The following is a 111,491-nucleotide window of genomic DNA, read 5'->3' on the forward strand; positions in this document are numbered from 1 at the left end:
GCGACATGGCCACTGAGTCCGGCCGCGGATCACCGCGATGGCAGACCGGCTCCCATTGAAGGGAGCCGGCTGCCTTGTGGGTGGGCTCCTTGGATGGGCGGCTCAGGCCGCCGTCGGATAATCCGTATAGCCCTTGGCGTCGCCGCCATAGAACGTCGCCTTGTCGGGGGCGTTCAGTCCGGCGTTCCGCTTCAGCCGGCTGACGAGGTCGGGATTGGCGATGAACAGCTTGCCGAACGCGACAAGGTCGGCGTAACCGTCGCCGACTGCCTTTTCGGCCAGTTCCTTGTCGTAGCCATTGTTCACCAGCCAGGCGCCAGTACCGCCGGCCTTGCGATAGGTGGCCTTGAGGTCTGAGTAGTCGAACGGTCTGTCGCCCTGGCTGAAGTCACGCGCGCCGCCGGTCGCGCCTTCGACGATATGGATATAGGCGAGGCCGCGGCTGCCCAGGCCCGCCACGACATGGTTGAACAGCGGCTGCGGGTCGGCATCCGAAGCGTCGTTGGCGGGCGTCACCGGCGACAGCCTGATCCCGGTCCTGCCGGCGCCGACGGCGCCCGTGACAGCGTCGACCACCTCGAACAGCAAGCGCGTCCGGTTCTCGATCGAGCCGCCATACGCATCGGTGCGATGATTGGTGCCCGAGCGCAGGAACTGGTCGATGAGATAGCCATTGGCGCCATGGATCTCGACGCCGTCGAAACCCGCCACCTCGATCGCCGCCTTGGCGGCGCGGCGGAAGTCATCGACGATGCCGGGAAGTTCGGCGGCATCGAGCGCGCGCGGTTCGGAGGTCTCGGCGAACTCGCCGCTGCCATCCGGCTTGACCAGGAACGTCTTGGAGTTTGCCCGGATCGCCGACGGCGCCACCGGCTTGCCGCCGCCGGGCTGCAACGTCGTGTGCGAGATGCGTCCGACATGCCAGAGCTGGACCACGATCTTGCCGCCGCCCTTGTGAACGGCGTCGGTGACGCGCTTCCAGCCGGCAAGCTGATCGGCGCCATAGAGGCCAGGCACGTTGGCGTAGCCCTGGCCTTGATGGCTGATGGCGGTGGCTTCGGTCACGATCAGACCAGCCGTGGCGCGCTGGCTGTAATAGGTCACCGAGAGGTCGCCGGGCACCGCATTGGGCGAGCGGTTGCGCGTCAGCGGCGCCATGACGATGCGGTTCGCCAGCGTCAGGTCGCCAGCCCGCAGGGGATCAAAGAGGGTAGCCATGAGAAATACCTTTCATGCATTTTGGGGAGGAGCGGGGAGGATCGTCAGAGATCGGACAAGGCGGCCTGGAAGGCGGCGATGGTTTCTTCGTTGCGTTTGTAGAACACCCATTGGCCGACCCGACGCGTCGTCACGAGGTCGGCTGACGCCAGTGTCGCCAGATGTGCCGAAACACTGGACTGCGCCAGGCCGCGATTATCGAATTGGCTGGCGCAGACACCCATTTCGAGCGGATGCGCCTGCGCGGCGAAGTGCTGTTCAGGCTCCTTCAGCCACGCCAGAACATCGCGCCGAAACGGATGCGCCAGCGCCTTCAATATGATGTCGTTGTCCATCTTTATCCTGCATCGATCTCAACCGATATATAGATCGGGTGGAGACGATATGGCAGGAAATCCATGCTATTGTTGATGGCGATCGGAGAAAGCGTTTCCCGCATGACACGAGACCGGAACTAATGCGGCCGGTGCAGGCTGGCGAAAGGGTGCCCATCGTCCTGGGCCCAATGACCGATCTCAAAATCCTTGCCATCTTGTACGTAAACGCGTACAAGATTGTCCATGCGAACCACTTCCTACAGTGACTTGCGGCGCAACCTAGCCGCTACGATAGACAGCGTGAACGCTGATCATGAGCCGGTCATCATTACGCGCGACCGCGGCAAGCCGGCGGCAGTGCTGATGTCGGTGGAGGATTTCGCCTCTTATGAGGAAACCCGTTATCTCCTGCGCAGCCCGCGCAACGCCGAGCGCTTGCTTGAGGCGACGCAGGGATTGGACCAGGGCGAAGGGACAGAGCGCGAGCTTCCGGAGTGAGGCTGATCTTCCATGAACGCGCATGGGAGGATTATCTGCACTGGCAGGCAACCGACACCAAACTGCTCGCACGCATAAATGCACTCATCAAGGAATGCACTCGCACGCCGTTCACCGGGACAGGCAAGCCGGAACCATTGCGCGGGCCCCTTTCGGGATGGTGGTCGCGGCGCATCACGCAGGAGCACCGTCTGGTTTACCGCGCAGGCGAAGACAGCTTGTTCATAGCGCAATGTCGCTATCACTACTAAGACAGAGCTGACGGCGCGCCATCAGCTGACTGCCAGCACCTTGCCGGTGTCGTGCTGGCGCACGAAATCCACGCGCTTGCCGTCCCAGTGATAGGAATAGTGCCGGCCCTGCACTGGAACGGGGATGACATCGGGCCAGAAGATGCCGATGCATTGCCCATCCGGCATGCGCACGCTGTTCCAAAGAAGCCCGTCGCTGCCTTGCGCCCGCAGCGCCCGCCCTTCCGCCTGCGAGGCGGTGTAGTCGTCCGGGTCGAGCACGCCGGGTACGGCGTTGACGTCATCGAGGTCGCGGTCGACGCTGCCGATCAGCACGCGAAAGTCAGCCGTCCAGCCCGGATCCTCATTGGTGGCGCGCATAAAATTCTGGTGGTGGTGGATGGTCTCGGCGAGCGCCACATCCTCGCTGTCGCCGGCATAGTAGAGGCCGTAGCTGCCGTCCGAGAAACGGCCGGGCCGCAAAGTCGAACAATGCACGAAAGGCGCCATGACGAAGCTGGCGCCGGGGCCGGACACCCGCCTTGCCGCCGTGACCTTGCCGAGGTCGCCGATCTCGAGCCGGATGCGCGGGTTGGTCTTCTCCTCGACCGAGGCCAGCGCCTCCCAGTCGCGCGGATCGGCAATGTCCTCGAACAGATCGATCGGCGGATGGATGGAGCGGATGACGCGAAAAGTCTGGTGCCAGTGGACGCGGCGCCGGACGCCAAGCCCACTCACCATGCACCACGCTCCGCATCGAGCCATTCGCGCATGGCGGCAAGGTCGGAGATTTCGCCGCGCAGCATCAGGTCGAGCGCCGACTGGCCGCCGAAGGTGGCATTGGGCTTGCGGATCCAGGCATAGCCGCGCGCCGGCTCGGTGAAGAGATAGCGCAGGCCTTTGTGGATGCCCATCAGGTGCGCCATGCGGGTGCGCAGGTCGCGGTCGATGCGGCCGATGCCGCCCTCCTTCCAGCGTGCCCCAGTCTTCCAACGTGCCCAGGTGCGTGCCGACATGCCGCCGAGCAGGATGCAGGCCTCCAGGTCAGTGAGATTCCACGCCTTGAACAGATTGACCGTGGTGCGCGCGAGCGCCCCGGCCTCTTCCTCGGAAATGGCTGATCCGATCGTGGCCGGCGTGGTGACGATGGACTGAAGCTGCATGTTTGCTCACCCTGCTATTGGCAGAGATATAGCATGTATTTGCCAATTGGCAAGAAGCGCTTAAAATCAGGCTTCTGAAATGGTGGCGTCTCGAGGCAAGATTCCGCACCGCTCCTTTGCATAATCCCAAGCGGAAAAAGGCGGATCGCCCCGTCGCCCAGGCGGTGACTTGATAAACGGATCCAGGCCAAACAAACTGTATTTCTCAAACCGCTGTTCGGCAGTAAATTCCGGCTTGAAAGCATCTTCCAGTTCGCCGTCGACTATGGCGTGGCAGTGCGCCACCGCCTCATCGTAGGTTGCGAATTGTCCGTCCAAATATCGATGACTCTCGTCTCGATAATGGAAATTATCGTCGACGAAGACCTGGTAGAGACTCTCGTCGGGCTCTGACTTTTCCAGCTTCGACTCATCCGCGGTTCGTGCGGAAAACACCCAAGAATTTCCGCAACACCATCATAAATGCTCGGTGGCTGACCGCAAGCAAAGCTCGATAAGGCGGCCACGTCAATTCCCAGGCGTGGCGGCCTCGGATGCCAGACAGATGAAGCACTTCGGGCCGGCACTATTGCCGGCCCAAAACCGCGTCGTGCCTATTCCGCCGCCTCATACCCGGCGATGCCCTTGATCTCGAGGAAATCCTCAAGCCCGTATTCGGCGTATTCGCGGCCATTGCCCGACTGCTTGTAGCCGCCGAAGGGCAGGCCGGCGTCCCAGGTCGGGTAGTTGATGTAGACATTGCCGGAGCGCATGCGTGCCGCCACGTCGCGGGCCTTCTGGATGTCCTTGGCCTGGATGTAGGAGGCAAGGCCGTAGACGGTGTCGTTGGCCTGCTCGACCGCCTGTTCGACCGTGTCATAGGGCATGATCGCCAGCACCGGTCCGAAGATTTCCTCGCGTGCGATGCGCATGTCGTGGGTGACGTCGGCGAACACGGTCGGCCTGATGTAGTAGCCGCGGTTCAGTTCCGCAGGACGGCCGGGGCCGCCGGCGACCAGCGTCGCACCTTCGTCGATGCCGGCCTGGATCAGGTCCTGGATCTTGTCGAACTGGATCTGGCTGACGACCGGGCCAAGTTTGGTGTTGGCGCCGTCGGCCGGGCCGACCACGAACTTTTCCGCCGCCGCCTTGGCATAGCCCGCCGCCTCGTCATGACGGTCGCGCGGCACGAACATGCGGGTGGGCGCATTGCAGGACTGGCCTGAGTTGCCGAAGCAGCCGGCGACGCCCTTGGAGACTGCGGTGGCGAGGTCGACATCCGGGAACAGGATGTTGGCCGACTTGCCGCCCAGTTCCTGATGCACGCGCTTGACCGTGTCGGCGGCGGCCTTGGCCACCAGGATGCCGGCCCGGGTCGAACCGGTGAACGACATCATGTCGATGTCGGGATGGCTGGACAGCGCCTGGCCGACGCCCGGGCCGTCGCCATTGACGAGGTTGAACACGCCCTTCGGCACACCGGCCTCGTCGATGATCTCGGCGAAGATGATGGCGTCGAGCGGCGCGATTTCCGACGGCTTCAGCACCATGGTGCAGCCGGCGGCGAGTGCCGGACCGACCTTGCAGGTGATCTGGTTCAGCGGCCAGTTCCACGGCGTGATCAGGCCGACGACGCCGATCGGCTCCTTGACGATCAGCGCGCTGCCCTTGACGTGGCGGAACTGGAAAGTTTTCAGCACTTCCGCCATCTTCTGCAGATGCGCGAGGCCGACGCCGACCTGGCTGTCGAGGGCCATCTGGCGCGGCGCGCCCATTTCGCGCGACACGGCCAGCGCCAGATCGGCGCTACGCTTCTTGTAGACCTCGATGATGCGGTTCAGGATGTCGAGGCGCTCTTCCACCGAGGTGAAGCCGAACGAATTGAAAGCGCGCTTGGCCGCCGCCACCGCCTTGTCGACATCGGCCTTGGAGCCGAGCGATATCTGCGCGAAGGCATCCTCGTTCGACGGGTCGATGACATCGAGCGTGTTGGGCACAACAGGATCGACCCATGCGCCATCGATATAGAACTGCAGATTGTGTGACATGGTTTTCTCCTTGGGGGCGCCGCAGGGCCGTTCCGGCCGTGATATCTGGCTAGAGATAACGATGCACAAACCGCGCTGTCAAACGCAACCCCCGAACTGGTTGAGCCAGCGCCCCCAGTGATTGAGCCAGACGCTTTGGGGCAGCAGACCTGGCCGTTTTTCGATGACGCGGGATGAATTACAGCAGCGTGTGTCCTGCCTTGACCAGAAGCGTTCTCGCCGCTACCTGATCCGCCGCTTTCACCAGCAGGTGATCGCCGTCGAAGGTGGACACCAGGAAGATGCCCAACCCGTTTTCCGACAGCGGCTGGATGACCGACAACACGATGCCGGTTTCGTCGAAAGCAAAGGGCCCCTGCAATTTGAAGGCGACCCAGTCGCCATCGTGCTTGACTGTGCCCGGAACGCGATCCTGCAGGCACGTGATCGAAAGCTCGTCGTCGGTCCTGGTGATGCTGACGAAGCCCGGCCCGTCCGCCCAGCCGGGAATGCTGTCGCTCGCCCCGAGCCGCGAAATCGCGTACGATCCGGGAAGTTGATTCAATTTGACCCTGGCAGCCATCGTCGTATTTTTGCCTCCGATTTGCCCGCTATCGCGTCAATTTCTTGCTCATATAGACCGTCATGCCGCCCATGAACGGCTCCTCCCGGTCGATCGTATAACCATGCCTTTTGTACAACAACACATTGGCTTCGAAAGCGCCGTTGGTCAGCAGGCGCAGCTCGGGGCGGCCGGCTTCGACCGCCTTCTGCTCAGCGCGCTCCAGCAACAGCCGGCCGATGCCCCTGCCCTGCGCCTGTAGCGACACGCAGACATTTTCGATCCACAGATGATCGTCGGCCAGCATGGTCTCGATCATCCCGACAATGCGGCCGTCCGCAACGGCAAGCTCGAACGGATGCTCGGCAACGGCCTTGTCGTAATCGGCGCGCATCGGCAGCGGCTCGCGGCCGATCACCGGCACCCATTTGGCATAGGCGGCGCGCACGATGCCCCTGATCGCGGCAGCGTCAGCGGGCTCGGCCGGCCGAAACCGGATGGAATTGTTAGTCATCACAATGCTCCAGACATGGAAAACCCCGCCGGCTTATGTCGCGGGCGGGGCTGGAAACGAACGAACCGGATCTATCCTGCCGGCCTTCGTCGTCGCGCAATCAGCTTGCCGCTCCGCATTGTGCGGCGTCGCTTGGTATTTGTGGGCGCGAGGGCGAACATGGCGCCAAGCTGGCGCAGGAAAGGCGTGGCTGTCAAGGTTTCGGGTCGGCCGATGCACCCGACTTCGTCATCCACGGGCGAAGCAGGAGCGAAGCTCCGTCGCGGAGACCCGAGGATCCATGCCGCGACCTCAGCCGTGGAGTGCAGCGGTGCAGAATTCTGGACCGTAGTGATGCTTCAGAGTCCCGGCATGGATCCTCGGGTCTGCGCCGCGTCGCTACGCTCCTTGCTCCGCCCGTGGATGACGAAGTGTTGGGCGCTTCCGCCAATTGCCAAAGGCGTACGGCTCTTCAATGCGAACGAACGTCAAACATCTGCATCGCCGGCCTAATACTCCTGCGCCGTCGCGCCGAAACAGAATCTCGTTGATGTCAACCTCGTCGGGCTGGCCCACGGCGAACACCACGGTCCTGGCCGCCGGGATCGCCACCCGGTCGTAGAGCGCGCGCACGCCCTCGGCGACATCGGGCTCTTTCCGCCTCAGCGATCGATCCGTGCCGCCTGTTGCGGCGAATAGCGCTCGCCCTGCACGGCAATCGCCGAGACCGCGTTTTCGATGTTGGCAAGATCGTCAGCCGTCAGCGCAACCGCGGCCGATGCGATGTTCTCCTCGAGGCGATTGAGCTTAGTGGTGCCGGGGATCGGAACGATCCATGGTTTTTGCGCCAGCAGCCAGGCGAGCGCGACCTGCGCCGGGGTCACCTTCTTCTGCGCCGCGATCGCGACGATCGCATCGACCAGCGCCTGGTTCGCCTTGCGCGCCTCCTCCGCAAAACGCGGCACGGTGTTGCGGAAGTCGCTGCTGTCGAACGTCGTGTCGGCATTGATGGCACCGGTCAGGAAACCCTTGCCGAGGGGACTGAAGGGCACGAAGCCGATCCCCAGTTCCTCAAGCACCGGCAGGATCGCCTCCTCGGGCTCACGCCACCACAACGAATACTCACTCTGAAGGGCGGCGACCGGCTGCACCGCATGGGCGCGGCGGATGGTGCGCACACCGGCCTCGGAGAGGCCGAAATGCTTGACCTTGCCTTGGCTGATCAAGTCCTTCACCGCGCCCGCCACCTCTTCGATCGGCACGACGGGATCGACACGGTGCTGGTAGAGAAGGTCTATGCGGTCGGTCCTCAGCCGCTTGAGCGAGGCCTCGACGACGTCGCGAATATGCTGCGGCCGGCTGTCCATGCCCTCATGTCCGGCTGTGCCGGCGATGTCGATGCCGAATTTGGTGGCGATCACCACCTCGTCGCGGATCGGCTGCAGCGCCTCGCCGACGACCTCCTCGTTCGTGAACGGTCCATAGACCTCGGCGGTGTCGAAGAAGGTGACGCCGCGCTCGAACGCCGAGCGTATCAGGCGGACGGCATCGGCCGTTTCCATAGGCTGCCCGTAGGACTGGCTCATGCCCATGCAGCCCAGCCCGATGGCCGAGACTTCGAGGCCGCTCTTTCCAAGTATTCGCTTTTGCATTTCAATTCTCCTTCGGTGTGATCCGCACCGTTGCGGCGCGGGCGCGCGCCGCAACCATCGGCGCGAGATAGGGGCTGGCAGCGTATTTCGCTCTGTAGGCGTCATCGATGCGATCGTTGACGGTTCCCTCGACCGGCTCGAAGCTGACGTCCCTGGCCATGCCGGCAACAGCGATGCGCCCGGCCTTCTGCTTGATCGCGGCCTGATACCAGCGCGACTGCGCTCCATTGTAGCCGCGCACATAAAGCGCGCCGTCGGCCACGACCGACCAGATCCAGGTCGGCGTGCCCAAGGTCACCCCGTCATCGCGCAACGGTGAGATATGCAGATCGTCGGTTGCCGCGATCCTTGCGAGTTCTTCCTTCGACCATGGCATGGCTTCATCCCTTTTTCTCGGCGTCGGCCTGTTCGAAAACCTTGCGGGCAATGCCGATCGCCGTGCTTGCGGCCGGCCATCCGGCGTAGAAGGCAAGATGTGTGATGGTCTCGATGAGTTCGTCACGGGTGACGCCATTGTCGAGGGCACGCTTCATGTGAAAGGGCATCTCGTTGATCCGGTAATTCGCGACCAGGCTGGTGACAGTGACGAGGCTGCGGTCGCGCGGCGAAAGGCCGGGACGCTTCCAGAGATCCCCGAACAGCACCTCGTCGGTGTATTTGCCGAGCGCTGGCGCGATATCGGAGAACGGGCTTTTGGGGGCGTCTGTCATGAGAGCTTCCTTCGTTGAGGGTGTATCGGGACATGGAGCCGGGAACCGCCGCGTCAAACCCCGTATTGTTCGTCTGTAACCTTTTCCATCCAGTCGACGACCTTGCCGTCGAGCGCTTCGGCGACGGCGATGTGGCTCATCGCCGTGGTCGGTGCGGCACCATGCCAGTGCTTCTCGCCCGGCTCGAAGCAGACGATGTCGCCCGGGCGGATCGGCTCGACCGGCCCGCCTTCGCGCTGCACCAGGCCGGCACCCGACAGCACGATCAGCGTCTGGCCGAGCGGATGGGTGTGCCAGGCGGTGCGCGCGCCGGGCTCGAAGGTCACAGTGGCGCCGCCGACGCGGGCCGGCTCGCTGCCCTTGAAAGGCGCATCGATGCGCACCGTTCCGGTGAAATACTCCGCAGGACCCCTCGCTGAGGCTTGCGAGCCGCTTCGCTTGATATCCATGGCTTTTCCCTTCTCGACGCCGGGCAGGATGCTGCCAACGGCCTCCAGGGCCGCCGACTTCGGGGCAGCCGTCTATGTCTATGTGATGGCGTCTATTTAGCTCCTGCGATTGGCCTGGATTAGGTGCTATATCCGGCATGTACTTATGAGAAGGGCTCATCAATGCCACGAGACAATCTCAACGAGCTGACCGCCTTTCTCGCCGTCGCGCGCGAAAAAAGCTTCACCCGGGCGGCGGCGCAGATTGGCGTTTCGCAATCGGCGCTCAGCCACACGGTGCGCGCGCTGGAGGAGCGGCTGGGCGTGCGGCTGCTGACCCGCACCACGCGCAGCGTGTCGCCCACCGAGGCCGGCGAGCGCCTGGTGCGCTCCGTCGGGCCAAGGCTCGACGAGATCGAGGCCGAGCTCACCGCGCTCAGCGCCTTGCGGGAAAAGCCCGCCGGCACCATCCGCATCACGGCCGGCGAGCATTCCGCCGACGCCGTGCTGTGGCCGGCAATCGCCCAGCTGCTGCCGGACTATCCTGACATCAAGGTCGAGATCATCGTCGACTATGGCCTGACCGACATCGTCGCCGAGCGCTACGACGCCGGCGTGCGGCTGGGCGAACAGGTGGCGCACGACATGATCGCGGTGCGCATCGGCCCCGACATGCGCATGGCGGTGGTCGGTGCGCCTGCCTATTTCGCCGGGCGGCCGAAGCCCCGCACGCCGCAGGACCTGACGACCCACAATTGCATCAATTTGCGCCTGCCGACCTATGGCGGGCTCTATGCCTGGGAATTCGAAAAGGCCGGGCGCGAGTTGAAGGTCCGCGTCGAAGGCCAGCTGATCTTCAACACGGCAGGGCTGCGCATGAATGCCGTGCTCGCCGGCCTCGGCCTTGCCTATCTGCCCGAAGACCAGGTGCGCGCGCATCTGGCCGACGGCCGGCTGGTGCGGGTGCTGACCGACTGGTGCGCGCCCTTCCCCGGCTACCACCTCTATTACCCCAGCCGCCGCCAGGCGACACCAGCCTTCTCGCTGCTGGTCGATGCCTTGCGATACAGGGGCTAGTCCGACTGGACCGCGGCCGCAGTCGTTCTATCTTCGCGAGCGTGACCTTTTCCAAAGCACCGGAGCCATCGCCGTGACCGAAACCGACCTCTATCGTGGCTATATCGACTGCCTCAACAATCAGGATTGGCAAAGGCTGCATCGCTTCGTCCATGACGAGGTGCACTACAACAGTGAGCGCGTCGGCCTGTCAGGATACCGCGCCATGCTGGAGCGGGATTTTCGCGAAATTCCGGACCTCTATTTCGACGTCCAGCTGCTGATCTCCGAGCCACCGTTCATCGCCAGCCGCATCCAGTTCAACTGCACGCCAAAGGGAATCTTTTTCGGCCTGCCCATCAATGGCAAAAAGGTCTCGTTCAGCGAGAATGTCTTCTATGAATTTCTGAACGACCGGATCCGGAACGTTTGGTCGGTGATCGACAAGGCGGCGATCGCAGTGCAGCTCTGATTGCAGGTGCGATGAATACCTCTTCTTGCAGCTGGTGGTAAACTTGCCTACCTTGCGTAGGAGGAGAACACACAGATGGCCAATGTTGAGAAAGTGAGCGTTGCCCTCACCCCTGAAATGGCAAGCATGATGCGCGAGGTCGTTGCGGCGGGCGAATACGCCTCGGCGAGCGAAGTCATGCGTGAGGCGCTGCGCGAATGGAAATTTCGCCGGATGCAGCGTGATCAGGCTGTCGACGAATTGGGCCGGCTTTGGGATGAAGGCATGGCAAGCGGCAACGCCGTCGACGGTGGCGAAGCCTTCGCCCGGATCAAAAGCAAGCTCGATGCCAGGATTGCCGAGCGCACGTCGCGATGACGCTGCGCCTACGGCCGGAAGCAGAAGCGGATATCGAAGCCATCGCGCTCTATATCGCCGAGGATAGTCCCTCGGCGGCACTTCGCTGGTATGACGAAATCCATGCCCATTGCCGGCGGATCGCCGACATGCCGGGAATGGGTGTTGCCCGGCCGGACGTGCGAGCTGGCTTGCGTACGTTCCCTGCAGGAAACTACCTGATCCTCTATCGCCAGATCGACGACGGCGCGGAGATCGTGCGCGTGGTTCATGGCGCGCGCCGGTGGCAGGAATTGTTGTAGCCGGACTGACCCTTCAATCGTTCGTAAAAATCGATCATTCCAACCAGAACAATTCGTTGGAAAGATCGGTTCAGGAATGGCATTCTCCTGGGGTACTTGCCTGGAGAATTGCATTGTCTTCCGCCGCCCGCATCGCGAACGATATTCCGAAAAGCCTGATACCGGCCGATCTGACCGCCGGCCGAAAGCGGCTCGATTCGGCGTGGAACGGCGTCATCCCCGGCATCGTATTGGTGGCGATGATCACGGCCGTCGCCTTCTCCGCCCACAATGTCTCCGGCTTTGCGCTGTTCAGCCCGATGATTCTCGCGGTCGTCGCCGGCATGGTCTATTCCAATGTGCTCGGCACCCCGGCGCATGCCAAGGCCGGCATCGCCTTCTCGCAAAAGCGCCTGCTGCGCTTCGCCATCGTGCTGCTCGGCTTCCAGCTGACGCTTGGCCAGGTCGTCTCGATCGGCGCCGGCGGCGTCGGCATCGTGGCGGCGACACTTGGCGCCACCTTCGTCTTCACCATCACGCTCGGCCGGCTGATCGGCGTCGACCGCAAGCTGGCGCAGCTGATTGCCGCCGGCACCTCGATCTGCGGTGCTTCGGCCATCGTCGCCACCAACATCGTCACCGATGCGCGCGACGAGGACGTCACCTACGCCGTCGCCTCGATCACGCTGTTCGGCACCGTCGCCATGCTCGGCTTCCCATTGCTGACGCCGCTGCTTGGCCTCGACCAGCATGCGTTCGGCCTGTGGGCCGGCGCCTCCATCCACGAAGTGGCGCAAGTCATCGGCGCCGGCTTCCAGAACGGCACCCAGTCCGGCGAGATCGCCACCGTGGCCAAGCTGACGCGCGTTGCCATGCTGGCGCCGATGGTCATCGCGCTCGGCCTGATGGCGCGCCGCAAGACGACCAGCGATCCGTCAAGCGATCAATCCGGTGCACGCCCGCCCATGCCATGGTTCGTCGCCGCTTTCGTCGCCGTGGTGGCGCTGAACAGCCTCGTCACCGTGCCGGCCGAAGTGAAGTCGGCGATGGCGCTTGCCACCACCATCATGCTGACCATGGGTCTCGCCGCCATGGGCCTGCAGGCCGACATTTCGCAGTTGCGCTCGCGCGGCCTGCGCCCGCTGGCGCTCGCCTTCTGCGCCTTCCTGTTCATCGGCTGCTTCAGCCTGATGCTGGTGAAGTTCACGTAGAGCCGTTCACCATTTCGGCTTGGTATAGCTGCCTCTTCATCACGTCGAACACAGTCCCGGACATCTCTATCCGGTCGATGGAGACCCAACCAAACCTGGTGTAGTAGGCGGTCAGCCACCCGGTGGCCGCATAGAGATACAACTCTGGCCACCCGCCATCCCTCGCCGCCTCGCATATGGCTGATATCAGGGCTTCACCAATTCCCTTGCCCCGATGCTCCGCTGGCACGTAAAGACTTGACAGCCAAGGGCGCCAATAGTCGTGGGATTGCAGGTCGCACTCAACGAGCAGTGCAACGCCAACCGGGTGCTCGTCCAGAAAGGCGCATGCCAACAGTTCATTTCCGCTGTCCGCAACGTCAGTGCACCAGGAAACGGTGTCATCGTAGCTATGGCCTTGTCCGCGTCCCCATTCGGCATTCAGCCATCCGGCCACCAGTGGGATGGTCGCCGAATCTCCCGCGAGTGACACCACGCGTACAGGCTGAAGACCACGTTCAATCGGAATCATCATCAGTTCCGGCTTCGCATAGAGCGCACGGTTGCAACGCCGGCCAGGATCAGGTCGATGCCGGCGAGAAATTGCTGGCGGTCGTCATGCTCGCGAAACCGCGCCGCCATCTTGTGCAGAAACGGAAAGCCGGTGGGGTCGCGTTGCGTCCACCGTGCGATGATCGTCCCCAGAAACGCCGCGCGATCCGTGTCGGGCGGCAGGAGGCGGGCATTCGCCGCGTTCGCCGCGTTCTGCCCCGCGCAGCCCAGGATATAGTGCATTAGAGCCGACGCGACGTCGAGCTGCGCCTGTTCGGTCACGCCGAGCGCATCGACCTGGCTGCCGACGCCTTCGAATATCTCCCCCACCGAGGCTTGCCACGGCGCCCGTGACAGTTGCGCGCCCGCCCAGGGATGCGCCTCGATCGCGTCGAACAGCCCCAGCGCAATGGCCCTGATCGCCTCCCGCGGCTCCGTCCCTCGAAGCACGCCTCGCATGACACGAGCAATAACATCGTCGGTGGCCGCCGCGAGCAGCTCGTTCTTGTCGGCGACGTGCCAGTAGATCGCCCCGGCCCCGGTTGCCAGGCGCGCCGCCAGCGCGCGGAAGGTCAGGGCGCTCTCGCCGTCCTTGTCGAGGATTTCGATCGCGGCCTCGACGATCCGCTGCTTCGAGAGCGCGTCCGCGCGTCGTTGCGCCCGTTGAGTCGTGTTTGCCATGGGCACCATCTTGACATTTATGGAACGACGTTCCAATTAGTATTTATGGAACAGCGTTCCAACCGTTTTTCAAAGGAACACAATGATGACACCCGTCACGATCGTCGGTGCGGGCCTGGGTGGCCTCACCCTCGCCCGCGTCCTCCACGTCCACGGCATTCCGGCAACGATCTACGAGGCGGAGCCCTCGGCAGAGGCCCGTACGCAAGGCGGGCAGCTCGATATCCACGATGACACCGGCCAGCTTGCGCTCGCGGCGGCCGGCCTCACCGACGCATTTCGCGCCATCATCCACGAAGGCGGCCAGGCGTCGCGCGTGCTCGACCAGCATGGCACCGTGCTGCTCGAAGAGCCCGACGACGGCACTGGAGGRCGCCCGGAAGTGCTGCGCGGCGATCTCAGGCGCATTCTCATCGACTCCTTGCCCCCCGAGACAATCCAGTGGGGAAAGAAGCTCAGCGCTGTCGCGTCCCTCGGCGCCGGCCGGCACGAACTGACATTCGCGGACGGGTCGAGCGCGACCACCGAGCTCCTCGTCGGCGCCGACGGTGCCTGGTCGAAGGTCCGGCCGCTGCTGTCCGACGCAACGCCGGAGTATGTCGGCACGTCCTTCGTCGAGACCTATCTCCACGGCGCCGACGAACGGCACCCCGCAGCAGCCGAGGCGATGGGCGGCGGCGCGCTTTTCGCGCTCGCCCCTGGCCAAGGTATCTTCGGGCACCGCGAGGCGGGAGCCATACTTCACACCTATGTCGCGCTGAAACGCCCGGCCGCGTGGTTTGCCGGCATCGACTTCTCCGACGCCACGGCCGCCGCGGCACAAGTGGCGGCCGAATTCGACGGCTGGGCGCCGGCGCTCACCGCGCTGATCACCGACGGTGAAACCCCGCCGGTCCTGCGCACTATCAACACGCTCCCGAACAATCACCGCTGGGACCGCATGCCCGGCGTAACGCTGCTGGGCGATGCTGCACATCTGGCGCCGCCGGCCGGCGAAGGCGCGAATTTGGCGATGTTCGACGGCGCCGAACTGGCAGAGGCGATCGCCGCGCACCCCGGCGACATCGAGGCGGCCCTCGCCGTCTACGAACACGCACTGTTCCCACGCAGCGAAACGGCCGCCATCGGCGCGCACCAGATCCTGGAACTCCTGGTCGGCGACAGCGCTCCATCCGGCCTGGTTGACTTCTTCACCGGCGCCTTCGAAGGCAAGCACGGATAAGCCGCGCGACCGAGATGATGCCGCTCGCCTGACGGGAACGCAGCGCGCAGTCGCGGTGCCGTTCGGGTCGACCGGTCCTCAATCGCGATAGAGCACGACCTCGATCGTGATCGAGGTCGCGGGCCTCGGTCCAATGCCCTGATATCTCCGCGTCAAGACAGCAACCGAACCAGCCCTGGCGTTCGGCAACGGAGATCTCAATGAAGTTCTGGATCACACTTTGCACCATCGTCGTTTCTACACTGCTGATGCAACACCCGGCCAACGCCGGCGACACTGTCGGCGTTCGTCACTTTTCCGCTCCTTCAACCGAGCGCGGTACCGACCTTGATGTGACGGTCTGGTATCCCTCCCAGCCGGGCGGAGAGACGGTCAACCTTGGCGACAGCAAGCTGTTCGTCGGCACCTCAGCCATGCGCGATGCGCCGATATCAGGCGGAAAATTTCCGCTGATCCTGCTGTCGCATGGCGCCGGCCTGGCGGGAAACCCGCAAGCGCTGAGCTGGATTGCCACGCCTCTGGCCAGGCAGGGTTTCGTTGTCGCCGCTCCGACCCATCCGGGCAATACGGGGCTCAACAAATCCGCCGCCGAGACGATGAAACTGTGGCTGCGGCCCGCCGACCTCACGGCGACGCTGGACGCGATTGGCAAGGACGCCTTCTTCGGAGATCACCTCGAGCAAGGTAAGGTGGGCGTTCTCGGTCTTTCCATGGGCGGCAACACGGCACTGGCGATCGCCGGCGCCCGCGTCGACCCGAAACTGCTGGCGGCCTATTGCGATACGGACCGACTCAATGCCTCGCTTTGCCAGTGGATCAGGCAAAGCGGTGTTGACCTGCACGCCATGGATCTGCAGCCCGCCGGCCGCGACAACAGCGACGCGCGCATCCGCTTCGCCATGGCGATCGATCCCGCGCCAGTCGATGTCTTTGATGTCAAAAGCTTCGCGAGCGTCAGGATTCCGGTCGCCATCGTCAATCTCGGCCGGCCGGGAAAAATCCCTGCGACCGCCGACGCTTCCGGGATTGCACAGGCGATTGCAAAGGCAAGCTACGCGACGATCGAAGATGCCAGCCACTACAGCATGTTCGGCGCGTGCAAGCCCGGTGCCTTGGATATCATCGCATCCGAAGAGATCGGTGATCCGGTTTGCGATGATGGGGGTGGTCGATCGCGCGGCGAGATTCATGCGCAGCTGATTGATATGGCGACCGCCGCTTTCACGCGCGCGCTGAAGCCTGAGCAGTAGGCCTGCAAGGCAGCGCTCTACGGCGCCCCCCTCTGTCCTGCCGGACATCTCCCCCACGGGTGGGGAGATCGGCAGTCATCGCGGCCTTCGCCAATCTCCAACGTTGCAGAAAAGAGTGGGGCGCCAAAACGGCCAATCTCCCCCCAAGTGGGGGAGATGTCCGGCAGGACAGAGAGGGGCGCCGTAGAACTCGACACCGAGGCGTTATCTCAACGGCGACCGCTCAATCCTCGAACGAACTCGAGGCGGCATAGATCGCCGCCAGCGTCTCGATGCCGGCCTGGTCGGCCTTGTCGAAACGGCCGGGCAGCGGGCTGTCGAGATCGAGCACACCGAAGACACCTTCATCGTCTTCCAGAAGCACGACCAGTTCCGAGCGCGAATCGGCATCGCAGGCGATGTGGCCGGGGAAATCGTGCACGTCCTTGATCAGCATCGAAGTGCCGAGCTCGACCGCCGTCCCGCAGACGCCCTTGCCGACCGCGATGCGCACGCAGGCCGGCTTGCCCTGGAAGGGTCCCAGCACCAGTTCCTCGTCCGAGGCCAGGAAATAGAAGCCGGCCCAGTTGAGGTCGGGCACCATCTGGAAGATCAGCGCCGCGGTGTTGGCGGCGTTGGCGATCGAGTCGCCCTCGCCTTCGAGCAGCGCCTTCAATTGAGTGGCGAGGTCGCGGTAGAACGCGGCCTTGTCTGACGTGTCGATGGCCTTGGCCGCAAACATGGCTTGTCTCCGTGTTCAGAATCGCGGTTGCGTTTCAGCAAGCTCTCTGCACCAAACGACCACCGCACGATACTAGCTTGAATGCCAGTCGCCGCGAAAGTCGGAAGAAGATGCCCTGTCCGACACTCGGCAGCACGGCATCGAACCGTGCTGCCTTGATCAAGAAAGGAAGGCCATCAGCCGGCGGCTTTGTACGCGCCGGCAGCCTTGTTGGCGGCCGCGAGCACTGCCTTCATGTCGAGTTCTTCCAGTACAACCATCTCGGTCAGCGAGCCGCTCGCTCGCACCGCAAGGGACATGCCAATCCCCGCTGACTGGTCCGGCACCTCGCCATTGACAACGACGTCATAGATGCCGCGCGTGAACATCACGCTGGTCATCTTGCCGCCAACGCTTTCAAAAAGCGCCTTGACCGCAGCCTGCCTGTCCGAGCCTTGCATCAATCCTTTGGCTGCATGAGGCGCATAGTTTGCCAAGATAGTCACTTTCATGGGTATTTCCTCCAAATGTCATTGTCTCGTGCTGCTCCATAATTCGAGCGGCACGGAGTGATTTATTTTTCGGAACAATTGCAGGCGCCCTGGGACGCGTTGGCGACCAAGGGCGCGCTGCGGGCTAAATATGCGCTGAAGCTAATATAATGACAATACCGGACACACCGTCCGCTTCTCGCGATCGGAAGGGACAGCTCGCTATTGCTATTTGAGAGGCAGAAAGAGTTCAACGACCACTTCGTGCAGCGGCCCTTCCGCGACGAGGGACAGGTGTCGTTGGCAATAGACCGGAAAGTCGCGCACTTCCTCGCCGCTGGCCGGAAGCCATTCACGATAGAGGTAAAGTGCTGCCGGCTCGAGATTGTTGGTGTTGCCGGGGTAGCGCAGCACCGCGCAGCGTCCGCCGGGAATGACGCCAGCCTTCATCTGCCCGTCATTCGAATCTATCGGCTGATCGGTGCCGACGCAAATGTCCATGCTGTAGTCGGCCGCGATCGCAGGCTCCCGCTCAGAACGGAAGATGTTGAAGGTCGGGCTTGTCTCGGGCGACAGACCGTGGGCTTTGCGCCAGACGATGAACCGCTGGATGGTGTCCTGGAGCGTCGCCCGATCGCCGCGATGCTCCATAACAGCCACCGGTGTGGGCGGCACATCGCGGATCATCACGTCGTCGGGTTCGAAGATTATCTGCATGAGCGTGTTCCTTGCTTTGTCGAAAGGCCCGAAGGCCATGAGCCACGCTCCCCAGTCGGGAGATTTCCGGAACGACGAAGGCGATTGTCCGAACCGTTGCCGGAAGGCGCGGGCGAAGGCATCCGGGGCGTCGTAACCGGCATCCATCGCAATATCGGTGACGCTTTCGGCGTCGCTTCCGGCAAGCCTGTACGAAGCGCGCTTCAAGCGGGCAAGCTGGACGTAGCGGTGCACGGACACCCCGAAGGTTGACGTGAACTGCCGGTGGAAATGGTATTTCGAGAACGCCGCGACGCCGCTCAACGCTTCCAGATCCAGATCGTCATCCAGATGCTGGTCTATGTGGTCCAGCACCCGCCGCATCCGGGCATGGTAGTTTTCAAGTGCCGCCTTCAACGTCCCGTCCTCCGTGGCGACCCAGTTAGGCGCTGCCAGACATGACACGCTCGACCGATCTTGCGGTTTGACGTGGGATCAACCGGTGCTCGCCAGCGGCCTCTTGCAGGTGCCGGATGTCCGTGATCCTACCGGCTTCCCACCACATCGCGCAGCGGCGGGCGGCCGTAGAGCCGGCTGTATTCGCGGCTGAACTGCGACGGGCTCTGATAGCCGACGCTGTAGCCGGCCGAGCCGACATCCAGGCGCTCGGTCAACATCAACCGCCGCGCTTCGTAGAGGCGCAGTTGCTTCTGGTACTGCATCGGCGTCATTGCCGTCACCGCCTTGAAGTGATGATGCAGCGAGGACGCGCTCATGCCGACATGCTGTGCCAGTTCCTCGATACGCAATGGCCGCGTGAAATTCAGCCGCAGCCATGCGATCGCCTGGGCGACCCGGTTGGTCGGTGTTTCCAGCATGGCGATCTGCAGCAGTGCGGGACCGAACGGACCGGTCGCCACGCGATAAAGGATTTCCTGCTCGATCAATGGTGCCATGGCGGGAATATCCCGTGGCCGGTCCAGCAGGCGCAGCAGCCGCACGACAGCATCGAGCAAGTCAGGCGGCGCCTTGTTGACCGCCACCGCGCGCATGTCGTGCGGGGCGGCCGGCGCCATGCCGATGCGGCCGAACAGGTCCTTCAGCCGCTCCGGCTCGATCCTGAGACCAAGCCCAAGGTTCGGCACCTGCGGGCTCGCCTCCGTCACCCGCGACACGACCGGCAGGTCGAGCGACACGACCAGATAATCGCCAACGCCATAGGTATGGAGTTCCGACCCGAGTGCCAGGCTTTTGGCACCCTGCACGACCAGCGCGAAGCACGGCCATTGCGCGGTGTAGACGCTTTTGTCGGCCGAGGAACGCCGGCTGAAGAACAAGGTGTCGATCGCCGTCGCGCACTCTTCGTCCTCACCCGTGAAGCGGGCGATGATCGACGCCATCTCGCCATAAGGGCCGTGTGCAGTCGTCAAATGGCACCTGAAGTCTTCGAAATCATCATGACGTCGATCATATCCGATCCTGCAATCCCGGCCAGCGGCGACAGCGGATCTTTGCAGGATCATGCATGAATCTTGCAGGATCGCGATAACGCCCGGCGACCGCCCGTCGCATAACGCCACCATCGGGAGCTTGCCTCCCAACCAACAGGCGGAGCCTCTCATGACAAGTTCACCCGGCAAGGTCGTGCTGATCACCGGCGCCTCGAGCGGCATCGGCGCAGCCACGGCCCGCCACCTCGCGGCAAGCGGCCACAGCATCGTGCTCGGCGCCCGGCGCACCGACCGCATCACGGCGATAGCGCAAGACATCGAATTGGCCGGCGGCCAGGCATTTTCCCGAGAACTCGATGTCACCGACCTCGACAGCGTCAAGGCCTTCGTCGCCGCCGCTCATGAGCGCCATGGCCGGGTCGACGTCCTGGTCAACAATGCCGGCGTGATGCCGCTGTCGTTCATGGCGGAACTCCGCGTCGATGACTGGAACCGCATGATCGATGTCAATCTGCGTGGCGTGCTCAACGGCATCGCCGCCGTGCTGCCGGTCATGACTGAACAGAAATCCGGCCACATCGTCAACGTCGCCTCGGTCTCGGGCCACCGGGTCGACCCCACCGCCGCCGTCTACAGCGCCACCAAATTCGCCGTCAGGGCGCTGTCGGAAGGGCTGCGCCAGGAAAGCCGGGACCTGCGGGTAACGGTGGTCAGCCCTGGCCTCACCCGCACCGAGCTGTTCGACGGCATCGCCAACCCGCAGGTCGAGGCCGGCGCCCGTGCCATGCTGGATGATGCCTCCATCCCGCCCGGTGCGATTGCCGAAGCGATCGGCTTTGCCATCGGCCAGCCTGATGGCGTCGACGTCAACGAACTGGTCGTGCGCCCGACGGCGCAAGGCTGAGCACCAACGGAGAGATGACATGACCGAAGCGATCGAAGTGACGACCTTCCGGCTGAACGGCCAGATCTGCGCCGAGTTCATTGCCGCCAACGCCGATATCGACGCCTGGCTGAAACGTCAGCCGGGTTTCCTGTCGCGCCGCATCGCCGAGCGCGACGACGGCACCATTGTCGACGTGCTGATCTGGGGGTCAGCCGAGGCGGGCCGCAAGGCGGCAGGCGGCGTTATGACCGAGATGGGCCACTCGCCGGTGCACGCCATGATCGACCAGCGAACCGTGGACTGGACCGTGGCGCCGGTTCGCCACACTATCGCCTGACGGAGGATCGAGATGGACATTCACGCACATCATCGCTGCGGTTGGGCCGAAGGCGACCCGCTGATGCGCGCCTATCACGACGAGGAATGGGGCGTTCCGCAGCATGACGCCCGCATGCTGTGGGAAATGCTGATGCTGGAAGGGTTTCAGGCCGGCCTCGCCTGGATCATCGTGCTCAGGAAGCGCGACGCCTTTCGCGCCGGCTTCGCCGGTTTCGATCCAAAGAAAGTCGCGCGCTTCGGCCCGGCCGATATCGAGCGGCTGATGGCCGATCCCGGCATCGTGCGCGCCCGCGCCAAGATCGAAGCGACGATCCGCGGCGCGCAGATCTTCTGCGAGATGGCGGAGCGCGGCGAGAGTTTCGCCGACTTCTGCTGGTCCTTCACCGATGGCAAGGTGGTGGAAAACGACGGCCACGGCTTCATCGCCTCATCGCCACTCTCCGAACGGATTTCCAAGGAGATGAAACGGCGCGGCTTCAAATTCGTCGGCCCGACCATCGTCTACGCCTGGATGCAGGCCGTCGGCATCGTCAACGACCACGCCACCGGTTGTTTCAGGCGATCGCAAGTCCAGCTTTGATCCGGTGTCGGTGCCTTACATCGGGCGTTTGGGCTCGCTCTTTGGTGGCGTTGCCGTGTCGGAATCGGATTTCTTGTGCTTGTCGGCGGCAATCCTGCGGATGCGGTCGAAGCGGCTTTCCTCGGTTTTTTCGGTCGTGACGACCGTCTCTGGCTTCCGCACGAACGTGATCATGGATCCGTCTCCTGGGCTAGAGGCCTATGCGCCGGGAGAAATCCCCCGGCGGTAGTCATTTCAACTCCTGTGAAGAGCTGGCTTGGTCGGATTCAGGTCAGATCCGAAAGGTGGCTCCTGAGAAGCCACCTTCGCGGACCAGTTGAATTTTAGTAGCCGCCCATGCCGCCGCCACCGCCCGCCGGTGCCGCATCCTTAGCCGGGATGTCGGTGATCATCGCTTCGGCGGTGATCAGAAGTGCTGCGATCGAGCCGGCGTCCTGCAGTGCGGTGCGCACGACCTTTGCCGGATCGACGATACCCGCCTTGATCATGTCGACATAGGTCTCATTCTGGGCGTCAAAACCCTGATTGTGATCCTTGCTGTCGGTGAGCTTGCCGACGACGATCGAGCCTTCGACGCCGGAATTCTCGGCGATCTGGCGGATCGGCGCTTCGAGCGCGCGCAGCACGATCGAAATGCCTGCCGTCACATCGTCATTGACGCCGGTCAGGCCGGCAAGCGCCGACCTGGCACGCAGCAAAGCCACGCCGCCGCCGGGCACGATGCCTTCTTCAACCGCCGCGCGCGTTGCATTCAGCGCGTCGTCGATGCGGTCCTTCTTCTCCTTCACTTCCGACTCGGTGACGCCGCCGACGCGGATGACGGCAACGCCGCCCGACAGCTTGGCCAGCCGCTCCTGCAGCTTTTCCTTGTCGTAGTCGGAGGTGGTTTCCTCGATCTGGCCCTTGATCTGGGCGACACGCGCCTGGATCGTCGCCTTGGTGCCGGCGCCGTCGATGATCGTGGTGGTGTCCTTCTCGATCAGCACGCGCTTGGCGCGGCCGAGCATCTCGATGGTGACGTTTTCGAGCTTGATGCCGAGGTCCTCGGAAATCATCTGGCCTGCAGTCAGCACCGCGATGTCTTCCAGCATCGCCTTGCGGCGATCGCCGAAGCCCGGCGCCTTGACGGCCGCGACCTTGAGGCCGCCGCGCAGCTTGTTGACGACCAGCGTGGCAAGCGCCTCGCCTTCGACGTCTTCCGAAATGATCAGCAGCGGCCGGCCGCTCTGCACCACGGCTTCGAGGATCGGCAGCATCGCCTGCAGATTGCCGAGCTTCTTCTCGTGGATGAGCACGTAGGGCTCTTCCAGCTCAACGCGCATCTTGTCGGCATTGGTGACGAAATACGGGCTGAGATAGCCGCGGTCGAACTGCATGCCTTCGACGACATCGAGCTCGGTTTCGGCAGTCTTGGCTTCCTCGACGGTGATGACGCCGTCATTGCCGACCTTGTCCATCGCCTTGGCGATCATCTCGCCGACGGTTGCGTCGCCATTGGCGGCAATGGTGCCTACCTGGGCGATCTCGGCCGACGACTTGACCTTCTTGGCCTTCGCCTTGATTTCCGTGACGACGGCGGCAACCGCCTGGTCGATGCCGCGCTTCAAGTCCATCGGGTTCATGCCGGCGGCGACCAGCTTGGCGCCTTCGCGCAGGATCGAGGCGGCCAGCACCGTGGCTGTCGTGGTGCCGTCACCGGCGAGGTCGTTGGTCTTCGAGGCCACTTCGCGCACCATCTGCGCGCCCATGTTCTCGAACTTGTCGGCAAGCTCGATCTCCTTGGCGACGGTGACGCCGTCCTTGGTGATGCGCGGCGCGCCATAGGCCTTATCTATGATGACGTTGCGGCCCTTGGGGCCGAGCGTGACCTTCACCGCATTGGTGAGGATCTCGACGCCGCGCAGCATGCGGTCACGCGCGTCGGTGGCGAATTTGATTTCCTTGGCAGACATGATTTTTATCCAGTTCGGTTGATGAAGGCAGAGCCTCCATGATCAATCTCTGAGCCTCCTTGCGCGTCCCGAAGGACACGCGGGCGCTCTGATCAGGCAGCCTTCTTGGCGGCCACGGTCTTGGCTGCGACGGTCTTGGCGGCCACAGTCTTCTCGGTGGCTGCCTCGCTGTTGTCGATGACACCCATGATGTCGGCTTCCTTCATGATCAGAAGGTCCTCGCCGTCGATCTTGACCTCGGTGCCCGACCATTTGCCGAACAGGATCAGGTCGCCGGCCTTGACGTCGAGCGGCACAAGCGCGCCATTTTCGTCGCGTGCGCCAGGGCCAACGGCGATGACTTCGCCTTGCTGCGGCTTTTCCTTGGCATTGTCGGGAATGATGATGCCGCCCTTGGATTTGATATCGCCTTCGGCGCGCCGGATGACGACGCGGTCGTGGAGTGGCCGAAATTTCATGAAAACTTCTTTCTGGGGCCAGCATAGGCGGCCGCTTCCCCCATATAGGCGCTTTGGCACTCGATAGATAGGAGTGCCAAAAATTATTCGCGGGCTCGATGAAATATTGAAAAGTATTATTTCGGCCGGCGATTCCGTGATATCGCGAATGGCATAAATAATTCAAAAAATTGAATTTTGCCGGTCGAGTGCCTATTTATCGGACAAGTTCACTTTCACGATTTCAAACGCAAGGGAGATTTGTTCGATGGCCGATGGCAATCAGACGATCATGGAAAAAGCTGAAGCCCGCTTTGTCGACAAGCAGAAGAAGACGGCCGAGCGCAACAAGGCAACCGCCGAGTACATGTCGGAGGCAAAGGCCAGGGAGATCAAGACGGCGAAGCTCAGGATTTTGCGGCTGGCCAAGGAAGAGGCCGACCGGGTCGCCGAAGCCCTGAACCCGACGCCGAAGAAGAAGCGCGCGACCAAGAAGGCCGCCACAACGGAGGTCAAGACATGAGCCTCACCTTCCCCAACCGCAGCCGCAGCTATGACGAAGCCGGCAAGCGCATCCGTTTCGTCGGCCATGACGGCATGTTCCAGATTTCCTTCTCGGTCGCTGCCGACGCGATGACCAGGATGCAGCCGGCAACCGCAGCCAACGAGGCAGGCTACCTCGCCACATTCGACACGCAGAGCGGCGCCATCCGCGACGTGGCGTCGAAGGCTTACGACCGCACCCGCAAGAGCATGTATGTGCTGACGGCCGCCGACTTCGGCTGATTAGCCGAGCTCCATGCCCTCGATCATCGTGCGTATCTTCGCGGCCTTTTCGAAATGATCGAGGCGGTGGGTTCTGATCCACCATTCCGCTGCTTCCATCAGCAGCTCGGGGTCGTCATTCCTGTTGGCAAAAAACGCGTAGAACGACACGCCGACGGCAGGCCCTTTCTCGGAGATCTTGCGGTCGCAGACCTCCAGTATCTTTTGCCTCAGGCTCGCTCTCACGGGAATCCTCTGGTTTTGGTTCGGCGGGGTCTTGGCCCAGCCTTTGAGCCGGCAGCCGGAACGTTCAATCCTTGCGCTCCGCCCTCTCCCGGCGCCTGACGTCGCGCACATTCATCTGCACGACCATGTCCTCGGCCTCGCGCGGGCCCATCCCGACCATCACTTTTTGCCTGACCACGGCTGGCTGGCCGGTGAAGACGTCGACTATGGTCCAACTCTGGGGAAGCTCCATGCGCAGTGTGTAGCGATTGGCCATGCTGGCTTACCTCAGCCCTGCATCATGAAAAACACCGCTCCCAGGACCAGCACCGTCCAGGCGATCACCGACAATTTCAGCACCATGCCGCCATGCGCGGTCAGAACTTGCCGCAAGCGCGGCACGATGCCTGCCGAAGCGACCGGTGCCGGCACAATGGCGACGGATGCCTTGGCGCCCAGTTTCCCAAAGACCGGCAGCAGTGACGGTTCACGCACGAAAATGACCTCGAATGTCGGGGAAAGTCGGAGCGAGCATGCTCGCGCCCTTCCATAGCACTCTTTTCGCGAGCGCCCTGCATGCCAAATGCAGATAGGCGGTATTAACGTCGGCCCTGCTGCTTCATGGCCGGAACCGCACAAATCCGCTGCGACAAGCGGTCCAGCGAAGGTTCTCGACTATATGATTGTGTGGAGGCCTCGCCTCGGGATCGAACCGAGGCTTCAGAGATTTGCCGTCTCCAGCGTAGCCGCTCCGCCACGAGGCCATTGCCGTTGACCTAACGGGGAAATGCTTGCGGAAAAGTTAAGCCCGAAGGCGGTTCTGTCAACACTTTGCGAAATGCCGCTTGGCGGTGTCGTTCCATCGCTTTCCGCCAGGCTCCATGCTGCCAAACTCCGAAGGGACGAGCGGTGCCTTTGGGAGGCGAGACGTCGATCTGTGCGGGCAATGCGTGACCGGCAAGCAGCGCTCCAGCGGGTGAATCAGAACTCCAACTCACAGCCCTAACTCTTTGTTTTAAAAAAACCCCAAGGGAAAGCTTTATGTGCTTTTCCCGGGAAGCCGTCTGGGCTTTTCCTAAAGAGCTCAGGCACTCACGCCGCGGCACTCCTGCCTTTCGCACCGGCTTCCGCCTTGAAGATGCGGAACGTGTTGCGCCCTGCCGCCTTGGCGGCATAGAGCGCGGTGTCGGCCTGCGCGAACAGGTCGCAAGGCGAGCCTGCCCCGGCAAACGCGATACCGACCGAGGCGCCGAGCCTCAGCGACTGGCCGCGGATCGCGACCGGCTTGCCCATGCTCTCGATGATGTCGCGCGCCACGCCGGAGACAGCACCCCGGTCGAGATGCGACCCGAGCAGCACCGCGAACTCGTCGCCGCCGACGCGCGCCACCAGCTCCGCCTCACCGCAGCCGCCGGCAAGGCGCTCGGCCGCCGCCTTCAGGCATTCGTCGCCGACGACATGGCCGAACGTGTCGTTGACCGCCTTGAAGCCGTCAAGGTCGATCAACAGCAGCGCGCCGAGTGGGCGGCTTTCATCCACCTGCGCCAGCCGCGCCTGGAAGCGGGCGCGGTTGGCAAGCCCGGTCATGGCATCGAATTCGGCGAGATAGCGCATCCGGTCCGACAGGATCTTTTCCTCGGTGATGTCCTGTTTCATGCCGAAGATGCGCACCGGCACACCCTCCTCGCACTCGACGGTCGCGGTGATGCGGATCCAGCGGCTGTGTCCGGCGAAGGTGGTGATCTCGGCGTCGAGGCTGAAGCCGCTGCGCTCGGCGATCGCGCGGCTGCGCAAACTGTCCAGCGCCTTGCGCGACTCCGCCGGATAGCACTTGACGATCTCACTGCGATCGAGCAGGGCGCCGCGCGGCAGATCGAACAAATCATAGACCACATCGGTCCAGTGCAATTGTTCGCCGGGCAGGCTGCATTCCCACACGCCGATACGCGCGGCGACCGAAGCACGGTCGAAGATCTTGCGGCTGTGCGCCAGCGAAACCTCTTGCCTGGCGATCAGTGCGGCCTGTGCTACGACTTGCTGCTTGAGTTGGGCGACGGCGGCGGCATCGCGACGGCGCTCGTCGGCGCTGTCGTGCCCTGCCCGCTTGCCGGGCTGCGAGGCCGGGCCTTTCGGAGCGTATGACGTATCGGGCATGGCGGAATTCCTGGCAGGTGGCCACCATGGCGCGGAAGCCCTTAAAACTTCGCTGACAATCCGTGGGTTCCTCGCCCCCACGAGAGTGGGGGAGAGGTGGCWCGGCGAAGCCGAGACGGAGAGGGGGAATGGCGCAAACCCTTCCGCTCGGATGCAAGCCATTCCCCGTGACATGCCGACGCCAGCCCCCTCTCCGTCCGCTTCGCGGCCACCTCTCCCCCGCTTTGCGGGGCGAGGAACCCGAGCCTTGCCACCTCTGGCCTTTCTCTCCACCGACGGAACTCCAGACCACTTTTCCCCTTGAACGCTCCCTCAATCTGCCCTAGCCTGATGTGAGAAAAGGTTTTTCCAAACATTTCCGAGCGGGCTCGGCCATTGGCCGGGCCTTGTTCCGACCTGTAAGAGAAAACCTTTTCCCAACTAAGGATTTCTCGGCGCGATGGCATCGGACGATCAGCCAGTTCCGGTCTTTCCAAAGCCCGTCACCTTGCGTGACGTGGCGGCGCAGGCCGGCGTCAGCGTCGCCACCGCCTCGAAAGCGCTCAACGACCAGGGGCGCATGACCGCCGAGACCCGCGAGCGCATCCGCGAGATAGCGCGCAGCCTCGGCTTCCGCCCCAACAGCCTGGCGCAGAGTCTGCTTAGGCGCCGCTCCTTCACCGTCGGCCTGCTCACCAACGATACCTATGGCCGCTTCTCGCTGCCGCTGATGTCGGGCATTTCGGACGCGCTGGTCGACAAGGGCGTCTCGGTGTTCCTGTGCAATGTCGAAGAGGATCCGCGCCTTGGCCAGCTGCATGTCGACGCCATGCTCGACAAGCGCGTCGACGGCATCATCGCCACCGGCAAGCGTATCGACCGCCATCTGCCTGTCGATCTCTCCAATCTGCGCGTGCCCGTGATCTATGCCTTCACCCAGCCCGATCCCGACGCTGTCGCCTTCGTCTCGGACGATGCCGGCGGGGCGCGGCTGGCGGTCGAGCATTTCTGCCGGCTCGGCCGCCGGCGCATCGCCCATGTCAGCGGGCCGGCGAGCTTTGCCGTGGTCCACGCCCGCGCCCAGGCCTATCGCGACGTGCTCGCCGAAACCGGGCTGCCGGTGACCGAACCGCTGCTCGGCTCCTGGTCGGAAGCCTGGGGGCATGAGGCAGTGGCGATCCTGTTCGATGGCAAAAGCGAAAGGCCGGACGCCATCTTCTGCGGCAACGACCAGATCGCGCGCGGCGTCATCGATGCTCTGCGTGAACGCGGCCTCAACGTGCCCAATGATGTCGGCGTCATCGGCTTCGACAATTGGGAGATCGTCGCCGAAGCGACCCGCCCGCCGCTAACCTCGGTCGACATGAACCTGGTCGCCCTCGGACGCGAGGCGGGCCTGACCCTGCTTTCACTGGTCGGCGGCCAGCCCGCCGTGCCGGGCATTCGAAAACTGCCGTGCCGGCTGGTGGTGCGGCATTCCTGCGGCCATCCGCTGGATGGCTGAAAACGAAAGCGCCGCCTGATCGGCGCCAAGCCGCACACAGCGGCCAACCTTGGAGGAGGAGAAGATGAGGAACCTGATTGCCAAACTGGCCCTGACCGCTGCCGTGCTGGGCAGCAGCCTCGGCGCTGCCGCCGCCGACACCGCCAACATCTGGGTGCGCGCCGACGGCTCGAACTTCATGCCGAAGATCGTCGACGCCTACAACAAGGCGCACAAGGACCAGATCAAGCTCGACATCATCCCCAATGCCGAGATCATTCCGAAATACGGCGCCGCCGCCGCCGGCGGCACGGCGCCCGACGCGCTGTCGCTCGACTTGATCTACACGCCCTCCTTCGCCGCCTCCGGCCAGTTGGAGGACATCACCGATTGGGCCAAGTCCCTGCCCTATTTCGCCAGCCTGTCGCCGGCGCATGTGAAGACGGGAACTTACAAGGACCACATTTACGGCCTGCCCTTCTCGGCCGACGCCTCGGTGCTGATCTGGAACAAGAAGCTGTTCAAGCAGGCCGGTCTCGACCCTGAAAAAGGCCCGACCAACTGGGCCGAGATCGCCGCCGACGCCGAAAAGGTCAACGCGCTCGGCGGCAACATCAAGGGCTTCTACTTCTCCGGCAATTGCGGCGGCTGCAACATCTTCACCTTCACACCGCTGATATGGGCCTCGGGCGGCGATATCCTCTCGGAAGACGGCTCGAAGGCGACGCTGGACAGCCCGCAACTGCGCGGCGCCATCGACCTCTACCGCTCGATGGTCAAGAAGGACCTGGTGCCGGCAGGCGCGCAGACCGATACCGGCGCCAACTTCTTTGCCGCCTTTGCCGCCGGCAATATCGGCATCTCGCCCTCCGGCGCCTTCGCCATCGGCGCGCTCAACACGCAGTACCCCAATGTCGACTACGGCGTCACTTTCCTGCCGGGCAAGGATGGCGGCTGGTCGTCCTTTGCCGGCGGCGACAATTTCGTCGTCACCAAGGGCACCAAGAAACTCGCCGTGGTGAAGGAGTTCCTCGACTTCGCCTATTCGCTCGAGGGCCAGACCATCCTGGCCAAATATGGCAGCCTGCCGGTGCGCGGCGACATCGCCAAGGATGCGCTGAAGGATCTCGACCCGCGCTACCAGATCGCCGCCGAGGCCATGGCCAAAGGCAAGACGCCCTATTCGGTGGTGTTCAACGATCTGATCAACTCCGCCAACGGCCCGTGGACGCAGATGATCAACGAGGTCTTCTTCGGCGACGATGTCGACGGCGCGATCGCGAACGCGCAGGAGACCATGCAGTCGATCATCGACCAGGCGCCGCAGAAGTAGCGGCCGCCTGCCGGCCACCCGCCTGTCTCCCTGGGCGGGTGGCCGGCAATTTTGCATCGCCAACGGCAGGGCTATAGCGTTGAGACAAGACCCCCTCATCCGGCCGCTACGCGGCCACCTTCTCCCCGCTGGGGAGAAGAGACGGGCGCTCGTGCCGGCTCCCTCCTCTCCCCTCGGGGAGAGGTCGGATTGCCCCGAATTGCCCTTCGCAATTCGGTTGGCAATCCGGGTGAGGGGGTACTTGGCCAACGCCCGAACAGCATCGGCCATCCACCCATGACCACCATCGCAACCACCACCGCCCCACCCCGCGCCAGAAAACGAGTCGGCGCGGGCCGCCGGCAGTGGATCGGGCTGCTCTATGTCGCGCCGGCCGTGGCGCTGGTGATGCTGTTCTTCGTCATCCCGCTCGGCATGACGGCCTGGATGTCGCTGCACAACTGGCCGCTGATGGGCGAGCACTTCTATATCGGCTTCGACAATTACGTCGCCATTCTGCGCGACACCCGGTTCTGGAACGCGCTCAAATTCACCGGCTACTACACGGTGATCGTCACCATCGCGATCTTCGCCATCGCCTTTCCGCTGGCGATCTTCATCGAAAAACCGCGGCCGCTGACCAACCTCTACCGCACCGCCTTCTTCATGCCGGCGGTGGTCGGCTTTGCCTCGGCGAGCCTGCTCTGGTCATGGCTGCTCAATGTCGATTCCGGCCTGTTCAGCCCAGCCGCCTACGATCTCGGCCTGATCGACAAGAAGTTCAACCTGCTCGCCACCTTCCAGCCGGCCTTCTGGTCGATCATCGCCATGGTGGTGTGGAAGGTCGCCGGCTTCACCATGATCATCCTGATGACCGGCCTGCAATCGATCCCGCAGGACCTGCAGGAGGCCGCCGTCATCGACGGCGCCGGGCCGTTCGCAAGGTTCCGGGCGATCACTTTGCCGCTGATGCGCCGCACGCTGGCGCTGGCGCTGATCCTGTCGGTGGCCGGCTCGATCCTCGCCTTCGACCAGTTCTACATCATCCTGCGCGGCGGCCCGCGCAACCAGACGCTGACGGCGGTCTACTGGATCTTCAACCAGTCCTTCGTGTCGTTCAAGCTCGGCTATGGCGCCGCACTCTCGATGGTGCTGCTGGTGATCCTGGTGGCGCTCAGCCTCGTTCAGCTCTGGCTGCTGCGCAAGCCGGAAGGTATCGACTGATGGCGCAGGCGGTATCAGCCAGAGGCAAGCTCGCTGCTCGCTTCGCCAGGCACTCCACCGGCATCATCGCCTCTGTGCTGTTCGTGGCGCCGATCGTGTGGACCGTGCTGTCGGCCTTCAAGCCGGCGGCAGAAGCCCGCCTGCCGCCACTGCCGCCATGGCCGACGACGGGCTTCTCGCTCGAAAACTACGCCACGCTCAACTCCTTCGGTGATGGGCTGTGGGCCTCGGCGCAAAACAGCATCTACGTCTCGGTGATGACCGTCATTTTGTCGGTCATCGTCAGCGTGCTCGCCGGCTACGGTTTTTCGCGCTTTCGCTTTCCGTTCAAGGACCTGTTCTTCGTCCTCATCCTGTCGACGATCATGATCCCGTTCCAGTCGATCCTGACGCCGATCTTCCTGGTGCTGACCAAGCTTGGCCTGCACAACACGCTGACCGGCCTGGTCGGCGTCTATGTGACGCTGCAATTGCCGTTCTCGATCTTCATGATGCGCAACGCCTTCGACGCGGTGCCGCGCGAGATCGAGGAGGCCGCCCGCATGGACGGCGCCAACAACGTCACCATGCTTTTGAAGGTGATGCTGCCGCTGGTCTGGCCGGGCGTCGTCACCATCGCGCTGTTCGCCTTCCTCGGCGCCTGGAACGAATTCCTCGCCGCCCTGGTGCTGATGACCGACCAGTCCAAATTCACGCTGCCGGTGATGATGACGGCACTGCAGTCGGGCCGCTTCGGCGCCATCGACTGGGGTGCGGTCCAGGCGGGCGTCACCGTGATGATGGTGCCGTGCCTGATCCTGTTCCTCGCGCTGCAGCGCTTCTACATCCGCGGCCTGATGGCCGGGGCCGTCAAGTAATCGACCAAATGGAGTAAGTTCATGACCGCATCCGCAAAACCCGGAAAACCGAAACTCGCCTTCCGCCCGCTGCCGGTGCCGCAGGTCGACGTGCACGGCTTCTGGGGCGACCGCGCCGACGCGGTGGCGACGCGCACCGCCGATATCCTCTACGAGCGCTGCGTCGAGGCGCGCATGCTGGAGCAGATCGACCCCGACCGCCCCTCGCCCGGAATCGTCATTCCCTTCCACTCGCCCTCGCCCGATGAAGCCGACCGCCAGGGCGCCGAATTCACCGGCTCGACGGTGACGACGCAGATGTTCTGGGATTCCGATCTCGGCAAGACGATCGAGACCGCGGCCTATTCGCTCTACCGGCTCAAGAACCCCGAGCTTGAAAAGAAGATCGACGCCGTCATCGACATGTATGGCAGACTGCAGCAGGAGGACGGCTACCTCTCCAGCTGGTACCAACGCATCCAGCCCGGCAAGCGCTGGACCAATCTGCGCGACTGCCACGAACTCTATTGCGCCGGCCATCTGATCGAAGGCGCGGTCGCCTACTATCAGGCGACGGGCAAGCGCAAGCTGCTCGACATTATGAGCCGCTATGCCGACCACATCGCCTCGGTGCTGGGGCCGGAGCCCGGCAAGAAGAAGGGCTATTGCGGCCATGAGGAGATCGAGCTGGCGCTGGTCAAGCTCTCGCGGGTGACCGGCGAGACGAAATACATGGAGCTGGCGAAATACTTCATCGACCAGCGCGGGCAGCAGCCGCATTACTTCGACGAGGAGGCGCGCGCCCGCGGCGCCGACCCCAAGGCCTATCATTTCAAGACCTATGAATACAATCAGTCGCACAGACCGGTGCGCGAACAGGACAAGGTCGTCGGCCACGCGGTCAGGGCGATGTACCTCTATTCGGGCATGGCCGACATCGCCACCGAATATGGCGACGACACGCTGCGGGTGGCGCTCGACCGGCTGTGGGACGATCTCACCACGAAAAACCTCTACATCACCGGCGGGCTCGGACCCTCGGCGCACAATGAAGGTTTTACCAGCGACTACGATTTGCCCAATGAGAGCGCCTATGCCGAGACCTGCGCCGCCGTTGGCCTGGTGTTCTGGGCGAGCCGCATGCTCGGCATGGGGCCGAACGCCCGCTATGCCGACATGATGGAGCGCGCGCTCTACAATGGCTCGATCTCCGGCCTGTCGCTCGACGGCTCGCTGTTCTTCTACGAAAACCCGCTGGAAAGCCGGGGCCGGCACAACAGATGGAAATGGCACCGCTGCCCCTGCTGCCCGCCCAATGTCGGGCGCATGGTCGCCTCCATCGGCAGCTATTTCTACAGCCTGGCCGACGATGGGCTCGCCGTCCACCTCTACGGCGACTCCACCGCCCGCTTCGACATAGCGGGCACGCCAGTGAGCCTGACACAGGCGAGCCACTATCCCTGGGACGGCGCCGTCGAGATCACGGTTGAACCGCAAGCGCCGGTAGAGTTCACGTTGCATCTGCGCATACCGGGCTGGAGTTCCAACGCCACGCTCGAGATCAATGGCGAGGCGGTCGACCTCGATGACGTGAGCAGCGACGGCTATGCCGCGATCCGGCGCGTCTGGCAAAAGGGTGACCGCGTCCGGCTCGACCTCGAAATGCCGATCGAGCGGCTCTACGCCAACCCCGAGGTCAGGCAGGATGCTGGGCGCGTCGCGCTGTCGCGCGGGCCGCTGATCTATTGCGTCGAGGCATCAGACAATGACAGCCGGCTGCATCGCCTGACCCTGCCGCGCACGGCAGGGATAGAGGCCCATGAGGCGCCCGAACTGCTTGGGGGCGTGGTGACGCTTTCAGCCACGGCGCGGACCGATGCCAGCGACGGCTGGCAGGACGGGCTCTATCGCTCCGAACCGCCGGCCAGCGTCGAGACGCGCCTGACCGCCATCCCCTATTTCGCCTGGGACAATCGCGAGCCCGGCGAGATGCTGGTGTGGCTGCGGGACGGCTGAGGCCGGCCGCAAGACTTCAGGCCTTGCGCGTTCGACTATGTCCGGCTTGATTGAGCGGCGGCGGCAGGCAGCGCCGTCTTCGGTGCCGCTTGCGGCGCGCCGTTGTCGACATGCGCCCAGGCCGGCCGCTCGAACAGGAACATGCCGAAGCCCACGCGTTGGATGATGAAGTAGAGCACCACCGGGCTGATGATCGAGACCAGCAGCACAGCCAGGCTGAGCATGCCGGTGTCGGTCAGCAGGCCGCTTGCCAGTGCGGCACCGCGGAAGAGCGACATCGGAATGGTGAAGGCGACATAGACGATCAGCGAATGTTCGCCCAGCCAGCGCAGCCATTCCATGACGGGGAATGTCGACAGGAAGCCGCCAAGCACGCACAGCGCCACGGCGCCAGTGACGGCCAAGGTGAGATGCAGCGGCGGCCATGCCGCCAGGCCCATCTGCATGCCGACCGGCTGCATAGCATAACCCGGCGAATAGACGAGCAGGCCGTTGACAACAGCCCACAAAGCCAGGCCGGCGACGGCCAGCATCGGGCGGGGTTGCGTCCACTCGACGAGCCGGAAAATCAGCGGCGCCAGCACAAAGCCGAGGTAGAAGAACACGAAATAGGCCGCGAATTGTTCAAGCGCATAGCTGTCGGGATGCGGTGCCCACATCTGCAGCGCGGCAGCAGGCGCAATGACGATCCAGGCCGGCACGCGGAATTGCCGCAAAAGTTTGGCGACAAGGCCGAACACCGCCAGCATGTAGATGAACCACAGCACGCCATAGGGCTGGACAACGGCCATTGCGAGATCGTGCAGCATGCCGCCGGGATCCCGGCTGAAGATGCCGATCTTCAGCCCGATCGAGATGATCGCCCACAGCACGTAGAAATAGAGATAGTGGACGACACGCCGGTCGACATAGCGCCGCCACGGCCGGTCGATCACCTGCGACAGGAACAGTCCCGAAATCAGGAAGAATTCCGGCATGCGGAACGGCGTCGCGAAGCCGATGACATAGTGGAGAAAACCGACGCCGCCCGTGTACTCGCCGGTGTTGTAGGCCGAGTACATCATGACCACTAGGATGATCGAGAGACCTTTGGCCGTGTCCACCCACGGCATGCGCATCGGGCTGTTCATGGCGAATCCATCCGGGGCCGGCCAACCCGGCCGGCCATCATCCGGCGATATCTAGCACCATCAAGCTTCCCAGATCGTAAACGCGGCCGGTTTTGGCAGGGGAGCTGGCGCCGCCTAGCGTTTGGCCTTCGACTTGTTCAGAGCGATGGCAGCAAGCACGAGCGCCTTGAAAGCCTCTTCGTTGACCTCTTCACCCTTCTGAAAATCAATAGCCCGCCGCGTATTCCCTTCGAGGCTGGAGTTGAACAGGCGCGCGGGATCGGGCAGCGCAGCACCTTTGGCGAAGGTCAGCTTGACGACGCTCTTGTAGGTCTCGCCGGTGCAGATCATGCCGTCATGCTCCCACACCGGCACGCCGCGCCATTTCCAGGTCTCGACGACATCGGGATCGGCTTGATGAATGAGCGCGCGCAGCCGGGCCAGCATCTCCCCGCGCCAGTCGCCGAGTTCCTTGATCCTGCCGTCGATCAGTTCGGAGGGAGATTTGCTCTCTTGCGATCCGGTCATGCTTTTCCTCCTCAAAATATGAACAATAAAGCGCTTACATACGCTCGCCAGGCAATTGGCTGGCCTGCTTCACCCAGGCGCTGAATTGCGCCTCGTCGAACGGATCGTCCTCGTGGATGTTGAGGTAGCGCGTGTCCTGGCTCCTGGATTCGCCCGGCGGCACCGGCTTCAGCGACGTGCCGCGAAAGAAGGCCACCTTGATGTATTTGGTGAAGCAATGGACGCCGAGGAACCAGCCCTCGCCTTCGACGCCATAGAGCGGCGAGTTCCATTTCACCGCCTTGTGCACGCCGGGCACGGCGCGTGAGATGAGCGCGTCGAGACGCCCACCCATCTCGCGCTTCCAGCCCGGCATGGCCGCGATATACGCCTGCACCGGCGCGTCGCCATGGCCCTTGGCGATCTGCGGGTTGCCGCCGGAAAGCAGCTTCGGTTCAGCCTTGGCGCCGGTCGACTTGGCCATACCCTTCCCCTCCTATCCCGCGTCCTTTCCCGACATAGGGCAGCACGAACATATAGAGGCCGCTGAACAGCAAAAGGAAGAGCGGCAGAAGCGGCGAATAGACCACCCAGGCCGGCGGTTGCCCAAAGGCCATGGTGGCGAAATTGGCGACGACGGTTGCTGTGAAGATAATCGACAGCCAGCGATGCGTCTGCCTGATCCATTTGCTCCAGTCCAAAATTACCTCCCTTAAAAAACTGCGTGAAATTGGGCGCTGCTACCAGCGCGCCAGCTGGGTGATCTGGATGAGATTGCCGCAGCCGTCATTCAGCTTGGCGATGGTCGAGCCGGTCACTTCGGTCGGCGCCATGCTGAACGTGCCGCCGTTTGCCGTGATGCGCTCATGGTCGCCCTTGATGTCGTCGGTGAAGAACATCACCGCCGGCTGGCCCTGCTCGAACATCGCCTGCTGGTAGGCCTTGGTCGCCGGATTGTCGTTGCGCGCCAGTTGCAGCTCGGTGCCCTCGGGCTCGTCCGGCGAGGCGACCGTCAGCCAGCGGAACGGCCCGTTGCTGAAATCGGCCTTCTTGGCCAGGCCGAGCACACCGGTGTAAAAGGCAAGCGCCTTGTCTTGGTCGTCGACATGGATGCTGGTCAGTTTGATCTTCATCGTCTTTCTCCATAGGTTTTGCTGGCGGCAAGCCGCCCAGGTAAACTCAGCTTTGGTTTTCAAATCGGCCGGTGGATTTTAGTCAGTCCGGTCGAGAAGCTGCTCCAGCTTCTCGAAGAATTGCGGCCAACCGGTTCTGGCGCCGCCATAGGCCCGGCGCTGATCGGGCCGGAAGCCGGATTGCTCCATGCGCAGATGCGTTCCGGTTGGCGTCGGGGTCAGCGTGAAGGTCACAACGCTCCTGAGATCAAAGGCCGGATCCAAGTGCGCGAGGTTCCAGGTGTAGGACAGCGTCTTGTTCGGCTCGACGGCAAGCACCTCGCAGTCGAGCACGCCGCCCCAATCGGCGCTGATGTTGAAGCGGTGGCCGACATCAGGCTTGAAATCATTCTTCATCAGCCACTCCTCGATCAGATGCGGTTGCGTCAGCGCACGCCAGAGTTTTTCCGGCGGATGCGAAATCTGCCGCTCGACGACGACAGTGCGGGTCTCCTGGGCACTATCGTTCACTGGTCCATCCTTTTGAGCAAATCCTCGAGATCGTCGAACCGGCTCTCCCAGAACCCGGCCATATGGCGTGTCCAGTCCATCAGCGGCGCCAGCGCACCGAGCTGCGCGCTGTAATGCGTCTGCCGGCCCTCATGGCGGTCGCGCACCAGCCCGGCCTGCTTCAGCAAGCCCAGATGCTTCGACACCGCCGGCTGCGAGACGCCGGACTGGCTCGTCAGCGCCCCTACCGTCTGTTCTCCCTGGCGGCACAGCCGTTCGAAGATCGCCCGCCTTGTCGGGTCGGCGAGCGTCCTGAAGAGCATGTCATGGGCGTCCGGCATGTCAGATCGATAACCCGTTGGCTATTGGTTGACGTATAACCACAGGGATATATGTTCGTCAAGCGGGGATTTGGAGGGCGGAAGATTTTGAACGGACGGAAGATTGGACGACAGCAATGATCCTCGTCACCGGCCATGTCGGCAACACCGTCGTCTCAAGACTGGTGTCGTCAGGCCAAGAGGTGGCCGCACTTGTCCGCAAGCCTGAGGCTGCGCAAGGGCGCCTGCCGCGGGGAGTAGCGCTGCGTGTCGGCGATTACGAGGATGCCCCCGCCCTGAAGACAGCCTTCACCGGCATCGACCAACTGGTGCTGATTTCAAGCGATGGTTATGCGGATGCGGTCATGCGCCACCACGCCAACGCCATCGCGGCAGCAAGCGCGGCCGGTGTCCGCCACATCACCTTCACAGGCATCATCGACATCGGCGAGGCCTCGCCCTTCTACTACGCGCCTGTTTACCGGGACGCAGAGCGCCTGCTGGCCGCCTGCGGCGTGCCCTCGACCATCTTGCGCTGCGGCCTCTACAGCGATTTTATTCTCGACACATGGCTCGTGCCCGCCGCGGGGGAACTGGCGCTGCCTGTCGGACAGGGCCTGGTCGCACCGGTCTCGCGCGACGACGTTGCGGCCGCCATCGCCGCGGCGGCAGCGAGGGCCAACACATCCAGCGCCCTTTACACGATCACCGGAGACCAGGCGCTGGGCTTTGACGAGGTCGCCGCCTGTTATGGCGAGGTAACAGCACAGCCCCTACGCTATCGTCCCTGCTCCCCCGGCGACTATCTGGCCTCCGCGTCGGCGCGCCTCGACAATCCCTGGCCACAAGCCTTCTCCAGCCTATGCGCCTCGATAGCCGAGGGTCGCTACGCCGCGACATCAAGCGATTTCACCGCGCTTACCGGTAAGCAGCCGGAAAGCTTTCGAGATTTTCTGGCTCGGGCGGTCCCCGGAAGGCCTGCGGACGGCTAGTTCTTCGGCATAGTTGTTTTGACGGATTGGATGGAGATTTTGCCGAAGCCTTCCCAACTTCGTCATCCTAGGGCGAAGCAGGAGCGAAGCTCCGTCGCGGAGACCCTGGGATCCATTCCGTGACCTTGGCCATGGAGTGCAGCGGAGCGAAATTCTGCACCGATGTGGCGCTCCACAGTCCCGGCATGGATCCTCGGGTCTGCGCCGCGTCGCTACGCTCCTTGCTCCGCCCGTGGATGACGAAACGGTGGATGTTTCCGCCAATCACCAAGGCAGGCGATCCGTCAACGCAGGCGACTGGTTCCGTCCAGAGCCACTAGACGGCGACGTGGGTGCGGCCGATCTCCTGCGCCACCAGTTCCTGCAATTGCCACAGATTGCGGTCGCGAATGCCGCAGGCGTCGAGATGGCGGATCGTCTCGAACAGATATTGCGCGCCCGAGCCCCAGTGACCGACAGCCCTGGCCAGCGTCGCCGCGACCGCAGGCTTGTCGAGCTTGCCGGCGTAGCGCGGATTGGCGGGGTCGACGACGAAGCCGAGCGCTCGGCTCACCCTACCTTCGGTGGTGACCTGCAGCCAGCGCGGCACGTTGACGGCGGGCAGGATGGTCATCTCGCGGCGCAGCAGTGCTTCGAGATTTTCGGCAACCGGCTCGGCGATCTCGAACACCATGCCCTGGCACTGGCCGCCGCGGTCAAGCGCCATCATCAGGCCGGGCTGATCAAACGTGCCGCGAAAGCGCTGCACGGTAAAACAAAACGACCGGTGCCAGCCTCGCGCCACCGCCCGCTCACCTCCCCTCACCTCGCCGGCCGGCTTCCACAGCAGCGAGCCATAGGCGAACAGTTTCAGTGGTCCGGGCGGCGCACTGGCCAGGATCTCGTCGCGAAACCGCGCATAGTCGGCGTCTAGCATATAGACCATGCCCGGCGTCGGCCCCGTATCTTCGACAACCCGCATGGTCCGCGCCACCAGCGCCTCGGTCAGCGCCATCGGCGATTTGCGGGGAGGCGTGGTGGAAATCGGCTTGTTCATCCTGGTCATGTTGCTGAAGGCTCGAAAATTCTCAAGAGGTGCTGGACGCCAGGGCAATAACTCCAGTTTCCGAGCCCGCTGAGTATTTTTCTGCAGGCGCTTGCGCAGCCCCTCACCTGCCTGCCGGCATCCTCTCCCCGTATAGTGACTGTATAGTGACGGGGAGAGGAGCGCTGTCGTCGGTGATTTCGCCAATCGCCAGCGCCGCAAGAAAGGCGCCGGCATCGCGGCCAGCCCCTCTCGCCCCGTTTACGGGGAGAGATGTCCGGCAGGACAGTGAAGGGCAGCGCTGACGTTGGCGAATTACAACCGCGAAACCGCCAATTTAGCCGAATCAAAATCTGAGCCATCTAGCCCAAGCCCCTGAAACGACTCGCCTCTGCTGCCGCCCCGGTGCGCCTCACACCCTGCGGTGGAAAACATCGCCCGAGATCGAGAAGCTGGACTCGTCGATCCAGACGATATTGAAATAAACCGGCGCCGGCTGGTAGGCGTTCACGTTCATGATGGTCAGGATTCCGCCATCGGACGACGGATCCCAGCTGCATGAACCGATCGCGCCAACCGTGCCATTGGCTTCTATCTGGCAGGTCTGCCCGATAATCATCGTCTCGCCCGCCTCGCTGTCCCATACGCCGACCGGCGCCGGCGCGGATTGGGCAAGGGCCGATGTGACGAACATTCCAATCGCCGTCACGCCAGCAAGGGCAACACCGGAACGACGCGATCCGGCCAAAAGCGATGTCATGCTAAACCCCGTCTTACGGTGATGTTGTGTCCGTCGAGACACTGCGTCAGCAAGAGAGCACCGACCCTCGCCCGGGGTCGGTGCCATATGCGCCAATCGGCGGTATCGAGGCCAGACGAACCGTCCATGAAGCAGTCGCCCGGCCCCACCTTGGACGCACATTCCGCTCTCCGCCGCCGGCCTGCCGGTCACTTTTTCTTGTGCTTGAACAGGCGCGCCTTGCAGGACGCCGACAGCTGGTCCTTATGGTCGGCCAGGCACTTCGGCGCGGCGCCCGTCGTCAAGACGCCACCGCCGCAGAAGCGATTGGCATCCACCGCGCAAGGGCCCTTGGTGGTGGTGTAGCGGGCGAACGCCTCGTTTGAACTCACAAGCGCGACCGCTGCTATCACAACGGCATAGAAGATTTTCATTGCAAGGCTCCCGACAAAAACACTGGCTCCCCCAGTGCAGGGTTGGTTACGCACGGCTCCTGGAGCATGGCCCGGGTGCTGATATCGCTGGAGGTGCCGGCGGCTCGCGACCCAGCTGGCTCCCATGGCCAGCCTCCCGCCGCCGCATTGCGACAGACAAAAACACTCCTGCTTTCGTCCATCGACGACCGCCCCGCTCCCCGCCAGCGCAATGACCCCTGCGATTCATGTGCTGATGCGGGAATGACTAAGGCAGTTCGGATGCGGGCGCATCCTAGCTGAAAAGCGGAGGATGCATGGCGCGCACACGCAATCACGGCCGCCTAAAACGGGTCGTGCTTCGAGACAGGAAACAAATCAAAACAAAAGCTTGAAGCGCGTGATTTAGACAGATCCGGCCAACACCAGCAGCGCCACGGCTTCGCTGCGGCTGCGCGTGCCGGCCTTCTTTTTCACGTTCTCGATATGGTAATGGACCGTGGCTGCCGCGATGCCCAGGATGATCGCGATTTCCGCATCGGTCTTGCCCGCCGCGACCCAGCGCATACAGTCCGCCTCCCTGGGCGTCAGCAGGATCGGCGAGCGGTTGCTGAGACCAAATCCCACCGCTTCATAGGCCTTGTCGTGCACCGCAAGCGCCATGGAGCGCATGATGGCTCTCTCGGCCGCATTCATCGTCACCGGCTTCAAGGCGGCGACCGAGACCAGCCCCTGATAGCTGGAAGGCCCATGGATCGGTATCGCCATGACTTCGGCCCAACCATATTCTATCGCCGCGACGGTGACCGCCGCACCTTCGACGGTAAAGGTTCGTGCATCGCCCATTTCGGTCCACAGGAACGGTGTCATGCGACGGCGCGCTTCGAGGATCATGGGGTCGATCTCCATGAACCCGTTCGCCATGTAGGACTCGAACCAATCCTTTGGCCAATTGTTGAAATAGAAGCGATAGGACCGCGAGCCACCGGCGCCCGCCCAAGCACCGCCAGCACTTGCGGTGAAGCCGAAAACGCCGATCGCCTCGATGAAGCGCTCGATGACTTTGCTGACGTCACTGGTCGCCGCGCAAAATTCAAGAAAGTCCTGCCCTGCCGCCGTCCGCATATGCCACTCCAAAACCCCTCGGCAATCTCAGCGATCCCAAGCAAGCACACAAGGCGTTTCATCGACTTGAAGGCTGCGGCATTACGGCCTGTTCGCCCCGCCTACGACACCAGCGGCATCGGCACCTTCAGCCCATCGATCAGCGCATCGCGAAACAACGCGATCGGCCGGGCAAGCCGTCCGGCCGGCGGGCGGTGCAGCATCCAGGCGCGCACTTGCGGCTTGAAGTCGGGGCAGTCGATCACCTCCACCTTGTCGCGCCAGCGGCTGTCGGCGAAGGCGCCCGGCGTGACGATGCTGATGCCGTGGCCGCGCGCCACCAGCGACATTCTGAGGTCGACGCTGAGCGCCTCCACGCCGACCTGGAACGGCAGCCTGGCGGCCTCGAAACTCTGGCGGATGAAGGCACGGAACCCGCAGCCGTTTTCGTTCATCACCCAGGCAAAGCGCGACAGCGAGGCGAGGTCGGCTTGCTTCGGCACGCCAAGGCCGGGCGAGGCCACCAGCAGCACCGATTGCGCGCCGAGATCGTCGCAGACCAGTTCGTCCGGCGGCGCCAGGCCTTCGGCGAGGCACACCGCCACCGCGTCGAGTTCGCTGCGCGCCACTTGCTCGACCAGCCTTGGCGACCAGCCCGAAATGATGCGCAGTGTCAGCTGCGGAAAGGTGGCGCGCAGACTGTCGAGCGGCAGCGCGAGTGCTGCGTCGGAGAGATAGGGCATGAGGCCCAGGCGGAACTCGCCCTTGACCTCGCCTTGCGGCGAGACGCCGGCCTTCAAATCCTCCAGCGAGCGCAGCACCCGCCTTCCATGTTCATAGGCCTCGCGCCCGGAAGCCGTCGGCTTCAGCGGCTTCGACTGGCGGTCGAGCAGTGCTGTCGCCAACCCGTCCTCGAGATTCTGGATACGGCGCGTGACGCCCGGCTGGGTGAGGTTGAGCCTGGCCGAGGCACCGACGATCGAGCCGGTTTCCACCACGGCGATGAAAGCTTCGAGGTCATGGATGTTCATGCGCATCTCGCATAATCATTATTGAATTGAATCAATTGTAGCATGATAACACTTCGGCATAAAGTCCCCCCACGATATGCGACCTATTGAGGACCCTATGCCCGACACCAATGACGGTCGGCTGTGCGAGCGGCTGCCCGCCGGCACCATCACCGGCCCGCAGACGCTGCTTTTTGCCGCCTCTACCGGCATCATCGTCACCAATCTGTTCGCGCCGCAGACCCTGGTCGGGCTGATCGGCCCGTCGCTCGGCGCCAGTGCGGCGAGCATCGGCCTCGTCGCCATGGCGACGCTGCTCGGCTATGCCGCCGGCCTGTTCTTCCTGGTGCCGATGGCCGATCTTGCCGAGAACCGGGCTCTGATCCTGCGCATGCTCCTGACGGCCGCGCTTGCGGCTGGTGTCGCCACCTTCGCTCCTACCATCGCCTCGCTGCTGATCGTCCTGTTCATTCTCGGCGCCGCCTGCTCGGCGATCCAGATCCTGGTGCCGATCGCCGCCTCGATGGCGCCGCCCGGCGAGGCCGGCCGCGTCATTGGCGATGTCATGAGCGGGCTGATGATGGGCATCCTGCTGGCGCGGCCGCTGGCCAGCCTCATCGCCGATTCCTGGGGTTGGCGTGCCTTCTATGGCCTCAGCGCGGCCGCACTCGTCCTGCTCGCCTGCGTGCTCGCCTTCACCTTGCCGCCACGGCGCCCGCAGGCGAAATCCTCCTATGGCGCGCTGATCGCCTCGCTGTTCGGCCTGTTGCGCGACGAGCCGGTGCTGCGGCGCCGGGCGCTGACGGCAGCGCTGGTGATGGCGGCGTTCAGCCTGTTCTGGACGGCAGTGGCCTTGCGCCTCGCAGAGCCGCCTTTCGGCCTTGGCCAGCGCGGCATTGCGCTCTTCGCATTGGTCGGCGCCGGCGGTGCCGTGGTCACGCCGCTGTTCGGCCGCGCCGGCGACCATGGCTGGACGCGGTCCGCCACCATCTTCTGCCATCTCGTGCTGATCGGCGCGATGGCGCTGGCCGCCTGGGCCGGCTCCAGCGGACCCGCAACCGGATGGCTGCCGCTGGTGCTGATGGGCGCCAGCGCGGTGCTACTCGACATCGGCGTCACCGGCGACCAGACCCTCGGCCGCCGTGCCGTCAACCTGCTTCAGCCTGAGGCACGCGGCCGCCTCAACGGCCTGTTCGTCGGCATCTTCTTCATCGGCGGCGCCATCGGCTCATTGCTGGCCGGTATTGCCTGGAGCTGGGGCGGATGGACTTGCGTTTGCGCAATTGGCGCCGCCTTTGGCCTCATCGCACTTCTGGTCGACTGGATCAGGCGCTAGATGGGTCACGCGCCTGACCTTTATCATCCCCGATCCCTCGTTGTTGTCGTAGAATTTTCCCCACGATGGCACAGCGAGCACCGCGTCGTTAACATAGACATAGAGTTCGCCCGACATCTTGGGCTTGATCTCGGCCACCAGGATTGTGTTCGAGCAATCTTTAGGAAGCGTCACATCGACCGGGTCCAGGACATATTCCTCATTGCCGAACCGGCCAACGCGCGCAATCGGCTTGAAGTAGGGCTGAGCCCACCAGCGCTTGAGCAACGTCGCGGAATAGTGGGCAAGGCTCCAATCACTTACGCCGCGTGTGTCGGCGCACAATGTCTTGCCGTCCCAGGTCGGGCCGTCCTTCCAGCCGCTGGCGTTCGAAATGGTAACCTCGTATTGCCCGCCTTCCTGCAGCCAGTTCAGCGTGTCGGTGCATGGATCCTTTGTGGTGAAAGGCGTCGCTTCTACCGACAGGTGTTCGGCTCCGTCCGGCTTGCCCTTCGGCTCGGGGCAGACCTTGCCCATTGAATCGGCTACCTCGAACGTCGCCTTGTTGACCACGCACAGGACAAGGCCGATCGACAGCGCCAGGAACGCCGCTGGCAGCACATATTCCCTCAGATTTTCGTAGAGACGCTGGGCGCGAGGATCGGTCCGGATGGCACGGGCGATGCGCAACGAGACCGGCGTCGGCACATTCCCGGTGCGCGGGCCACGACTGGTCAACACCACGTAGGTGCCGAGAAAGCCGAGGGTAACCGCGGCGAACCCCCAACTCGTGTAATTGTGTCCGCCAAACCACATTGCCAGCGCGCCTATGCCAAGGCCGACGGTTCCGATCAGCGATGTGCGCCGATGGGCATCATTCCTGTTCGTTTGCAGCGCCGTTGCATTGCGCCCGGCATTGACATTCCAGGCCGATCGCGCCCGGTCATTGATACGTGTGCGCAGAACGCTATTGACCCAAAGTGAAGTCACCAGCAGCGCTGCAAGTATGCCGGCTGCAACGGCTCCCTTGGTCATGGCATCCACCCATGGTGAGACGAAGCCGGGCAAGAAGCCGCTGATCAGTCCGAAGATCGGCCCGACGATGCCGCGTGCGGACTGGTCGAACTGGCTGGTAATGTCGAGGGCGGCATTTCCGACGAACAGCGGGAAAGCCAGGAAAAGCAGGACGATCGACAACAGCACGTAATAAAGCCCGCGCCGCCACCACACCGTGTCCAGCATCAGCTGCATGCGTTGCGTACGGCTGCCGATATGTTGCGTACTGGCTGCGACACTGTTCTTTTGAAGCTGGTCGAGCGCACCATGGAATTTCCTCTCCATCGCCACCAGATCGCGCTGGCGGTCATCCGGCAATGGCAGCTTGTCGACAATGTCAGCGCCGGCCGGCGCCGGGACGCCCGCAGGCACTCCGTTGAAGGGAATGCGGGCGCCGCGTGGTGTCAGCACGTCGATATGCTCGGGCAGCGAGACCGGCGCATAGTCGTCCGCGCCCTTGGCCATGCGGGTGATGACGCTGGCATCGACCAGCGGCCTGACGCCCTCGCCCATCAGGGTCTTCACCGGGCGCGGATGATAGCGGTAGAAAACGCTGACGCCGGAACGGGAATCATAGATGCGGCCGGCATCGGAAGCGTAGTCCCAATAGTCGGCAACCGTCTCTGGCTTGAACCGCAGGCCCTGCTCGGTGGCTTCGCCGATCATCCAGCACAGGGGGATGTGGGCAAGCCTGTCGTCGGGATAGCCGCCGCCGACATTGGAGTGACAGCCGGCGAACCACACCTGTTTCAGGCGGGGGTCGGGGATCTTCTTGTCGGCTGCGGCAGCTTCGCCGTTGCCCGCTGCCGGCTCGGCCTTCTTCGCCGGGATCAGTTCATTCCACGGGATGGGAAAGAACGTGCGCCGCTCATCGTCAATGCTGAACGCCTGCCTGGCACATTGAACAGGCTCCAGAAGCGTGCGCCTCTCGAAGGTGATCGGCCAGACCCATTTATCCACCGCCTTGGTCAACTCATCGACCGGCAGGCCATAGGCAGAGACCGTATCCCAGACGCCGACGAAGGCGACCTGGATATCATCGGCGGATCGGGGGTCGGGCGTGCGCGGCTTCACCTGGTTGTAATCGCGGCTTCCGGTGATCTCGTTCCAGAGCGCGAACCATTGCGCGGCGGCGTAACGGGCGAACACCACCCAGGGCTGCCATGCCGGAAAAGCCTTCGGCCGATAGGACCGGTAGGCGGCGCGGGCGTTGCGGTCGAGTTCCTCTTCCGTCTTGAAGTTGACCAGCCCTTCCCTGGCGATCATGCCGACCAGCACGCGGATGGTGAAGGCGCCGCGGCTGAAGCCGAAGGCGAAGATCCTGTCGCCATCCTGATAGTTGAGGCAAAGGAACTTGTAGAGCGCCAGCACGCGGCGCTTGACGCCGAATCCGAGCGCCAGGCCGATGATCTCGAACGGCTTGAACTGCGAGGTGCCGACGCCGTCGCTGAACACCGCGATCTGATCGGCGCCGGTCAGGTCCAGTGCCTGGTAGAGGCGCCACACATTGGTCTTGAACGCCTTGGCCGCGCTGTTGCCGGTGCCGTCGGCAAAGACGACAATGTTCCTGCCCAAGTCGTCCCCCCGCCCTAACAGCATTTCGCCGCAGGCTTTCCCTGCCGATGGCTTCATCCCTTGGCCGACGGTCGGTAGAGGAGGCGCGTCGTTGCTCCCTCTTTCCCGGCGTCGGCCTACTGCTTTGCGGCGCGCACGTATTTGTCGATCTTGCCGAGCAGACCCCACGCCGTCAGAGCCAGCGAAATCGGCATCATGATCGGCGCCAGCCCCGGTATCGAGCCGATGAGCGGAATGAGTTCGCCCAAAGGCGATGTGGTCGCCGCGCCAGCCCCTGCTGCGGTGGTTGCCGGCGCGAGCAAGGCGCTTGCCAGCACTCCAATGATCCCGAGCGCGCTCTTGCGTCCGTCAAGCAACTTCCCCAACCATTGGCCAAGCGCGCCATTGACCGGCGTCAGCACATTGGTGGCGGCGGAATCCGGTGGCAGCACGACAGGGTTGCCGTCCAGTCCCTGCGCCAGCTGACGCAGCAGCAGCGCCAGGGCGGCAGCTCCCGCCACGGTGGTCCCCGCTCCTGTTGCCGGCGTGGTGGTTGTCGTGGTGGTTGCCGGTGTCGTCGTTGTCGTTGCACCAGGCTGAAGTGCAGCCAGCAGCGCCTTAATGATTTCGCTCACTTTGTCCGTCACGACAGGATCCCCTTCTTCGCCTAGGTTGGGCGTCGGTATCGGAAGCGTCTGCTCGCCGTCTTCCTCAAGCCAGCGCTCGGTTTCGAGCCGCAGCTTGTTGACGCGCCGATTGAAGCCGTTCTTGAAATGCTCGTAATCGGGATGCGCGCGCAGCTTCGCGGCATAGAGATCGATGACGTCGCTGATCACGTCCGGCAGCGGCGTCGTCGGGATCGCACCCAACGTCTCGCCGCCGATGCCGCCGTCGACTGCCACCGCCGCGCCGTTCTGGTTGAGCGCCTTTTGCAGATAGGTTGCCGCGGTACCCGGTCCGGCATGGACGCAGACGTTGTAGACGGCAAGCGCAAGCGGGCCAGGCATCGCGCCGCAGGACGATTTCGACCAATACTGGGAGAAATAGATGTCCTTGGCTTCCTGATACGACATGTTGGCGACGTCTGCCTTGCTGACCGGCTTGCCGCGCCACGCCGCAAGCGTCTTGCGGGTGATGCCGAAATTGGTAGCGCCACCGGGATCCTTCGGATCGTCGGAATAGCCGCCTTCGAATTCGCGAACGATCTCCTGCGCCCGTTCGAAATTAGCCTTGCCGCCATCGGCGGGCGGCGTCACCGTCCCTTGGCCGGTCGTCGAAGTGCCGGTTCCCTGGGCCGTGCCTGCCCCTGTGTTCGCTGCTGGCGGGGGCACAGCGGGCTCGCCGGTCGTCGGCTGCAGGCCCAGCGCGGCAAGCAGCATCGTCAGCACATCGGGCGCCAGATCGGTCTCGTCGGGAATATCCGGATTGCCTGTCGTCGCCTGGTCGGCAGGACCCGTCGGCGTCGGCGCAGCGCCCGCTGCGGCATTGGTGGGAAGAGCAACCCCAAGCGCCGCCGCCGTAATCTCACCGCACACGCCATCGGTGGCGCCGGAGCCAAACTGACGTTTCTGGAAATCGACCAGCGCCTTCAGCGACAACCGTCCGAAGACGCCATCCGGCGTGCCCTGCAAATCGCCTTGCTTGACCAGCGCCTGCTGCACTTTCTTGGCGAGCGCCCCCGACGAGCCGAAGCGGACGACCTGCTTCAGCACCGTGTCATCGACCTTGTCGACGGACGACAATTCCTCGGCGGTGAACAGAAGATAGACGAAACGGGTCTGGCTGGTGCCATAGCCACTGTCGATGAAGGCACGCCAGGGGCCGGTTTCCGGCGCCATGTGGCGCGTCGGCGATTGCGGCAGACCGCAGATCACCTGGCAGCCGGCGCTGGAATAGCCCGCCTCCGGATTGTCGGAGTAGGCGCAGTGGATATTGTCCCAGACGAAATCGCCCGAGCTCGAACCGAAATCCAGCCTGTCCTGCAGGTCGTAATCCAGATTGTCGGCGGTGCGCCAGACCGGTTGGAAAGACGCCTGGCGAAAGGCCCGGTGGCCACCTGGCTTGCCCGCTTTGTGTATGCCGCGCTCATGTTCGAAGCGGCCAGGAATCAAAAGATTGGTGCCGATGCCGCCTCTGGCCTTGGCACTCGTGATGTTGATCAGGGATGGCACGGTCGAGCCCGGAAACAGCGCCACTTCGCCTGTCTCCGCCTTCCACTGCCCAAGAGTGCAGCGCATGTGGCGGAAATCATAGGCGCTGAAATGCGCTGGCTGACTCTGCGCGAAAGTATTCTCGAAAGGATGATCTGGAGACAGGCCGCGAATGCCAAAGAAGACCAGTCCTTTGGCAGGAACGGCATAGCCATTCCTCTTCGCAGCGCGAGCGAGCAAGCTCGCGCTTATAGAAATGTCCGTCATTGGAGCCCCCCAATTCGGCAACTCCAAATCGTATTATTATATTACATAATATGTCAAGCGACACTGATTCGGAGGCAATAGGCGATAATTCAACTTCTTCTAAAAAGCTATTCTCTTAAACTATCGCAAAGTTCGAATGCTCCTGTGAGGCGTCGGCTGTCGAATTGGCAAGAGGGCTCCAGAGGCGGCCCCGACGCCGTTCAGAACCGCGTCGAGAAGCTTGTTGCTCCCCCGGAGCGCACCATCCATCGGTTCGCGGCAATTGACGCCAGGGAACAATGTTGCCGGCAAACCGTTTCAGTCCTTGCCGGAGGGCGCCATGAACGATGCGTCGGCAAAACCCGTAGGCCCCATCCTTTCATCGACGGAGCGCGTGAACACGCTGTCGCATTTCCACCGCGCCGAGATTGCGCGCATGGCCGGATGGCGCGATCGGCTCGACCGGACGACCAACTGGGCGATCACCGTGGTCGCGGCGCTGCTTTCCGTATCGCTGTCGACGGCAAGTGCCCATCACGGTGTGCTCCTGTTCGCCATGCTGTTGATCCTGCTGCTTCTGTGGATCGAGGCACGCCGCTATCGGTTCTTCGACTTCTACCGGGCTCGCGTGCGCCAGTTCGAGCGCCACTATTTCGCACAGATCTTCTCGCCGCAGCCCGACTTCGCCTCGGATTGGCTGCTTATCGTCGGCGAAGGCCTGCGCGCGCCAAAGTTCCTGCTATCGCAACGGGCCGCCTTGGCGCGCCGCCTGCGGCGGAATTACATCTATCTGTTCATGATCCTGCTGCTGGCCTGGGTGGTCAAAATATCGACCCCCAGCCTTCAGGCCGGGGGTGTCGGGACCGGGTTCGTCGGCTCGCTTCGCTATGCCGTCGACAGCGCTGCCCTTGGCCCCATTCCCGGTGTGGCGATCGTGGTCGTTGTGGCGGCATTCTATGCCGGGCTGTTCGCCATCGTCCTTTTCACATCCGGCGGCGATGGCGAGCTGTCCTTCGGCGACGTCCACGTCTGACGACAGGATGACTGCGCAAACGGCAGCCCGCGCGTTGTGATGGTTAGTCAGTCCGCTGCGGCGGTTGAGGTCATGCGGCCTCGGGGCCGTCGTGCTGCTGGCCAGCGAACGCGTCAAGCGGGCCGAAGCCAGCGCCGAGGAGGCGGCAGCCGAAGTCACTGCCTGATGCCTTCGGCTCCGGTATCTAAACCTACATGCCGAAGAACTGTCGCCCTATCACGTAGCCCAACGCCGCCACGACGAGCGGGAACAGCGCCGGCGCAGCCTTGCTGAAGAAGGAAGCTTTTGTGTCCTTGGGCGGCATATAGCGTGCGTTGCCGAGATTTTTGGTCATTGCGTACCCCGCGCCAAACCATCAGTTTCGCGCATGCCGTTATCCCAAAACCGCCAGGCAGTTTCGGTCGACATGCATTAGAAGACCCTCATTAACAGCATGGCCAAATTAACGGCTTGCAAAGAAATTCGGTCGAATAGCCGGCTTTCCCTCCTCAATCCGACAACCCTGCCGACGGAAAATCGGCAGGCATCGGGAACCGAATCGCTTGTCCCGGGTTGAGGCGTTCAGGGGAGCAATGCCTATTCACCGTCTCGTCAAAAGCGTTCAACACGGCGAACTGACATGGCGCACAGCCATGGCCGCGCCGCGACATCAGGCGGTCAGCACAATCGCGCACGATACACAGATTCCGACATGTTAGCCCGCACCAATCGACTCTCGACCAACCGCCGATCGATCCACGAGACGCCATGCCGCAAACCCGCACAATGACCGTAGGCAATCCTCACATTGCTTTCCTGTCAGGTGGCGGAGAGCTCGGTTGCCTGATTGCGACATTCGACTGGGCCTCGACCTCGATCGGACCGATCGAGGTCTGGCCGCAGAGCCTCAAGACCGCGGTCTCGCTGATCCTGCGCTCGAACGTGCCGATCGTCATGCTGTGGGGCGAGGATGGCGTCATGATCTACAATGACGGCTATTCGGAATTTGCCGGTGGCCGCCATCCACAATTGCTCGGCTCGAAAGTGCGCGAAGGCTGGCCCGAGGTGGCCGACTTCAACGACAACATCATGAAGGTCTGCCTGGGCGGCGGCACGCTTGCCTATCGCGAGCAAGTGCTGACGCTGAACCGCACCGGCAAGCCCGAACAGGTCTGGCTCGATCTCGACTATTCCCCGGTGCTCGACGAAAGCGGCGAACCGGCCGGCGTCATCGCCATCGTCATCGAGACGACCGCCAAGGTTGCCGCCGAGCGCTGGCGCGCTGGCGAACGCGACCGCCAGCGCCAGATGTTCGAACAGGCGCCGGGCTTCATGGCCATGCTGTCGGGTCCACAGCATGTCGTCGAACTGACCAACGCCGCCTATATGCAGCTCGTCGGCCACCGCGACATCATCGGCCTGCCGATCCGTCAGGCCTTGCCCGAGGTCGAAGGCCAGGGCTTCTTCGAGCTGCTCGACCAGGTGTTCACCTCCGGTGAGGCGTTCATCGGCTACGCGCTGAAGGCCGAACTGCAGCGCACGCCGGGTGCGGCGATCGAGGACCGCTTCATCGACCTCGTCTATCAGCCGGTACGCAATCCCGCGGGCGAGGTGTTCGGCATCTTCGTCCAGGGTGTCGACGTCACCGACCGTCTGCTTGCCGAACAGGCCCTGCGCCAGAGCGAGACGCAGTTTCGCACCTTCGCCGAGGCGATGCCCAACCACGTCTGGACAGCGACGCCGGACGGACTGCTCGACTGGTTCAACCCGCGCGTCTACGATTATTCCGGTGCCAAGCCGGGCGAGCTTGACGGTCAGGGCTGGGCCGACATCGTGCATCCCGACGACATCGTCGCGGCCGCGGAAAAATGGCAACAGACAGCGGCCGCCGGCACATTCTACGAGACCGAGTTCCGGCTGCGCCGGCATGACGGCATCTATCGCTGGTTCATCGCGCGCGCCGTGCCGATCCGCGATGCCGATGGCGTCATCCTGCGCTGGATCGGCACCAACACCGATATCGACGACCAGAAGCAGGTGGCACAGGCCCTGCTGCAGAGCGAGCGTCGCTTGCAGCTGTCGCAGAATGCCGCCGGCATTGCGGCCCTCGAACTCGACATCGCCAGCGGAATCGTCGTCGGCTCCGACGGTTTTTGGGGTCTCTGGGGACTGTCGCCGCGCGACAGCGTGCACATCAGCGTGCTGGAAAACATCGTCATTCCCGACGACAAGGACATTCGCTCCAACCCGGAAACGCGTGAGAACGGCACCGCCGTGCCTGCCGTGGAATACCGCATCCGGCGGCCCGACACCGGCGAGTTGCGCTGGCTGTCGCGCCACATCGATTTCGTCCACGACGAGACCGGCAAGCCGATCAAGATGTTCGGCGTCATGCAGGATGTCACCGACCGGCGCGAAGCGCAGGCGCGGCAGGAACTGCTCACCCACGAACTCGAACACCGCATCAAGAACATCCTTGCGATGGTCGCGGCCATCGCTTCGCAAACGCTGCGCAACACCGACATCGCCACCGCGAGCGCCACCTTCAACGAGCGTCTGCGTGCGCTCGCCAACGCGCATGACATCCTGAACAAGACCCGCTGGACCAGCGCCTCGATCCGCGAGGTGGTCGACAACACCATCGCCACCTTCCCGCTCGAACAGATTTCGATTTCCGGCCCGGCGCTGCCGATCAATCCCAAGATGGCGCTGACGCTGGCGCTTGCCGTCAACGAGCTGGCCACCAACGCGCTGAAATATGGCGCGCTGTCGACACCGGAAGGCAAGGTTTCGATCGAATGGTCGCTGCAGCCATCGGCCGAGGCATCAGGCGAAAAGCGGCTGCTCTGGCGCTGGCGCGAAAGCGGCGGCCCGCCGGTGACGCCGCCCAGCCGGCGCGGCTTCGGCCGCTTCCTGATCGAGCGCGTTTTTGGCACCGATTTCGGCGGCTCGGTGCAGATCGACTACCACCCCGACGGCGTCGAATGCGTATTGAACGCGCCGGCACCCCAGTTGCCGACAGCACCTTACTGACCACATAGAGCGTGCCATGACCACTCAGCCCCTCGCCACCGTCCTTGTCGTCGAAGACGAAGCCTTTCTGCTGTTCGCCATCGCCGACGAGCTGCGCGAGGCGGGATACGATGTGCTGGAGGCCAGCAATGCCGACCAGGCGATCCGCCTGCTGGAGGCCCGCCAGGACATCGCCATCCTGTTCACCGACATCGACATGCCGGGTTCGATGGACGGCCTGCGCCTGTCGGCCGCCGTGCGCGACCGCTGGCCGCCGGTCAAGATCATCATCACCTCGGGCAAGCGCCAGCCGGCGGCGGACGCCATGCCGAGCGGCGGCGTCTTCCTGCCCAAGCCCTATGCTCCGGAAGCCGTTGCGGCGACCATCGAGGGCCTGCTCGGCTAAAGTGATTCCAGGATGATTGGTGTTCGCGACGCGAAGGGCCGCTGCGCGCTCAAGGTTGTGCAAGAGATGTCCCTAAGCGCCCCGGAACCCTTTTTCCGTCATCTGAAGCTATTCAGAGGCGCGGATTTCCAACGGCGACGCCTGAGCTTGGAACAAGTCGACCGAGTGGGCAGAGAATGCCCAGACACATGTACCGTAGGCGATCACGAAAGAGATCAGCAGGGCGGTCAAGACGGATAAACGGTGCATGATAGCGTTAGGCCTCTTTGTTGCAGACCCGTGCACAACCCACTGCAACCTGATCGGTTCGCTATAAAATATTTACCGTGTTGGGATGGTTTACGAATGGTTTCGAAGGCCGGCTTCTGCCAACTGGTGCTTCGACTGTAGCGGCGATAATTCGGGGCATGCGCGAGGGTCGGCTACGACCTACTTGTCGCCGTTTTCAAACGCCCCGATGCCTTGCGCGATCAGGTTGGTGGCCATCACCAGCGAGATGATCGCCGCCGAATTGAACACCACCACCCACCATTTGCCGCCGGTCAGGAACCCATAGCCGTCGGCGATCGCCAGTCCCCAGTCGGCCGATGGCGGCTGGATGCCGAGGCCGAGGAAGCTCAGCGTCGCGATCGAGAAGAAGGCATAGCCGAGCCGAGTGATGAGCTCGATCAGGATGGTTTCCCGGACATTGGGCAGGATTTCCAGGAACATGATCGCCAGCCGGCTTTCGCCGGCGAGCCGGGCGGCGCTGACATAGTCGCGCTCGCGCTGTTCGCGCGCGGCGGTGCGCACGGTGCGCGCCACCAGCGGCGCATAGGCAAGGCCGATCACCAGGATGACGGTGAGGTTGGAGGGGCCGATCGCCACCAGCGCCATCGTCACCAGCACGATGAAGGGCAGTGACATGACGGCATCGAGCAACCGCGCGCCGATGGCATCGACCAGGCCGCCGAAGGTGCCGAGCACCAGGCCGATGACGCTGCCGGCGGTGACACCGGCCAGCGTCGCCAGCGGCGCCACCAAAAGAATGTCGCGCGAGCCGACGACGATGCGCGAAAGCACGTCACGCCCGAGCTGATCGGTGCCGAACCAGTGCACTGCGTCAGGCGCCGTCATCATCGACAGGAAATCCTCGGCATAGGGATCGAACGGCACGAATTGCGAGCCGAACACCGCGCAGGCGACCCAGAACAAAAGCACCACCGAGCCGATCACGGTCGACGGCGCCAAATCGGGCAGGAAGCCGCGCAATCTGCCGATCCAGGAGAGCCTGATGTCGCTACGCATCGGAGATTGGGCAAGATCGGTCATGGCGCGTTCCGCCGGCGCTGGCGCGGATCGAGCAGCGCCTGCAGGAGATCGCCGATCGCCGCCGTCGACACGAAAATCGTCGCCATCACCAGCACACCGGCCTCAAGCATCGGAAAGTCGCGTGCCTTGGCAGCGCTCAGCACCAGATTGCCGAGACCCTGTATGCCGAACAGCGCCTCGATCACCACCAGCCCGCCGAGCAGGAAACCGCTTTGGGTGGCGATGACAGCCACCGTCGGCACCAGCGCGTTGCGCAGCACATGCTTGAACAGCACTTGCGAGGGGCTGAGCCCTTTCAGGATCGCGGTGCGCGTATAGTCCGCGCCGCGCGCCTCGATCACCCCTGCCCTGGTCATGCGCGCGACATAGCCGATGAGGTTCAGCACCAGCGGCAGCGCCGGCAGGATGAGGTAGTAGCTGCTCGTCCAGAAACCGGCTCCATCGGGCGCCGCACCGGTGATCGGAAACCAGGCCAGCCACAGGCCGAAGACCATCAGCAACAGCAGGCCGGAGACGAAGTCCGGCACGATCGAGAGCGAGACGCCGGTCAGCACGATCAGCCTGTCGGCAAGGCTGCCCGAGCGCAAGCCTGCGACGACGCCGGCGCCGATACCGATCGGCACCAGGAACAGCAGCACGACGCCGGCCAGTGCGGCGGAATTCTTGATGCTCGACAGGACGAACGGCGCCACCGGCGCGCGCATCGACAACGAGTCGCCGAAATCCCCCGTGATCGCCCGGCTGAACCAGTGCCAATATTGCTGAGGGATGGGCTGGTCGGTGCCGAGCTTGCGGTTGAGTTCGGCGACCGCCTGCGCATCGGCGAACGGGCCGAGCATGACGCGGCCGACATCGCCGGGCAGCACCTGCCCGGCGAGGAAGACCAGCGCGCTGACCAGCCACAGCGTCAGCAGCAGCGAGCCGGCGCGTGCCGCCAGCGGCCGCACTATCGCCATCGAGGCGGTACCGCTCAAACGAACGACACCTTGTCGAGCAGCAGGTGCGAGATGGCGGTGAAGCGCACGCCCTCGACCTTCGCGGACACGATGCGGCTGTACTGCGAGAAGTAGCTGATGATCAGCGGCGTCTCGTCGAGCAGCAGCGTCTGGATCTTGCCGGCGGCGAGCCGCTGCGCCTGCAGGTCGCGCGCCTTGCCGTACTCGAGCAGCAGCGCGTCATAGGCCGGGTTGTTGAAATGCGCGGCATTCCAGGCGCCCGAGCTCTTCAGCGTCGCGTTGAGGAAGATGTCGGGCGTTCCGCGATGGCCGAAATCGGTGATGCCGAGATTGGAGTCCAGCCATGGCGAACTGCCGAACGTCGCCGAGCCGTAATAGGCATCCTGCGGCAGCACGTTGAGCTTGATGTCGATGCCGGCCTTCTTGGCGAAGTTCTGGATGATCACGGCATAGTCTGGAATGTCGTAGGCGCGCTCAGTGGTCAGCGTCACCTCGAAGCCGTTGGGCACGCCGGCTTCGCCAAGCAGGCGCTTGGCTTCAGCGATGTCCTGCTTGCGCTGCGGCACCGCCGGATCGGCCGAGGGGAAGATCGGCGCGAACGGCGTGTCGTTGCCGACGATGGCGCGGCCCTTCAGCAGGCCCTTGACCACGGCCTCGCGGTCGATGGTCAGCGCCAGCGCGCGGCGGATACGCTTGTCGGTGAACGGCGCCTGGTCGGTTCGCAGATGCGCCGGATCATGCGAGCTGGCCTGCACGCTGAGCAGCTTGAAGTTGGGATTGCCTTCGATCGCCAGTTCCAGCCGTGTGGTGCTGGGGATGACGTCGAGCTGGCCGGCCTGCAGCGCCAGCACCTGCGCCTGCTCGTCGTCGAAGAACTTGATCTCGACGCGGTCGGGCAGCGCCTTGTCGCCCCAATAATCCGGGTTGCGCACGAAGCTGGCGCCTTGCTTGGGACGGAACGACTCCAGCTTGAACGGGCCGGTGCCGTTGAAGTTCTTCTCGAAATCGCCGGCATAGTCGGCCGGCAGGATGACGGCATTGTAGACGTCGGAGGAAACGTAGAACGGGAAATTGCCGTTCGACTGGTCGAGATCGAAGGCGACTGTCTCGTCGTCGACGACCTTGGCGCCGCCCTTGGAGAGGATGCCCTTGTAGGCCGACAGAGCCGATGAACCGCTGGCCGGATCGACCAGCCGCTCGAAGCTCGCCACCACGTCCTTGGCAGTCACGCTGCGGCCGTCATGGAACTTGACGCCGGGCCGCAGCTTGAAGGTCCAGCGCTTGGCCGTCTCGTCGGCTTCCCACGACACGGCTAGCTTCGGCTGCAGCCCGTCCTTGGGATCATCGAGGATCAGGTACTCGCCGACCTGGCTGAGAACACCGATGCTGGCCGGATCGGTGATGGTGACGGGATCGATCGCCTTGGTCGGCTGGCCGAGACCGACGCGGACCGTGCCACCGGTGGTCGCCGCGCGTGCGCCCGATGTGAACAGCCCCTGCGAGGCGGCAAAGCCGGTGAGGCCGAGAAGTGCCGCGTATTTCAAGAGGTCGCGGCGCTTGAGGAAGCCCTGCGCATATTCATCCACGGCGACATTCCAGATGTCGCCATTGTTGCCGCGGGTCGACTGGTTGCGCAGCAAATCGATGTCGGAACGTTTGGTCATTTTTTCTCTTTCTTGAATTGGAAGACGGGCTTGAATGGGAGGATGGGCATGAGTGGGTGGGAGAGCCGCCGTCAGGCCGGCTGGCCGTCGAGATGGATGCGGTCGACCGCTTGCGGATAGAAGGCGATCAGCCCTTTGATTTTCGGCATTTCGTCGATCGGGTCGCGGTAGCTCCACGCGATGTCGGGACGGATCGAACCGTCCTTCAGCAAACCTGACCAGTAGGACGCGATGCCCTTGTAGGGACATCGCGTCGTCGAATTCGACGCCTTCAGCCGCTCCAGCCGGACATCTTCCGGAGGCAGGTAGAAACGCGTCGGCAGATGGGTTTCGAACAACAGCACTGGGCGGTGGCTGTCGGCGATTATCTCGCCGTCGAACCAGACCTGCACATGGCTGGAGCTTTGCAGCACATCGATGCGCGCATAGGGATCGCGGGCGTGGACGAAGACCTCTTCTTCCTCCTCGAACCACTGGTCGACAGCCTTCCAGGTGAAGGCGATACGGCCGGCGAGCGGCGCCAGGCTTTCATCCGGCGGTGCTGTGAACGACCACGCCGCATTGGCGGCGCGCTTGTCGCCACTGTCGATGTCCCAATAGGCGGTCTCGCCGCCGACCGCATGCGGCTCGCGATGCAGGGAGGGTTTCAGCACCGACGGATCGACCGCGGAAGGCGGGAAGAAATAGATCGGCAGGAAATGGTTGGAGCGCAGCACCAGCACATTGCGGCTGTCGGCGATGGTGCGGCCGCCAAACTTGACGCGGATGCGCTTCGGGCTGTGCAGGACATTGACGAGGCGCGGGGCAGTGGCCTCGCGGGGCTGAAGGTTTGGCGCGGCGGTCATGATTGCCTCCTCAGGACACGGCGCGCGCATTGGCGCGCTGCTCGGCGAAGCGGTTGGCGGGGCGGGCAAGGCCAAAACGGTCGCGCAACGTGCCTGGCGCATATTCGATCGGGACCAGGCCGCGCCGCTGCAGTTCCGGCACCACCTGCTCGGCGAAATTCACCCAGTCTTCGGGCAGCAGCGGGAACATCAGGTTGAAGCCGTCAGCCGCACCCGCGACGAACCAGTCTTCGAGCTGGTCGGCGATCTGCTTCGGCGTGCCGGCCACCGTCGGCACCGAGCCGCTGTTGGCGAGCTTGCGGGCGATATCGCGCAGGCTGAGATTCTGCTTCGACCATTGCTTGACGCGGTTGAGCGAGGTGCGCCCGCCATTGAAGGTGCTCTCGTCCGGCAGCGGCGGCAGCGGGCCATCAGGCGGATAGGCCGAGAGGTCGAGGCCACTCCAGCTCGACAGAAGGTCGATGCCGACCTGGTCGGGAAGCAGGCTCTGCAGATACTCCTGCTTGTCGCGGCCTTCGGCTTCGGAAGCCGCCACGATCGGCAGGATGCCGGGCAGGATCTTGAAGCTCTCCGGCCGCCTGCCATGGCGGGCCAGCCGCTCATTGATATCCTGGCGATATTTGATGCCGTCTTCCCTGGTGCTGTAGATGGCGAAATGCGCATCGGCCTGGGCGGTGGCGAAATTCTTGCCGTCCTCGGACGAGCCGGCCTGGACGATCAGCGGATGGCCCTGCGGCGGCCGCGAGACGTTGAGCGGCCCGCGCACCTTGAAATGCTTGCCCTTGTGGTCGATCGGATGGACCTTGTCGGGGTCGGCGAAGTAGCCCGTCTCTTTGTCGATGAGGAGCGACTCGTCCTCCCAGCTGTCCCACAGCGCCTTGACGATATCGAGGAATTCGCCGGCGCGCTCATAGCGGAAGGCATGTTCGATATTGCCGTCGCGGCCGAAATTGCGCGCTTCCTCGTCCATCGCCGAGGTGACGACGTTCCAGGACGCCCTGCCCTTGCTGATATGGTCGAGCGAGGCGAACATGCGCGCGACATTGTAGGGCTCGCTGTAGGAGCTCGACGCCGTGGTGATCAGGCCGATATGCTTGGTCACGCTGGCCAGCGCCGACAGCAGCGTCAGCGGTTCGAGCCGGGCATTGGCGTAATGCGCGACGCCGCTCTTGACCGAATCCCAGATCGACACGTGGTCGGCAACGAAGATGGTGTCGATCCTGGCCCGCTCGGCAGCCTGCACCAGCTCGCGATAATAGTCGAAATCGAGCACTTCGCGTCCCGGTGCGCGCGGATGGCGCCACGACATGCGATGGTCGCCCTGCGGGTTGAAGAAGAACGCGCTGAGGATCATGTGCGACATGCCGGTCCCTTCCCTTCGCTGCGGAAAATCGGCGGCGCGACGGCGTATGGCCGTGCTCCAAAAATCTTCCAGTCAGCGAAAGTTAGATTGCGCTGAAGCTTAATTCGAGTAATTTTATAGAGATTGTTCCATACGAAAGCGGAAGCGATTGCCCCTGATCGCCGCGCGCGCAGAAAGTGGTTTCCGGTCATCCATGTCTTCGGTTCTAAACGTCGAGCACCTCTCCGTTTCCTATCGCGGAGCCAGGCACATCCACCGCGCGGTCGATGACATATCGCTCCGCATCGGCCAGGGCGAAGCGCTCGGGTTGGTTGGCGAATCCGGTTCGGGCAAAAGCTCAGTGGCGCTGGCTGTGCTGCGCTATCTGCCCAAGCATGCCCGCGTCGAAGCCTCGCAGCTGGCGTTCGAAAATCGCGAGATCCGCGACCTCTCGACCAACGAACTCCGCCGGCTGCGCGGCGACCGCATCGCCGCCGTCTATCAGCATCCGGGTTCGGCGCTGAACCCGAGCATGACCATTGGTGGCCAGATCACCGAGACGATCCTGCGCCATCGCCCGATGCATCATGACGATGCGATCGGGCGCGCGGCCCAGCTGCTCGGCCGCGTCCGCGTCGCCAACCCCGAGCGGGTGCTGCAACTCTATCCGCACGAGCTGTCGGGCGGCATGCAGCAACGCGCCAACATCGCTATTGCCATCGCGCTCGACCCATCGCTCCTGGTGATGGATGAGCCGACCACGGCGCTCGACGCCAGCGTCCAGTCCGAGATCATCGCCATCCTCGACGATCTGCGTCGTGAGCACCGCACCAGCATCCTTTTGATCAGCCACGACATCAACCTGATCCGCCGCTCCTGCGACCGGGTCTCGGTGATGCAGGCGGGCTCGATTGTCGAAACCGGTGCCGCAGGCGACGTCTTCGACAATCCGCGCCACGCCTACACAAGGGCGTTGGTCGCCGCCATTCCGACGCTCAACCGCACCAAGCGCGACGGCAGGCTGGCCGAGGATGCGAGCCCCATCGACCTCGCTTCGGACGTGCCTGAAGGCGAGAGCGAGGACAACAGCGCCCTGCCCGCGCCGCAGCGCGAAATCGCCGTCTCTTGCCGGGGTATCAAACAATCCTTTGGCGGCCAGCCGGTGCTGCACGGCATCGACCTCGACATCGCCAGCGGCGAGACTTTTGGCCTGATCGGCGAGTCCGGTTCCGGCAAGTCGACGCTGGCCCGCATCGTCACCGGACTGCAGCCGCCGACGGCGGGCAGCGTCGAGCTGTTCGGCAAGACCGTGGCACCGCTGGTCGAGCGGCGCCAGCCAAGCGAGCGGCGGGACGTGCAGATGGTGTTCCAGTCGCCCGACCGCACGCTCAACCCGCGCCAGCGCATCAGCCGCATCCTTGGTCGCCCGCTACGCCGCCTGGCCGGCCTGCCCCGTCGCGCGGTGCCGCAGCGCGTCGGCGACCTCCTGGCCTCGGTCCGGCTCGCCCGCACAACGGCCGAACAAAAACCCGGCACACTCTCCGGTGGCCAGCGCCAACGCACCGCCATCGCGCGCGCCTTCGCCGGCCTGCCCAGACTGGTCGTGCTGGACGAGCCGACCTCGGCGCTCGACGTCTCGGTGCAGGCAACGGTGCTCAACCTGCTCAACGATCTGCAGAAGAGCAAGGACACCGCCTATCTCTTCATCAGCCATGATCTGAGGGTCGTGCGCTACATGGCCGACCGCATCGGCGTGCTCTATCGCGGCCGCCTGGTCGAGACCGGTTCCTCCGACCAGATCTTTGCCGGCCCCAACCATCCCTATACGCAGATGCTGCTGGCTGCGTCCTCCAACGATGGGCAGGCCGCGACCATGGCCGAAGCCCAAGCCGCCATCGAAGCCGGCCCCAGCGGTTGCGCCTTTGCCGGCCGTTGCCCCTTGGCTGACGCTGGCTGCCTCAAGGCCGAACCTGTGGCCACGGAGGTTGAAGCAGGCCATTTCATCGCCTGCTGGAAACGCGCTGGCTGATCGAGCCCTATCCGCCGGCACGACATTCCAGCCTATCCGCACTGCCCTGTCCGACCGGGTGCATCCCTACCGTTGCGGCAGAGATAATTATCATGTTAAGTTGTTGATCGTTGCATCAGGGCATAAGCCCGCGCCACAATCCCGCAAAAGACGGGAAGGCTGTTTGAGGAGGAAACGCATGCACGCCCATCATGTCAGCGTCGCCGACGGCGAGGCTTTCCTGTCGACATCGCGCCTTCTGTTCGGCCCGATCACGCAGCGCTTCCCGCGCGGCACGGTGCCGTCGATCCCGCAACTTGTGTCGGTCAATCTCGGCGCCTGCCGGCTGTCCGAGATCAAGGCCAATTCGCATCTGGTGGTCAACGACCGGCTGTTCTGGCGCAGCTTCGATCCCGACGCGATCAAAATCCTGATGCAGCTCTCCGGCCGTAGCCGCTTCGAACAGCAGCAGGTCGCGGTCGACCTCGGCCCGCAATCGGCTGTTATCTATGACCCGGTGCGCAGCTACTCCCTGCAGAACCTCAGTGATGTCGACCAGCTCATCCTGCAGGTGCCGCGCTCGACCTTCGGCGACGACACGCTCGCCCGGCTCTCCGCGCCCCTGCCGCTGCCCGGCAACGGCGACAGCCTGACCCACATTGTCTCCGGCCTGATGCAGATGGCGATCGGCGAGGCGCACAAGCTCGACGAGGCCGGCAGCCGGCGCGTCGGCGACAGCCTGGTCCAACTCGTCAACGGCCTGATCCAGGCCAAGCCGATGGCGCCCGAATTCCGCCGCTCGCCTCTCGAAGCGCTGCGCGAGCGCATCGTTGCCTATATCGACGCCAACCTCGCCCGCAGCGGCCTGTCGGCCGAGGACATAGCCCGCCACATGGGCTGCTCTCGCCGCTACCTCCACCGCGCCTTCGAAGGCGAAGGCGCAACGCTCGAACGCTTCGTCTGGGACCGCCGTCTGGAGCGCAGCAAGGAAGAACTTTTGTCACCTGCCCGCGCCTCGGCCTCGATCTCCGAAATCGCCTTTGCCTGCGGGTTTAACTCAAGCGCGCATTTCTCCCGCGCCTTCAAGGCCCGGTATGACGTGGCGCCGCGGGAGCTAAGGGAGCGGTTACGGGCGGTGGTGCACTAAAGGCGCCAGCAACCCTACGCTGGCAGCGACGGCTCGGTGTTGACCTCCAGCGCCTCTTCCGCCTCGTGATCGTCCGGAAGCTTATCGCCATGCACATCAAGCGGCCGGCCGATCCAGACCGGGTCGACCAGATGGTCGCGCTTGGGGTTGGTCGTGTTCGGGTGGATGAGGATGCTCAAGCCGCCATGGTTCAGCATCAGCCACGGAACCAGCGCGCCGAAAATCTCGTTGGCGAAGGAGACCTGATACATGGGCTGGTCATGCGGGCCGACTTGCCGGTCGTGCCAATTGCCCAGGCGCACCCGGAAGCGCTCGCCGATGCGAAGCCGCAGCCATTCGGCATGCTGCCGCTCGGCCTGCCCGTCGAAGTAGATGTGGGCGTGATAGCTGGCGATCTCCGCCAGCGGCCGTGGACTGTCTTCGCTCATCTCGATGCTCTCCCCGCAGCGTGTCCGGCCATTGAGCCCAACAACGCGGTTTTAAGCAAGGCTACCCGACCGCCCCGGAGGGATCGCGCCCCGGCCAATCGCATATGCTGGCGCTAGCCCCTCTCCGTCTCGGCTTCGCCGAGCCACCTCTCCCCCGCTCTCGCGGGGGCGAGGAACCCAAGCTTTTTTAGGCCGCCACCTCGGCGGTTAGCGTTCCTCGCCCCCATGAAATGGGGGAGAGGTGGCCGCGAAGCGGACGGAGAGGGGGCTGGCGCTGGCGTATGTCATAGCCCCTGCCCCGACCCGGAGAGAACGCGTCTTGCTGCTTGATGCGGCGCCACCGCCACGAAGACGCGCAATGGCCGGGACCATATTAGCTCGCGATATTGTGTATGGCTGGCCCTCAAGACTTCCCCTATCAACGACGCAGCTTTTGCCCATCCAAGGTTCCCGGACAGCCCCGTTCGGGGAGGAAATGTGACGCGTTTTAACTGGGAGGGAATGGGGGTCGACAGGCACCGCCACGGATCCGCTGACAAGCGGTAGGCGGGTCATTCGGACCTGAGGACGAGAGCGTGCGGCGCCAAAAGGCGTGCTGAACGGGCGGCGTCCATCATCTTCAATCCTGCAATCAACGCGGACCACTGAGGGGGCTGGTCGAATGTCGTTCTTTGTCTTTGCACTCATCTTCGGCTTCATTCTCTGGCGGCAGCTGGGCAAGAGCTCGCGCCCGGAAAAAGCCGTTCAGCCAGAAGCGGGCCGCCCCGCTTCACCGCTGGCCGCCTTCACCGATGACGGTCAGGACATCGCCGTTGATGTCGCCGGGCTGGTCTCGAACTTCCTCGGCCAGAACAGCAAGGACTTGATCGAGCAGGTCGTCAGCCGCGCCGTCCAAGACTCCAGGATCGGAATCGATCGCGCCGAAACCATTGAGCCGATCGTGCGGACCATCTCGTCCGCCCGACCGCCGGCGCTTGAAAAGCGGCGGACAAAATACCTGCTCGACGGCGATGGCGGCTACCGCCAGCACACCGACCGCACCGCCCGGCTGCAGCAAGCATTCGGCGGCAAGGGCCTCTGTTCGCCGCTTCATTCAGGGCCGGCGAAAGCACGGCAGAAAAATCGCTGAGCCGGAGCCATCCAGCTCTGCTCAGCCGCAAGTCAACAGGCATCAGGCACGCGCTGGGCGTGCCGGTACATCAGGAGGGGAATTCATTATGGCAATCACCAGACAGGTCATCACGTCGCTGCAGCGCGACGGCACGGACGCGCTCGGCACCAGGACCGTGGCGATGAAGATCGTCGACGAGAGCATCGTGTCGGGCTCGCTGCTGACGGTGGAAAGCAACCACTTCTGCATCCTGAAGTCGCGCGGCGCGGTGCTGAACGTCTACGAGACCGGCCAATATGCGCTGCAGACGCCGGACAAGCCGCTGGTCGGATCGGTCGTGCAAGGGTTCTTCGGCGGCTCCTCGCCCTGGGTCTACGAGGTCATCTACATCAATCGCTCCAAGCTGCTGGCGCGCAATGAGGGCGTCGCCACCTCAGCCGAGATGGCGGAGATGGCTTACGTCGTCGACTACTACATCCACATCGACAGCAAGGAAGAGGCGCTCGATCTCATCACCCACATGCCCTTCGCCGGCGCCGTGATCGACACCAAGGAAATCGCCGACTATGCCGGACCGGCGATCGAGCAGGCGATCAACCAGATCATCCAGGTCACCAAGATGGAGAACATCAACGAGCGCATCAGCGACGTGCGCGAGGCGGTGAAGCTGCACCTCACCGATTTCCTGAAGGTCTACGGCATCATGCTGAACGACCTCAAGGTGCTGATCATGCCGCGCGACGAGCGCATGCGCGAGTTGATCTCGCTGCAGGCGATTGGCCTGAGTCCAATCGAGGCGGTGCGCTATTATCTGGCGCTGCGCATGGCCGACAAGGGCCTGGTGTCGGCGCCCAACGCCGCCGCCGGCCTGCCCTTCAACATCGGCGGCCAGCCGACGGGCTTCTATCCCTTGGGCGATGAGGTGGGCGCGACAAGATGAGTCATCTCAAGGTGATTACCCACCTCGTCGCCGGAGACATCCGGCCTGCCGTTCCCGCTTGAGACAGCGAGGGGCCATTAATATTATGACCGATATTAATGCAAAATCTTGCGGCGAGGCCCCCACAAGAAAGCAAATGCTTTCAGGTGGCAATAACAATATCGGCATAGAGGATTATGAACGAGAATTCGGCTTTCTGCGATTGCCGGGGATGCCGCAGCCAAGCCAATACGAAAATAAGCAGAGGTACATATTTGTGTACTATTTGCGCATGATAATGATCACGGCGGCGGCATCTCTATTTGTATCTTTTGTGGTATGCATAGCAATTTGCTTCACTGGTGATAAATATATTTCAAGCCTATATGACAGCAGCGCATATTTTTTAAAAGTCTGGCCTTGGGGCGAATCCATGCAATGGCAACTTGGATTTGCCGGACGGATGCCGGAGCCAGATCAAAGAAAATTTGTCGTTGCTTGCAGCACGATTAGCGGGACATGGTTGATCTGGCTGTCATACGTCGCATGTTCTGGAGTCTTTAGTGGCAATAGACGTAGCTTTTTCGATAGCAAAGGGATTTTCATGTTTGCTTTTATTGCAGCGATCGCCTGGCTATGCGCATCACAGGATTTATCCAATAATCCTTCTATCGGACCTTCTTTATTCGATACGTTCCCACAATTGTTGGTAAAAATGACATTGATAATATCATTTGCTTATTGGTCTTTGGGATTTTTCATATTCTTGTTTCTGGCAAGAATTAGAAGATCAGCACCAAAACTTTAAATACTTAGCAAAAAATTTCTTTATTCTGGCTTCTGTCAAGCGAAAGGGATGCTAAGCGTGATGGGCGATATCGAAGGAAACCGTGCGGCGGAGGCGACAAGATGAGCCGCTTCTACGAGGCCGGGCCGCTCGCCAGGGTCGGCATCAACCTGTTCTACGGCTATGGCTACAATTTCTACCGTCAGGAAAACCAGCTGCGCGCCGACGACCAGCGCGTGCGCGAGATGGCCTGCTCCCTGCTCGGCCGCGCCCGGGCAGCCGTCGACGACGCCGAGGCCCGCTACCGCCGCGAGAACATCCCGCCGCCGACGCGCGCCAACCCATTCCCCGACGCGACGATCGTCGCCAACGCCCAGGCGCTCGAGCGCCTGGGCCGCGAGGTCGGCGCGCTGGAAGGCCTGATCCGCCACCAGCCGGTACCGGAAAACGACCGCATGAGCCAACGCTACCGCCAGGAAACGAACACGCTCGCGGCCTTGGCGGAGAAGGATGCAGTGCTGGTTGGGCAGGCGGAGTTGTTGCGCTCGATGCTGGAAGGCGTGGCGGGGGATGCGATGCTGGCGGGCAGGCGCGAGATCGAGGTGGGGATTGCGGCGATCACGGCGACGTTGCGGGAGAGGCAGACGTTTTTGCTGTGAGGCGCCCGCCCCATCGAGCCGGCGTCAGATCCTGCGGAGCGCGTCAGCAGGAAGAAGGCGCGTGGCGCGCCAGGCTGGGTAAAGCGCACCGAGAGGCCCAGCGATGAAGACGAAGATCAGCGCCTGCGCGATCGACCAGCCTGACAAATAAGGCACGATCAGGCCCGCCGCGAACTTTGTCCTCGCCGCCATCTCCATGGTAAGGGCGCCGAGAATGATCCCGATAATCCCGCCGGCTGCGCTCATGATCATGCCTTCGATGAGAATGAGCCGAAGAATTCGCCGCGGAGACCAGCCTAGCGCAGCGAGAACTCCAATCTCGAACGTCCGTTCGTTCACCGCCATCAGGAGTGTATTGGCAACGGCGACAGAGGCCATCGCCATGACAACCAGCGAAATGGTCTGGGCAATCGCCCGAAGCAGATCGAAGATGCGGATGCTGTTGGCAAACTGCTCGGTATCGCCCACCGCGAATCCCGGTGCGGCGGCGATGAGCCTGGTTCGGGCAACGGCGATGTCGTTCTTGTCGAGCGGGCGCTTCAACCTCACCTCGTACAAGGTAAACACGTCCGCCCGCGACAGGAGTTGCTGCAGCCCTTCGAGCGGAACGATCGCGCTGTTCTGGTTCAGCACCGACGAGAACGACGCGATGCCGACAATCCGATAGGGCTGGAACTGCAGCTCGACGGTATCACCGACCCGCTTGTCCAATGCGGTGGCGATCGACTCGCCAAGGATCACGGGCCACGGGTCCCCCGATGCAGGGGGGCGCCCCGCCACAAGGTGCATGTCTTTCCACAGGAAGCTGTCGCTCGGCCAGCCGGCCATGACAATATTCGCGGCGTCGTCAGCGGTGGTGATGTTCAGGAGAACGCCCGACACGGCCTCGACGTTCGGCACCGCGGAAAGACCAGAGCCCAGCGAGCTGGGCACGGTGCTGCTCACCAGGTTGAACGCACCGCGCTGGCTTACCACCAGGTCCGCGCCGTTCTCATCGATTCCCGATGCGAACGAGCGCTGGACGCCGGCGGTCAGGCCGGTAAGCGCCACAAACCCCGCGACCGCCAGAGCGATGCCGAGAACCGTGAGCAGGGTGCGAAGCGGACGCGCAAGGAGACCGCGCAAGGGAAGGGTCAGCTCTGTCATGGGTTAGCTGATCCCCGACGCCGGCGCGGGCGTCGGCATCGCCGCCATTCGGCTGTCCGAACGGATGCGGCCGTCGGAGATCTCGACACGCCGACCGCACAGCGCGGCCACGTCCTCGTCATGGGTCACCACGATCACCGCGGTACCGAATTCGCGATGCGCGTTGCCAATGATGCTCATCACCGACTGGCTCGTCTGCACGTCGAGGCTTCCTGTCGGCTCGTCCGCAACGAGAAGTTTCGGACGGTTGGCAAGTGCGCGCGCAATGGCAAGCCGCTGGCGCTCGCCGCCCGAAAGCTCGGCCGGCCGCAGCGTAGCGCGTTCGGCAAGACCGAAATGGGCCAGAAGTTCGAGCGCGCGAACGCGACGCTGCCGCGCTCCGCCGAGGTTTCCCAGCAAAGCCACTTCGATGTTCTCGCTCGCCGATAAGGACTGGAGCAGGAAGAAGTTCTGGAAAACGATCCCGATCCTGCTCGCCCGCACGGCCGCCCATGCGGCCCTCCCGCTGATGGCCCGTCCTTCGAACCGGACTTCGCCGCGCGTCGGCCGGTCGAGCCCGCAGACCAGGTTCAGGATCGTGGACTTGCCGCTCCCGCTGCGGCCGACAATGGCCACGGTCTCGTCATCCTCGATCGCAAGCGACACACCGTCGACGGCGACAATGCGGCCGCCGTCAAAGTCGCGGCCGACGTTGCTCAATTCGACGAGGAGGGACATGAGCACAAGCGAGGCGTCATACCCGGCCTTTCCTGAGATCGGCGACAAGTGCCGGGATCGAGCCGCCATTGCCAGCAAGCAGCTGGGCAACGCGGTCCCGCTGCTGCACGGTCACGGAGCCGCCGTCGACAAGGACATCGCCGATGCAGAGTTGTCCGCGGCAGTGGCGGATGCGCCAGTCCACGGACGTCGGGCCGTGGAGCGGCCGGCGGAATTCGCTGCGCACCAGGATGTCGCCATTAGCCAGCGCCTTTGTGCCGAGCACGGTGAAAGTCTTGTCTTGCGTCCGTTCCAGCCTGTCGGCGAGCCTGTGTGCAATCGCATAAAGCAGCGCATCGGTCACCGAGGCGCGGTCGTCCGCACTTGCGCGACGCCAATACGTCCCGAGCACGGCTTGCGCGATCCCCCTGCCGTCGAACGCAGCGGAGACCGAGCGGAGCTGCCCCTCGGCGGATCCACCGTGCCCAAGCGCAATCGCCGCCTGGCGCACGGTCTCGACCAACTTGACCGCGTCACTCTGTTCATCGGCGGCTGCCGGAAGCGATGAGGCGCAAATCGCGAGTAGCACGGGGACAACCAACAGCCGGGCCAACGCTACCCAGCTTGCGTGCGACCATAGGCGTGCTGTCATGATCCTATGTCATCCAATGCGTTGTTGGCTGTCAACATCGGGCGTCTCGGGAGCATGTAGAGGCGCATGCCCGAAAGCGGCGGCCAACGGTTCGAGGCGAGCGACCCGCGCTTTCTGCCTTTCGCTCAGGTCGGGATGGCTGCTGCGCACCTGCTTGCCGAACGTCGCGGCGACCTGCAGCACCCGCTCTTCGCCGCCGCGCGAAAATGGCAGGCCCAATTCATGGTAGATCCGCTTCATCTCGCCCACGGGATCGGCGGTGAGATCCTGCAGCCGCACTTCGGCCAGGTCGCCAGCTGGAATCCGGGCTCTGTCGGCCAGATAGTGCATCTCTGTCGCGAGATATTCGCGGGTGATGATCTCCTCCTGCTCGTCCTCGGGCAGTGGCGGCTGCAGGGCGAATGCACGTTGCAATTCGCGCGCCAGAAGCAAGTTGGACCGGAACACCGCTTCGGGCGAACGGGAGATGTGGACAAACTTGGCGCCTGGAAACAATTCCTGGAGGTAGCGGACGCGCGCCGTATGGCTCGGCGACTTGAGCAGAAGTCGCCGCCCGCCCGCAACGAGAGCAAGCTTCTGGACGAAAGCGAGCTGATGTGAACGCCAGCGGCTGAACTCGTCCTTCGAAAGCGCGTCGAGATCGTGAAATCGATTGAAGAAGGCTTGCCGGCGGGGAAGGATGGCGCGTCCCGCAAGCACGGACATCCCGCCCAGATTGTTCAACGCGAAGTCGTCCTCCCCCGGCAGCCTGGCGCCCACCGGCACGACCGCGCCGAGGCGCGTCAACGGCAGCAAGGGCACGAAAAAATAGCGCAGGAGAAACCAGCCAGGGACGAATGCCTGAGGGGCCAGGACCTGCGGCCAGCTCGGCGATCTCAGGTCCGGGTCGGCTGCCAGCAGGTTCTGCAAAAACGTCGTTCCGGACCGGAAGTAGCCGAGGACGAACACGGGGGCATTATCCCGTCCCATCCGCGGAGGTCGCAGCCGCAGCCATGCCGCAACGATCGCGCGCTCCGGCAGGGAGGCGACGGTGTTGATGGCCGAAAGCAGCAGCAGCAGCACCAGGCGCGGCCAGTAGGCGGGCGGAATCTGGCCTTGCGCGCGCCACAGGACCCGCAGCACGGCGTCGAGAGGCGCAACGCACATGAAGTGCGGATACGGCAAATAGGGCGCCAGCCGACGGGCCGCGAGCGAGATGTTTTCGTAAAGGGCCTTCATCAGGCAGTCCGGAACATCATGGTCTCGGTGGTCAATCCCGGCCCGAACGCCATGCCGCAGCCGAGCAGGCCTGACGGCTCCTTCAGCATTTCGGCCATCACGAACATCACGGTTGCCGATGACATGTTGCCGTATCGCCGCAGCACTTCGCGCGATGCGGCGAGCGCGCTCGGCTCCAGTTTGAGCGCCCGCTCGACCGCGTCGAGCACGGAGCGGCCGCCGGGATGCACCGCCCACAAGTCGATCTCGCTGGCGGGCCTGCCGCCGAGGATGGCCGCATGCTCGTTGCGCAGCGTCTCGCGAACCGCGCCGGGAACCTGGCCGGACAGCACCATGTCAAAGCCGTCGTCGCGGATGTGCCAGCTCATCAGCTCCTTGCGCTCCGCCGTGACGATGGCGTGGAAGCTTTCCAGCAAGATGCCGTGCGGTTCGGCCGTTACCAGCGAGGCCGCGCAACCGTCGCCCCACAGGCAAAACGAGATCAGCTTCTCAAGCTCGGCGGCTTCCCTGAAATGCAGCGTGCACAATTCGATGTTGACCGTCAGCACGCGGGCGTTCGGGTCGGAGCGCACGATATGGCGTGCCAGCTTCAAGGCGTTGATGGCGGCGTAGCATCCCATGAAGCCGACGATGGTGCGTTCGACCGAATTCGGCAGGCCGCATCGCGCCACCAGCTCCAGGTCGATGCCAGGCGCCGAAAAGCCGGTGCAGCTCGTCACGATCAAATGCGTGATCCGCGAGCGGTCTTCGTCGGCCAGAAGCTCGTCGACGGCCTTTTGCGCGAGCTCAGGTGCCGCGGCTTCGTACATCTCCATGCGGATCGCGGTGCTGGCGAACGAGCCCCTGACCGAGGTGCCGTCGCGGTCGATTGCCCCGCCGCGCGGATCGTCGGCCGGCGCAAAGCAGGAATAGCGATGTTCGATGCCGGCAAGAGCGACCATGCGCTCGAAGACCGTAAGGCGCTGGGCATTGTCTTCAAGCAGCAAAGCTCCATAGCGGAGGTAGAACTCATGCACGTCGTGTTCTGGAACTGACGTGGCAATGCGGTTCAGATACGCTTGAGGGGCCAAAATTGCTCCGACAATGAGCCCGATCGGGTCTCATAAGAGGTCTGGGAATTGGGGAAGCGTTTTCTAAGGCAAACGTCGCCATAAAGCATTTTATTGCGTGGCGCCGATATTTCTTATTTAGCAAACTGTCATACCAGCCTCCAATCCTGTATGAAAGGGACCGAAATTCGGCTTCGCCATCCGGATCGGGTTCATATGCGAATTCCCAAATGAACAGCGCGCGGCCATGAAGGTACGACCGAATTCCATGTGCCGGATTGCCGGCTGAAGCCCCCAAAAATTCCGATCCATCGCATGACCGACATCAACATCCGGCATCTGGAGCCAGAACTCCTCGACGGCCTCCCGGCCGACGATCCCCGTGCGATTGCATCCCGTCGTGACCTCGTCTGGATCAATGCATTGATGTTCCAGGCCAAGTTCATGGCCTCGCTCATGCGGGCCAATGTGCAAACGCCGCCGCTGCGCATCCTCGAACTGGGCGCCGGTGACGGAAAGTTCATGCTGCGCGTGGCGCGGCTGATGGCGCGGCGTTGGCCCGATGTGGAGATCGTCATGGTCGACAGGATCGACCTGATCGGCAAGGATGTGTGCGACGCTTTCGCTGAACTTGGTTGGCGGGCGCAACCTGTAACCGCCGATATATTCGATTGGACGGGAGACAGGCCCTTCGATCTTGTCTGCGCCAACCTGATCCTCCATCACTTCGACGACACGCGCCTACTGCAGCTGTTTGCCCGGATCATGACGATGGCCCCGCTGCTCGTAGCGACCGAGCCGCTCAGGGCCAGGGGTCCACTTGTCGCGACGCGGTTCCTGCGACTGATCGGCGCCGGTGCGGTGACACTGAACGATGCGACGCAAAGTGTCCGCGCCGGTTTTCGCGGCACGGAACTTTCGCAATTGTGGCAGGCGTCAGGGGGAACCCCGGTGATGGAGGCCCGCAAAGGCCTGTTCACTCAAGGTTTTGTCGGTGCCAGTTTTCCCCGCACAAGCATGCCCGGCGCCAGATGACGCACGACGCAATCATCATCGGTGCCGGCCCTGCCGGCAGTTCCACCGCCATTGCGCTGGCCCAGCATGGCTGGTCGGTGGCGATGGTGGAGAAGGTCGCGTTTCCGCGCCGAAAGGTCTGCGGCGAATTCATGTCGGGCACCAGCCTTGCCTTGCTCGACCGGTTGGGTGTCGGCGACACCTGGCGGGCGGAAGCCGGCCCCGAAATACGCCGCGTCGGGTTCTTTTCCTGCGATGTCTCGGCGCAGGCGCCAATGCCGCGCGCCAGCACAGGTCCCGGCCGCGCTCTCGGCCGCGATCGTCTGGATACCATCCTGTTGCAGGCCGCCGAACGTGCCGGTGTCGAAATTCTCCAGCCTTGCAAGGCTGTCGCCATTCGTCGGCACGAGGATCTTCAGTCCGTGACCGTGGAGACGGACCAGCAACAGCAGGTTTTGAGCGCACCTGTCATAATTGCCGCGCACGGATCCTGGGAAACCGGCAAACTGCCAAGCCAGATTGAACGAACGAGCCAACCTTCCGACCTTTTCGGTTTCAAGGCGCATTTTACCGGCGCGGCACTTGCGCCCGACCTGATGCCGCTGCTGGTATTCCCGGGCGGTTATGGCGGAATGGTAACGGCGGACCAGGGCCGGGTTTCCATCTCCTGCTGTATCCGCCGGGATGTGCTGTCCGGTCTGCGCCAGCGCTGGGGAAACATTGCGGCCGCCGATGCATTGTGGCGCCACGTCGTGGCCTCGTGCCGAGGCGTGGAAACGGTGCTGGCCGGTGCCGAACTGGACGGCCCATGGCTCGCCGCGGGACCGATTCATCCCGGTATTCGACCTGGCTATGACAAGGGCATCTTCCGCGTCGGCAACATCGCCGGTGAGTCACATCCTGTCATCGCCGAAGGGATTTCGATGGCGCTGCAATCCGGCTGGCTGCTTGCGCGAGAACTGGTCGCATCGGGTAAAGGTCACGAGGGCCACGACGAGGCCGGACGCCGCTACGAAAGGGAATGGCGCCGGCAATTCTCGACCCGCTTGCGTGCCTCGGCCTTGATTGCCCGCATAGCGCTCCGGCCTGGCAGCAGGACGGTGATGCGCGCCGTGATCAAGAATTTTCCGGCGGCCTTGACGCTTGGCGCTCGATTGAGTGGAAAGACCCGGCCTGTCCCGGGTTTCTGACGTCAGAGCAGCGCGGCTCACTGACACCGATCTTCCACTAGGAAATGGACAGGATCTCGAGTTCGCGCTGCCCCAGCTGGACAACATCGCCAACGCTCTTGCCAATCAGCGCGATGGCAACCGGTGAACCATGCGAAATGGAAGCTTGCGCCGGGTTGGCCTCATCCTCACCGACGATGCGGAAGGTCTGGGTGCGGCCATCATCGCGCGCGAAGGTAACGGTGTGCCCGAAGCCGATCACTTCATTGGACGTCGGCACCGACATGAGCTGAGCCGTACGCACGCGTTCGGCATAATAGCTGACATCTCGAACCGGAACCGCCGACTGCCGTCGCCTCTCATTGATATCGTCCAGCACGCTGGCGGCCTCGAGAGCCTGCCGGGCGCGAGCCAATTCATCGTGCAGCATCGTGAGACCCGCCTCGGTGACGAGGTTGATCCGATCCGAGATGGGGCGAGCCGGCAGGATGGTTTCCGATGCCGCCTCCGCACTTTCCTCCTTGGCAAAGGCTACGCTCAATGGGTCGCAACTCCGTTTCGAAGACTTTTGGTTAGGGGATAACCCATGGGCGACAACAAAGCTTCAACAATCCGACGGCCGGCTTCGGCGGAATGTCCAAAAAGGGTCGACGGCAGGTCTGCGCGAAGTCGGCGCGCTGCAGGCGCCTAGTCGGCCACCAGCCGGTGCTGGAGCCGGAGTGCAGCTAGCGGATCCTCCTAATACCCGCGCGCCTTGGCAATTGTGGCTGAGGGCAACTCTCCAAATTGCAGCCTGTAGGCGGAAGAGAAGCGCCCAAAATGGGTGAAGCCAAGGAGCGCGGCGACCGCTGTGACGTTCGTATCCTTACCAGGGTGCAAAAGCGCCCTATGGGCAGCGTTCAGGCGCAGCTCCCCCAAAAGCCGTAAGGGCGGGCGTCCAAAGGCCTCGACGCAACTGAGGTGCAGCGTACGCTCTCTTGCGCCAACCGATTCGCACAACTCGGTGACGGTTGGAGGCTCATCAAGACGCTCAAGCAGCAACGAAAGCACCGCACGTGCGATGCGCGCTCGGCTGTGGAACGGCTCAATAATCTCGGCGGACGGGATCAGGCCTAAAATGACATCCGCTATCTGCGCTTCGACATGAGGCAGGGTGCGCGCGCTCCACATATCGTCCGACTTGGCTGTCAGTGTTTGCAGCAAGCTGGACAGAGTCTCGGCTCGCTGGGTCATCTCTGTCGCCGTAACCTGCCATCGCGGCGACGGGAGATCGACATCGACTTTTTCTGCGCCGCGCCGGACTTGCATCCAGTGGTTGATCATCTGGGTCGGCAGCACGGCGATCATCATGGAGGTCGGACCGGTCGCCGACAGACCTACGTCGTCGCGCGAGGTGGCCACTAGGAGTTGACCCGGAGGCGCTGGCCTGCGGCGTATATGGAGCGAGCCTTCTACCGCGAGCGGCAGGCCGAAGACCCACGTACCAGCTGGTGCGCTTCCGCGTTGCAGCACGCCCGTTGAGCGCGTCTCGCGGCCCAGTTGGAGTTGGCCCATGACTAGCTGGGTCAGATCGCCGTGGAAACGCCCGGGGCCGATCTGTTCAAATTTCTGATCCCAGGCATGCGGGCTCGCAGCCATGGCATCCATATCCTCGAATCTACCTTCGACAACCAGAGGTATATCCGGAAACTCATTGTTCAATTTGGAAAACCCAATTCTTCCCGCATGCGAATAGTATAATATGAAATTGCAGAATCTGGATAGTCAAATTCCAGCGGATCGTTAAGCTTCAACAACATCAACGCTGTACGTTCGCTGGAGTCTCTTTGTAAATTCCCCTCCGCTGCCCGCAGATAAACGATATTTTCGTCGTGGTGGCATGAGGGATGCTGCTAGATAAATTTCCGGCTAACCGAATTTTGGCGTCAGCTATTCTTCGGCCGTAGATAGCGTTGCCTGCAAATTGAGGAGACTTGACTCATCCGGAGCCGCACTTTTTCGGCAACGGACAACGACACTCGCTGCAGCTTCGACTGCATCACTGAGGGAGGACGCACCATGAGCAATGACCATTCCGACAAGGAACCAAAATCCAGTTCGCCGCAGCGCGAAGGCATAAGGCGCCGCGATCTCCTGCTCAGTGGTGCCTCTTTGCTGACCGCCGCGGCCATGTCAGGTGGCGCCGTGGCCGTGTCGACGACGCCAGTAGCGGCACAGGAGACCAAGCCGACGCCGGGTCCGGCCGTCGATACAACAGTCGACCGGACCGCCCTGCCGATCGCGGAACCGACCTATCCACCGATCACCGAACTCGACGCCCGCAACGTGAAGGCACCGCCGATATTCCAAGTCACGGCTCCGGTCGGCGCTCCCAACGTCATCGTGATTCTGCTCGACAATTTCGGCTACGCCGGCTCCACGACAATGGGTGGTGTCATAAACCTGCCGACCCTGGATCGCCTCGCCAAGGAGGGGCTGATCTACAACAACTTCCACGTGAATCCGATCTGCTCGGCGAGCCGCGTGTCGCTGCTGACGGGGCGCAATTGTCATAGTGCGAACATGGGGACCATCTCAGAGATGTCGACCGGGTTCCCCGGTCAGACGTCCATGCTCCCGAACAGCGTTGCGCCGCTCGCAAAGATTTTGAAACACAACGGCTACAGCACGGCGATGTTCGGTAAGTGCCACGAATACGTCGCTTGGGAAAGCGGCCTCACAGGACCGTTCGACCAGTGGCCCACCGGCCTCGGATTCGAAAGATTTTACGGCAACGTAATTGGAGAATCGGATCAATTCTATCCGGTAGCTCACGACAACACGACGCTGGTTCCCACATCGAAAGACCCGAACTACTACTACCAGACCGATATCGCGAACCGTGCCATCGAATGGATTAAGGCACAAAAAACCCTCAACCCCGACAAACCCTTCTTTGTGTACTACCCAGCACAAGGCATGCATGATCCAGTGCAGATGCCAGACTCCTGGAAGGACAAGTATAAGGGCAAGTTCGATCAAGGTTGGGACAAGTACCGTGAGGAGATCCTGGCGCGCCAGAAAAAGATGGGCATCGTCCCGGAGAACACCCAGCTCACGCCAAAAGCCCCTATTGCCGACGACTGGGACAGTTTGAGCCCCGATGAGAAGAAGGTCTGTGTCCGCTATCAGGAACTCTTTGCGGCATTCGCCGAGCTGACGGACTACGAGATCGGCAGGGTCATCCAGGCTGTCGATGACATGGGGGCGCTGGACAACACGCTGATCATCTATGTCACCGGCGACAATGGTGCGAGCCCCAACGGCGGACGCATTGGCGTGCACAACACCATGAGTACGTTCAACCAATCGCCGGAGACACTTCAATTCCAGCTTGATCACCTCGATGAGGTAGGGGGGCCGCACTCCGCGATGACGCCACCGGCCGGCTGGTCGTTTGCCGACAATACCCCGTTTGCATTTTCGCAACTCCACACCCAGTACGGCGGCACCACCAACGCTGCAATTGTCAGCTGGCCCAAGGGAATCAAGGCGAAAGGGGAGATACGCACGCATTACCAGCACCTGATCGATATCGTACCTACCGTGCTGGAGGCGGCAGGTTTGCCGCAGCCCAAGACGGTAAACGGTGTGCCTCAAAAGCCGATCGAAGGCAGCAGCATGCTTCATACCTTCAACGATGCTCAGGCGGCGTCGTCTCACACAATCCAGTACTACGAAGTGTATGGGAATCGCGGCATCTACAAGGATGGATGGTACGCCGCGACGCTGCACAAGGTGTCGTGGGAGCCAAAGCCCCGCAGTTCCTATGCCGAGGACAAATGGGAACTGTTCAACACGGCGGAAGACTTTAGTTGCGCCATCGATGTGTCAGAGAAATTTCCCGAAAAGCTCAGGGAGCTGCAGGATGCGTTCCTCACCGAGGCGGTGAAGTACAGTGTGCTCCCACTCGACGACCGCGCCCAGGAGCGATTCAATGCCGGACTGGCGGGGCGTCCCGACTATATGGGAGGCCGCACGTCACTAGCCGTCTATCCGGGCATGGTTGGCATGAAGGAGAATGCCTTCATCGACGTGAAGAACCGGAGTTCCTCGGTGACGGCCGAACTGGAAGTCCCGGAGAACGGCGCTTCGGGAGTCATCCTGGCACAGGGCGGTTCGCACTCGGGCTGGAGCCTTTACGTGAAGGAGGGCAAGCCCAAATTCGCCTACAACTTCCTCGGCGTCGTGACGACTATCGCTTCCGACGTGCCGCTGCCTGCCGGCCCTGTCACACTCGTCTACGAGTTTGCCTATGACGGCGGCAAGTTCGGGGCAGGCGGCACAGGAACGCTCTCTATCGGCGGGAAGAAGGTCGCCTCGGGCAAGATCGAGCGCACCATTCCGTTTATCTACGGCGTTGAGACCGCAGATGTCGGCGTGGACCTCTACAGCCCGGTGACGCCTGACTACGCCCAGGGCGACAACGGCTTTACCGGAACAATCAAGAAAGTGACGATCGATGTGAACCCTGGGGGCGGTAGCAAGCAAGACGCCGGCGCGCCGAACCCGGATTGACGTGACCCCTGTTGCGTTTGCCGGTGAAGAAGGCCTGTCCTCGCGAAGCTGGACGCCAGCGAGGACAAACCGCAGATGGGAAAGAATACTCGGATCAAATGACCAGCACCAACCCTGTTGTGAGTTACCCCGATATTCGGGCGTCTCAGGCCACGCCGTTCTCCTCGGAGATGATCTGGATTCCAGGCGGCGAGTTTCTGATGGGTTCGGACAGAGGCTATGCCGAGGAAGCCCCGGCACACCGCGTCCGTGTCGATGGCTTCTGGATGGATTGCTGCACTGTCACCAATGCCGATTTCGAACGCTTCGTCACGGAAACCGGATACGTCACGCTTGCCGAGAGGCCGGTAGATCCGGCGGAATATCCTGGCGCGTTGCCGGACAGGTTGTTGCCATCCTCGACCATCTTCAAGAAACCGGCAGGGCCGGTGGATATGCGTAACCACTATAATTGGTGGATGTATGTCGGCGGGGCAAACTGGCGCCATCCACGCGGACCGGCGAGTACTATCAAGAAGCTGAAGGACCACCCCGTCGTCCACATCGCCTATGAGGATGCCGAGGCTTACTCAGTCTGGGCCGGCAAAGCATTGCCGACCGAGGCGGAATGGGAGTTCGCGGCACGCGGCGGGCTGGAAGGCGCCGAGTATGTCTGGGGTGAAGAACTCACCCTGGGCGGACGGCATATGGCGAATATCTGGCAGGGCGATTTTCCCTATCGCAACACCGTCGATGACGGATACGAATATACCGCTCCGGTTGGGTCGTTTCCGCCCAACGGATACGGCCTTTACGACATGGCCGGCAATGTCTGGCAGTGGACGTCGGACTGGTATCGGGACCACGGCGCGATTGATAGCCCATGCTGTACGGGGACCAATCCACGCGGCGGGGACCGGGAACAAAGCTACGATCCGCGCGAGACCGAGGTGAAGATACCGCGCAAGGTCACCAAGGGCGGTTCGCATCTGTGTGCGCCGAACTATTGCAGACGCTATCGGCCCGCCGCCCGCATGGCACAGCCGATAGATACTTCGATCTCACATCTTGGATTTCGGCTCATCGCACGAAGCCGCGACATTGGCCGCGATGCGGCGAAAGCCGAAAGCGGAAATGCTGAGACCATCGGGGGCACATTCCGGCCTGAGACCGGCGACGACTGAACTTCAATAACGCCTGGGGACGGCGAAGCAATGAAAGTCGAGGGGTACAAATGATCTATCATCGCGTTTTGTTTGCCGCGCTGGCAAGTTCGGTTCTTCTACCGGCGATTGCTCATGCCGATGAGAACGGCGTCAGCTTTTGGCTGCCAGGCCAGTATGGCAGCTTTGCTGCAACGCCCGGCACCCCTGGTTGGTCTTGGGCGACGATTTACTACCACGGGTCCGTTGGGGCAGGCGGAGGTCAGGAGTTCCCGCGCGGTGGTCAGGTCGACGTCGGCCTGAAAGGTCGGGCCAACCTCGTCATCTTCGGGCCAAGCTATACGTTCGAGACGCCAGTGCTGGGGAGCGCGCAATTGACGCTGAGCGCGTTGACCGCAGGCGGCCGCAGCGTGGTCGGCGTAGACACCGTGCTTTCCGGCCCGGGAGGGGTGCCCGTTTCCGGCAGCAGGAGCGACCCGGTTACGGGCTTCGGCGATATCTATCCAACGGCGACACTCAAATGGAACGCCGGCGTCAACAACTACATGACCTATCTTGCCGGCGATATCCCGGTCGGCGCCTACGACGTCAATCGCCTGGCCAATCTCGGCCTCGGCCATGCCGCCATCGATGCCGGCGGCGGTTACACCTACTTCAATCCGGCAAACGGCAGGGAAGCTTCCGCCGTTCTCGGGTTTACCTACAACTTTAAAAACCCCGACACGGATTACCAGAACGGTGTCGATATGCACATCGATTGGGCCGCCGCGCAGTTCCTGAACAAGCAATTTTTCGTTGGAGCAGGCGGCTATTACTACCAGCAGCTTACCGGAGACAGTGGCAGCGGCGCGGTGCTTGGGGACTTCAAATCGCGGGTCGTCGGCATCGGTCCGCAGGTCGGCTACCTGTTCCCGGTGAGCGATAAGGTGCAGGGCGTTTTCAACGCCAAGGCTTATTGGGAATTTGCGCGCGAGAACCGAGCTTCAGGCTGGAACCTCTGGGTGGGGTTCGCCTTCTCGCCCGCCGCGGCAAAGAGCCAATAGCGCTGCGACCGGGCGGAGTCGAACCGTCTTCGTCGCGCCGGCTGCCGGGATGACAAACTCGCGCCGCGCAAGCTGGCCGACAGGACCCGGCGCCTCGGCGAGCTCGAAACGGCCGGGTAGCAACGGCTTCGCCGGCAAGGTGACGCCACAGAAGACAAGCCCTCCTAGCAGCAGGCAACGAAACGGCGACGAACAACACTCAAATAGGGAGACTATCGTGCGGAATTTCATCACTCTCATCGCGGCAACGTCAGTCGTACTTTCATCCGCGGTTGCGGTCTACGCGCAAAGCCAGAATCCCCTTCCCAAGGCTAGCGACGTCCTCGTCCGATACGGGGACGATGTCGAAGGTTGGACCGTCTACGCGAACAAGACGCGCGGAGACTGTTTGATCGTGCGCACAGATGGTCCAAGCGCGGTGCAAATGGGCGTCACGGCAAACCAGCAGGTTGGCTATCTGGGCGTGTTCACGAAGGCGGATATTGGCCTCAAGAACGGGACCAATTCGGCTATCTTCGTCTCACTCGACGGCCATCTCTATAAGGGCGTTGCCACCAGCACGAGCGGGGAACTGAAGGGCGGATACTCAGGCGGATACATCTTGACCGACGACCCCAATTTCAAGCGCGACGTGGCGAAGAAATACGCAATGACAGTGTTTCCGGACACGAAAGGAACGTTTGTCGTCGACCTGAATGGAACTTTCAAGGCGATGGCGGTAGGGCGGAAGTGCCTGGCCCAATGACCTTCCGCTCTGACCATTCATTGCCTTTCTGGCCCAGGAGGACGCAATGAAAGGATATATCCTCACAGGTGCGATGGCCATTCTGGCAAGCACCGGTCCGGGTATCGGGAACGCCTGGGCGCAAGACGCCGACGAATTGGCAAAGCAGCTGTCCAACCCGATCGCCTCGCTGATCAGCGTGCCGATCCAATTCAACTACGACAGGGGCTACGGGCCCATCAATGGCGATAAGGCCTATGTCAACGTTCAACCGGTAATCCCGTTAACGCTCAACGACAACTGGAACCTGATCTCTCGCACGGTCGTGCCGATCGCCTGGCAGCACGACATCGTGGGTCCATCCGGTGCGCAGTTCGGACTCGGAGACATATCTCAAAGCCTCTTCCTCTCGCCCTCTAAGACCGGCGCGAGCGGGATCGTCTGGGGTGTCGGGCCGGTGTTCCTCTTGCCTACCGCGACTGACCCGCTGCTCGGCGGACAAAAATGGGGAGCCGGACCCACGGCCGTCGTCCTCAAGCAATTCGACGGGTGGACGGTTGGCCTATTGGCCAATCATATCTGGTCGTTTGCTGGTGACGAAAACCGCAACGAAATCAGCGCGACTTACCTGCAGCCCTTCATATCCTACACGACCAAGGACGCCTGGACGTTCACGCTCAGCACCGAGAGCACATACGATTGGGGAGCAAACCAATGGTCGGTTCCCATCGGCCTCCAGGCCTCCAAGCTGGTGCTTCTCGGCAAACAGCCGGTCAGCCTGAGTGCGAGTGTCCGCTACTGGGCGGAGAGTCCGGAAAATGGACCCGACGGTTTTGGGTTCCGAACCGGCGTCACATTCCTCTTTCCGAAGAAATAGATTTCGATAACCGGCCAATAGCCGGAGGTAATGACGACAACTAGCCAATGGAGGAAATCATGAAATCGAAGTTCAGCTTGCGTAGTGCGCTTATTTTTGCCGTGGCGCTGGCAACATTTGTCGAAGTTGACCCGGTCTCGCTGGCAACAGGAAATTCGGTGTCATCTGAAGCGATGGCAAAGGTTGGCCGACCTCACACGCCCAGAAGCGTGGCAGGCGTGGCACGCCGCACGGCGCGGCGAACAGTCCGCAGAACGAGCGTGTATGTGGCAAGGCTTCCCGCTGGCTGCGCAAAGGTTTCGGTCAACGGCGCCTCTTACTGGCACTGTGGCGCCACTTACTACCAGCACACGGGCACCAAATACGTGGTCGTTCACATCAACTGAGATTGGTCGGCGACAGAGCTCAAACAGCACGGGGAGTACGCGTGAAAGTAAGCAGGTCCAAGGTCACGCGTATGAAGAGGGCTCTGATTTTGTCGGCAGTCATCGCATTGCTGGCAGGATGCGCGGCGCGTCCCACCAACGTGCTGTTGCCTGTCGCCGACACATCGCCGTCATCCAGCAAGATAAACATGCTGATTGCGACCACCCGTAGCCGGTCTTCCAATCCGGCGGAAATGTACACGGGCGAGCGCGGAATGACCCCCTCTTTTGCCGACATGACAGTGTCGATTCCATCGGTTCGCAAAGTCGGCGAAGTCGCATGGCCGAAGAAGCTGCCATCGAATCCGGCAACCGATTTCGCTGTTCTGCAAGCGGAGGAACTTACCGTGCAGTCGGCCAAGGGCTGGCTGCACGCCTCTGTCAAGAAGAGCCCGGACCACAGTGTCCTGGTTTTCATTCACGGGTTCAACAATCGGTTCGAGGACGCGGTCTATCGCTTCGCCCAGATCGCCAAGGATACCGGCACGAACAGCGCCCCGATCCTGGTCACCTGGCCGTCGCGGGGTAGCGCGCTGGCCTATGGCTATGATCGCGAAAGCACCAACTACACCCGAGATGCGGTCGAGTTGTTGTTCCAGTACCTCGCTCGCGATCCCGAAGTAAAAGAGGTTTCGATCCTGGCTCATTCAATGGGCAACTGGCTTGCGTTGGAATCCTTGCGGCAGATGGCCATCCGCAATGGCGGCCTGCCAGCGAAGTTCAAAAACGTCATGCTTGCTGCTCCGGACGTTGATGTCGATGTGTTTCGCACACAAATCGCCGATATGGGGAAACAGCATCCCCAGTTTACGCTCTTTGTCTCGCAGGACGATCGCGCTCTCAAGGTTTCGCGGCGGGTTTGGGGCAATATCCCGCGGCTCGGATCCATCGATCCTGAGCAAGCTCCCTACAAGGAAGAACTCGCTGATAACAATGTAACCGTCATCGACCTGACGAAGATCAAATCCGGAGACAGCCTGAATCATGGCAAGTTCGCATCGTCTCCGCAGATCGTGCAACTGATTGGGGCACGGATGGCCAACGGCCAGACATTGACCGACAACAGGATCGGCTTGGGCGACACCATCGTGCAAGCAACGACAGGCGCGGCGGCGGCGGCTGGCAGCGCCGCAGGATTGGTGATCGCGGCACCTGTTGCAGTCGTCGATCAGAACACCCGGGAAAACTATGGCAAGGAAGTCGATATCCTGACTGGCACGAAAGAGGGCGGAAAGACAGCGGCCGGTCGTCAGACGTGCGATCCTGCCAAAGTGTGCAGTAAGTAATGATGATGATCCGCTGCTATTAGCAGGTCTCACTGTGCAAGGGATTTTTGCTTACAGTGAGTGGCTGCTTATGGACAAACCCCCTCCTTAGCCGACGGGCCGCTTTCGCGGCCATACCAAGACGTTCGATGCGAAGCGAGGCCAGCGAGCCACTTATCCACCTACCCCCCCGCCAGCCGCGGCAGCAAAAAAATCTCCGCCCCCGCCGGCAGCTCCTTGCTCCACGTATCCCGATAAATCACCCCATCGATCGCCACCGCGATCCCGCGATCAATCCACGGCTCGAAGCCGGGATACTGTTCAGCCAGTTTCCTGAACAGTTCCCTGATGTCCTTGGCCTCGACCTCGACCTTGCTCTTGCCGCCGGCAAGCTGGCCGAGCGCGCCCCAAAGGGTGACTTCGACCACTGGCCCGAGCTCTCCCTGCCCTAGCCCCGTTCCGCCTCGATGGCCGCCAGAATGCGTGGCGGCGACATCGGGATGTGGGTCATGCGCACGCCGGCCGCGTTCGACACCGCGTTGGCGATCGCCGCCAGCGGCGGCACGATCGAGGTTTCGCCGACGCCGCGCACGCCATAGGGGTGGTTGGGGTTGGGGATTTCCAGGATCTGCGTGTCGATCATCGGCAGGTCGGAGCAGACCGGGATGCGGTAGTCGAGGAAGCCGGCGTTCTGCAGCCGGCCGTCCTTGCCGTAAATATACTCCTCGTTGAGCGCCCAGCCGATGCCTTGCGCGGCACCGCCCTGGTACTGGCCCTCGACATAGGTCGGGTGCACCGCCTTGCCGGCATCCTGCACCACCGTGTAGCGGATCACCCGGGTCGAGCCGGTCTCGGGGTCGACCTCGATGTCGCAGATATGGGTGGCGAAGGAGACGCCGGCACCGTCGGCGACGAGCTCGCTATGGCCAGCGATCGGCCCGCCGGTCTTGCCGGATTGCAGCGCGATCTCCTTCAGCGACAGCTTGCCGAGATTGCCGTGCTTCTCGCCCTTGGCGACCGCGTGGCCCTGTTCCCAGACGACGTCGTCGACGGCAATATCCCACATCTGCGCGGCGCGCTCGCGCAGGATCTTGATCGCGTTGCGGGCGGCCGAGATAGTCGCCATGGAGGACGAGAAGGTGCCGCGGCTGCCGTCGGTCATGTCGTTGTAGCCGAGGGAAGACGTGTCGGCGACGACCGCCTTGAGCTGGGCATAGTCGATGCCGAGCTCCTCCGCCGCCACCAGCGACAGCGACGCGCGGGAACCGCCCACGTCCACCGTGCCGACGGCGAGCGATACCGAGCCGTCCATGCCGATGTTGAGGTCCACGCAGGTCTGGCCGCCGAAATTGAACCAGAAGCCGCAGGCCATGCCCCTGCCCTGGTTCTTTCCGAGCGGCGCCTTCATGTGCGGATGGTTCTTCACCGCCTCCAGCGTCGGGCCGATGCCGATTGGGCCATAGACCGGGCCGTAGGACGAGCGTGTGCCTTCCTGCGCGGCGTTCTTGATGCGGAAGTCGACCGGATCCATGCCGATCTCCTTGGCGAGCTCGTCGACGGCACTTTCCACCGCGAACGCCGCCATCGGTGCCGAGGGCGCGCGATAGGCCGCCGTCTTCGGCCGGTTGACCAGCACTTCGTAGCCGACCGTCTCGACGTTATCGAGCTTGTAGCAGGCAAACGCCGTCATGGCGCCGATCTCGGCCCAGGAGCCGGCATAGGGGCCGGCGCTGTAGCGCAGCGTCGCTTGCGCCGCGGTGATGGTGCCATCCTTGCGGGCGCCGATCTTGACGTCGATCGAAGTGGCGCTGGTCGGACCCGAGGCGCGGAACACCTCGTCGCGGGTCATCACCAGCTTCACCGGGCGTCCGGCCTTGCGCGACAGGGCAAGCGCCACCGGCTCGGCCCAGACATGAGTCTTGCCGCCGAAACCGCCGCCGATCTCCGACGAGGTGACGCGCAGCTTCGAGGCTTCCATGCCGAGCAGCTGGGCGCAATGCTGGCGGTAGACAAAATGGCCCTGCGTGCAGACCCAGAGGTCGGCGGTGCCGTCGGACGAGACGCTCGCCACGCAGGCATGCGGCTCGATATAGCCCTGATGCGTCTGCTCGGTCTTGAAGGAGCGCTCGACGATGAAGTCGGCGTGGCCAAAGCCCTGATGGACATCGCCATGGCCAAACTGGCTGCGCTTGGTGACGTTGGAGGGTTTTACCGGCTTTTCCTCGAGGCCCTCGGTGAAGATGGTGTCGTTGATCAGCGGTGCGTGGTGCTCCATCGCCAGGTCGACATCGGTGACATGCGGCAGGATCTCGTAGTCGACCTCGATCAGCTTCAGCGCTTGCCGCGCCGTGCGGGCATCGACGGCGGCGACCGCGGCCACCGCATGGCCGTCATAGAGCGCCTTGGTGCGCGCCATGCAATTGTCGAGGATGTCGTACATGGCGGCATCGCCATCGGTCAGGTCAGGCAGGTCGGCCGCGGTGATCACCGCCTTCACGCCGGGAAGCTTTTCCGCCTTCGAGGTGTCGATCTTGCGGATGACGGCGTGCGCATGCGGGCTGCGCAGCACGCGGCCGACCAGCTGGCCGGCCATGTTGAAGTCGGCGCCATAGCGGGCGCGGCCCGTCACCTTGTCGACGCCGTCGGGGCGGATGGGGCGTGTGCCGACGGATGTGAATTTACGCCCGGAAAAACGCGGATCGAAATTCATCTTTAGGCTCCCTTCATCACGATAGCGGCGTCCTGGACGGCGCGCACGATCTTGTCATAGCCGGTGCAGCGGCAGAGGTTGCCGGCCAGGCCGAAGCGGATTTCCTCCTCGGTCGGGTCGGGGTTTTTCGCCAGCAAGTCCTTGGCCGCGATTAAGAAACCCGGCGTGCAGATGCCGCATTGCAGCGCCGCATGCTCGAGGAATTTCTGCTGCAGCGTGTGCAGCTGGTCGCCCTGCGCCATGCCTTCGACGGTCTCGATGCGCCGGCCTTCGGCCTCGGCGCCGAGCACCAGGCACGAGCAGACCAGCCGGTCGTCGAGGATGATCGAGCAGGCGCCGCAATCGCCGGTGCCGCAGCCTTCCTTGGCGCCGGTCAGCCCGAGCCGGTCGCGAAGCACGTCGAGCAGCGTCTCGTCAGGCTGGCAGAGGTATTCTGTTATGTCGCCGTTGATTGTCGTCGAGACTGCTATACCAGCCATCATTTGCCTCCTGCACGTGCGTAGGCGGTTGTTGCGGCTCTCTTGGCCAGCACACCCGCAACCTTGCGTCTGAAATCGATGGTACCGCGCTTGTCGTCGATGGGGCGACAGGCCCCGGCGCAGATTTTTGCCAGCCGCTCGAGGGCGGCTTCATCGAGTTTCCTGCCGATAAGTGCCTCGGCGGCCTCTTCCACCAGCAGCACGGTCGGTGCCGCCGCGCCCAGCGCCACGCGGGCGGCCGTGACGACACCAGCGCCATCGATCGTCAGGTTGACGCCGGCGCTGACCACGGCGATGTCCATCTCGGTGCGCGGAATGAACCTGAGATAGGCATCGCCCGAATGCGGGGAGCGTTTGTCGAGCAGGATCGCCTCGATGATCTCGCCCTTGACGAGCGAGGTCTTGCCCGGCGCGATCGGCACGGCCTCGACGGCGATGGTGCGCTTGCCCGAGGGTCCGGCAATCACCGCCCTGGCGCCAGCCGCGACCAAAGCCGGCACGCTGTCCGCCGCCGGCGAGGCATTGCACAGGTTCCCGGTTATCGTACAACGGCCCTGCACCTGCTTCGAGCCGATCAGCTTGGCTGCCTCGACGACGCCAGGCCATGCCTTCTTCAGTGCAGCATTCTCGCCCAGCACGGCGCAGGGGACAGTGGCACCGATGCTGAAGCCTTCGGCTGTTTCGCGGATTTCGCTCAGACCAGCGATCGACTTGATGTCGATGATCAGGTCGGGTTCGACAAAACCGCCCTTCATCCTCACCAGCAGGTCACTGCCTCCGGCCAGAATGGCTGCTATGCCAGCCGATCCGGCCAATTGGCCAACGGCATCTTCGATTGAAAGCGGACGTATGTAGCGCATCGTCTCCCCTTGGATATGGCAATCTGAGCGACCGTTATAAACAATCGCCTCATAATGGCTATCCGGTTCCGCATTTGCGACGATTGGGCCAGCCGCGGAAAATCGAGTCCCAAATCGGCCTGAATTGCCGTACGCCAAGGGGCAGCACAGTCGGACAGGCCTGCGGCCGGGTTCTCAAAAAAATTTGAGACCCTATGTCGGACGGGTCAGGCCCCGTTCGTCCTTGGGGCATCGAACAGACATCATGAAAGGACAGCATATGCCCGGTACCGTACGTTTGCACCGCGTTCTCACCACCAGCCCGGAAAAGGTCTATCGCGCCTTCACCGAAGCCGACGCGCTGGCCAAGTGGCTGCCGCCGAATGGTTTCACCTGCACGGTCGATCACCTCGAGGCCAAGGTCGGCGGCACGTTCAAGATGTCGTTCCGCAACTTCACCACCGGCGGCAGCCATGCCTTCGGCGGCGAGTATCTCGAACTCGTTCCCGGCGAGCGCCTGCGCTACACCGACAGGTTCGACGACCCCAATTTGCCCGGCGAGATCCAGGTGACCGTGATCCTGAAAAAGGTCTCGGTCGGCACCGAAATCGACATCACCCAGGCCGGCATCCCCGACGTCATCCCGGTCGAGGCCTGCTATCTCGGCTGGCAGGAATCGCTGAGAAACCTCGCAAAGCTGGTCGAGCCCGAGATCAACCAATAGATCGATGAGTGCAGCGCCGCCGCCGATGACATCCTCTTCGGCGGCGCCAACGGCTCCGTGCGGCGATAACCAAGGGCCTTGACGCGCCATCTTACGCGTGAAACCTCTCCGGCCAAAGGGCAGTGCAATCGCATATGGCAGCGCCGGCCCCCTCTCCGTCCGCTTCGCGGCCACCTCTCCCCCATTACATGGGGGCGAGGAAACGCCAATCTCCGAAGTCGCGGCTTTGGGAGGCTTGGGCTCCTCGCCCCCACAAAAGTGGGGGAGAGGTGGCTCGGCGAAGCCGAGACGGAGAGGGGGAGCGCCCTATGCGATTGTCCTCGCCTTGCGACCGGCATGTCACGAAGAACGCAGCGGAGGCAAAAACATGACCCTGACCAACCGGGATATCATCGAGATCACCGAGTGGCGGCGCAAGCTGCACCGGCAGCCGGAAATCTCCAATGAGGAGGAGAACACGGCGAACGAGGTCGTCTCCTTCCTCGCCGACACCAGCCCGGACAAGGTGCTGACCGGTCTCGGCGGGCATGGCGTGGCGGCGGTCTACGACAGCGGCAAGGCCGGACCGACCGTGCTGTTCCGCTCCGAACTCGACGCGCTGCCGATCGAGGAGCTGTCAGGCGTGCCGCATGCTTCGCAAGTGGCGGGCAAGTCGCATATGTGCGGCCATGACGGGCACACCGCGATCCTGGCATCCCTTGGCCGCCAGCTCGGGCGCCAGCGGCCGGCCAGCGGCCGTGTCGTGCTGATGTTCCAGCCGGCGGAAGAGACCGGCAATGGCGCGGCCGGCGTCGTTGCCGATCCGCGCTACGGCGAGATCGCGCCCGACTTCGCCTTCTCGCTGCACAATCTGCCCGGCGTGCCGTTCGGCGAGGTCAGGCTCAAGCCCGGCGTGGTCAATTGCGCCTCGCGCGGCATGCGCATCGTGCTGGAGGGCAAGACCGCGCATTCCTCCATGCCCGAGACCGGAATCTCGCCCATGCCGGCGATCTCAGAGCTGATGCCGGCGCTGCCCGCGCTCGGCCGCGCCACCTTCGCCGACGACGATTTCTCCATGGTCACCGTCACCCATGCCGAAATGGGCGAAGCCGTGTTCGGCATCGCGCCAGCGCATGCGCAGGTCTGGGCGACGCTGCGCACCCGCCGCGACGAGCGCATGGCCGATCTGTGCGCCGCCGCCGAAGCGCTGGTCAAGGAGATCGCTGCCCGGCATCGCCTCGCCGCCCGCTGGGATTATCACGAGATCTTCGTCGCCAGCGTCAACGCCCCGGACGCGGTCGAGCACCTGCAACGCGCCCTCGACGAAGAAGGCGTCGTGCATGGGCAAGAAGCCCTGCCGATGCGCGCCTCGGAAGATTTCGGCCTGTTCGGCCACAGTGCGAAGTCGGCGATGTTTTTCCTCGGCGCCGGCGAACGGTACCCTTCCCTGCACAATCCGGACTATGATTTTCCCGACGACCTGATCCCGATCGGCTCGAAGATTTTCATGCGCACGGCGCGCAATCTGCTGGGGTGAATTTGGTCGCGCGCGGTTATGCGGATTTGAGGTACGGGCGTTTGTGGACGGTCCGCTTGGCCTGGTAGTTCGCGGCGGGAACCGGACGGCCGACGCGAAAACCCTGGATCCTGTCGATGCCGAACTCGCGCATGAGCGCGATCTGCTCGTCGGTCTCCACGCCTTCGACCAGGATCTGGTGGCCGCGATTGCGCACCAGCGCGATGATGTCCTGCAGCATCGCCATGCCCTTCGGCGTGCCGCAATCGTGCAGGAACGAGCGGTCGATCTTGACCGTATCGAAATCGATCAGCCGCAGCCACGAAAGGCCGGCAAAGCCGGTGCCGAAATCATCGAGCCAGATCTTGATGCCGAGCAGCTTCAGGTCGCTGATGCAACGCAGGATGTCCGAGTGCATCTCCATCTCGAGACCTTCGGTGATCTCGAAGGCCAGCCTGTTGCCGGTCACGCCGGTCTCGCCCAGGATGGTCGCAACGGATGCGGCGAAGCCTGGCGTCTTGAGCTGGATCGGCGAGACGTTGACGCTGACGACACGCACGTGATCGTCCGCCAGCAGTTCGGCGCAGACCGTCCGTATTGCCCAGCGCCCCAGCTCCAGGATCGCCCCGGTGCGTTCCGCGACGGGAATGAACAGGCTCGGCGGAACCAGGGTTCCGTCCAGCATCTTGAGACGCATCAGCGCCTCCACCGCCTCGACACGCCCCGACACGACATCCTGGATGGGCTGGTAGACCAGTGAAACGAGATTCTGGGCGATCGCGATCTTCAGCAGCGCCGCAAGGTTCTCGCTCTCGTCGCTGCTCTGCGGATCGGTCGGGTCGAACAGCCGCACACAATTGCGGCCGCTGGCCTTGGCCAGATAGAGCGCACGATCGGCCTCGTGGATGATCTTCTCCAGCTTGGCGCCGGCCTGCGTCCTGGTGAACGCGGCGCCGACGCTCGCCGTCACGATCGAGACCCCGTCGCGCCTGAGCTCATGGGTGATCCCCAGGTTCTCCACCGTGCGGCAGATGGCTTCCGCCAGCTCAGTGACCTGGTCCTTCTTGTCCATCCGGGCGAGCACGATGAACTCTTCGCCGCCGTAGCGCCCGATCGAGCCATTGTAGTTCTTGATCAGATCGCTGAGCGCATTGGCGACATGGATCAGGCAGCGGTCGCCTTCCTGGTGGCCGTAGCAGTCGTTGAATTTCTTGAAGAAGTCGACATCGATGAGGATCGCCGCGAACTTGCTGCCAAGCTTTTGCCAGTCGTTCCAGTAATCGCGCAGCTTCTCGTCGATGGCGCGCCGGTTCTCCAGGCCCGTAAGCGGATCCGTCCGCGACAGCCTGAGCAAAGCCTTGCCGCGCTCGGTGGCCTCCTTGTGCTGGATCTTGGCTTCCAGCGCGTTCAGGAAGACGTTGTAGCGCTCTTCGTTCAGCTTCCAGTTCACATAGGAGGTGAAGGTGAAGCATGAAACGTAGAACGTCCCGAACACCATTTTGTACGTCAGCGACGCCGGCACGAAGTAGTTCACCACGTACAGGATGCACAAAATGATTGTCGACGTTATGATCGAGACCTTGAAGCTGAACGTGAAGAACAGGTTGGCACTCATCATGAAAATGGTGCCGAAGACCATATAGTAGGCGACGCTTTCCTTGTTTTCACCCAGGAATGCCGGGCACAACCAGCCGATATAGCCAAAGATGATGGCCGCGGCGCAGGTCACGTCGAGCCAATCGGTGGCGGCTCCCCGGCGAAGCTGTGCTTCCAGGACCAGCAGCGCCGTCAGTCCGACCCCGAAGCGCGCCGTGATCGTATAGGCCGCCACGTCAGGTATCAGCATCAGGTCCGACACCGAAAACAGCACATAGATGACGACGGCGATCCACAGCCCGGGCCTGGCGTCTTTCCTTCGCTTCGCCTGGGCTTCCCGGCGGTAAAGGATGCGCAGTTCCGCCGCCCCAAGCTCCTGGCGCGGATCATACGGTTCGACATCCACCGTATCGGCCAGTCTGGATGATGCGCGTTCGCTCACAAATCCCCGCGATGGGGGATTTTGCGCTCCGAACTCTTTTCCAGCTTCTGCCCCCACGCAGGACGACTCCTTGGGACGAGACACGATTGCCACGCGGTAAAATGCGACGGCGCCAGACAAGTTTGCGTTAACTCGAACCCAGAATCTTATCTGCAAGATCGCTAATAAATTGAGATGGTTAGCGAGAAATTAATCATAACAATAAAATGCCCCCGAGGCGCGTTGGCAAATGCGGTATTCTACGCAATAAGTTAACCGACTGTTAACCAAGGAGTCCTGGCGTGCAAACAGTGTTCGATGGCCAAAGCCTGATCACCGCAGAGATGATCGCCGGCAGTCTGCGTAAAGGCACGCTTGAACATCATGGTGAAGCGTTCGAGACCGCCCGCGCCGAGCTGGCCCTCATCCTGCATGCGACACAGCAGCAGGTCGAGCAGCAGAAATTTCCCGCCGAGATCGTTCGCCGCCTGCTGTCGCTGCTCAGTGCGCTGCGGGCCAAGGTGCATCCCGACGTCTGGCAGGCCTTGATCCCGGTGGCGCAGAACCATCCGATCCTGAACTACTTTCTTCAGGATCCGCTGACGCACTGGTCCTTCACCAAGCCCAGGGGCTATTCCGGCGACGCGCAGCTGCTCGACTTCATCTATTGCGACCCGCACGTCGCCGAGAGCGTGGCGAGCGCCTCGGAGATCGGCAAAGCGCTTTACAGCCACACCCAGAACGTTCCGTCATGCGTCGCGGCTCGCGAACGGCGCGATCTCCTGACCCGCTATGTCGATGAGACCGCCGCCAAAAACGGACCGGAAACCGAGGTGCTGGCGATCGCCGCCGGCCATCTGCGCGAAGCCAATCGCTCCGTCGCGCTGGCCGAGGGCGGCCTCAAGCGCTGGGTAGCACTCGACCAGGACCCGCAGAGCGTCGGGCTGATCGCACGCGACTTCCAGGGCACCGCGGTCGAAGCCATCGACGGCTCGGTGCGGACCGTGCTGACCAGAGGCCACAAGCTCGGCAAGTTCGACCTCATCTACGCCTCCGGCCTCTACGACTACCTCCAGCACAACGTCGCCGTGAAACTGACCAAGACCTGCCTGCAGATGCTGAAGCCGAACGGCAAATTCCTGTTCGCCAACTACGCCGAAGGCACCCCCGACGCCGGCTACCGGGAAACGTTCATGGACTGGGTGCTGCTGCTGCGCTCGGAAGTCGACATGTGGAACATCGTCAACGCCAGCGTCGACCGCAACACCGTCGAGGCGCAGGTGTACTTTGGCGAGAACCGCAACGTGCTGTATGCGGTGATTGAGAAGCGGGGGTAGGCGAGCGGCGCGGACTTCCGGCGAGCGGCCTGCGTCAAGTGTTGCAGCCGATCGCAGTGGGCGGACAACGATTGGATAGCCGGTTCAGGAACCGGCCATCCCCTTGATATCCCTTGCCAGCACCAACCCGGCATCGTCGGCGACATAGCCGACATAGCGATAGTCACGGATGAAGCTGATCCGCCCGTCCCGCCATTCCAGCCACATGAAATGAATTGGCTTCGCGGCCGCCCGGTGTTCGAACACCGCGATCACCTCGCGGCCCTCGACCCAGGCCGGTTTGAGCCACAGGCCCTCGCTCTTGGCATAGATCGCGAAGAACGTGCCAACGTCGGCGGCACCCGAGCGCGGCGGATGCATGGACTGCTGAAGTCTTACCTCATCGGCAAGCAGCGCGCGCAGGCCATCCCAGTCGCGCTGGTTGAACAGGCTGATGTAGCGGACCACCGCGGCCGACGCGATGCGCGCATCGGGAAGCGGGTCGGCCCGAGCGTTGATCTCCCGTAGCCGGGCGCGGCCACGCGCCAGATGCGCCTTCACCGCGTCGACCGAAATGCCTAGCAAAGTGGCGATCTCGGCCAGCGGCTCGTCGAGCACATCTTTCAGGATGATTACGCTGCGTTGGTTGACCGGAAGTTCCGCGAAGCGCGACACAGCGGTTTCCATCGCTTGCCTGCGCATCAGTACCTCCACCGGATCGGCTTTGCCGTCGTCGGCAATTTCAAGCGCAGCCTCGATCGGCTCGGCGACGCGGATCGCGCGACTGCGTAAGAGGTCCAGCGAACGATTGTGGGCGATGCGGAACAGCCAGGGCCTGAGCTGCGGCACCTCGCACAACTCGTCCAGCGCGACGAAGGCCCGCGCGAACGTGTCTTGCACCACATCCTCGCCGTCGATGACCGATCCCATCAGTCGCGCGCAATAGCGGTGCAATTCCGGACGCAGCGCCGCGGCCAAGGCAAGCAGCCCCTCCTGTCGGTCGCGGTCCACTTCAGGCTTTCCGTCGCTCAAGCCGCCTTACCCTCCATGATCGTTACGCCGTCATCGCCGTTGAGACCGAAGACGACTCCCTCCGCATATTGCGGGTCTTCGAGCACGCAAACCACCCTGTCGCCGAACGCCCGGGGCGGCATCGGCGCGCCGAAGCGGGTGATGAATTGCTCCGGCGTGATGCCAATAGAACCGGCATAGGCGCCGGCCGCAACATCACCGGTTCCTGTTCCCAGGATCATCTGTCTGGGCAGGATCGCCTGAAAGCGGATGCCGAGTCCCTTCTCCTGCGCGACGCCATTGGCGTATTTGGCCATGAACCAGAGCATGCGCTTGGAGCCGCCATAGCCGCCCGACATCTGCGATCCGGTGACGGCGGCACCGCTCGACCCAACCAGCACTCGGCTGCCAGGCTTCAGCGGCAGGTTCAGCGCCGCCTGCAGCCAATAGAACCCGGCCTTGACGTCTGTTTCCCAGGCAATGGAAAAATCCGCCCACTTCAGCTGATCCAGCCGCCCCATCCGAGGCGTCGCACCAGCATTCAGAACCACTATGTCGGGGCTGATCTCGCCGAGGATGCGATAGGCCGCATCTTCGTCCGTGACGTCGGCTGAGATGGTGGCGACCCCAAGCCGCGCCTCAACCGCCTCCAGCGCCTCGGCGCCACGCGCAACGACCGTGACGCTGGCGCCCTGCTCGACCAGCGCTTCGACCAATCCGAGGCCTAGCCCCCGGCTGCCGCCGGTGACAACGATTTTCTTGTCCTTGAGGCTCATTTGACCCTGCTCCATTGCTTCACTGAAGCTAAGACGTTTGAGGGCCTGGAAAGGAGTCAGGGGGCGTTTGGGATCGAGATGCGACCGCGGTCCGTGACGCGACGGCAACGTCGACGATGGGCTGGATGCTCGCCGACGCCAAGGGGCGAAGCGGACCGTTTCTGTCCAGAGACGGAAACAGGCTAGCTCCCCTTCCTGGCCGCTATCACCACGAAATCGCTTCCGAGCGCCCCAGTATCAATAAGTGTGTCCTCGATCTTAAGCAGCATGTCGAGAACCAGCATGGAAGACGGATTCTCTTCACGGAAGTTGCCGGCGATGCCACTCAGCAGGAACTGCATTATGGTGCCCCCACAAGCATTCATCGCAACGACATCGAACATGCTCGCGATAACGGCAACGATGTCCTGCGACCGAATGGCTTCCGACGGATCTGCGCGCCGAACCTCTTCCGGGTCAGGGATAGGGGCTTGGGTGGCAACCTGGCCAAAAGTTGCCGGAATGAAGCTCAGTCGATGACGCTGTGGGATCAGATGGAAGGCGTGCAGGATCGCCTCCCGCTGGACGGGCGGAAAGTTGAAATGGTTAGCGCCGACATACTCGTTGACGAACAGGAGACCGCCAGGCTTGAGGCTGTAGCGGACACGATCCAGCACGCGCTCGAGGGCCTGGATGTGGTGCAGGGATCCGTTGAACCAGGCCGCGTCGTAGACGCCCTCCTCTAGCTGCAGCGTCTCGATATCTGCACAGCGATAGCGGATGCCACCGAACCCTTCTGCGGCGGCTGCCGCGATCGCGCGGTCAATCGCGGCAGGCGCTATATCGAACGCGTCGCACGTCGTACTCGTATCGATCCGCATGAGGTGCCGCTCGAGGTCGCCGTCGCCGCAGCCAACGCTGAGCATTCTGCGCTTATCGCCCCGCGGAATGAAGGAGCCGAGGCAATACTCCACCCACGATGCATAATTCCCGCCCGCCGCAGCTCGGCGCTGGTGACGGGTCATAACGGTCGGAACTGCGAGCCAATAGACGTTTGCCGAGAATTCGTATGATCCGCTGCCGATCTCGGACCAGCGTTCCGCGACACGGGCTTTGTCCTGGTTGGTCATCTCTACCACAACCGACATACTTGGACTTCTCCATGCGGTCTCGAAACCGTTTCAAAAGGTCTGGACCAACTCCGAGGTTGATCTGCCTACTACCCAATCAACATAGCATGGTTCCACTTGCAATCTTTGTTCAGTTGACACCTCAGCGCATCTTCGCCATTGAGGAATACTTGTAGCGGCCAGCGTCCAAACAGGTGCCAGTGTCATCATGCCCGCGCTCGACCCGTCTGCAGAAACAGCCCTTGCCGTTCAGCCGGCACCGCACCAGAGCGATATGCCCTGCGTGCTCATGGTGGACGAGACCGGTGCCGTCCAACCTGGCGGCACGTCCTGATGTTGCCCAGTGGCGAGGCAGAACAAGAGCCCACAGCCCTCGTGAACAGCGAGGCTTATTGGTCACGGCGCTTCGAGACCGACTGGGTCACAAACCACGGTCGGGAGCAATCGGTCTTCTTCGGCCGGGTCATTGTCGACAACCTGCCGGAATGGCTGACCCGCGCGCTGCGCGATGAGCGCTGGACGCTGTGTGATTGGGGCTGCGCGTTGGGCGACGGCACCGACGTCCTGGCCCAAATCTTCCCCGGTCCGGTCACCGGCATCGATTTCGCCGAGCCGGCGATCGCCTCCGCGCGTGCGACATTCCGCAAGCCGACTTTCCTGCACGCCGACCTTTTGCACGAGCCCTTCGACGAGCGTTTCGATGTGGTCGTGTCGTCGAACACGCTCGAGCATTTCGACGATCCCGTGGCGGTGCTCGAGCGGCTCGGCGGAATGGCGACCAAGGCCTTGGTGATCCTTGTTCCTTTCCGGGAATATTTGCGGCTAGCCGAGCACGAGGCGACGTTCGAGCCATCGAACATCGTGGCGACGCTTGCGGGCGGCGAGCTGGTGCTCGCCGCATCGAAGGTGATCGACACCCGGGTCAGCGAGCCAACATACTGGGCGGGCGAGCAAATCCTGCTCGTCTACGCTCGGCCGCAAGGTCTTGCAGAACGAGGGCTCCGCCTTGCCGACCTCGTGGTCGACCATGACATGTCCAGCGCTCGAACTGCCAAGCCGGCTGATGCTGCGCTCACGCTTCGGCGGCTCGAGACGGAGGACGAGGCGCGAGCCAGGAGCTTCATCGACGAACGCTCGCGATGGAGCACCGAGGTCGCCAGGCTGGCGGCCGAACTCAGCAGCGCCAGGATCGAACGCTCGGAAGCAGAAGTGACACACGCTGCGGCGAAGCGCCGTATCGCTGAAGTGTCGGAGGATGCCGAGCGGATGCGCGTTACGCTCGCCGGCGAGGTTGCACGGCTAAGCGACGCACTATCGGCTGAGCGCCATGCGGCGAATGTCGAGCGATCCAGAGTAGCCGAGCTTGTGGGGGCCGCCAGCGTTGAGGGGCGGCCTGCCCAGCGTCCTTCGCCAGTGGCGGCACGGCTCGAGGGGCCGGCTAATTCCGCGCTCCTCCGCGCCAAGGACAAGGAGATCGAGACGCTGCGCAGCCTCGTCCAGGCGCGCGACGACGGCATTGCCTGGCTGCGGGGCGAGATCCATGTCTTGGCGGGCGAATACGAGCGGCGACGTACAAGTTTTCGCATCCTTCTGGCCGACCTGATTCTCTTGATTCGGCGGCGATGGCCGTGGCTCAACGGGATCGGAAAGGCCCTCATTCCGCGCCGTCTGCGCTTCAAGATCGTGGCCCGGGCGAATTCTTCGCCGATGCTGACCCTCATAAGTCGTACGGGAGCCCAACCGCGTCCCGCAGCGGCTCCACGCGTCGCCAAAGCCGGTACGCCCAGCGGGCCGCCAGAACAGGCCGCGGCCGGGCTCATGGACATAGTATGCTTCGCCAACATCGATTGGTCGGCGCGCTACCAGCGTCCGCAGCAACTCATGTCGAACCTCGCCGCCCGTGGCTACCGCGTGTTCTACATCGTTCCCTCGCGCACGCCTCCGCCGGGTCGGAGCTACGACATCGTGGAGGTCAAGCGCGGCGTCTTCGAGGTATCGATACGAGCCCACGGCGTCCAGGCTTTCTACAGCACGTCGATGAGCAGGGAGAACCAGGCTGCCTTCGGGGAGGCGATGTCCGCGCTCGCGCGCGATCTCAGGATCAAGACGGCGATCTCTGTCGTGCACCTCACCTATTGGACACCGCTGGCACTCGGACTGCGGACGTCACGCGGCTGGCACGTGCAGTACGATTGCATGGACGAGTGGGATAATTTCCCGAACATGGGCAAAGACCTACTCGATGACGAGGAGACGCTCGTCCGCGAAGCCGACCTCGTGACCGTTACAGCCGCCCTGCTCCTGGAGAAATGGCAACCCAGAGCGCGCCGTTGCGTCCTCGTTCGCAATGGCGTGGATTACGCGTTCTTCCAGGAGCAGTGCCGCCCGAACGATCTCTTGGCCAGCATGCGGGGTCCCATCGTCGGCTACTACGGCGCGCTGGCCGAATGGCTCGATTTCAAGCTGATCGCTGCCGTCGCGCGTCGGCGCCCCGATTGGTCCTTCGTGATGATCGGCGACGATTTCTCCACCGATCTCGCCGGTCTCGACAGCTTGCCAAACGTGCACCTCCTTGGACTTCGTCCGTATAGCGAGATGCCGCAGTTTCTCTACTGGTTCGACGTCTGCCTGATCCCATTCCGGATCTACAACGTCACACATGCGGTCGACCCGGTGAAGTTCTACGAGTACATGAGCGCCGGAAAGCCTGTAATCGCGACGCCGACTGCGGAACTTCAAGTCTACAAGGACTATCTCTCCTTCGCGTCCACCCCCGACGAGACCGTGCAGGCTATAGTGACCGCTCTCGCCCAGAGCGACCCGACGATCTCCCGTCGCCGGCGGGAACTGGCGAAGGCGAACGACTGGGCAGCGCGCGTCGACGTGACGCTTGCGGCCCTCCGTGAGGGCTTCCCCACCGTCTCGATCATCGTGGTTACGTACAACAACCTTGATCTCACGACGGCCTGTATAGACAGCCTGATACGCAACACCACCCACCCGAACTACGAGATCATCGTGATCGACAACGGCTCAGAGGATGGGACGCAGTCCTACCTGCGTTACCTGTCCCGCCTGGAGCTGCCAATTAGGATCGAGCTGAACCAGGAGAACCGTGGTTTCGCAGCGGCCAACAACCAAGGCCTGAGCATGGCGACGGGCGATGTTCTCGTTCTCCTGAACAACGATACGCTCGTACCGAAGGGTTGGCTTGACCCACTCATCCGCCACCTCGACGACCCCTCTGTCGGCCTTGTCGGTCCCGTCACCAACGAAGTTGGCAACGAAGCAAAAATCTCGGTCGACTACCTCGATGCCGAGAGCATGGAGGTGTTCGCGGACGAGAACGCTGCCCGTCATGCGGGCCAAAGCTTCGACATTGCCATGCTGGCCATGTTCTGTGTCGCTTTGCGGCGTGACGTGATGGAGGCGGTGGGACCGCTCGACGAAGCATTCGGGCTGGGGCTGTTCGAGGACGACGACTATTCACGGCGCATGCATGACAAGGGCTTGCGCACAGTCTGCGTCGAAGACGCCTTCGTCCACCATGTTGGAAGGGCTAGCTTCAGCAAGCTCCCGCAAAAGGAATACACCGAAATCTGGCAACGCAACCAAGCCTATTTCGAAAGCAAATGGGGTGACTGGACGCCCCACCGCCACCGTGATGCATGAGAGTAACTGACCAGTTTCCGACGTCGGCAACGGCACGTTTTCGAATGCGACTGAGCGAATGACGAAAATCTTGTGCATCGTCGGAACACGGCCCGAAGCGATCAAGATGGCACCCGTTGTCATCTCGTTGAGGCAGAGGTTCTGTTCCGCCCAGCATGCCATCAGGCTGGTCGGAACCGGCCAGCACGAAGAGATTCTTGACCAGGCGCTTGCGGTGTTTGGGCTAAAGCTTGACCAGCGCCTGGGTGCTTTGGTCCCCGGCCAGGGACTTGCGCCGCTGCTTGGTCGGTTGCTGGCTGAGCTGGATTCCTACCTTGCAATCGAATCTCCAGACTTTATCTTGGCCCAAGGCGATACGAGCTCGGTTCTCGCGGCAGCGATATGTTCCTTTTACCGAGGCATTCCGTTCGGTCACATCGAAGCTGGTCTCAGGACCGGAGATCTCCAGCATCCGTTTCCAGAAGAGTTCCATCGAATAACCGCCTCGATAGCGGCGACCGTTCATTTTGCGCCAACCGAGAAGGCGCGCGCCGCTCTTCTGAACCAAGGCCTTGATCGGTCGGCGGTACTTGTAACGGGAAATACAGTTATCGATGCCGCCCGGCTGGTCCCCTTTGATGCGGCAATTGTCGAGAGCCTGGGCATACCCCCGAATGCGCGGCTGGTCGTCATGACCACGCATCGCCGCGAGAGTCAGGGAGTCGCGATGACCGCTGCGCTGCGAGCAGTGAGAGCCGTGGCCGACGCAGTTCCAGGCATCGTCATCGTGCTGCCTGTGCATCCCAATCCTTCCGTTAGCGCGGTGGTTAGACGGGAACTCAGCGGCAACCCTGCAATTATCCTGACGCCGCCTCTCGGCTACGCAGAGATGATCAATCTGATGCGACGCGCCTTCGTCGTCGTAACCGACAGCGGAGGCATACAAGAGGAGGCGCAATTTCTGGGAGTGCCGATTCTGATTACCCGCGACCGTACCGAGCGGGAAGAGATCGTGGAACTCGGTTCTGCCGTGCTGGTCGGGTCGGCCGGCGAAGGCCTCAAGTCAAATCTCGAGCGATTGCTGTTGGACAGTGATTACCATGCGTCGATGGCACACAAGCCGTCTCCTTATGGAGATGGTACCGCTGCTGCAAAGATTTCGGAATATATCTGGCAGCGACTGACCGAAGGTTTAGCTCCATAGGCGTCATCGGCACCGTAATCATCGCTGCCCATAGCGTGAGCGCGTCAAGACGCGGATGCCACCCGGATGAATTGCCGCTCGAAAACCCGGGCGCTACGCACTGACGCTCCCATCGGTATCGCGGAGCCGCGAATCTATGCTAAGCCGCCGCCCAATCAACCAACCAAAGGACGACAGCTGTGAACGAACTGACCGTGGCCGAGGCGACCGAAAATATCTATGCCTCGCTCCGTGCGGACAATGCCGACCTCGACGCCCATATCGCGGCACTCAAGGCGGCGCTGACACGCGAGGGGATAAAACAGGCGGTGTTCGATCCGACCAAGTTGGCGCAGAGCAACCGCTCGGGCCGCAAGTTGATGCAGGCTTATTTTCGCCAGCGCGGCGTGAGCGTGAGTTTTTCGGAGTAGCCCGCGAGGGTGGGCGATCTAAAGCGCGCCGTTGGGAGGCCGCTGAGCTAATCCGTGCATGAGCAGTGGCGAGGATCGAGGCCGATGAAGGATTTTGTTGGTCGCTGGATTGCCGGGAGGCACAAGACCGCAACGATCGAGATCAAGAGTGTCGATGGCCACCTCGTCGTCTGCGCCATCGATGGGTCCAGCGGCGAACTCGCAGAAATCCGAGGCTTGACCTTCGGGAATAATGAAGTCCGTTTCGCCGCCCATTGGTTATCAGGCAAAACCACCGCCTACCGGCTTGCGCTGGCGGAGGGGCGGATGGTCGTCCATGTCACGTTTTCCGACACTTTCACGAGGGATCTGAACTCCGACGGGACGCTCAGATGGCGCAGCGGCATACTGCACATCGCGCCCGGCCATTCGGCGGGTCATTCGCTTCGCCAGGCGATCCGCACGAGCGGGCGTACCGACGACGTCATCATTTTTCACGACAATCTCAGCTGCGGCCCAATTGATGCCGAAGACTCCTCGACGCGCCTGCGCTGGTGGGCGTCGATGTATGACGAGCACGACATCGATTTCGACGATTTCTGGCGGCAAATCATGTCGACCCCCGACCGCCTCGTCGTCTGGTTCGGGCGCCACAGCGCCCACGAGCATGCTTTCTTCCTGGCCCTGGTGGATCGCCTCGGCGACCGCCCCTACGACATCATCGACGTCACCGGGTTGCAAATGCCGGTGACGCGGCCCGGCGGCAAGGCGGAATTGTCGAGCCCCAGACAGGCCGTTTCGCTCATCAACGAGGAGGAACTCGCCTTGCTGCTCGGCACGGAACGCGCGATGACGAGCCAGGAACGAGAAGATGCCGCGCGGCGCTGGCGGACGTTGAAATCCGAAAACGCGCCGTTCCGTATCGTCACCGATCCCGGCCTCGTCTCGGCGCCTGAGGATGTCTTCGATGCGCTCCTTCTAGAGCGGGCCACCAAGGACTGGCGCAAGGTTGCACGGGTCGTCGCCGAGACCATGGGACACAATATGGAGCCGTATATCCAGGTCGGCGACTTGATGTTGCTGACCCGTATCGTGGCCCTTGTCGATCAGGGGAAGCTCGTGGCCCATGGCGATCCCTGGATGATGCGAAAATGCGAAGTACGGCTGCCCTAGGCGATACATCCGTCGTCTCAGCGACCCTGAAAGCCTTGTCGAAAAGGCGCGCCCCCGGGCCGCCTCAGAACTTAGTTTACCAAGTTCGTTCGCCTTATGCGCGAGTGCTAACAAATCAACCGCCCGTAAACCACCACTCCGTCATATGCCGTATCAGTCGAGGGGCGGGTCATGGTCATCAATAGGTTCTGGCGGTCGGAAGCTGGCAATTTCGCCTTGTTGTTTGCGTTGGCCGCGCCTGCAATCCTGGCGGCCGTCGGTTTCGCGCTGGACGTATCCACAGTCATGCGAGCAAAGGTCAACCTGCAGAACTCTCTGGACGCTGCGACGCTGTCCTCGTCGCACCTGTCAGATGGCGAAGCGAACCGCAGGCTGGCATTTGACGGCTATTTTCAGGCCAACGTCGCAAATCACCCTGAACTCTCCAATGCGAAAGTGACCTTGTCCGTCGACAAGGGCTTCAACTACGTCAAGACCAGGGCCGTCGCTTCCGCGGACGTGAACCTCAATTTTGCTTTCCTGTTCGGCAATAACCAGCACATCGAAGTGGATGCCGGCGGCGTGGAGGCGACGAACAACCTCGAAGTCGTGCTCGTGCTGGACAACACCGGCTCGATGGCCGGCGCCAAGATCAAGGCTCTCAGGGACGCCACCAAAGCACTTCTCGATAATCTGGATGGAGCAAAGTCACCCGATCGCAAGGTGACCGCGGCGATTGTGCCGTTCGTCACCGCCGTTAACGTGAATGGCGATGAATTCGACCCTTCCTGGATAGACATGGAAGGCAAATCGCCGAACAACGGCGCCAATTTTCCCCTGCTGCCCGATGGCAAGCGCGTCAATCACATGGACCTGTTCAAGGACCTGGCACAGGGGGCCGGTTGGAAAGGCACGGGCTGGAAGGGCTGCGTCGAGGCGCGTCCGGGAAGCGCTGCTATTTCTGACGTAACGCCGGACCAGGCTGACGGTAACACCCTGTTCGTGCCCTATTTCGCTCCGGACGACCCCGGCGATGCAACCGGCCCGTCCGCGAGCTACGGCAACGACGCCAAGGTCTACAACAACTCATATCTTTCCGATGACGTTCAGGACGGCGCTGACACGAAGGGAAAAGATAAAAAGATCGCCAAATACGAGACCCCCAAGGCGAAGAAGATCAACGACAAATATGCTCCCCTGACAGTCGGTCCCAACCGAGCCTGCCCGACTCCGGTGGTGCCGCTGACCACTGATTTGGACAAGTTGCGGACGGCCGCCGCCCAGATGCAGGAATGGAACGGATCTGGCACCAATGTCTCCGAAGGGCTCTCCTGGGGCATGCGGGTGCTTTCACCGGACGCGCCCTACACCGACGGCGCGCCCTGGAAGGCCCCGAATACGAGCAAAATCGTCGTTCTGCTTACTGATGGCGAGAATGTCGTCTATGGAGCGAGCGCCGAGCCGGAAAAGTCGGATTACACGTCCTATGGCTACCTCGCATCCGGCCGGTTCGGGACGAGCAGCCAGACGGACGCGGCGCGCGCCGTAGATCGATGGACGCTTGACGTCTGCGATAAATTGAAGGCGCAGCAGGTCCAAATCTACACCATCACGCTGCAATCCGACACGGCTGCGAACCGGACACTCTACGGCAAATGCGCGACGAACTCGACCGACTACTACGCTGTCAACGATCCCAGCAAATTGCCGAATGTGTTCCAGACAATCGCTGGAAAATTCACGACACTCCATCTGGTTAACTAGGGTGGATGGGGATAGCCCCCTTAAAAATGCCAAGGGAATTGAACGGTCATCCGCCTTTGGCGACGGCGATCGCCGCCGATGCGCTAAACCCCTCAAGCTGTCCTTGCCCTGCCGCCAAAACTCCGCATCAGCCCCTTCGGCAAGAACAGCATCGCCAGGATGATCGTCAGTCCTGAGATCACCGGGTGGTAATCCGGCACCACGATGCGCGCCAGGTCGAACACCGCGTACATCACGAAGGCACCGAGGATCGGCCCGAGCAGCGTGCCGGTGCCGCCGACCACGGTCATCATCAGCGGCAACAGCATCCAGTCGAGGTCGAACACCGAGTCCGGGCCGACATGGAAGATGTAGTAGGTGTAGAGGCTGCCGGCGATGCCGGCGATGAAGGCGCTGCCGGCGAAGGCGGCGACCTTGACCTTGAGCACATCGATGCCGTTGGCCGACGCCGCCATCTCGTCGTCGCGCACCGCGATCAGCGCTAGCCCGTAGCGCGAGCGCATCAACAGGTGGATGGCAAGTGCCGTGCCGACCATCAGGCCGAGGCCGACCAGATAGTGCGGCAACAGCGTGTCGAAGGTGCCGGCGGGCGCGACGACGCCGAAGGCGCCGCCGGTGAAGTCGCCACCATTGATGAACATCACCTTGACGATCTCGCCGAAGCCGAGCGTTCCGAGCGCGAAATAGTCGCCGCGCAATTTGGACAACAGCGGCAGGCCGATGATGATGGCGGCGAGCGCCGCGACCAGCCCGCCCAGCACCATCGTCACCGGGTCGAAATAGTAGATGCGCGGATACGCATCATAGAGCGAGCCCCAGAGATAATTGCTGGTCCACAGGATGGCGGTGGTGTAGGCGCCGAGGCCGAAGAAGGCGTGGTTGCCGAGGCTGATCTGGCCGCCGAAGCCGGCGACCAGGTTCCAGCCCTGCGCCATGATAGCGTAGATGAAGACGAAGAACAGGAACGAGAAGGTGTAAGAGTCGATCGCCCCGGGCAGCAGCGGCAGCAACGCCAATGCCACGACAACAATTGCTGCGATCCACATCCAGGCTTGTTTCGGCAAGGCTTGCTTCAACATCTTCGCTCAAGCCTTCTTGTAGGGCCGGCTGAACAGGCCTTCCGGCTTGAACATCAGCACCGCCAGGAACACGCCGTAGGCGATGGCGTTGGTCCAGCCGCCTGAGATGAAATACTGCACATAGGCCTCGATCAGGCCGAGCAGGATGCCGCCGGCCAGCGCGCCCGCGACATTGCCGATGCCGCCCAGCGCCAGCGCCACCAGCGCCTTGAGGCTGAAGATGAACCCGGCGAACGGGTTGAACGGGAAGGTGGTGGCCACCGCGACGCCGGCGGCTCCCGCCAGCGCGATACCGATGGCGAAGGCAATCGCATTGACCCGGTGCGGGCTGATGCCCATCAGCGTCGCCGCTTCCATGTCCTCGGAGGCCGCGCGCACCGCCTTGCCGACAATCGTTTTGCGCAGGAACAGCACCACCAGCCCGGTGCCGGCGAGCGCGATCAAAAAGCCCATCGAGCGCGTGAACGAGGTGCGCACGCCCAAAATCTCGATGCCGCTCGCCGTGTAGGAGGTGACGATTGCGGCGGTGTTGCCGCCCCACACCACGGTCATCAAATTCTGGACCAGGAACATCAGGCCGACCGCAATCAGCAGCGAGATGTTGCGGTCCTCCGCGGCCGCGGCGCGGCGGAACAGGCCCTGGTAGATCAGCCAGCCGACGACGAGCCCGACCGGAATGACGATCAGCAGCGACAGGAACGGGTCGATGCCCAGCCCATAGAACAGCGCCCGCACGAAATAGGCGGCGAGGATGATCATCGCGCCCTGCGCCAGGAAGATCAGCCGCATCGTGCCGAAGATGAGGCTCAAGCCCACGGCGGCGACGCCATACATGGCGCCGCCCAGCGCGCCGTTGAGCGACAGCTGCAGCAGGATTTCGGGAGGCGGAATGGCCTGCATCATTGCACCTCCAACACGCCCATATAGGCCTTCTGGATTTCGGGATCGGCGATCAGTTCGGAGCCCGTGCCTTGCATGGCGAGTTCGCCGGTCTTCAGCACGAAGCCGTAATCGGCCACTTTCAGCGCCTGGTGGATGTTCTGCTCGACCAGCAGGATGGTGACGCCCTGTTTGTGCAGCGTCTCGATCAGCGCGAACATCTGCTGCACCACGATCGGGCTCAGGCCCAGCGATGGCTCGTCGAGGATGAGCAGCGATGGGTCCGACATGGTGGCGCGTGCGATCGCCAGCATCTGCTGCTCGCCGCCGGAGAGCGAGCCGGCCTTCTGCCCTGCCCGCTCCTTCAGCCGCGGAAACAGCGTGTAGGCCTTCTCCAGCGACTGCTTGAAGCGCTTGCGCACCTTGGGCTGGAAGGCGCCGAGTTCGAGGTTTTCCAGTACCGTCATCTGCCGGAACAGGCCGCGCCCTTCCGGCACATGCGCGATGCCCATGCCGGCGATCTCCTCCGGTGCCTTGCCGGCCAGCGGCACGCCTGAGAGAAAAATCTCGCCGCGCTTCGGCTTGAGCAGGCCGGAGATGGTCTTCAGAAGCGTCGTCTTGCCCGCGCCATTGGCGCCGACGATGGCGACGATGCTGCCGGGGTCGACATGGATCGACACGCCCCACAGCGCGCCGACATCGCCATAGGCGACTTCGAGATTGGTGACTTCAAGCAGCCGGTTCGCCAAGATAGGCCTCGATCACTTTGCGGTTGGCGACGATTTCGCGCGGGCTGCCGTCGGCGATCTTCTCGCCATGGTCGAGCACGATCACCCGGCTGCAGACTTTCATGATGGCGTCGACCTTGTGCTCGACCCACAGGATCGACACGCCCCGCTCGCTGCGCACCCGGCGGATGACATCGACCATGCGCTGGATCTCGGTCGGGTTCAGCCCGGCCATCGGCTCGTCGAGCAGGAGCAGCGCGGGGCTGGAGGCCACCGCCCGCGCGATCTCCAGGAGGCGCCGGTCGGATAGCGTCATATGCGCGGTGCGGATATCGCGCTTGGCGGTCAGCCCCACCAGTTCCAGCGCCTCCTCGGCGGCAGCCGCGGCATGCCTGACACGCCCGCCACCGCCATAGACGGCGCCGACCATGATGTTCTCGAAGGCGGTCATGGTGAGAAACGTGCGCACCAATTGGAAGGTGCGGGCAATGCCGAGCCGGCAGATGCGATGCGGTGCCGTGCCGGTGATGTCCTGGCCACGGAAGTGGATGCGCCCCTGCGTCGGCGTGTAGAGCGCGGTGACGAGGTTGAACAGCGTCGACTTGCCGGCGCCATTCGGACCAATCAGCCCGATCAGCTCATTGGCGCCGACGGCGATGTCGATATTGTCCAGCACGACAAGCCCGCCGAACCGCTTCTGGACCGCCTCGAGGCGAAGCAGGGTTTCGTCAGGCTGCATCGTGTTTCCGTGTCTCCGATCAGGTTTTGCAGGTCGGCAGGCGGGCGCCTGGCTTCGCGATCAGGCACCCGCCTCCCCCGCCCGCTGCTTTTCAGCCGCTCAGCGCTTGTCCCAGGCCGGCGCCGGTTTGTAGGTCCAGTTGCCGTCCGGGAAGATCAGCTGGTGCTTGCCTTGCCACCATTGCGTGGCGACGCTGGGGATGAGCGCAAAGCCGGTCTGGTCGAATTTGAGATCGCCCACGACCGTATCCTTGAACTCCTGGCCGAAGATCGCGTCGTGGATCGCGCCTGCATCGGTCGAGCCCGCCTTCTCGATCGCCTGCGCCAGCACCTGCGCATTGGCGTAGAAGGCGCCGACGGTGACGGAGTCCTTCTTGAACTCCGCCTCGTAGCGGTCGCCGAGCTCTTTGGCGCCATGGTAGGGATAGCTCGACGACCAGAAGCCGTCGGTCAGGATGTAGTCGGAATCCGCGCCGAGCGCCTCGTGGAACTCGCCCGTCCAGGTGCCCTTCCAGCCATGCAGGTAAGGCACGGAGAAGCCGAGCTCCTTCATCTGCCGCAGCAGCGTCACCGTGTCGGCCGGCGATCCGAACACCAGCATGGCGTCGACGTCTGCCGCCTTGAGCTTGGTGATCAGCGCCGAATAGTCGGTGGCGCCGATCGCCCAGGGATCATCGACGGCGAAAGTGTAGCCATACTTCTTGGCCGCCGCCTCGAAGGCGCCGCCAAAGCCCTTGCCGTCGGGCGAATCCTCGGACACCAGCGCCGGGTTCTTCGGCTTCTCATTGGCCGGCAGCTTGTCCCAGATCTCGAACGGCACTTCCGCGCCCGGCCCTGGATGGAAGAAGAACAGTGCCGAATATTTCAGCTTCAACGGCTGCCATTCGAACGGGAAGGCCGTCGTGATCATGTAGAATTTCTTGTATTTTTCCGCGACGATGGCACCCGCAATGTTCATCGGCCCGGAATGGGTCGACAGCAGCGCATCGACCTTTTGCACCTTGATCAGGTTTTCCAGCGCCGACGCGACCTTGCCTTCGGAGCTTTCGTCGTCGGCGACGACGAGGCGCACCGGCAGCTTCTTGCCGACGGATTTCACCATGATGCCGCCGGCCTTGTTGATGTCGGCGACCGCCTGCTCATAGGCCCATTTCTGCTCCTTGCCGTCGCCGGCCAGCGGCCCGGTCAAGGAGATCGGCGCACCGATGACGATCTCGGTGTCGCCGGCATTCGCCAAGCTGGTGTCGCCAAGCGCAATCGCGCTTGTCAGAGCCAGGCCCGCCAGCATTGCCTTCAGACTGTTTCCCATTTCATCCTCCCAGGTTTTTGGATCGTGCGGGCGGTGCCCGCAGGCATGCCTCAGACCGTCGCTGCCGCGACCAGCTTTGTATCGGTGAACTGCTCGAAACTGAGCGCCTTGCCGTCCTCCATTTCCCAGACATGGACGACGCGCGCCGACATCGGCTTGCCGGTCTTTTTGTAGACACCCGAATAGGTGCCGATGCCGACAATGGTGGTGCCGCCATCGACCAGTTTTTCGAGCTTCAAGGCGTAACCGTCCCACTCCTCGCCGATGCGCTTGAAGACGCCTTCGATGATGGCGTCGGGGCCGACATAGGTGCCGGCATAGGGAAAGCCCGCCATCTCGGTCCAGGCGGTGCGGCTGGTGACCGGCGCCATCATCGCCGAGAGATCCTTGGTGTCGGAGCCGGCGTAGTGCGCCTTGATCGCTTCGTAGTTCTTGCCCATAGCGTTCTCCCGCGCGGTCAGACCGGCGCCTTGCCTTCGTCGTAGACGGTTCTGGATTTCTTCTCGATCTGAGCGCCGGCCGGCTTGTTCTCGATCTTGCCCTGGCTGGTCACGCCGAGGAATTTGCCCGTCGAGCGCATGACGTCCCAATTGTAGAAGAACAGCGAGGCGACCGGGATGATGAACTCGCGGAAGCCGAACACATACTGGTTCTCGGCGAACTTCCAGGTCGTCGCCAGATCGACGTCGCCATGGCCGCGCTGGATGCCGACAAGGTTCTGCCAGGCATAGCGCTCGGAGCTCATATAAATGTGCTCGTAGACATGGTTGGGGCTGTATGTGTAGTGCGCGGTGAGCCCGATCAGGTCGCGGGTCGGCGCCGGCGCGGTGCCGGTCGGCGCGACCGAGGGATCGCCGAGCACGCCGGCCGACCAGGTCTGCGCCACGCGCGGCTCGCCGGGCGCTTCACTGGCATCGCGCACCCGTTCGCGCACCGACAGCACGCGGCGCGTGCTGGTGTTGATGATGAAGGCCTCGTCCTCATCAGGCCGGGCCGAGAAAATCATATTGATGAAGAACACGTTGGCGGCGACTTCCAGCGCCTCGTACCAGTCGGCGCCCGCTTCCGTGCCTTCGCTCCACGCCACCGTGTCGAGCGATGTGAAGGCAAGGTCGATGGTGCGACCGGTGTCGAGCGTGATCTTGAAGGTCTGGCCGCGCAGCGCATCCGTCGTCGCCAGCCGGTTGGTGGCGATGCCGGCAGCGAAATCGTCAAAATGCTTCCAGTCCGCCGGTCTGTTCTGGTCGTTCATCGCACTCTCCACATCAATCGACAAAGGCTAATGTCGGCAGGTCGACGACGGTGGCGCCGCCATCGACGGTCAGGATCGACCCGTTCATCATCGCCGCCTCGCCGGAGGCGACGAAGCAGATGACGTTGGAAACCTCTCCCGGTGTCGCCGGCCGCCCGAGCGGCACGTCCTTGGTCACCAGCCGGTAGGCTTCCTCGATCGAGCCGAGCCCGTGCTTTTCGACGATCACTTCCATCTGCTCGTCGGCCATGTCGGTCGACACCCAGCCCGGACAGATGATGTTGGTGCGCACGCCCTTGCGGCCATAGTCGCGGGCCAGCGATTTGCCGAAGCCGATGCAGGCATGTTTCATGGTGACGTAGCCGGCCGCGTCCGGCCCGGCGAACAGGCCGGCGATCGAGGCGACGACGACGATGTTGCCCTTTTGCGCAATCAGGTCCGGCAGGCATTCGCGGGCGCAGACGAAGGCGGTGTCTAGATTGCTGCGTGTCGCCAGGCTCCAGGTCTCGTCGCTCATCGAAATGGTCGGGCCGACGCCATGGCCGCCGGCATTGGCGACGAGAATGTCTACCGGTCCGATCTTGTCATGCACTTCGGCCAGCGCCGCGCGCACCGCCTGGGGATCGGCGGCGTCGCCCTGCACCACCAGCCCGCCAATGTCTTTGGTCACCGCTTCCAGCGGTTCGCGCCGCCGGCCCATCAGCACCACTCTGGCGCCGTCGGCCGCCATGCGCCTGGCGACCGCCGCACCGATGCCGGTGCCGCCGCCGGTGATGAAAGCCGTCTTTCCAAGAAATCGCATGGTTCCATCCCGATTTGTGAGCGCGCCGGCTATGCGCCGATCTTCGAGGGGGATAGTGCGGCATCGGCCATTTCGCGTCTTGTCCGAGCGGGAACTTTGTTTTGACTGAACGCGCACTTCACGCCTGCCGATGGAGTGCCGCGCGACCTTTCGGCCGCGCGGCCGTCGCCACACCCCGCCAAAGCAATTCCAGGAAAAGTGTGAAGCGGTTTTCCGTCCGGAATTGCGTCAAGACAAAGAGGTCGGCCTATTTCTTCACCGCTTCGAGATCGATGACGATGTCGACATCCGGGCCGAGGCCGAAGCCGGCGGCGGCCTTGGCCATCGGGAAGTCCGCGGTGCTCACCTTTCCCGTTGCGGTGAACGCCGCCTTGGTCAACGTCGCGTCCCAGGGTGCGGGCGCCTCGTTGACCAGCGTCACGTCGAGCGTGATCTCCTTGGACACACCGCTGATGGTGAGATTGCCGGTGACCTTGCCGG

Annotated in this window: 117 protein-coding genes (1 of these 117 cut by a window edge); 47 read left to right on the forward strand and 70 right to left on the reverse strand. The window is 62.9% G+C overall.

What is annotated here, in order from left to right:
• Positions 1-102 precede the first annotated feature (102 nt).
• Both AC1DX4_RS24605 and AC1DX4_RS24610 read right to left on the reverse strand, forming a co-directional pair.
• Positions 103-1,218, reverse strand: a complete 1,116-nt coding sequence (locus AC1DX4_RS24605) for an alkene reductase (RefSeq protein WP_477222770.1) — start codon at positions 1,216-1,218, stop codon at positions 103-105.
• A gap of 44 nt (positions 1,219-1,262) precedes the next feature.
• On the reverse strand, positions 1,263-1,553 hold the full coding sequence (locus tag AC1DX4_RS24610) for an ArsR/SmtB family transcription factor (RefSeq protein ID WP_475438105.1): 291 nt from the start codon (positions 1,551-1,553) through the stop codon (positions 1,263-1,265).
• 225 nt (positions 1,554-1,778) lie between these two features.
• Between AC1DX4_RS24610 and AC1DX4_RS24615 the strand changes: the two genes are divergently transcribed.
• Both AC1DX4_RS24615 and AC1DX4_RS24620 read left to right on the forward strand, forming a co-directional pair.
• The gene (locus AC1DX4_RS24615; protein ID WP_477222771.1) at positions 1,779-2,033 is read left to right on the forward strand and encodes a type II toxin-antitoxin system Phd/YefM family antitoxin; all 255 of its coding nucleotides are present in this window, start codon (positions 1,779-1,781) and stop codon (positions 2,031-2,033) included.
• Positions 2,030-2,284 carry a Txe/YoeB family addiction module toxin gene (locus AC1DX4_RS24620; protein ID WP_372952591.1) on the forward strand — a complete coding sequence of 85 codons (255 nt, stop codon included), beginning with the start codon at positions 2,030-2,032 and terminating at the stop codon, positions 2,282-2,284. The genes AC1DX4_RS24615 and AC1DX4_RS24620 overlap by 4 nt, the downstream gene beginning before the upstream one ends.
• Positions 2,285-2,305: 21 nt before the next feature.
• Here AC1DX4_RS24620 and AC1DX4_RS24625 read toward each other — a convergent pair whose 3' ends face one another.
• The 10 genes from AC1DX4_RS24625 to AC1DX4_RS24670 form a co-directional block, all read right to left on the reverse strand.
• Positions 2,306-3,004, reverse strand: coding sequence for an RES family NAD+ phosphorylase (locus tag AC1DX4_RS24625; protein ID WP_477222772.1), 699 nt, complete (start codon positions 3,002-3,004; stop codon positions 2,306-2,308).
• Positions 2,998-3,426: an MbcA/ParS/Xre antitoxin family protein gene (locus AC1DX4_RS24630; RefSeq protein WP_477222773.1), complete on the reverse strand. Its 429-nt coding sequence runs from the start codon at positions 3,424-3,426 to the stop codon at positions 2,998-3,000. The genes AC1DX4_RS24625 and AC1DX4_RS24630 overlap by 7 nt, the downstream gene beginning before the upstream one ends.
• Positions 3,427-3,492: 66 nt before the next feature.
• Positions 3,493-3,861: a hypothetical protein gene (locus tag AC1DX4_RS24635; RefSeq protein WP_477222774.1), complete on the reverse strand. Its 369-nt coding sequence runs from the start codon at positions 3,859-3,861 to the stop codon at positions 3,493-3,495.
• A gap of 158 nt (positions 3,862-4,019) precedes the next feature.
• Positions 4,020-5,453: an aldehyde dehydrogenase family protein gene (locus tag AC1DX4_RS24640; RefSeq protein ID WP_477222775.1), complete on the reverse strand. Its 1,434-nt coding sequence runs from the start codon at positions 5,451-5,453 to the stop codon at positions 4,020-4,022.
• A 178-nt stretch (positions 5,454-5,631) separates the two neighbouring features.
• Complete coding sequence (locus AC1DX4_RS24645; protein WP_477222776.1) at positions 5,632-6,015, reverse strand: ACT domain-containing protein; 384 nt, start codon at positions 6,013-6,015, stop codon at positions 5,632-5,634.
• A 28-nt stretch (positions 6,016-6,043) separates the two neighbouring features.
• A complete protein-coding gene (locus AC1DX4_RS24650; RefSeq protein WP_477222777.1) occupies positions 6,044-6,511 on the reverse strand; it encodes an N-acetyltransferase family protein in 468 nt (155 codons plus the stop codon).
• Positions 6,512-7,149: 638 nt separating this feature from the next.
• Positions 7,150-8,139: an aldo/keto reductase gene (locus AC1DX4_RS24655; RefSeq protein ID WP_477222778.1), complete on the reverse strand. Its 990-nt coding sequence runs from the start codon at positions 8,137-8,139 to the stop codon at positions 7,150-7,152.
• Position 8,140: 1 nt separating this feature from the next.
• Positions 8,141-8,515 carry a DUF2255 family protein gene (locus AC1DX4_RS24660; protein WP_477222779.1) on the reverse strand — a complete coding sequence of 125 codons (375 nt, stop codon included), beginning with the start codon at positions 8,513-8,515 and terminating at the stop codon, positions 8,141-8,143.
• 4 nt (positions 8,516-8,519) lie between these two features.
• Entirely contained in the window at positions 8,520-8,849 is a 330-nt protein-coding gene (locus AC1DX4_RS24665) for a carboxymuconolactone decarboxylase family protein (RefSeq protein WP_477222780.1), read from the reverse strand.
• A gap of 53 nt (positions 8,850-8,902) precedes the next feature.
• Entirely contained in the window at positions 8,903-9,298 is a 396-nt protein-coding gene (locus AC1DX4_RS24670; protein WP_477222781.1) for a (R)-mandelonitrile lyase, read from the reverse strand.
• Between the two features lie 162 nt (positions 9,299-9,460).
• On the opposite strand from AC1DX4_RS24670, the gene AC1DX4_RS24675 reads away from it, so the two are divergent.
• From AC1DX4_RS24675 to AC1DX4_RS24695, 5 genes are all read left to right on the forward strand, one after another.
• Positions 9,461-10,354: a LysR family transcriptional regulator gene (locus tag AC1DX4_RS24675; protein WP_477222782.1), complete on the forward strand. Its 894-nt coding sequence runs from the start codon at positions 9,461-9,463 to the stop codon at positions 10,352-10,354.
• A gap of 73 nt (positions 10,355-10,427) precedes the next feature.
• On the forward strand, positions 10,428-10,805 hold the full coding sequence (locus AC1DX4_RS24680) for an ester cyclase (protein ID WP_477222783.1): 378 nt from the start codon (positions 10,428-10,430) through the stop codon (positions 10,803-10,805).
• 75 nt (positions 10,806-10,880) lie between these two features.
• Positions 10,881-11,162, forward strand: a complete 282-nt coding sequence (locus AC1DX4_RS24685; protein WP_172349353.1) for a type II toxin-antitoxin system ParD family antitoxin — start codon at positions 10,881-10,883, stop codon at positions 11,160-11,162.
• Positions 11,159-11,443, forward strand: coding sequence for a type II toxin-antitoxin system RelE/ParE family toxin (locus AC1DX4_RS24690; RefSeq protein WP_477222784.1), 285 nt, complete (start codon positions 11,159-11,161; stop codon positions 11,441-11,443). The genes AC1DX4_RS24685 and AC1DX4_RS24690 overlap by 4 nt, the downstream gene beginning before the upstream one ends.
• A 113-nt stretch (positions 11,444-11,556) precedes the next feature.
• Positions 11,557-12,633, forward strand: coding sequence for a YeiH family protein (locus AC1DX4_RS24695; protein ID WP_477222785.1), 1,077 nt, complete (start codon positions 11,557-11,559; stop codon positions 12,631-12,633).
• Here the strand turns inward: AC1DX4_RS24695 and AC1DX4_RS24700 are convergent.
• Both AC1DX4_RS24700 and AC1DX4_RS24705 read right to left on the reverse strand, forming a co-directional pair.
• Entirely contained in the window at positions 12,626-13,147 is a 522-nt protein-coding gene (locus AC1DX4_RS24700; RefSeq protein ID WP_477222786.1) for a GNAT family N-acetyltransferase, read from the reverse strand. The two genes, AC1DX4_RS24695 and AC1DX4_RS24700, sit on opposite strands and share 8 nt — an antisense overlap.
• Positions 13,147-13,845 (reverse strand): TetR/AcrR family transcriptional regulator, encoded by a 699-nt coding sequence (locus tag AC1DX4_RS24705; protein ID WP_477222787.1) that lies wholly within the window; start codon positions 13,843-13,845, stop codon positions 13,147-13,149. The genes AC1DX4_RS24700 and AC1DX4_RS24705 overlap by 1 nt, the downstream gene beginning before the upstream one ends.
• Positions 13,846-13,927: 82 nt before the next feature.
• Between AC1DX4_RS24705 and AC1DX4_RS24710 the strand changes: the two genes are divergently transcribed.
• Positions 13,928-15,067 (forward strand): FAD-dependent oxidoreductase, encoded by a 1,140-nt coding sequence (locus AC1DX4_RS24710; protein WP_477222788.1) that lies wholly within the window; start codon positions 13,928-13,930, stop codon positions 15,065-15,067.
• 200 nt (positions 15,068-15,267) lie between these two features.
• Positions 15,268-16,317, forward strand: a complete 1,050-nt coding sequence (locus tag AC1DX4_RS24715; protein ID WP_477222789.1) for an alpha/beta hydrolase family protein — start codon at positions 15,268-15,270, stop codon at positions 16,315-16,317.
• Positions 16,318-16,540: 223 nt separating this feature from the next.
• On the opposite strand, the gene AC1DX4_RS24720 is transcribed toward AC1DX4_RS24715, so the two are convergent.
• From AC1DX4_RS24720 to AC1DX4_RS24735, 4 genes are all read right to left on the reverse strand, one after another.
• Positions 16,541-17,038, reverse strand: a complete 498-nt coding sequence (locus AC1DX4_RS24720; protein ID WP_477222790.1) for a GAF domain-containing protein — start codon at positions 17,036-17,038, stop codon at positions 16,541-16,543.
• 176 nt (positions 17,039-17,214) lie between these two features.
• Positions 17,215-17,523, reverse strand: coding sequence for a GYD domain-containing protein (locus AC1DX4_RS24725; RefSeq protein ID WP_477222948.1), 309 nt, complete (start codon positions 17,521-17,523; stop codon positions 17,215-17,217).
• A gap of 213 nt (positions 17,524-17,736) precedes the next feature.
• Entirely contained in the window at positions 17,737-18,621 is an 885-nt protein-coding gene (locus AC1DX4_RS24730; RefSeq protein WP_477222791.1) for an AraC family transcriptional regulator, read from the reverse strand.
• A gap of 128 nt (positions 18,622-18,749) precedes the next feature.
• A complete protein-coding gene (locus tag AC1DX4_RS24735) occupies positions 18,750-19,634 on the reverse strand; it encodes an AraC family transcriptional regulator (protein ID WP_477222792.1) in 885 nt (294 codons plus the stop codon).
• 190 nt (positions 19,635-19,824) lie between these two features.
• On the opposite strand from AC1DX4_RS24735, the gene AC1DX4_RS24740 reads away from it, so the two are divergent.
• Genes AC1DX4_RS24740 through AC1DX4_RS24750 form a run of 3 tightly spaced genes read left to right on the forward strand, consistent with a single transcriptional unit; the run spans position 19,825 to position 21,460 of the window.
• Positions 19,825-20,559, forward strand: a complete 735-nt coding sequence (locus AC1DX4_RS24740; RefSeq protein WP_477222793.1) for an SDR family oxidoreductase — start codon at positions 19,825-19,827, stop codon at positions 20,557-20,559.
• 19 nt (positions 20,560-20,578) lie between these two features.
• Positions 20,579-20,878 (forward strand): hypothetical protein, encoded by a 300-nt coding sequence (locus AC1DX4_RS24745; protein WP_477222794.1) that lies wholly within the window; start codon positions 20,579-20,581, stop codon positions 20,876-20,878.
• Positions 20,879-20,890: 12 nt separating this feature from the next.
• Positions 20,891-21,460: a DNA-3-methyladenine glycosylase I gene (locus AC1DX4_RS24750; RefSeq protein ID WP_477222795.1), complete on the forward strand. Its 570-nt coding sequence runs from the start codon at positions 20,891-20,893 to the stop codon at positions 21,458-21,460.
• Positions 21,461-21,475: 15 nt separating this feature from the next.
• On the opposite strand, the gene AC1DX4_RS24755 is transcribed toward AC1DX4_RS24750, so the two are convergent.
• The 3 genes from AC1DX4_RS24755 to AC1DX4_RS24765 all read right to left on the reverse strand — a co-directional run bounded on the left by AC1DX4_RS24755 (position 21,476) and on the right by AC1DX4_RS24765 (position 23,870).
• A complete protein-coding gene (locus AC1DX4_RS24755; protein ID WP_172226088.1) occupies positions 21,476-21,634 on the reverse strand; it encodes a hypothetical protein in 159 nt (52 codons plus the stop codon).
• A 149-nt stretch (positions 21,635-21,783) separates the two neighbouring features.
• Positions 21,784-23,412: a chaperonin GroEL gene (gene groL / locus AC1DX4_RS24760; protein ID WP_477222796.1), complete on the reverse strand. Its 1,629-nt coding sequence runs from the start codon at positions 23,410-23,412 to the stop codon at positions 21,784-21,786.
• A gap of 92 nt (positions 23,413-23,504) precedes the next feature.
• Complete coding sequence (locus AC1DX4_RS24765) at positions 23,505-23,870, reverse strand: co-chaperone GroES (RefSeq protein WP_477222797.1); 366 nt, start codon at positions 23,868-23,870, stop codon at positions 23,505-23,507.
• Positions 23,871-24,117: 247 nt separating this feature from the next.
• Here AC1DX4_RS24765 and AC1DX4_RS24770 point away from each other — a divergent pair, with 247 nt between their 5' ends.
• Together AC1DX4_RS24770 and AC1DX4_RS24775 are read left to right on the forward strand one after the other, a co-directional pair.
• Positions 24,118-24,372 (forward strand): hypothetical protein, encoded by a 255-nt coding sequence (locus AC1DX4_RS24770; RefSeq protein WP_172226082.1) that lies wholly within the window; start codon positions 24,118-24,120, stop codon positions 24,370-24,372.
• Positions 24,369-24,635 carry a DUF1488 family protein gene (locus tag AC1DX4_RS24775; RefSeq protein WP_477222798.1) on the forward strand — a complete coding sequence of 89 codons (267 nt, stop codon included), beginning with the start codon at positions 24,369-24,371 and terminating at the stop codon, positions 24,633-24,635. Before AC1DX4_RS24770 ends, AC1DX4_RS24775 begins: the two co-directional genes overlap by 4 nt.
• Here AC1DX4_RS24775 and AC1DX4_RS24780 read toward each other — a convergent pair whose 3' ends face one another.
• The 4 genes from AC1DX4_RS24780 to AC1DX4_RS24795 all read right to left on the reverse strand — a co-directional run bounded on the left by AC1DX4_RS24780 (position 24,636) and on the right by AC1DX4_RS24795 (position 26,993).
• The gene (locus AC1DX4_RS24780) at positions 24,636-24,860 is read right to left on the reverse strand and encodes a DUF6500 family protein (RefSeq protein ID WP_477222799.1); all 225 of its coding nucleotides are present in this window, start codon (positions 24,858-24,860) and stop codon (positions 24,636-24,638) included.
• Between the two features lie 64 nt (positions 24,861-24,924).
• Entirely contained in the window at positions 24,925-25,116 is a 192-nt protein-coding gene (locus AC1DX4_RS24785) for a hypothetical protein (protein ID WP_477222800.1), read from the reverse strand.
• Positions 25,117-25,127: 11 nt separating this feature from the next.
• Entirely contained in the window at positions 25,128-25,334 is a 207-nt protein-coding gene (locus AC1DX4_RS24790) for a hypothetical protein (protein ID WP_477222801.1), read from the reverse strand.
• A gap of 597 nt (positions 25,335-25,931) precedes the next feature.
• Positions 25,932-26,993, reverse strand: a complete 1,062-nt coding sequence (locus AC1DX4_RS24795; protein ID WP_477222802.1) for a diguanylate cyclase domain-containing protein — start codon at positions 26,991-26,993, stop codon at positions 25,932-25,934.
• Between the two features lie 439 nt (positions 26,994-27,432).
• On the opposite strand from AC1DX4_RS24795, the gene AC1DX4_RS24800 reads away from it, so the two are divergent.
• The 5 genes from AC1DX4_RS24800 (at position 27,433) to AC1DX4_RS24820 (ending at position 33,843) form a co-directional block, all read left to right on the forward strand.
• Positions 27,433-28,476: a LacI family DNA-binding transcriptional regulator gene (locus tag AC1DX4_RS24800; RefSeq protein ID WP_477222803.1), complete on the forward strand. Its 1,044-nt coding sequence runs from the start codon at positions 27,433-27,435 to the stop codon at positions 28,474-28,476.
• Between the two features lie 64 nt (positions 28,477-28,540).
• Complete coding sequence (locus AC1DX4_RS24805) at positions 28,541-29,788, forward strand: ABC transporter substrate-binding protein (RefSeq protein ID WP_477222804.1); 1,248 nt, start codon at positions 28,541-28,543, stop codon at positions 29,786-29,788.
• Between the two features lie 276 nt (positions 29,789-30,064).
• Entirely contained in the window at positions 30,065-30,991 is a 927-nt protein-coding gene (locus tag AC1DX4_RS24810; protein WP_477222805.1) for a carbohydrate ABC transporter permease, read from the forward strand.
• Positions 30,991-31,848 (forward strand): carbohydrate ABC transporter permease, encoded by an 858-nt coding sequence (locus AC1DX4_RS24815; RefSeq protein ID WP_477222806.1) that lies wholly within the window; start codon positions 30,991-30,993, stop codon positions 31,846-31,848. Before AC1DX4_RS24810 ends, AC1DX4_RS24815 begins: the two co-directional genes overlap by 1 nt.
• A gap of 21 nt (positions 31,849-31,869) precedes the next feature.
• Positions 31,870-33,843, forward strand: coding sequence for a glycoside hydrolase family 127 protein (locus tag AC1DX4_RS24820; RefSeq protein WP_477222807.1), 1,974 nt, complete (start codon positions 31,870-31,872; stop codon positions 33,841-33,843).
• A gap of 35 nt (positions 33,844-33,878) precedes the next feature.
• Here AC1DX4_RS24820 and AC1DX4_RS24825 read toward each other — a convergent pair whose 3' ends face one another.
• The 7 genes from AC1DX4_RS24825 to AC1DX4_RS24855 all read right to left on the reverse strand — a co-directional run bounded on the left by AC1DX4_RS24825 (position 33,879) and on the right by AC1DX4_RS24855 (position 37,422).
• On the reverse strand, positions 33,879-34,973 hold the full coding sequence (locus AC1DX4_RS24825; protein WP_477222808.1) for an acyltransferase family protein: 1,095 nt from the start codon (positions 34,971-34,973) through the stop codon (positions 33,879-33,881).
• Between the two features lie 114 nt (positions 34,974-35,087).
• Entirely contained in the window at positions 35,088-35,480 is a 393-nt protein-coding gene (locus AC1DX4_RS24830; RefSeq protein ID WP_477222809.1) for a DUF1801 domain-containing protein, read from the reverse strand.
• A gap of 34 nt (positions 35,481-35,514) precedes the next feature.
• Positions 35,515-35,943: a DUF1801 domain-containing protein gene (locus tag AC1DX4_RS24835; protein ID WP_477222810.1), complete on the reverse strand. Its 429-nt coding sequence runs from the start codon at positions 35,941-35,943 to the stop codon at positions 35,515-35,517.
• Positions 35,915-36,160: a hypothetical protein gene (locus AC1DX4_RS24840; RefSeq protein ID WP_477222811.1), complete on the reverse strand. Its 246-nt coding sequence runs from the start codon at positions 36,158-36,160 to the stop codon at positions 35,915-35,917. Before AC1DX4_RS24840 ends, AC1DX4_RS24835 begins: the two co-directional genes overlap by 29 nt.
• Positions 36,161-36,199: 39 nt before the next feature.
• Positions 36,200-36,592 carry a VOC family protein gene (locus tag AC1DX4_RS24845; RefSeq protein WP_477222812.1) on the reverse strand — a complete coding sequence of 131 codons (393 nt, stop codon included), beginning with the start codon at positions 36,590-36,592 and terminating at the stop codon, positions 36,200-36,202.
• A gap of 78 nt (positions 36,593-36,670) precedes the next feature.
• A complete protein-coding gene (locus AC1DX4_RS24850; protein ID WP_477222813.1) occupies positions 36,671-37,102 on the reverse strand; it encodes an SRPBCC family protein in 432 nt (143 codons plus the stop codon).
• On the reverse strand, positions 37,099-37,422 hold the full coding sequence (locus AC1DX4_RS24855) for an ArsR/SmtB family transcription factor (RefSeq protein WP_477222814.1): 324 nt from the start codon (positions 37,420-37,422) through the stop codon (positions 37,099-37,101). The genes AC1DX4_RS24850 and AC1DX4_RS24855 overlap by 4 nt, the downstream gene beginning before the upstream one ends.
• 116 nt (positions 37,423-37,538) lie before the next feature.
• On the opposite strand from AC1DX4_RS24855, the gene AC1DX4_RS24860 reads away from it, so the two are divergent.
• The gene (locus AC1DX4_RS24860; protein WP_477222815.1) at positions 37,539-38,393 is read left to right on the forward strand and encodes an NAD(P)H-binding protein; all 855 of its coding nucleotides are present in this window, start codon (positions 37,539-37,541) and stop codon (positions 38,391-38,393) included.
• Between the two features lie 316 nt (positions 38,394-38,709).
• Here AC1DX4_RS24860 and AC1DX4_RS24865 read toward each other — a convergent pair whose 3' ends face one another.
• The 5 genes from AC1DX4_RS24865 to AC1DX4_RS24885 form a co-directional block, all read right to left on the reverse strand.
• Complete coding sequence (locus AC1DX4_RS24865) at positions 38,710-39,429, reverse strand: gamma-glutamylcyclotransferase (protein WP_477222949.1); 720 nt, start codon at positions 39,427-39,429, stop codon at positions 38,710-38,712.
• Between the two features lie 400 nt (positions 39,430-39,829).
• The gene (locus AC1DX4_RS24870; protein WP_477222816.1) at positions 39,830-40,111 is read right to left on the reverse strand and encodes a hypothetical protein; all 282 of its coding nucleotides are present in this window, start codon (positions 40,109-40,111) and stop codon (positions 39,830-39,832) included.
• Positions 40,112-40,365: 254 nt separating this feature from the next.
• Positions 40,366-40,590, reverse strand: coding sequence for a hypothetical protein (locus tag AC1DX4_RS24875; RefSeq protein ID WP_477222817.1), 225 nt, complete (start codon positions 40,588-40,590; stop codon positions 40,366-40,368).
• 384 nt (positions 40,591-40,974) lie between these two features.
• Positions 40,975-41,694: a helix-turn-helix transcriptional regulator gene (locus AC1DX4_RS24880; RefSeq protein ID WP_477222818.1), complete on the reverse strand. Its 720-nt coding sequence runs from the start codon at positions 41,692-41,694 to the stop codon at positions 40,975-40,977.
• Positions 41,695-41,795: 101 nt separating this feature from the next.
• Complete coding sequence (locus AC1DX4_RS24885; protein WP_477222819.1) at positions 41,796-42,704, reverse strand: LysR family transcriptional regulator; 909 nt, start codon at positions 42,702-42,704, stop codon at positions 41,796-41,798.
• 97 nt (positions 42,705-42,801) lie between these two features.
• Here AC1DX4_RS24885 and AC1DX4_RS24890 point away from each other — a divergent pair, with 97 nt between their 5' ends.
• Positions 42,802-44,019, forward strand: coding sequence for an MFS transporter (locus AC1DX4_RS24890; RefSeq protein ID WP_477222820.1), 1,218 nt, complete (start codon positions 42,802-42,804; stop codon positions 44,017-44,019).
• On the opposite strand, the gene AC1DX4_RS24895 is transcribed toward AC1DX4_RS24890, so the two are convergent.
• Both AC1DX4_RS24895 and AC1DX4_RS24900 read right to left on the reverse strand, forming a co-directional pair.
• Complete coding sequence (locus AC1DX4_RS24895) at positions 43,912-46,629, reverse strand: phospholipase effector Tle1 domain-containing protein (RefSeq protein ID WP_477222821.1); 2,718 nt, start codon at positions 46,627-46,629, stop codon at positions 43,912-43,914. The genes AC1DX4_RS24890 and AC1DX4_RS24895 overlap by 108 nt on opposite strands.
• A 116-nt stretch (positions 46,630-46,745) precedes the next feature.
• On the reverse strand, positions 46,746-48,845 hold the full coding sequence (locus AC1DX4_RS24900) for a glycosyl hydrolase 108 family protein (RefSeq protein WP_477222822.1): 2,100 nt from the start codon (positions 48,843-48,845) through the stop codon (positions 46,746-46,748).
• A gap of 499 nt (positions 48,846-49,344) precedes the next feature.
• Here AC1DX4_RS24900 and AC1DX4_RS24905 point away from each other — a divergent pair, with 499 nt between their 5' ends.
• Positions 49,345-50,037 carry a DUF2270 domain-containing protein gene (locus AC1DX4_RS24905; RefSeq protein WP_477222823.1) on the forward strand — a complete coding sequence of 231 codons (693 nt, stop codon included), beginning with the start codon at positions 49,345-49,347 and terminating at the stop codon, positions 50,035-50,037.
• A gap of 190 nt (positions 50,038-50,227) precedes the next feature.
• Here AC1DX4_RS24905 and AC1DX4_RS24910 read toward each other — a convergent pair whose 3' ends face one another.
• Positions 50,228-50,371: a hypothetical protein gene (locus tag AC1DX4_RS24910; RefSeq protein ID WP_477222824.1), complete on the reverse strand. Its 144-nt coding sequence runs from the start codon at positions 50,369-50,371 to the stop codon at positions 50,228-50,230.
• 413 nt (positions 50,372-50,784) lie between these two features.
• On the opposite strand from AC1DX4_RS24910, the gene AC1DX4_RS24915 reads away from it, so the two are divergent.
• Complete coding sequence (locus AC1DX4_RS24915; RefSeq protein ID WP_477222825.1) at positions 50,785-53,049, forward strand: PAS domain S-box protein; 2,265 nt, start codon at positions 50,785-50,787, stop codon at positions 53,047-53,049.
• Positions 53,050-53,065: 16 nt separating this feature from the next.
• Positions 53,066-53,434, forward strand: a complete 369-nt coding sequence (locus tag AC1DX4_RS24920; protein ID WP_477222826.1) for a response regulator — start codon at positions 53,066-53,068, stop codon at positions 53,432-53,434.
• Positions 53,435-53,863: 429 nt separating this feature from the next.
• Here the strand turns inward: AC1DX4_RS24920 and AC1DX4_RS24925 are convergent, their stop codons facing one another.
• From AC1DX4_RS24925 to AC1DX4_RS24945, 5 genes are all read right to left on the reverse strand, one after another.
• Positions 53,864-54,745 (reverse strand): ABC transporter permease, encoded by an 882-nt coding sequence (locus AC1DX4_RS24925; protein ID WP_477222827.1) that lies wholly within the window; start codon positions 54,743-54,745, stop codon positions 53,864-53,866.
• Positions 54,742-55,695: an ABC transporter permease gene (locus AC1DX4_RS24930; RefSeq protein ID WP_477222950.1), complete on the reverse strand. Its 954-nt coding sequence runs from the start codon at positions 55,693-55,695 to the stop codon at positions 54,742-54,744. Before AC1DX4_RS24930 ends, AC1DX4_RS24925 begins: the two co-directional genes overlap by 4 nt.
• Positions 55,696-55,715: 20 nt before the next feature.
• Positions 55,716-57,365, reverse strand: coding sequence for an ABC transporter substrate-binding protein (locus AC1DX4_RS24935; RefSeq protein ID WP_477222828.1), 1,650 nt, complete (start codon positions 57,363-57,365; stop codon positions 55,716-55,718).
• A 71-nt stretch (positions 57,366-57,436) separates the two neighbouring features.
• A complete protein-coding gene (locus AC1DX4_RS24940) occupies positions 57,437-58,210 on the reverse strand; it encodes a DUF427 domain-containing protein (RefSeq protein WP_477222829.1) in 774 nt (257 codons plus the stop codon).
• Between the two features lie 10 nt (positions 58,211-58,220).
• On the reverse strand, positions 58,221-59,573 hold the full coding sequence (locus AC1DX4_RS24945; protein WP_477222830.1) for an LLM class flavin-dependent oxidoreductase: 1,353 nt from the start codon (positions 59,571-59,573) through the stop codon (positions 58,221-58,223).
• 193 nt (positions 59,574-59,766) lie between these two features.
• Between AC1DX4_RS24945 and AC1DX4_RS24950 the strand changes: the two genes are divergently transcribed.
• Positions 59,767-61,581 carry a dipeptide ABC transporter ATP-binding protein gene (locus tag AC1DX4_RS24950; protein WP_477222831.1) on the forward strand — a complete coding sequence of 605 codons (1,815 nt, stop codon included), beginning with the start codon at positions 59,767-59,769 and terminating at the stop codon, positions 61,579-61,581.
• A gap of 178 nt (positions 61,582-61,759) precedes the next feature.
• The gene (locus AC1DX4_RS24955; protein ID WP_477222832.1) at positions 61,760-62,707 is read left to right on the forward strand and encodes a helix-turn-helix domain-containing protein; all 948 of its coding nucleotides are present in this window, start codon (positions 61,760-61,762) and stop codon (positions 62,705-62,707) included.
• A 14-nt stretch (positions 62,708-62,721) separates the two neighbouring features.
• Here the strand turns inward: AC1DX4_RS24955 and AC1DX4_RS24960 are convergent, their stop codons facing one another.
• Positions 62,722-63,135: a DOPA 4,5-dioxygenase family protein gene (locus tag AC1DX4_RS24960; RefSeq protein ID WP_477222833.1), complete on the reverse strand. Its 414-nt coding sequence runs from the start codon at positions 63,133-63,135 to the stop codon at positions 62,722-62,724.
• Between the two features lie 661 nt (positions 63,136-63,796).
• Between AC1DX4_RS24960 and AC1DX4_RS24965 the strand changes: the two genes are divergently transcribed.
• The 4 genes from AC1DX4_RS24965 to AC1DX4_RS24980 all read left to right on the forward strand — a co-directional run bounded on the left by AC1DX4_RS24965 (position 63,797) and on the right by AC1DX4_RS24980 (position 66,611).
• Positions 63,797-64,264, forward strand: a complete 468-nt coding sequence (locus AC1DX4_RS24965) for a hypothetical protein (protein ID WP_477222834.1) — start codon at positions 63,797-63,799, stop codon at positions 64,262-64,264.
• Positions 64,265-64,352: 88 nt separating this feature from the next.
• Positions 64,353-65,186, forward strand: a complete 834-nt coding sequence (locus tag AC1DX4_RS24970; RefSeq protein ID WP_477222835.1) for an SPFH domain-containing protein — start codon at positions 64,353-64,355, stop codon at positions 65,184-65,186.
• 85 nt (positions 65,187-65,271) lie between these two features.
• Positions 65,272-65,973, forward strand: a complete 702-nt coding sequence (locus tag AC1DX4_RS24975; protein ID WP_477222836.1) for a hypothetical protein — start codon at positions 65,272-65,274, stop codon at positions 65,971-65,973.
• 101 nt (positions 65,974-66,074) lie between these two features.
• Positions 66,075-66,611, forward strand: coding sequence for a hypothetical protein (locus tag AC1DX4_RS24980; protein WP_477222837.1), 537 nt, complete (start codon positions 66,075-66,077; stop codon positions 66,609-66,611).
• A 24-nt stretch (positions 66,612-66,635) separates the two neighbouring features.
• Here the strand turns inward: AC1DX4_RS24980 and AC1DX4_RS24985 are convergent, their stop codons facing one another.
• Genes AC1DX4_RS24985 through AC1DX4_RS25005 form a run of 5 tightly spaced genes read right to left on the reverse strand, consistent with a single transcriptional unit; the run spans position 66,636 to position 71,393 of the window.
• Positions 66,636-67,757, reverse strand: coding sequence for an ABC transporter permease (locus AC1DX4_RS24985; protein WP_477222838.1), 1,122 nt, complete (start codon positions 67,755-67,757; stop codon positions 66,636-66,638).
• Between the two features lie 3 nt (positions 67,758-67,760).
• Positions 67,761-68,474, reverse strand: a complete 714-nt coding sequence (locus AC1DX4_RS24990) for an ABC transporter ATP-binding protein (RefSeq protein WP_477222839.1) — start codon at positions 68,472-68,474, stop codon at positions 67,761-67,763.
• 16 nt (positions 68,475-68,490) lie between these two features.
• A complete protein-coding gene (locus AC1DX4_RS24995; protein WP_477222840.1) occupies positions 68,491-69,105 on the reverse strand; it encodes an ABC transporter substrate-binding protein in 615 nt (204 codons plus the stop codon).
• Between the two features lie 9 nt (positions 69,106-69,114).
• Complete coding sequence (locus AC1DX4_RS25000; protein ID WP_477222841.1) at positions 69,115-70,323, reverse strand: sulfotransferase family protein; 1,209 nt, start codon at positions 70,321-70,323, stop codon at positions 69,115-69,117.
• Positions 70,323-71,393, reverse strand: coding sequence for a type III polyketide synthase (locus tag AC1DX4_RS25005; RefSeq protein WP_477222842.1), 1,071 nt, complete (start codon positions 71,391-71,393; stop codon positions 70,323-70,325). The genes AC1DX4_RS25000 and AC1DX4_RS25005 overlap by 1 nt, the downstream gene beginning before the upstream one ends.
• A gap of 294 nt (positions 71,394-71,687) precedes the next feature.
• Here AC1DX4_RS25005 and AC1DX4_RS25010 point away from each other — a divergent pair, with 294 nt between their 5' ends.
• Together AC1DX4_RS25010 and AC1DX4_RS25015 are read left to right on the forward strand one after the other, a co-directional pair.
• Positions 71,688-72,407: a class I SAM-dependent methyltransferase gene (locus AC1DX4_RS25010; RefSeq protein ID WP_477222843.1), complete on the forward strand. Its 720-nt coding sequence runs from the start codon at positions 71,688-71,690 to the stop codon at positions 72,405-72,407.
• Positions 72,404-73,576, forward strand: a complete 1,173-nt coding sequence (locus tag AC1DX4_RS25015) for an NAD(P)/FAD-dependent oxidoreductase (RefSeq protein ID WP_477222951.1) — start codon at positions 72,404-72,406, stop codon at positions 73,574-73,576. Before AC1DX4_RS25010 ends, AC1DX4_RS25015 begins: the two co-directional genes overlap by 4 nt.
• Before the next feature lie 37 nt (positions 73,577-73,613).
• On the opposite strand, the gene greA is transcribed toward AC1DX4_RS25015, so the two are convergent.
• Both greA and AC1DX4_RS25025 read right to left on the reverse strand, forming a co-directional pair.
• Positions 73,614-74,096, reverse strand: coding sequence for a transcription elongation factor GreA (gene greA, locus AC1DX4_RS25020; protein WP_477222844.1), 483 nt, complete (start codon positions 74,094-74,096; stop codon positions 73,614-73,616).
• Between the two features lie 197 nt (positions 74,097-74,293).
• Positions 74,294-75,193 carry a helix-turn-helix domain-containing protein gene (locus tag AC1DX4_RS25025; RefSeq protein WP_477222845.1) on the reverse strand — a complete coding sequence of 300 codons (900 nt, stop codon included), beginning with the start codon at positions 75,191-75,193 and terminating at the stop codon, positions 74,294-74,296.
• 420 nt (positions 75,194-75,613) lie between these two features.
• On the opposite strand from AC1DX4_RS25025, the gene AC1DX4_RS25030 reads away from it, so the two are divergent.
• From AC1DX4_RS25030 to AC1DX4_RS25060, 7 genes are all read left to right on the forward strand, one after another.
• Positions 75,614-78,112, forward strand: a complete 2,499-nt coding sequence (locus AC1DX4_RS25030; RefSeq protein WP_477222846.1) for an arylsulfatase — start codon at positions 75,614-75,616, stop codon at positions 78,110-78,112.
• A 170-nt stretch (positions 78,113-78,282) separates the two neighbouring features.
• Entirely contained in the window at positions 78,283-79,275 is a 993-nt protein-coding gene (locus AC1DX4_RS25035; RefSeq protein ID WP_477222952.1) for a formylglycine-generating enzyme family protein, read from the forward strand.
• A 50-nt stretch (positions 79,276-79,325) separates the two neighbouring features.
• Positions 79,326-80,297, forward strand: a complete 972-nt coding sequence (locus AC1DX4_RS25040; protein ID WP_477222847.1) for a SphA family protein — start codon at positions 79,326-79,328, stop codon at positions 80,295-80,297.
• 217 nt (positions 80,298-80,514) lie between these two features.
• Positions 80,515-81,042, forward strand: a complete 528-nt coding sequence (locus tag AC1DX4_RS25045; protein WP_477222848.1) for a hypothetical protein — start codon at positions 80,515-80,517, stop codon at positions 81,040-81,042.
• Between the two features lie 73 nt (positions 81,043-81,115).
• Entirely contained in the window at positions 81,116-81,898 is a 783-nt protein-coding gene (locus tag AC1DX4_RS25050; RefSeq protein ID WP_477222953.1) for a transporter, read from the forward strand.
• 59 nt (positions 81,899-81,957) lie between these two features.
• On the forward strand, positions 81,958-82,284 hold the full coding sequence (locus tag AC1DX4_RS25055) for a hypothetical protein (RefSeq protein ID WP_477222849.1): 327 nt from the start codon (positions 81,958-81,960) through the stop codon (positions 82,282-82,284).
• A gap of 71 nt (positions 82,285-82,355) precedes the next feature.
• A complete protein-coding gene (locus AC1DX4_RS25060; RefSeq protein WP_477222850.1) occupies positions 82,356-83,609 on the forward strand; it encodes an alpha/beta hydrolase in 1,254 nt (417 codons plus the stop codon).
• A gap of 161 nt (positions 83,610-83,770) precedes the next feature.
• Here the strand turns inward: AC1DX4_RS25060 and AC1DX4_RS25065 are convergent, their stop codons facing one another.
• The 4 genes from AC1DX4_RS25065 to AC1DX4_RS25080 are packed head-to-tail and all read right to left on the reverse strand — an operon-like array spanning position 83,771 to position 87,637.
• Positions 83,771-84,016, reverse strand: coding sequence for a MoaD/ThiS family protein (locus AC1DX4_RS25065; protein WP_477222851.1), 246 nt, complete (start codon positions 84,014-84,016; stop codon positions 83,771-83,773).
• Between the two features lie 20 nt (positions 84,017-84,036).
• Positions 84,037-86,298 (reverse strand): xanthine dehydrogenase family protein molybdopterin-binding subunit, encoded by a 2,262-nt coding sequence (locus tag AC1DX4_RS25070; protein ID WP_477222852.1) that lies wholly within the window; start codon positions 86,296-86,298, stop codon positions 84,037-84,039.
• 2 nt (positions 86,299-86,300) lie between these two features.
• On the reverse strand, positions 86,301-86,777 hold the full coding sequence (locus tag AC1DX4_RS25075; protein WP_477222853.1) for a (2Fe-2S)-binding protein: 477 nt from the start codon (positions 86,775-86,777) through the stop codon (positions 86,301-86,303).
• Positions 86,777-87,637, reverse strand: coding sequence for an FAD binding domain-containing protein (locus AC1DX4_RS25080; protein ID WP_477222854.1), 861 nt, complete (start codon positions 87,635-87,637; stop codon positions 86,777-86,779). Before AC1DX4_RS25080 ends, AC1DX4_RS25075 begins: the two co-directional genes overlap by 1 nt.
• Before the next feature lie 259 nt (positions 87,638-87,896).
• Between AC1DX4_RS25080 and AC1DX4_RS25085 the strand changes: the two genes are divergently transcribed.
• Together AC1DX4_RS25085 and AC1DX4_RS25090 are read left to right on the forward strand one after the other, a co-directional pair.
• Complete coding sequence (locus AC1DX4_RS25085; protein WP_477222855.1) at positions 87,897-88,340, forward strand: SRPBCC family protein; 444 nt, start codon at positions 87,897-87,899, stop codon at positions 88,338-88,340.
• Positions 88,341-88,707: 367 nt separating this feature from the next.
• Positions 88,708-89,856 (forward strand): amidohydrolase, encoded by a 1,149-nt coding sequence (locus tag AC1DX4_RS25090; RefSeq protein ID WP_477222856.1) that lies wholly within the window; start codon positions 88,708-88,710, stop codon positions 89,854-89,856.
• A 16-nt stretch (positions 89,857-89,872) separates the two neighbouring features.
• On the opposite strand, the gene AC1DX4_RS25095 is transcribed toward AC1DX4_RS25090, so the two are convergent.
• Positions 89,873-91,873, reverse strand: a complete 2,001-nt coding sequence (locus AC1DX4_RS25095; protein ID WP_477222857.1) for a putative bifunctional diguanylate cyclase/phosphodiesterase — start codon at positions 91,871-91,873, stop codon at positions 89,873-89,875.
• A 281-nt stretch (positions 91,874-92,154) separates the two neighbouring features.
• On the opposite strand from AC1DX4_RS25095, the gene AC1DX4_RS25100 reads away from it, so the two are divergent.
• Positions 92,155-93,189, forward strand: coding sequence for a class I SAM-dependent methyltransferase (locus AC1DX4_RS25100; protein ID WP_477222858.1), 1,035 nt, complete (start codon positions 92,155-92,157; stop codon positions 93,187-93,189).
• Between the two features lie 84 nt (positions 93,190-93,273).
• Here AC1DX4_RS25100 and AC1DX4_RS25105 read toward each other — a convergent pair whose 3' ends face one another.
• The 3 genes from AC1DX4_RS25105 to AC1DX4_RS25115 all read right to left on the reverse strand — a co-directional run bounded on the left by AC1DX4_RS25105 (position 93,274) and on the right by AC1DX4_RS25115 (position 96,082).
• Positions 93,274-94,200: a sigma-70 family RNA polymerase sigma factor gene (locus AC1DX4_RS25105; protein WP_477222859.1), complete on the reverse strand. Its 927-nt coding sequence runs from the start codon at positions 94,198-94,200 to the stop codon at positions 93,274-93,276.
• Positions 94,197-94,955, reverse strand: a complete 759-nt coding sequence (locus AC1DX4_RS25110) for an SDR family NAD(P)-dependent oxidoreductase (RefSeq protein ID WP_477222860.1) — start codon at positions 94,953-94,955, stop codon at positions 94,197-94,199. Before AC1DX4_RS25110 ends, AC1DX4_RS25105 begins: the two co-directional genes overlap by 4 nt.
• Positions 94,956-95,137: 182 nt before the next feature.
• On the reverse strand, positions 95,138-96,082 hold the full coding sequence (locus AC1DX4_RS25115; protein WP_477222861.1) for a class I SAM-dependent methyltransferase: 945 nt from the start codon (positions 96,080-96,082) through the stop codon (positions 95,138-95,140).
• A gap of 357 nt (positions 96,083-96,439) precedes the next feature.
• Between AC1DX4_RS25115 and AC1DX4_RS25120 the strand changes: the two genes are divergently transcribed.
• From AC1DX4_RS25120 to AC1DX4_RS25140, 5 genes are all read left to right on the forward strand, one after another.
• Entirely contained in the window at positions 96,440-99,736 is a 3,297-nt protein-coding gene (locus AC1DX4_RS25120) for a glycosyltransferase (protein ID WP_477222862.1), read from the forward strand.
• A 58-nt stretch (positions 99,737-99,794) separates the two neighbouring features.
• Entirely contained in the window at positions 99,795-100,919 is a 1,125-nt protein-coding gene (wecB, locus tag AC1DX4_RS25125; protein WP_477222863.1) for a non-hydrolyzing UDP-N-acetylglucosamine 2-epimerase, read from the forward strand.
• A gap of 179 nt (positions 100,920-101,098) precedes the next feature.
• Complete coding sequence (locus AC1DX4_RS25130; RefSeq protein WP_477222864.1) at positions 101,099-101,329, forward strand: hypothetical protein; 231 nt, start codon at positions 101,099-101,101, stop codon at positions 101,327-101,329.
• Between the two features lie 84 nt (positions 101,330-101,413).
• The gene (locus AC1DX4_RS25135) at positions 101,414-102,481 is read left to right on the forward strand and encodes a DUF3658 domain-containing protein (RefSeq protein WP_477222865.1); all 1,068 of its coding nucleotides are present in this window, start codon (positions 101,414-101,416) and stop codon (positions 102,479-102,481) included.
• Positions 102,482-102,652: 171 nt separating this feature from the next.
• Entirely contained in the window at positions 102,653-104,224 is a 1,572-nt protein-coding gene (locus tag AC1DX4_RS25140; RefSeq protein WP_477222866.1) for a pilus assembly protein TadG-related protein, read from the forward strand.
• Between the two features lie 92 nt (positions 104,225-104,316).
• On the opposite strand, the gene AC1DX4_RS25145 is transcribed toward AC1DX4_RS25140, so the two are convergent.
• The 9 genes from AC1DX4_RS25145 to AC1DX4_RS25185 all read right to left on the reverse strand — a co-directional run.
• A complete protein-coding gene (locus AC1DX4_RS25145; RefSeq protein ID WP_477222867.1) occupies positions 104,317-105,288 on the reverse strand; it encodes a branched-chain amino acid ABC transporter permease in 972 nt (323 codons plus the stop codon).
• 21 nt (positions 105,289-105,309) lie between these two features.
• Positions 105,310-106,206 (reverse strand): branched-chain amino acid ABC transporter permease, encoded by an 897-nt coding sequence (locus AC1DX4_RS25150; protein WP_477222868.1) that lies wholly within the window; start codon positions 106,204-106,206, stop codon positions 105,310-105,312.
• On the reverse strand, positions 106,203-106,931 hold the full coding sequence (locus tag AC1DX4_RS25155) for an ABC transporter ATP-binding protein (protein ID WP_477222869.1): 729 nt from the start codon (positions 106,929-106,931) through the stop codon (positions 106,203-106,205). Before AC1DX4_RS25155 ends, AC1DX4_RS25150 begins: the two co-directional genes overlap by 4 nt.
• Complete coding sequence (locus AC1DX4_RS25160) at positions 106,912-107,649, reverse strand: ABC transporter ATP-binding protein (protein ID WP_477222870.1); 738 nt, start codon at positions 107,647-107,649, stop codon at positions 106,912-106,914. The genes AC1DX4_RS25155 and AC1DX4_RS25160 overlap by 20 nt, the downstream gene beginning before the upstream one ends.
• Before the next feature lie 99 nt (positions 107,650-107,748).
• Positions 107,749-108,957, reverse strand: a complete 1,209-nt coding sequence (locus AC1DX4_RS25165; RefSeq protein WP_477222871.1) for an amino acid ABC transporter substrate-binding protein — start codon at positions 108,955-108,957, stop codon at positions 107,749-107,751.
• 50 nt (positions 108,958-109,007) lie between these two features.
• Positions 109,008-109,397 carry a nuclear transport factor 2 family protein gene (locus tag AC1DX4_RS25170; RefSeq protein ID WP_477222872.1) on the reverse strand — a complete coding sequence of 130 codons (390 nt, stop codon included), beginning with the start codon at positions 109,395-109,397 and terminating at the stop codon, positions 109,008-109,010.
• Between the two features lie 17 nt (positions 109,398-109,414).
• On the reverse strand, positions 109,415-110,209 hold the full coding sequence (locus AC1DX4_RS25175) for a MoaF C-terminal domain-containing protein (RefSeq protein ID WP_477222873.1): 795 nt from the start codon (positions 110,207-110,209) through the stop codon (positions 109,415-109,417).
• 13 nt (positions 110,210-110,222) lie between these two features.
• Positions 110,223-111,011, reverse strand: coding sequence for an SDR family NAD(P)-dependent oxidoreductase (locus AC1DX4_RS25180; protein WP_477222874.1), 789 nt, complete (start codon positions 111,009-111,011; stop codon positions 110,223-110,225).
• Positions 111,012-111,258: 247 nt separating this feature from the next.
• A protein-coding gene (locus AC1DX4_RS25185) for a YceI family protein (protein ID WP_477222954.1) crosses the window boundary here: on the reverse strand, positions 111,259-111,491 show its end. Its footprint extends 349 nt past the window's final position; only the last 233 of its 582 coding nucleotides appear in the window; its start codon lies beyond the right edge, outside the window; the stop codon is at positions 111,259-111,261.

This window comes from Mesorhizobium sp. P3_A8 (assembly GCF_056402995.1).

Bases quoted from the DNA above. Each gene is read 5' to 3' on its own strand.
- AC1DX4_RS25080 (WP_477222854.1), bottom strand. From the start codon at position 87,637: ATGCGCTACATACGTCCGCTTTCAATCGAAGATGCCGTTGGCCAATTG.
- AC1DX4_RS25035 (WP_477222952.1), top strand. From the start codon at position 78,283: ATGATCTGGATTCCAGGCGGCGAGTTTCTGATGGGTTCGGACAGAGGC.
- AC1DX4_RS24935 (WP_477222828.1), bottom strand. From the start codon at position 57,365: ATGACCAAACGTTCCGACATCGATTTGCTGCGCAACCAGTCGACCCGC.
- AC1DX4_RS25135 (WP_477222865.1), top strand. From the start codon at position 101,414: ATGAAGGATTTTGTTGGTCGCTGGATTGCCGGGAGGCACAAGACCGCA.
- AC1DX4_RS24985 (WP_477222838.1), bottom strand. From the start codon at position 67,757: ATGACAGAGCTGACCCTTCCCTTGCGCGGTCTCCTTGCGCGTCCGCTT.
- AC1DX4_RS24955 (WP_477222832.1), top strand. From the start codon at position 61,760: ATGCACGCCCATCATGTCAGCGTCGCCGACGGCGAGGCTTTCCTGTCG.
- AC1DX4_RS25010 (WP_477222843.1), top strand. From the start codon at position 71,688: ATGACCGACATCAACATCCGGCATCTGGAGCCAGAACTCCTCGACGGC.
- AC1DX4_RS24750 (WP_477222795.1), top strand. From the start codon at position 20,891: ATGGACATTCACGCACATCATCGCTGCGGTTGGGCCGAAGGCGACCCG.
- AC1DX4_RS24940 (WP_477222829.1), bottom strand. From the start codon at position 58,210: ATGACCGCCGCGCCAAACCTTCAGCCCCGCGAGGCCACTGCCCCGCGC.
- AC1DX4_RS24925 (WP_477222827.1), bottom strand. From the start codon at position 54,745: ATGACCGATCTTGCCCAATCTCCGATGCGTAGCGACATCAGGCTCTCC.
- AC1DX4_RS24855 (WP_477222814.1), bottom strand. From the start codon at position 37,422: ATGCCGGACGCCCATGACATGCTCTTCAGGACGCTCGCCGACCCGACA.
- AC1DX4_RS25030 (WP_477222846.1), top strand. From the start codon at position 75,614: ATGAGCAATGACCATTCCGACAAGGAACCAAAATCCAGTTCGCCGCAG.
- AC1DX4_RS25015 (WP_477222951.1), top strand. From the start codon at position 72,404: ATGACGCACGACGCAATCATCATCGGTGCCGGCCCTGCCGGCAGTTCC.
- AC1DX4_RS25160 (WP_477222870.1), bottom strand. From the start codon at position 107,649: ATGCAGCCTGACGAAACCCTGCTTCGCCTCGAGGCGGTCCAGAAGCGG.
- AC1DX4_RS24685 (WP_172349353.1), top strand. From the start codon at position 10,881: ATGGCCAATGTTGAGAAAGTGAGCGTTGCCCTCACCCCTGAAATGGCA.
- AC1DX4_RS25060 (WP_477222850.1), top strand. From the start codon at position 82,356: ATGAAGAGGGCTCTGATTTTGTCGGCAGTCATCGCATTGCTGGCAGGA.
- AC1DX4_RS25165 (WP_477222871.1), bottom strand. From the start codon at position 108,957: ATGGGAAACAGTCTGAAGGCAATGCTGGCGGGCCTGGCTCTGACAAGC.
- AC1DX4_RS25050 (WP_477222953.1), top strand. From the start codon at position 81,116: ATGGCCATTCTGGCAAGCACCGGTCCGGGTATCGGGAACGCCTGGGCG.
- AC1DX4_RS24765 (WP_477222797.1), bottom strand. From the start codon at position 23,870: ATGAAATTTCGGCCACTCCACGACCGCGTCGTCATCCGGCGCGCCGAA.
- AC1DX4_RS24905 (WP_477222823.1), top strand. From the start codon at position 49,345: ATGAACGATGCGTCGGCAAAACCCGTAGGCCCCATCCTTTCATCGACG.
- AC1DX4_RS24880 (WP_477222818.1), bottom strand. From the start codon at position 41,694: ATGCGGACGGCGGCAGGGCAGGACTTTCTTGAATTTTGCGCGGCGACC.
- AC1DX4_RS25055 (WP_477222849.1), top strand. From the start codon at position 81,958: ATGAAATCGAAGTTCAGCTTGCGTAGTGCGCTTATTTTTGCCGTGGCG.
- AC1DX4_RS24645 (WP_477222776.1), bottom strand. From the start codon at position 6,015: ATGGCTGCCAGGGTCAAATTGAATCAACTTCCCGGATCGTACGCGATT.
- AC1DX4_RS24705 (WP_477222787.1), bottom strand. From the start codon at position 13,845: ATGGCAAACACGACTCAACGGGCGCAACGACGCGCGGACGCGCTCTCG.
- AC1DX4_RS25110 (WP_477222860.1), bottom strand. From the start codon at position 94,955: ATGAGCCTCAAGGACAAGAAAATCGTTGTCACCGGCGGCAGCCGGGGG.
- AC1DX4_RS24970 (WP_477222835.1), top strand. From the start codon at position 64,353: ATGGCAATCACCAGACAGGTCATCACGTCGCTGCAGCGCGACGGCACG.
- AC1DX4_RS24815 (WP_477222806.1), top strand. From the start codon at position 30,991: ATGGCGCAGGCGGTATCAGCCAGAGGCAAGCTCGCTGCTCGCTTCGCC.
- AC1DX4_RS24845 (WP_477222812.1), bottom strand. From the start codon at position 36,592: ATGAAGATCAAACTGACCAGCATCCATGTCGACGACCAAGACAAGGCG.
- AC1DX4_RS24885 (WP_477222819.1), bottom strand. From the start codon at position 42,704: ATGAACATCCATGACCTCGAAGCTTTCATCGCCGTGGTGGAAACCGGC.
- AC1DX4_RS25075 (WP_477222853.1), bottom strand. From the start codon at position 86,777: ATGGCTGGTATAGCAGTCTCGACGACAATCAACGGCGACATAACAGAA.
- AC1DX4_RS24605 (WP_477222770.1), bottom strand. From the start codon at position 1,218: ATGGCTACCCTCTTTGATCCCCTGCGGGCTGGCGACCTGACGCTGGCG.
- AC1DX4_RS25180 (WP_477222874.1), bottom strand. From the start codon at position 111,011: ATGCGATTTCTTGGAAAGACGGCTTTCATCACCGGCGGCGGCACCGGC.
- AC1DX4_RS24625 (WP_477222772.1), bottom strand. From the start codon at position 3,004: ATGGTGAGTGGGCTTGGCGTCCGGCGCCGCGTCCACTGGCACCAGACT.
- AC1DX4_RS24670 (WP_477222781.1), bottom strand. From the start codon at position 9,298: ATGGATATCAAGCGAAGCGGCTCGCAAGCCTCAGCGAGGGGTCCTGCG.
- AC1DX4_RS24630 (WP_477222773.1), bottom strand. From the start codon at position 3,426: ATGCAGCTTCAGTCCATCGTCACCACGCCGGCCACGATCGGATCAGCC.
- AC1DX4_RS24610 (WP_475438105.1), bottom strand. From the start codon at position 1,553: ATGGACAACGACATCATATTGAAGGCGCTGGCGCATCCGTTTCGGCGC.
- AC1DX4_RS24720 (WP_477222790.1), bottom strand. From the start codon at position 17,038: ATGTTTGCGGCCAAGGCCATCGACACGTCAGACAAGGCCGCGTTCTAC.
- AC1DX4_RS24820 (WP_477222807.1), top strand. From the start codon at position 31,870: ATGACCGCATCCGCAAAACCCGGAAAACCGAAACTCGCCTTCCGCCCG.
- AC1DX4_RS24810 (WP_477222805.1), top strand. From the start codon at position 30,065: ATGACCACCATCGCAACCACCACCGCCCCACCCCGCGCCAGAAAACGA.
- AC1DX4_RS24805 (WP_477222804.1), top strand. From the start codon at position 28,541: ATGAGGAACCTGATTGCCAAACTGGCCCTGACCGCTGCCGTGCTGGGC.
- AC1DX4_RS24690 (WP_477222784.1), top strand. From the start codon at position 11,159: ATGACGCTGCGCCTACGGCCGGAAGCAGAAGCGGATATCGAAGCCATC.
- AC1DX4_RS24945 (WP_477222830.1), bottom strand. From the start codon at position 59,573: ATGTCGCACATGATCCTCAGCGCGTTCTTCTTCAACCCGCAGGGCGAC.
- AC1DX4_RS24785 (WP_477222800.1), bottom strand. From the start codon at position 25,116: ATGGCCAATCGCTACACACTGCGCATGGAGCTTCCCCAGAGTTGGACC.
- AC1DX4_RS24665 (WP_477222780.1), bottom strand. From the start codon at position 8,849: ATGACAGACGCCCCCAAAAGCCCGTTCTCCGATATCGCGCCAGCGCTC.
- AC1DX4_RS25090 (WP_477222856.1), top strand. From the start codon at position 88,708: ATGACCCTGACCAACCGGGATATCATCGAGATCACCGAGTGGCGGCGC.
- AC1DX4_RS24800 (WP_477222803.1), top strand. From the start codon at position 27,433: ATGGCATCGGACGATCAGCCAGTTCCGGTCTTTCCAAAGCCCGTCACC.
- AC1DX4_RS24950 (WP_477222831.1), top strand. From the start codon at position 59,767: ATGTCTTCGGTTCTAAACGTCGAGCACCTCTCCGTTTCCTATCGCGGA.
- AC1DX4_RS24870 (WP_477222816.1), bottom strand. From the start codon at position 40,111: ATGTTCGTCACATCGGCCCTTGCCCAATCCGCGCCGGCGCCGGTCGGC.
- AC1DX4_RS24615 (WP_477222771.1), top strand. From the start codon at position 1,779: ATGCGAACCACTTCCTACAGTGACTTGCGGCGCAACCTAGCCGCTACG.
- AC1DX4_RS24830 (WP_477222809.1), bottom strand. From the start codon at position 35,480: ATGACCGGATCGCAAGAGAGCAAATCTCCCTCCGAACTGATCGACGGC.
- AC1DX4_RS25025 (WP_477222845.1), bottom strand. From the start codon at position 75,193: ATGGCTGCGAGCCCGCATGCCTGGGATCAGAAATTTGAACAGATCGGC.
- AC1DX4_RS25000 (WP_477222841.1), bottom strand. From the start codon at position 70,323: ATGAAGGCCCTTTACGAAAACATCTCGCTCGCGGCCCGTCGGCTGGCG.
- AC1DX4_RS24675 (WP_477222782.1), top strand. From the start codon at position 9,461: ATGCCACGAGACAATCTCAACGAGCTGACCGCCTTTCTCGCCGTCGCG.
- AC1DX4_RS25040 (WP_477222847.1), top strand. From the start codon at position 79,326: ATGATCTATCATCGCGTTTTGTTTGCCGCGCTGGCAAGTTCGGTTCTT.
- AC1DX4_RS24890 (WP_477222820.1), top strand. From the start codon at position 42,802: ATGCCCGACACCAATGACGGTCGGCTGTGCGAGCGGCTGCCCGCCGGC.
- AC1DX4_RS24865 (WP_477222949.1), bottom strand. From the start codon at position 39,429: ATGAACAAGCCGATTTCCACCACGCCTCCCCGCAAATCGCCGATGGCG.
- AC1DX4_RS24915 (WP_477222825.1), top strand. From the start codon at position 50,785: ATGCCGCAAACCCGCACAATGACCGTAGGCAATCCTCACATTGCTTTC.
- AC1DX4_RS24640 (WP_477222775.1), bottom strand. From the start codon at position 5,453: ATGTCACACAATCTGCAGTTCTATATCGATGGCGCATGGGTCGATCCT.
- AC1DX4_RS24960 (WP_477222833.1), bottom strand. From the start codon at position 63,135: ATGAGCGAAGACAGTCCACGGCCGCTGGCGGAGATCGCCAGCTATCAC.
- AC1DX4_RS24660 (WP_477222779.1), bottom strand. From the start codon at position 8,515: ATGCCATGGTCGAAGGAAGAACTCGCAAGGATCGCGGCAACCGACGAT.
- AC1DX4_RS25175 (WP_477222873.1), bottom strand. From the start codon at position 110,209: ATGAACGACCAGAACAGACCGGCGGACTGGAAGCATTTTGACGATTTC.
- AC1DX4_RS25070 (WP_477222852.1), bottom strand. From the start codon at position 86,298: ATGAATTTCGATCCGCGTTTTTCCGGGCGTAAATTCACATCCGTCGGC.
- AC1DX4_RS25140 (WP_477222866.1), top strand. From the start codon at position 102,653: ATGGTCATCAATAGGTTCTGGCGGTCGGAAGCTGGCAATTTCGCCTTG.
- AC1DX4_RS24965 (WP_477222834.1), top strand. From the start codon at position 63,797: ATGTCGTTCTTTGTCTTTGCACTCATCTTCGGCTTCATTCTCTGGCGG.
- AC1DX4_RS24655 (WP_477222778.1), bottom strand. From the start codon at position 8,139: ATGCAAAAGCGAATACTTGGAAAGAGCGGCCTCGAAGTCTCGGCCATC.
- AC1DX4_RS24700 (WP_477222786.1), bottom strand. From the start codon at position 13,147: ATGATGATTCCGATTGAACGTGGTCTTCAGCCTGTACGCGTGGTGTCA.
- AC1DX4_RS24920 (WP_477222826.1), top strand. From the start codon at position 53,066: ATGACCACTCAGCCCCTCGCCACCGTCCTTGTCGTCGAAGACGAAGCC.
- AC1DX4_RS24995 (WP_477222840.1), bottom strand. From the start codon at position 69,105: ATGACAGCACGCCTATGGTCGCACGCAAGCTGGGTAGCGTTGGCCCGG.
- AC1DX4_RS24910 (WP_477222824.1), bottom strand. From the start codon at position 50,371: ATGACCAAAAATCTCGGCAACGCACGCTATATGCCGCCCAAGGACACA.
- AC1DX4_RS24745 (WP_477222794.1), top strand. From the start codon at position 20,579: ATGACCGAAGCGATCGAAGTGACGACCTTCCGGCTGAACGGCCAGATC.
- AC1DX4_RS24900 (WP_477222822.1), bottom strand. From the start codon at position 48,845: ATGCGCTGCACTCTTGGGCAGTGGAAGGCGGAGACAGGCGAAGTGGCG.
- AC1DX4_RS25150 (WP_477222868.1), bottom strand. From the start codon at position 106,206: ATGATGCAGGCCATTCCGCCTCCCGAAATCCTGCTGCAGCTGTCGCTC.
- AC1DX4_RS24990 (WP_477222839.1), bottom strand. From the start codon at position 68,474: ATGTCCCTCCTCGTCGAATTGAGCAACGTCGGCCGCGACTTTGACGGC.
- wecB (WP_477222863.1), top strand. From the start codon at position 99,795: ATGACGAAAATCTTGTGCATCGTCGGAACACGGCCCGAAGCGATCAAG.
- AC1DX4_RS24860 (WP_477222815.1), top strand. From the start codon at position 37,539: ATGATCCTCGTCACCGGCCATGTCGGCAACACCGTCGTCTCAAGACTG.
- AC1DX4_RS24875 (WP_477222817.1), bottom strand. From the start codon at position 40,590: ATGAAAATCTTCTATGCCGTTGTGATAGCAGCGGTCGCGCTTGTGAGT.
- groL (WP_477222796.1), bottom strand. From the start codon at position 23,412: ATGTCTGCCAAGGAAATCAAATTCGCCACCGACGCGCGTGACCGCATG.
- AC1DX4_RS25085 (WP_477222855.1), top strand. From the start codon at position 87,897: ATGCCCGGTACCGTACGTTTGCACCGCGTTCTCACCACCAGCCCGGAA.
- AC1DX4_RS24795 (WP_477222802.1), bottom strand. From the start codon at position 26,993: ATGCCCGATACGTCATACGCTCCGAAAGGCCCGGCCTCGCAGCCCGGC.
- AC1DX4_RS24715 (WP_477222789.1), top strand. From the start codon at position 15,268: ATGAAGTTCTGGATCACACTTTGCACCATCGTCGTTTCTACACTGCTG.
- AC1DX4_RS25170 (WP_477222872.1), bottom strand. From the start codon at position 109,397: ATGGGCAAGAACTACGAAGCGATCAAGGCGCACTACGCCGGCTCCGAC.
- AC1DX4_RS24775 (WP_477222798.1), top strand. From the start codon at position 24,369: ATGAGCCTCACCTTCCCCAACCGCAGCCGCAGCTATGACGAAGCCGGC.
- AC1DX4_RS24980 (WP_477222837.1), top strand. From the start codon at position 66,075: ATGAGCCGCTTCTACGAGGCCGGGCCGCTCGCCAGGGTCGGCATCAAC.
- AC1DX4_RS24975 (WP_477222836.1), top strand. From the start codon at position 65,272: ATGACCGATATTAATGCAAAATCTTGCGGCGAGGCCCCCACAAGAAAG.
- AC1DX4_RS24835 (WP_477222810.1), bottom strand. From the start codon at position 35,943: ATGGCCAAGTCGACCGGCGCCAAGGCTGAACCGAAGCTGCTTTCCGGC.
- AC1DX4_RS24825 (WP_477222808.1), bottom strand. From the start codon at position 34,973: ATGAACAGCCCGATGCGCATGCCGTGGGTGGACACGGCCAAAGGTCTC.
- AC1DX4_RS24755 (WP_172226088.1), bottom strand. From the start codon at position 21,634: ATGATCACGTTCGTGCGGAAGCCAGAGACGGTCGTCACGACCGAAAAA.
- AC1DX4_RS24740 (WP_477222793.1), top strand. From the start codon at position 19,825: ATGACAAGTTCACCCGGCAAGGTCGTGCTGATCACCGGCGCCTCGAGC.
- AC1DX4_RS25115 (WP_477222861.1), bottom strand. From the start codon at position 96,082: ATGTCGGTTGTGGTAGAGATGACCAACCAGGACAAAGCCCGTGTCGCG.
- AC1DX4_RS24770 (WP_172226082.1), top strand. From the start codon at position 24,118: ATGGCCGATGGCAATCAGACGATCATGGAAAAAGCTGAAGCCCGCTTT.